Origin of the sequence: Copranaerobaculum intestinale (assembly GCF_009831105.1) — a bacterium.
Taxonomy (GTDB): Bacteria; Bacillota_I; Bacilli_A; order Erysipelotrichales; family Erysipelotrichaceae; genus Copranaerobaculum; species Copranaerobaculum intestinale.
The window spans coordinates 807402-922744 of the sequence record NZ_WUUQ01000001.1 but is presented as its reverse complement, the minus strand read 5'-3'; the positions used below and the strand labels follow the sequence as shown (position 1 = coordinate 922744).

Annotated in this window: 111 protein-coding genes, 3 tRNA genes and 1 riboswitch (2 of these 115 cut by a window edge); of the genes, 29 read left to right on the top strand and 85 right to left on the bottom strand. The window is 41.0% G+C overall.

Going from position 1 to position 115343, the window contains the following annotated elements:
• Together GSF08_RS04530 and GSF08_RS04525 are read left to right on the top strand one after the other, a co-directional pair.
• Positions 1–1074, top strand: the 3' portion of a protein-coding gene (locus GSF08_RS04530; RefSeq protein ID WP_160624619.1) for an FAD:protein FMN transferase. It extends 36 nt beyond the left edge of the window; the window shows 1074 of its 1110 coding nt (coding positions 37–1110); the start codon falls outside the window, past its left edge; it ends in the stop codon at positions 1072–1074.
• A gap of 162 nt (positions 1075–1236) precedes the next feature.
• Entirely contained in the window at positions 1237–3426 is a 2190-nt protein-coding gene (locus tag GSF08_RS04525) for a YhgE/Pip family protein (protein WP_160624618.1), read from the top strand.
• Between the two features lie 170 nt (positions 3427–3596).
• Here GSF08_RS04525 and GSF08_RS04520 read toward each other — a convergent pair whose 3' ends face one another.
• The 3 genes from GSF08_RS04520 to GSF08_RS04510 are packed head-to-tail and all read right to left on the bottom strand — an operon-like array spanning position 3597 to position 5490.
• Positions 3597–3854 carry a kinase to dihydroxyacetone kinase gene (locus GSF08_RS04520; protein ID WP_160624617.1) on the bottom strand — a complete coding sequence of 86 codons (258 nt, stop codon included), beginning with the start codon at positions 3852–3854 and terminating at the stop codon, positions 3597–3599.
• A 2-nt stretch (positions 3855–3856) separates the two neighbouring features.
• On the bottom strand, positions 3857–5131 hold the full coding sequence (locus tag GSF08_RS04515) for a glucose-6-phosphate isomerase (protein WP_160624616.1): 1275 nt from the start codon (positions 5129–5131) through the stop codon (positions 3857–3859).
• Positions 5128–5490, bottom strand: a complete 363-nt coding sequence (locus GSF08_RS04510; RefSeq protein ID WP_160624615.1) for a CvfD/Ygs/GSP13 family RNA-binding post-transcriptional regulator — start codon at positions 5488–5490, stop codon at positions 5128–5130. The genes GSF08_RS04515 and GSF08_RS04510 overlap by 4 nt, the downstream gene beginning before the upstream one ends.
• A gap of 124 nt (positions 5491–5614) precedes the next feature.
• On the opposite strand from GSF08_RS04510, the gene GSF08_RS04505 reads away from it, so the two are divergent.
• The 6 genes from GSF08_RS04505 to GSF08_RS04480 all read left to right on the top strand — a co-directional run bounded on the left by GSF08_RS04505 (position 5615) and on the right by GSF08_RS04480 (position 8965).
• The gene (locus GSF08_RS04505; RefSeq protein ID WP_249805874.1) at positions 5615–6070 is read left to right on the top strand and encodes a divergent PAP2 family protein; all 456 of its coding nucleotides are present in this window, start codon (positions 5615–5617) and stop codon (positions 6068–6070) included.
• Positions 6071–6085: 15 nt separating this feature from the next.
• A complete protein-coding gene (locus GSF08_RS04500; protein ID WP_160624614.1) occupies positions 6086–6322 on the top strand; it encodes a NifU family protein in 237 nt (78 codons plus the stop codon).
• 91 nt (positions 6323–6413) lie between these two features.
• Positions 6414–7220 carry a helix-turn-helix domain-containing protein gene (locus GSF08_RS04495; protein WP_160624613.1) on the top strand — a complete coding sequence of 269 codons (807 nt, stop codon included), beginning with the start codon at positions 6414–6416 and terminating at the stop codon, positions 7218–7220.
• 29 nt (positions 7221–7249) lie between these two features.
• Positions 7250–7678 (top strand): VOC family protein, encoded by a 429-nt coding sequence (locus tag GSF08_RS04490; RefSeq protein ID WP_160624612.1) that lies wholly within the window; start codon positions 7250–7252, stop codon positions 7676–7678.
• A gap of 12 nt (positions 7679–7690) precedes the next feature.
• Positions 7691–8152 carry a VOC family protein gene (locus GSF08_RS04485; protein ID WP_160624611.1) on the top strand — a complete coding sequence of 154 codons (462 nt, stop codon included), beginning with the start codon at positions 7691–7693 and terminating at the stop codon, positions 8150–8152.
• A 228-nt stretch (positions 8153–8380) separates the two neighbouring features.
• Positions 8381–8965, top strand: a complete 585-nt coding sequence (locus GSF08_RS04480) for a DJ-1/PfpI family protein (protein ID WP_160624610.1) — start codon at positions 8381–8383, stop codon at positions 8963–8965.
• 521 nt (positions 8966–9486) lie between these two features.
• Here GSF08_RS04480 and GSF08_RS04475 read toward each other — a convergent pair.
• The 19 genes from GSF08_RS04475 to GSF08_RS04385 all read right to left on the bottom strand — a co-directional run bounded on the left by GSF08_RS04475 (position 9487) and on the right by GSF08_RS04385 (position 28046).
• Positions 9487–12495, bottom strand: coding sequence for a hypothetical protein (locus GSF08_RS04475; RefSeq protein ID WP_160624609.1), 3009 nt, complete (start codon positions 12493–12495; stop codon positions 9487–9489).
• Between the two features lie 255 nt (positions 12496–12750).
• A complete protein-coding gene (locus GSF08_RS04470; RefSeq protein WP_160624608.1) occupies positions 12751–13665 on the bottom strand; it encodes an LPXTG cell wall anchor domain-containing protein in 915 nt (304 codons plus the stop codon).
• Between the two features lie 31 nt (positions 13666–13696).
• Positions 13697–14173, bottom strand: coding sequence for a hypothetical protein (locus GSF08_RS04465; RefSeq protein ID WP_160624607.1), 477 nt, complete (start codon positions 14171–14173; stop codon positions 13697–13699).
• Positions 14174–14183: 10 nt separating this feature from the next.
• A complete protein-coding gene (locus GSF08_RS04460; protein WP_160624606.1) occupies positions 14184–14666 on the bottom strand; it encodes a hypothetical protein in 483 nt (160 codons plus the stop codon).
• A 14-nt stretch (positions 14667–14680) separates the two neighbouring features.
• The gene (locus GSF08_RS04455; protein WP_160624605.1) at positions 14681–15142 is read right to left on the bottom strand and encodes a hypothetical protein; all 462 of its coding nucleotides are present in this window, start codon (positions 15140–15142) and stop codon (positions 14681–14683) included.
• An 18-nt stretch (positions 15143–15160) separates the two neighbouring features.
• Positions 15161–15661 (bottom strand): tRNA (uracil-5-)-methyltransferase, encoded by a 501-nt coding sequence (locus GSF08_RS04450; RefSeq protein WP_160624604.1) that lies wholly within the window; start codon positions 15659–15661, stop codon positions 15161–15163.
• Between the two features lie 15 nt (positions 15662–15676).
• Positions 15677–18823, bottom strand: coding sequence for a carbohydrate-binding domain-containing protein (locus GSF08_RS04445; RefSeq protein WP_249805911.1), 3147 nt, complete (start codon positions 18821–18823; stop codon positions 15677–15679).
• Positions 18824–18903: 80 nt separating this feature from the next.
• Positions 18904–19062, bottom strand: a complete 159-nt coding sequence (locus GSF08_RS04440; RefSeq protein WP_160624602.1) for a hypothetical protein — start codon at positions 19060–19062, stop codon at positions 18904–18906.
• Positions 19059–20738 (bottom strand): EAL domain-containing protein, encoded by a 1680-nt coding sequence (locus GSF08_RS04435; RefSeq protein WP_160624601.1) that lies wholly within the window; start codon positions 20736–20738, stop codon positions 19059–19061. Before GSF08_RS04435 ends, GSF08_RS04440 begins: the two co-directional genes overlap by 4 nt.
• Positions 20739–20756: 18 nt before the next feature.
• Positions 20757–20936: a hypothetical protein gene (locus GSF08_RS04430; protein WP_160624600.1), complete on the bottom strand. Its 180-nt coding sequence runs from the start codon at positions 20934–20936 to the stop codon at positions 20757–20759.
• A gap of 12 nt (positions 20937–20948) precedes the next feature.
• Positions 20949–21758 carry a LytTR family transcriptional regulator DNA-binding domain-containing protein gene (locus GSF08_RS04425; protein ID WP_160624599.1) on the bottom strand — a complete coding sequence of 270 codons (810 nt, stop codon included), beginning with the start codon at positions 21756–21758 and terminating at the stop codon, positions 20949–20951.
• A gap of 475 nt (positions 21759–22233) precedes the next feature.
• Entirely contained in the window at positions 22234–23124 is an 891-nt protein-coding gene (locus tag GSF08_RS04420; RefSeq protein WP_249805872.1) for a tyrosine-type recombinase/integrase, read from the bottom strand.
• 142 nt (positions 23125–23266) lie between these two features.
• Positions 23267–23752 (bottom strand): thioredoxin family protein, encoded by a 486-nt coding sequence (locus GSF08_RS04415; protein WP_160624598.1) that lies wholly within the window; start codon positions 23750–23752, stop codon positions 23267–23269.
• Between the two features lie 55 nt (positions 23753–23807).
• Positions 23808–24503, bottom strand: a complete 696-nt coding sequence (gene yunB, locus GSF08_RS04410; RefSeq protein WP_160624597.1) for a sporulation protein YunB — start codon at positions 24501–24503, stop codon at positions 23808–23810.
• Positions 24487–24795 carry a DUF1805 domain-containing protein gene (locus tag GSF08_RS04405; RefSeq protein ID WP_160624596.1) on the bottom strand — a complete coding sequence of 103 codons (309 nt, stop codon included), beginning with the start codon at positions 24793–24795 and terminating at the stop codon, positions 24487–24489. Before GSF08_RS04405 ends, yunB begins: the two co-directional genes overlap by 17 nt.
• Positions 24796–24878: 83 nt before the next feature.
• Positions 24879–25556, bottom strand: a complete 678-nt coding sequence (locus GSF08_RS04400; protein WP_160624595.1) for a potassium channel family protein — start codon at positions 25554–25556, stop codon at positions 24879–24881.
• An 11-nt stretch (positions 25557–25567) separates the two neighbouring features.
• Positions 25568–26965, bottom strand: a complete 1398-nt coding sequence (locus GSF08_RS04395; protein WP_160624594.1) for a TrkH family potassium uptake protein — start codon at positions 26963–26965, stop codon at positions 25568–25570.
• A 197-nt stretch (positions 26966–27162) separates the two neighbouring features.
• Positions 27163–27699, bottom strand: a complete 537-nt coding sequence (gene rbr / locus GSF08_RS04390) for a rubrerythrin (protein ID WP_160624593.1) — start codon at positions 27697–27699, stop codon at positions 27163–27165.
• A 14-nt stretch (positions 27700–27713) separates the two neighbouring features.
• Positions 27714–28046 (bottom strand): rubredoxin-like domain-containing protein, encoded by a 333-nt coding sequence (locus GSF08_RS04385; RefSeq protein ID WP_160624592.1) that lies wholly within the window; start codon positions 28044–28046, stop codon positions 27714–27716.
• A 267-nt stretch (positions 28047–28313) separates the two neighbouring features.
• Here GSF08_RS04385 and GSF08_RS04380 point away from each other — a divergent pair, with 267 nt between their 5' ends.
• The 4 genes from GSF08_RS04380 (at position 28314) to GSF08_RS04365 (ending at position 33468) form a co-directional block, all read left to right on the top strand.
• A complete protein-coding gene (locus GSF08_RS04380) occupies positions 28314–30407 on the top strand; it encodes a glutamine synthetase III family protein (RefSeq protein ID WP_160624591.1) in 2094 nt (697 codons plus the stop codon).
• Positions 30408–30578: 171 nt separating this feature from the next.
• Positions 30579–32207 (top strand): Na/Pi cotransporter family protein, encoded by a 1629-nt coding sequence (locus GSF08_RS04375; protein ID WP_160624590.1) that lies wholly within the window; start codon positions 30579–30581, stop codon positions 32205–32207.
• A gap of 78 nt (positions 32208–32285) precedes the next feature.
• Positions 32286–32576 carry a hypothetical protein gene (locus GSF08_RS04370; protein ID WP_160624589.1) on the top strand — a complete coding sequence of 97 codons (291 nt, stop codon included), beginning with the start codon at positions 32286–32288 and terminating at the stop codon, positions 32574–32576.
• A gap of 40 nt (positions 32577–32616) precedes the next feature.
• Positions 32617–33468 carry a GNAT family N-acetyltransferase gene (locus GSF08_RS04365; protein WP_160624588.1) on the top strand — a complete coding sequence of 284 codons (852 nt, stop codon included), beginning with the start codon at positions 32617–32619 and terminating at the stop codon, positions 33466–33468.
• A gap of 110 nt (positions 33469–33578) precedes the next feature.
• On the opposite strand, the gene GSF08_RS04360 is transcribed toward GSF08_RS04365, so the two are convergent.
• The 6 genes from GSF08_RS04360 to GSF08_RS04335 form a co-directional block, all read right to left on the bottom strand.
• Positions 33579–34754 carry an alanyl-tRNA editing protein gene (locus tag GSF08_RS04360; RefSeq protein ID WP_160624587.1) on the bottom strand — a complete coding sequence of 392 codons (1176 nt, stop codon included), beginning with the start codon at positions 34752–34754 and terminating at the stop codon, positions 33579–33581.
• Between the two features lie 102 nt (positions 34755–34856).
• Positions 34857–35555 (bottom strand): Bax inhibitor-1/YccA family protein, encoded by a 699-nt coding sequence (locus GSF08_RS04355; protein ID WP_160624586.1) that lies wholly within the window; start codon positions 35553–35555, stop codon positions 34857–34859.
• A gap of 77 nt (positions 35556–35632) precedes the next feature.
• Positions 35633–36427 (bottom strand): N-acetylmuramoyl-L-alanine amidase family protein, encoded by a 795-nt coding sequence (locus GSF08_RS04350; RefSeq protein ID WP_160624585.1) that lies wholly within the window; start codon positions 36425–36427, stop codon positions 35633–35635.
• A gap of 215 nt (positions 36428–36642) precedes the next feature.
• On the bottom strand, positions 36643–37836 hold the full coding sequence (locus GSF08_RS04345) for an ABC transporter permease subunit (protein ID WP_160624584.1): 1194 nt from the start codon (positions 37834–37836) through the stop codon (positions 36643–36645).
• Positions 37823–38737 carry an ABC transporter ATP-binding protein gene (locus GSF08_RS04340; RefSeq protein WP_160624583.1) on the bottom strand — a complete coding sequence of 305 codons (915 nt, stop codon included), beginning with the start codon at positions 38735–38737 and terminating at the stop codon, positions 37823–37825. The genes GSF08_RS04345 and GSF08_RS04340 overlap by 14 nt, the downstream gene beginning before the upstream one ends.
• Positions 38734–39648 (bottom strand): ABC transporter ATP-binding protein, encoded by a 915-nt coding sequence (locus GSF08_RS04335; RefSeq protein WP_160624582.1) that lies wholly within the window; start codon positions 39646–39648, stop codon positions 38734–38736. Before GSF08_RS04335 ends, GSF08_RS04340 begins: the two co-directional genes overlap by 4 nt.
• A gap of 236 nt (positions 39649–39884) precedes the next feature.
• Between GSF08_RS04335 and GSF08_RS04330 the strand changes: the two genes are divergently transcribed.
• Positions 39885–40472, top strand: coding sequence for a TetR/AcrR family transcriptional regulator (locus GSF08_RS04330; RefSeq protein WP_160624581.1), 588 nt, complete (start codon positions 39885–39887; stop codon positions 40470–40472).
• 373 nt (positions 40473–40845) lie between these two features.
• Here the strand turns inward: GSF08_RS04330 and ilvA are convergent, their stop codons facing one another.
• The 8 genes from ilvA to GSF08_RS04290 form a co-directional block, all read right to left on the bottom strand.
• Positions 40846–42072 (bottom strand): threonine ammonia-lyase, encoded by a 1227-nt coding sequence (ilvA, locus tag GSF08_RS04325; protein ID WP_160624580.1) that lies wholly within the window; start codon positions 42070–42072, stop codon positions 40846–40848.
• 166 nt (positions 42073–42238) lie between these two features.
• Positions 42239–43933, bottom strand: a complete 1695-nt coding sequence (locus GSF08_RS04320) for a phosphoenolpyruvate carboxykinase (ATP) (RefSeq protein ID WP_160624579.1) — start codon at positions 43931–43933, stop codon at positions 42239–42241.
• Between the two features lie 210 nt (positions 43934–44143).
• On the bottom strand, positions 44144–45256 hold the full coding sequence (locus tag GSF08_RS04315) for an acyltransferase (protein WP_160624578.1): 1113 nt from the start codon (positions 45254–45256) through the stop codon (positions 44144–44146).
• A gap of 263 nt (positions 45257–45519) precedes the next feature.
• Positions 45520–46314 (bottom strand): ABC transporter permease, encoded by a 795-nt coding sequence (locus GSF08_RS04310; RefSeq protein WP_160624577.1) that lies wholly within the window; start codon positions 46312–46314, stop codon positions 45520–45522.
• The gene (locus tag GSF08_RS04305; protein ID WP_249805870.1) at positions 46311–46940 is read right to left on the bottom strand and encodes an ABC transporter ATP-binding protein; all 630 of its coding nucleotides are present in this window, start codon (positions 46938–46940) and stop codon (positions 46311–46313) included. Before GSF08_RS04305 ends, GSF08_RS04310 begins: the two co-directional genes overlap by 4 nt.
• Positions 46941–47005: 65 nt before the next feature.
• Positions 47006–48691, bottom strand: coding sequence for a proline--tRNA ligase (locus tag GSF08_RS04300; protein ID WP_160624575.1), 1686 nt, complete (start codon positions 48689–48691; stop codon positions 47006–47008).
• Positions 48678–49898: a peptidase U32 family protein gene (locus GSF08_RS04295; protein WP_160624574.1), complete on the bottom strand. Its 1221-nt coding sequence runs from the start codon at positions 49896–49898 to the stop codon at positions 48678–48680. The genes GSF08_RS04300 and GSF08_RS04295 overlap by 14 nt, the downstream gene beginning before the upstream one ends.
• The gene (locus GSF08_RS04290) at positions 49895–50800 is read right to left on the bottom strand and encodes a peptidase U32 family protein (RefSeq protein WP_160624573.1); all 906 of its coding nucleotides are present in this window, start codon (positions 50798–50800) and stop codon (positions 49895–49897) included. The genes GSF08_RS04295 and GSF08_RS04290 overlap by 4 nt, the downstream gene beginning before the upstream one ends.
• A gap of 250 nt (positions 50801–51050) precedes the next feature.
• Between GSF08_RS04290 and GSF08_RS04285 the strand changes: the two genes are divergently transcribed.
• Positions 51051–52379 (top strand): replication-associated recombination protein A, encoded by a 1329-nt coding sequence (locus GSF08_RS04285; RefSeq protein WP_160624572.1) that lies wholly within the window; start codon positions 51051–51053, stop codon positions 52377–52379.
• A 307-nt stretch (positions 52380–52686) separates the two neighbouring features.
• Here the strand turns inward: GSF08_RS04285 and GSF08_RS04280 are convergent, their stop codons facing one another.
• The 19 genes from GSF08_RS04280 to GSF08_RS04190 form a co-directional block, all read right to left on the bottom strand.
• Complete coding sequence (locus GSF08_RS04280; RefSeq protein ID WP_160624571.1) at positions 52687–54000, bottom strand: NCS2 family permease; 1314 nt, start codon at positions 53998–54000, stop codon at positions 52687–52689.
• A gap of 66 nt (positions 54001–54066) precedes the next feature.
• Positions 54067–54165: riboswitch (purine riboswitch) on the bottom strand.
• 141 nt (positions 54166–54306) lie between these two features.
• Entirely contained in the window at positions 54307–54576 is a 270-nt protein-coding gene (locus GSF08_RS04275; RefSeq protein ID WP_160624570.1) for a TIGR04076 family protein, read from the bottom strand.
• Between the two features lie 189 nt (positions 54577–54765).
• Positions 54766–55830 carry a magnesium transporter gene (mgtE, locus tag GSF08_RS04270; RefSeq protein WP_347337982.1) on the bottom strand — a complete coding sequence of 355 codons (1065 nt, stop codon included), beginning with the start codon at positions 55828–55830 and terminating at the stop codon, positions 54766–54768.
• Positions 55831–56006: 176 nt separating this feature from the next.
• Positions 56007–57248, bottom strand: a complete 1242-nt coding sequence (locus GSF08_RS04265; RefSeq protein WP_160624569.1) for an ABC transporter permease — start codon at positions 57246–57248, stop codon at positions 56007–56009.
• The gene (locus GSF08_RS04260; protein ID WP_160624568.1) at positions 57245–58162 is read right to left on the bottom strand and encodes an ABC transporter ATP-binding protein; all 918 of its coding nucleotides are present in this window, start codon (positions 58160–58162) and stop codon (positions 57245–57247) included. Before GSF08_RS04260 ends, GSF08_RS04265 begins: the two co-directional genes overlap by 4 nt.
• A gap of 85 nt (positions 58163–58247) precedes the next feature.
• A complete protein-coding gene (locus GSF08_RS04255; RefSeq protein WP_160624567.1) occupies positions 58248–59381 on the bottom strand; it encodes an AAA family ATPase in 1134 nt (377 codons plus the stop codon).
• Positions 59382–59477: 96 nt separating this feature from the next.
• Positions 59478–60380, bottom strand: a complete 903-nt coding sequence (locus tag GSF08_RS04250) for a diacylglycerol/lipid kinase family protein (RefSeq protein ID WP_160624566.1) — start codon at positions 60378–60380, stop codon at positions 59478–59480.
• Positions 60381–60394: 14 nt separating this feature from the next.
• The gene (locus tag GSF08_RS04245) at positions 60395–61327 is read right to left on the bottom strand and encodes a 3'-5' exoribonuclease YhaM family protein (protein ID WP_160624565.1); all 933 of its coding nucleotides are present in this window, start codon (positions 61325–61327) and stop codon (positions 60395–60397) included.
• Entirely contained in the window at positions 61324–63309 is a 1986-nt protein-coding gene (locus tag GSF08_RS04240) for a glycosyltransferase (RefSeq protein ID WP_160624564.1), read from the bottom strand. Before GSF08_RS04240 ends, GSF08_RS04245 begins: the two co-directional genes overlap by 4 nt.
• Positions 63306–64361, bottom strand: coding sequence for a lysylphosphatidylglycerol synthase transmembrane domain-containing protein (locus GSF08_RS04235; protein WP_160624563.1), 1056 nt, complete (start codon positions 64359–64361; stop codon positions 63306–63308). Before GSF08_RS04235 ends, GSF08_RS04240 begins: the two co-directional genes overlap by 4 nt.
• 62 nt (positions 64362–64423) lie before the next feature.
• On the bottom strand, positions 64424–65545 hold the full coding sequence (locus tag GSF08_RS04230) for a glycosyltransferase family 4 protein (protein ID WP_160624562.1): 1122 nt from the start codon (positions 65543–65545) through the stop codon (positions 64424–64426).
• Between the two features lie 137 nt (positions 65546–65682).
• The gene (gene iadA, locus GSF08_RS04225) at positions 65683–66819 is read right to left on the bottom strand and encodes a beta-aspartyl-peptidase (RefSeq protein ID WP_160624561.1); all 1137 of its coding nucleotides are present in this window, start codon (positions 66817–66819) and stop codon (positions 65683–65685) included.
• A 387-nt stretch (positions 66820–67206) separates the two neighbouring features.
• Positions 67207–68478 carry a sensor histidine kinase gene (locus GSF08_RS04220; RefSeq protein ID WP_160624560.1) on the bottom strand — a complete coding sequence of 424 codons (1272 nt, stop codon included), beginning with the start codon at positions 68476–68478 and terminating at the stop codon, positions 67207–67209.
• Positions 68465–69142: a response regulator transcription factor gene (locus GSF08_RS04215; protein ID WP_160624559.1), complete on the bottom strand. Its 678-nt coding sequence runs from the start codon at positions 69140–69142 to the stop codon at positions 68465–68467. Before GSF08_RS04215 ends, GSF08_RS04220 begins: the two co-directional genes overlap by 14 nt.
• A gap of 4 nt (positions 69143–69146) precedes the next feature.
• Positions 69147–69920 (bottom strand): ABC transporter ATP-binding protein, encoded by a 774-nt coding sequence (locus GSF08_RS04210; RefSeq protein WP_249805862.1) that lies wholly within the window; start codon positions 69918–69920, stop codon positions 69147–69149.
• A gap of 8 nt (positions 69921–69928) precedes the next feature.
• Positions 69929–72283, bottom strand: coding sequence for an ABC transporter permease (locus GSF08_RS04205; RefSeq protein ID WP_249805860.1), 2355 nt, complete (start codon positions 72281–72283; stop codon positions 69929–69931).
• Between the two features lie 199 nt (positions 72284–72482).
• Complete coding sequence (locus GSF08_RS04200) at positions 72483–73118, bottom strand: VTT domain-containing protein (RefSeq protein WP_160624557.1); 636 nt, start codon at positions 73116–73118, stop codon at positions 72483–72485.
• Between the two features lie 84 nt (positions 73119–73202).
• The gene (gene msrA / locus GSF08_RS04195) at positions 73203–73685 is read right to left on the bottom strand and encodes a peptide-methionine (S)-S-oxide reductase MsrA (protein WP_160624556.1); all 483 of its coding nucleotides are present in this window, start codon (positions 73683–73685) and stop codon (positions 73203–73205) included.
• Positions 73686–73717: 32 nt separating this feature from the next.
• Complete coding sequence (locus GSF08_RS04190) at positions 73718–74311, bottom strand: hypothetical protein (protein ID WP_160624555.1); 594 nt, start codon at positions 74309–74311, stop codon at positions 73718–73720.
• A 341-nt stretch (positions 74312–74652) separates the two neighbouring features.
• Here GSF08_RS04190 and GSF08_RS11645 point away from each other — a divergent pair, with 341 nt between their 5' ends.
• Together GSF08_RS11645 and GSF08_RS04185 are read left to right on the top strand one after the other, a co-directional pair.
• On the top strand, positions 74653–74784 hold the full coding sequence (locus GSF08_RS11645; RefSeq protein ID WP_283809448.1) for a hypothetical protein: 132 nt from the start codon (positions 74653–74655) through the stop codon (positions 74782–74784).
• A 277-nt stretch (positions 74785–75061) separates the two neighbouring features.
• Positions 75062–75907, top strand: a complete 846-nt coding sequence (locus tag GSF08_RS04185; protein ID WP_160624554.1) for a hypothetical protein — start codon at positions 75062–75064, stop codon at positions 75905–75907.
• 94 nt (positions 75908–76001) lie between these two features.
• Here the strand turns inward: GSF08_RS04185 and GSF08_RS04180 are convergent, their stop codons facing one another.
• From GSF08_RS04180 to GSF08_RS04140, 10 genes are all read right to left on the bottom strand, one after another.
• Positions 76002–76916, bottom strand: coding sequence for a peptidoglycan recognition protein family protein (locus GSF08_RS04180; RefSeq protein WP_160624553.1), 915 nt, complete (start codon positions 76914–76916; stop codon positions 76002–76004).
• A gap of 13 nt (positions 76917–76929) precedes the next feature.
• Positions 76930–77157, bottom strand: a complete 228-nt coding sequence (locus GSF08_RS04175) for a hypothetical protein (RefSeq protein WP_160624552.1) — start codon at positions 77155–77157, stop codon at positions 76930–76932.
• Position 77158: 1 nt separating this feature from the next.
• Positions 77159–77335, bottom strand: coding sequence for a hypothetical protein (locus tag GSF08_RS11510; protein ID WP_249805858.1), 177 nt, complete (start codon positions 77333–77335; stop codon positions 77159–77161).
• 13 nt (positions 77336–77348) lie between these two features.
• Positions 77349–79583, bottom strand: a complete 2235-nt coding sequence (locus GSF08_RS04170) for a phage baseplate protein (protein WP_160624551.1) — start codon at positions 79581–79583, stop codon at positions 77349–77351.
• 11 nt (positions 79584–79594) lie between these two features.
• Positions 79595–81712 carry a phage tail protein gene (locus GSF08_RS04165; RefSeq protein ID WP_160624550.1) on the bottom strand — a complete coding sequence of 706 codons (2118 nt, stop codon included), beginning with the start codon at positions 81710–81712 and terminating at the stop codon, positions 79595–79597.
• Between the two features lie 12 nt (positions 81713–81724).
• Complete coding sequence (locus GSF08_RS04160; RefSeq protein WP_160624549.1) at positions 81725–82384, bottom strand: hypothetical protein; 660 nt, start codon at positions 82382–82384, stop codon at positions 81725–81727.
• The gene (locus GSF08_RS04155) at positions 82384–84612 is read right to left on the bottom strand and encodes a coiled-coil domain-containing protein (protein ID WP_160624548.1); all 2229 of its coding nucleotides are present in this window, start codon (positions 84610–84612) and stop codon (positions 82384–82386) included. The genes GSF08_RS04160 and GSF08_RS04155 overlap by 1 nt, the downstream gene beginning before the upstream one ends.
• Positions 84613–84779: 167 nt before the next feature.
• Entirely contained in the window at positions 84780–85037 is a 258-nt protein-coding gene (locus GSF08_RS04150; protein ID WP_160624547.1) for a hypothetical protein, read from the bottom strand.
• A 121-nt stretch (positions 85038–85158) separates the two neighbouring features.
• On the bottom strand, positions 85159–85752 hold the full coding sequence (locus tag GSF08_RS04145) for a bacteriophage Gp15 family protein (RefSeq protein WP_160624546.1): 594 nt from the start codon (positions 85750–85752) through the stop codon (positions 85159–85161).
• On the bottom strand, positions 85742–86143 hold the full coding sequence (locus tag GSF08_RS04140) for a DUF6673 family protein (protein ID WP_160624545.1): 402 nt from the start codon (positions 86141–86143) through the stop codon (positions 85742–85744). The genes GSF08_RS04145 and GSF08_RS04140 overlap by 11 nt, the downstream gene beginning before the upstream one ends.
• Positions 86144–86735: 592 nt before the next feature.
• Between GSF08_RS04140 and GSF08_RS04135 the strand changes: the two genes are divergently transcribed.
• Positions 86736–87128 carry a hypothetical protein gene (locus GSF08_RS04135; RefSeq protein WP_160624544.1) on the top strand — a complete coding sequence of 131 codons (393 nt, stop codon included), beginning with the start codon at positions 86736–86738 and terminating at the stop codon, positions 87126–87128.
• Between the two features lie 1350 nt (positions 87129–88478).
• Here GSF08_RS04135 and GSF08_RS04130 read toward each other — a convergent pair.
• The 7 genes from GSF08_RS04130 to GSF08_RS04100 all read right to left on the bottom strand — a co-directional run bounded on the left by GSF08_RS04130 (position 88479) and on the right by GSF08_RS04100 (position 91895).
• A complete protein-coding gene (locus GSF08_RS04130; RefSeq protein WP_160624543.1) occupies positions 88479–88727 on the bottom strand; it encodes a hypothetical protein in 249 nt (82 codons plus the stop codon).
• 193 nt (positions 88728–88920) lie between these two features.
• Positions 88921–89154 (bottom strand): hypothetical protein, encoded by a 234-nt coding sequence (locus GSF08_RS04125; RefSeq protein ID WP_160624542.1) that lies wholly within the window; start codon positions 89152–89154, stop codon positions 88921–88923.
• Positions 89155–89228: 74 nt separating this feature from the next.
• Positions 89229–89477 carry a hypothetical protein gene (locus GSF08_RS04120; RefSeq protein WP_160624541.1) on the bottom strand — a complete coding sequence of 83 codons (249 nt, stop codon included), beginning with the start codon at positions 89475–89477 and terminating at the stop codon, positions 89229–89231.
• 345 nt (positions 89478–89822) lie between these two features.
• Positions 89823–90326 carry a phage tail tube protein gene (locus GSF08_RS04115; RefSeq protein ID WP_160624540.1) on the bottom strand — a complete coding sequence of 168 codons (504 nt, stop codon included), beginning with the start codon at positions 90324–90326 and terminating at the stop codon, positions 89823–89825.
• Positions 90327–90344: 18 nt separating this feature from the next.
• Positions 90345–90800, bottom strand: coding sequence for a hypothetical protein (locus GSF08_RS04110; RefSeq protein WP_160624539.1), 456 nt, complete (start codon positions 90798–90800; stop codon positions 90345–90347).
• A 55-nt stretch (positions 90801–90855) separates the two neighbouring features.
• Positions 90856–91323, bottom strand: a complete 468-nt coding sequence (locus GSF08_RS04105) for a hypothetical protein (RefSeq protein WP_160624538.1) — start codon at positions 91321–91323, stop codon at positions 90856–90858.
• A 161-nt stretch (positions 91324–91484) separates the two neighbouring features.
• The gene (locus GSF08_RS04100; RefSeq protein ID WP_160624537.1) at positions 91485–91895 is read right to left on the bottom strand and encodes a hypothetical protein; all 411 of its coding nucleotides are present in this window, start codon (positions 91893–91895) and stop codon (positions 91485–91487) included.
• A 193-nt stretch (positions 91896–92088) separates the two neighbouring features.
• Here GSF08_RS04100 and GSF08_RS04095 point away from each other — a divergent pair, with 193 nt between their 5' ends.
• From GSF08_RS04095 to GSF08_RS04080, 4 genes are all read left to right on the top strand, one after another.
• Positions 92089–92571 carry a helix-turn-helix domain-containing protein gene (locus GSF08_RS04095; RefSeq protein ID WP_160624536.1) on the top strand — a complete coding sequence of 161 codons (483 nt, stop codon included), beginning with the start codon at positions 92089–92091 and terminating at the stop codon, positions 92569–92571.
• A gap of 11 nt (positions 92572–92582) precedes the next feature.
• The gene (locus GSF08_RS04090) at positions 92583–93026 is read left to right on the top strand and encodes an ImmA/IrrE family metallo-endopeptidase (RefSeq protein ID WP_160624535.1); all 444 of its coding nucleotides are present in this window, start codon (positions 92583–92585) and stop codon (positions 93024–93026) included.
• Positions 93027–93373: 347 nt separating this feature from the next.
• On the top strand, positions 93374–94132 hold the full coding sequence (locus tag GSF08_RS04085; RefSeq protein WP_160624534.1) for a hypothetical protein: 759 nt from the start codon (positions 93374–93376) through the stop codon (positions 94130–94132).
• A 360-nt stretch (positions 94133–94492) separates the two neighbouring features.
• Positions 94493–94927 carry a tyrosine-type recombinase/integrase gene (locus GSF08_RS04080; RefSeq protein WP_160624533.1) on the top strand — a complete coding sequence of 145 codons (435 nt, stop codon included), beginning with the start codon at positions 94493–94495 and terminating at the stop codon, positions 94925–94927.
• A 122-nt stretch (positions 94928–95049) separates the two neighbouring features.
• On the opposite strand, the gene GSF08_RS04075 is transcribed toward GSF08_RS04080, so the two are convergent.
• Positions 95050–95125, bottom strand: a tRNA-Lys gene (locus tag GSF08_RS04075).
• A gap of 97 nt (positions 95126–95222) precedes the next feature.
• On the opposite strand from GSF08_RS04075, the gene GSF08_RS04070 reads away from it, so the two are divergent.
• The 3 genes from GSF08_RS04070 to GSF08_RS04060 all read left to right on the top strand — a co-directional run bounded on the left by GSF08_RS04070 (position 95223) and on the right by GSF08_RS04060 (position 97591).
• A tRNA-Ser gene (locus GSF08_RS04070) sits at positions 95223–95310 on the top strand.
• 130 nt (positions 95311–95440) lie between these two features.
• Positions 95441–96523 carry a transglutaminase domain-containing protein gene (locus GSF08_RS04065; RefSeq protein WP_160624532.1) on the top strand — a complete coding sequence of 361 codons (1083 nt, stop codon included), beginning with the start codon at positions 95441–95443 and terminating at the stop codon, positions 96521–96523.
• Between the two features lie 78 nt (positions 96524–96601).
• Complete coding sequence (locus tag GSF08_RS04060) at positions 96602–97591, top strand: NAD(P)-dependent oxidoreductase (RefSeq protein WP_160624531.1); 990 nt, start codon at positions 96602–96604, stop codon at positions 97589–97591.
• 384 nt (positions 97592–97975) lie between these two features.
• Here GSF08_RS04060 and GSF08_RS04055 read toward each other — a convergent pair whose 3' ends face one another.
• Both GSF08_RS04055 and rimO read right to left on the bottom strand, forming a co-directional pair.
• The gene (locus tag GSF08_RS04055) at positions 97976–98455 is read right to left on the bottom strand and encodes a DNA-deoxyinosine glycosylase (protein ID WP_160624530.1); all 480 of its coding nucleotides are present in this window, start codon (positions 98453–98455) and stop codon (positions 97976–97978) included.
• Positions 98439–99755 carry a 30S ribosomal protein S12 methylthiotransferase RimO gene (rimO, locus tag GSF08_RS04050; RefSeq protein ID WP_160624529.1) on the bottom strand — a complete coding sequence of 439 codons (1317 nt, stop codon included), beginning with the start codon at positions 99753–99755 and terminating at the stop codon, positions 98439–98441. The genes GSF08_RS04055 and rimO overlap by 17 nt, the downstream gene beginning before the upstream one ends.
• A 182-nt stretch (positions 99756–99937) precedes the next feature.
• On the opposite strand from rimO, the gene GSF08_RS04045 reads away from it, so the two are divergent.
• Positions 99938–101317: an MATE family efflux transporter gene (locus tag GSF08_RS04045; protein ID WP_160624528.1), complete on the top strand. Its 1380-nt coding sequence runs from the start codon at positions 99938–99940 to the stop codon at positions 101315–101317.
• Between the two features lie 38 nt (positions 101318–101355).
• Here the strand turns inward: GSF08_RS04045 and GSF08_RS04040 are convergent, their stop codons facing one another.
• The 8 genes from GSF08_RS04040 to ald form a co-directional block, all read right to left on the bottom strand.
• The gene (locus GSF08_RS04040) at positions 101356–103950 is read right to left on the bottom strand and encodes a cation-translocating P-type ATPase (RefSeq protein WP_160624527.1); all 2595 of its coding nucleotides are present in this window, start codon (positions 103948–103950) and stop codon (positions 101356–101358) included.
• A gap of 223 nt (positions 103951–104173) precedes the next feature.
• On the bottom strand, positions 104174–105346 hold the full coding sequence (locus GSF08_RS04035) for a polysaccharide deacetylase family protein (protein WP_160624526.1): 1173 nt from the start codon (positions 105344–105346) through the stop codon (positions 104174–104176).
• Between the two features lie 408 nt (positions 105347–105754).
• Entirely contained in the window at positions 105755–106123 is a 369-nt protein-coding gene (locus tag GSF08_RS04030) for a VOC family protein (RefSeq protein ID WP_009243659.1), read from the bottom strand.
• A gap of 189 nt (positions 106124–106312) precedes the next feature.
• Positions 106313–106450 (bottom strand): helix-turn-helix transcriptional regulator, encoded by a 138-nt coding sequence (locus tag GSF08_RS04025; RefSeq protein ID WP_160624525.1) that lies wholly within the window; start codon positions 106448–106450, stop codon positions 106313–106315.
• 127 nt (positions 106451–106577) lie between these two features.
• The gene (locus GSF08_RS04020; RefSeq protein ID WP_160624524.1) at positions 106578–107246 is read right to left on the bottom strand and encodes a uracil-DNA glycosylase; all 669 of its coding nucleotides are present in this window, start codon (positions 107244–107246) and stop codon (positions 106578–106580) included.
• 2 nt (positions 107247–107248) lie between these two features.
• Entirely contained in the window at positions 107249–109036 is a 1788-nt protein-coding gene (locus GSF08_RS04015; protein WP_160624523.1) for an ABC-F family ATP-binding cassette domain-containing protein, read from the bottom strand.
• A 98-nt stretch (positions 109037–109134) separates the two neighbouring features.
• A complete protein-coding gene (locus GSF08_RS04010; protein WP_160624522.1) occupies positions 109135–109386 on the bottom strand; it encodes a TfoX/Sxy family protein in 252 nt (83 codons plus the stop codon).
• Positions 109386–110492, bottom strand: a complete 1107-nt coding sequence (gene ald, locus GSF08_RS04005; RefSeq protein ID WP_160624521.1) for an alanine dehydrogenase — start codon at positions 110490–110492, stop codon at positions 109386–109388. The genes GSF08_RS04010 and ald overlap by 1 nt, the downstream gene beginning before the upstream one ends.
• Positions 110493–110822: 330 nt before the next feature.
• On the opposite strand from ald, the gene GSF08_RS04000 reads away from it, so the two are divergent.
• Positions 110823–110898 (top strand) — tRNA-Ala (locus tag GSF08_RS04000).
• Positions 110899–111119: 221 nt separating this feature from the next.
• Positions 111120–112448, top strand: a complete 1329-nt coding sequence (locus GSF08_RS03995) for an MFS transporter (protein ID WP_160624520.1) — start codon at positions 111120–111122, stop codon at positions 112446–112448.
• Between the two features lie 200 nt (positions 112449–112648).
• On the opposite strand, the gene GSF08_RS03990 is transcribed toward GSF08_RS03995, so the two are convergent.
• Positions 112649–113671 carry an ABC transporter ATP-binding protein gene (locus tag GSF08_RS03990; RefSeq protein ID WP_160624519.1) on the bottom strand — a complete coding sequence of 341 codons (1023 nt, stop codon included), beginning with the start codon at positions 113669–113671 and terminating at the stop codon, positions 112649–112651.
• 110 nt (positions 113672–113781) lie between these two features.
• Here GSF08_RS03990 and GSF08_RS03985 point away from each other — a divergent pair, with 110 nt between their 5' ends.
• The gene (locus tag GSF08_RS03985; protein ID WP_160624518.1) at positions 113782–114300 is read left to right on the top strand and encodes a hypothetical protein; all 519 of its coding nucleotides are present in this window, start codon (positions 113782–113784) and stop codon (positions 114298–114300) included.
• A 23-nt stretch (positions 114301–114323) separates the two neighbouring features.
• Positions 114324–114824 carry a flavin reductase family protein gene (locus GSF08_RS03980; RefSeq protein WP_249805857.1) on the top strand — a complete coding sequence of 167 codons (501 nt, stop codon included), beginning with the start codon at positions 114324–114326 and terminating at the stop codon, positions 114822–114824.
• 21 nt (positions 114825–114845) lie between these two features.
• On the opposite strand, the gene GSF08_RS03975 is transcribed toward GSF08_RS03980, so the two are convergent.
• On the bottom strand, positions 114846–115343 hold the 3' portion of the coding sequence (locus GSF08_RS03975; protein WP_160624516.1) for a hypothetical protein. Its footprint extends 297 nt past the window's final position; 498 of the gene's 795 nt are visible here — the last part of the coding sequence; the start codon falls outside the window, past its right edge; the stop codon is at positions 114846–114848.

Genomic DNA, 115343 nt, shown 5'->3' with positions numbered 1-115343 from the left:
TTGATCAGCGGCTGTGCCGGCTCTCGTAATGAGCTGCATAAATATTCGTCCACAACTACCGAATCCGGTTTTGATACGCCGATCACCCTGATTGCGTATACGAAAGATGAAAAAACCTTTCAATCCTTCTTTCGGCAGATGAAGAAAGATTTTCTTCATTATCATCAGCTGTTTGACAAATATCATAACTACCCCGCTGTCAACAATATAAAGACCATTAACGATCAGGCCGGCATCGCTCCGGTTTTGGTAGATTCCTCAATCATCCAGATGCTGAAGCTGGCAAAGCAATACTATGAAGCAAGCGGGCATCATCTCGATATAACAATGGGCTCCGTCTTGGATATTTGGCATGATGCAAGAGACGCGGGAACGCTGCTGAATGAACAGGGTAAATCCGGAGTACTGCCTGACCTTCAAACCTTAAAGGACGCGAAAAACAATGCCGGTTTCGATTATTTAAAGATCGATGAGCAGGCACAGACAGTTTTTCTGACCAAATCAGAAGTGCAGCTGGATGTTGGGGCAATCGCGAAGGGGTTTGCTACTGAACAGGTTGCCAAGGCTTTGAAAAAGCAGGGTTTGAAACACGCAATCATCAATGCCGGAGGCAATGTTCGCCTGATCGGCAGTAAGCCAGAGGATAAAACATGGAGTATTGGTATTCAATCCCCTAACCCAAAGGACAGCGGCTCGCTTGCAAGCATCGAAGTACAGAAGGATTACAGCTTTGTCACCAGCGGTGACTATCAGCGCTACTATCTGGTTAACGGCAAAATGATTCATCACATCATCGATCCCGATACCCTCATGCCTGCCGATCATCAGCGGGCGGTCACGGTTCTTACAAAAGACAGCGGCATTGCGGATGCCTTGTCTACCACCTTATTCACCCTTTCCTATGAAGAAGGCTCTAAGCTGATAAATAAGCTGAAAAAGGATGGCATGGATATTCAGGCAATATGGGTATTTGATCAGCAAAAGCCCGCTCCAAAAGGCGTGAAAACCTATCCTGCGGGTAATTATGATCTAGTTATTACATCAGATTTAAAAAAACAGATTACATTTCATTAACATACAGCTCGCTGTATGTTTTTTTATGACACACCAAATGAACCTGTCTGCCTTTTATACAAAATTGCTATTTTGTTTATATACAAAACTTACAGCCGGAATATAATGTTCAACGATGAATGAGTGAAAACTCATTCGGATTTGAAAGGAAGAGTGTTGTAAATGAAAGAAGAATGGAAGCAGATATTCAAAAGTAATTGGCTTCGCATCGTAATGGCCGCCATTATGATCATCCCTTCGGTATATGCCGGGGTGTTTTTAGGATCCATGTGGGATCCTTACGGAAAAGCCGATCAGATTCCGGTGGCAGTCGTAAATGAGGATAGACCGGTTACATTCCAGTCAGCGAAAATGCACATTGGAAAAGATCTGGCAGATAATCTAAAAGATAATCAGTCGATGAAATTTGAATTCACCAGTGCTAAGAAAGCAAAAAAAGGATTGAAGAACGGAGATTATTATATGGTAATCACCATTCCCAAAAACTTTTCAAAAAATGCCACAACGCTGTTGAATGAAAATCCGAAAAAAATGGTTCTGAAATATGAAACCAATCCGGGAACCAATTATATCGCATCCAAGATGGATGAAACCGCCATCAACAAGATCAAGGCCAGTGTTTCCGCTACGGTAACTCACACCTATGCAGATACACTGTTTGATCAGGTGGGAACGCTGAGCAAAGGATTAAAGGATGCCAGCAATGGCTCCGTAAAGCTGAACACCGGCGTCGATCAATTGGTTATTGGCAATGCTGCTATTCATGACAATCTGAAGGTACTGTCTGCGAGTACCTTAACCTTCCGTGATGGTGCCCAGACCCTGGAAAACGGGTTAATGCTTTATACTGAAGGCGTTGATGAAGTGTACAGCGGTACCAAGCTGCTGAATGAAAAAAGCAGTGGTCTGAACGGCGGTATATCAAAGCTGGGAACTGGTATCACCAATGCTGAGAACGGCAGTCAGAATTTACTGAACGGGCTGCAATTAACATCTGGTAAATTAAAAGCACAGATGACGCCGGAGAAATTACAGGCTTTACAGACTCTGCAAAATCTAAATAACGAAACGGCTGCCAAGCTGAAAGCCGAATTGATTGATCCTCAGCTGATCGCCAATTCCAATGCAGCGAATGCCTTAACTGCAATGGATCAAAATAACTTGACCACCGACCAGAAAAAAGCGATACAAGCCGCTGCCGACACGCTGAGCGCTAACAATACTTCCCTCAGCACGCTGCTTGGAACTATGGACAATATGAATAAACAGAATTATGCTACTATCGGTGAATTTTCAGCCAACCTGCAGGCACTACAGAAGGTATTGGACGATCCTGATCCAACCCAGGGACTGATTGCCGGTGCAGAAAAGCTCAATACCGGACTGAGCAAAATGAATGCGTCAGTAAATGGGGATGAGGGACTGGCTGCCGGACTTGCCCAGTATACAGCTGGTGTCCGCAAGCTGAATCAGGGAGCAGCAGCCCTGACCAACACCAACAAAACGCTGCTGAATGGTATGGCGCAGCTGAACGGCGGTTCTTCCGCGATCAGCAGCGGCGCCTTCCAGCTTGCCTCGGGTTCCTCAACCATGGGAAGCGGGCTCACAACCTTAAAGAACGGCACTGATGAATTAAGTAAAAAACTAGGTGACGGTGCGGCCAAGAGCCAGATGAACATCAGTGATGAAACCATGAAAATGATGGCTGAACCGTTGACTACCAGGCATTCAGAAATGTATGAAGTAAAAAATAACGGACATGCGATGGCACCGTATATGATGTCGGTCGGCATGTATGTCGCATGCATGGCCTTCACGCTCATGTATCCTCTGATGAAAAACGGCAGTGAAAAGGAATCTGGATTCAAGCTCTGGCTAAATAAGGCAAGTGTCATGTTTACCGTTTCTACAATCCAAGCAGTCCTGATGATTGCGGCATTAATGGGCATCAATGGGATGCAGCCGGCAAATGTCGCCGCTACCTTCTTAATGGCGATTTTGATATCTGCGGCCTTTATGTCGATGATTGTCTTTTTCAACATCACCTGCGGCAAAATCGGAGCATTCCTAGTGCTGATTTTCATGGTCTTTCAGCTAGGCGGTGCCGCCGGTACCTATCCGATTGAAACATCCAATGCATTTTATCTTGCTATCCATCCGTTCATGCCGTTCACATACAGCGTTCATGCATTCCGTCAGACGCTGGCCATGAGCGGCAATGTCGGAAGTGATGCTCTGATTTTCGCTGCCATGATCATTGTCTTCTCCGCATTATCGATTCTATTCTACAAATGGAAGGTAACATTAAGCGATGAACAATTTGAGCAAACACGCCTTGCCCAATATCACTAAGCGAAATCATAAAAAAGAAGCTGCGGCTTCTTTTCTTTTAGCTGGTGATACGCAAGTAATATGTTGTAATCCCAAGAGCCTGTATCTCGCCGTTTCACATAATATGAAATAACCTTGTATAAAGGATATAGAAAAGAAGTCTGGCTGACATCGCCTGACTTCTTTATTTATTATCCCTGCAACCCGTTTGCCTGACGTACCATATTTTCTACAACAATGTCATGAATATCACCAAGGCTTGCGGCATATTCCAACAGCTTCCAAGGGGTATTGGTATGAAAATGAATCTTGATCAGTTCATCATCTCCGACCGCCAGCAGACAGTCGCCCTCTATATTCTTGATAATGTAATCATGAATTGCGTCCTCTGACAAATTTTTTCCCTCGATCAGCAGTTGGGTATCAAAACGATATTCAATTTCTTCCATCGCTAGTTCTTCCCCAGCAGCCGGAACATATTTTTCTTATAAACCTCAACACCCGGCTGATCAAACGGATTGCTGTCCTGTAAATAAACGCTCATCGCAACCGCACGGAAGAAGAAGTAACACACATAACCGAAGCTCTCAGCGTTCAGTTCTGGAATCGTAATCATCAGATTAGGCACTTTACCGGTGATTTCATGCGCTTCCAGCGTACCCTTGCAGGCCATTTTATTGACATAATCAAGGCTCTTGCCGGCTAGATAATTCATGCCGTCCGCATTGTCCTTATCTTCCGGGAAGATCATATCCTGCTGCGGCTTGTCAACCATCAGCAGCGTTTCAAACAGCATTTTATTGCCATCCTGAATAAATTGTCCAAGTGAATGCAGATCAGTAGAGAACACCGCGCTGCATGGCAAAATTCCACGGCCGTCCTTGCCCTCGCTCTCACCGAACAGCTGCTTCCACCATTCTGCAAAGGAGCTCATCTGAAATTCATAGCTGACAAGCATTTCGGCACATTTCCCCTGTTTCTCTAAGATCCGGCGGGCTACTGCATAGGCATAGGCCGGATTCTTTTCCAGATTTGGATCCGCAAGATCCTGATAAGCTTTACGGGTTCCTTCCATCAGTGCGTCAATATCAATACCGGCTACTGCGATCGGCAGCAAGCCTACCGCAGTAATTACAGAGAAGCGGCCTCCGATGTCATCAGGTATGGCAAAGGTTTCATAGCCCTCCTTATCGGCGATCGTTTTCAAGGTTCCTTTATTTTTATCCGTTGTCGCATAAATGCGTTTCGCAGCTTCAGCCTTTCCGTATTTTTTTTCCATAAACTGTTTCAGCAGTCTAAAAGCCAGCGCCGTTTCAGTAGTCGTACCTGATTTGGAAATTACATTTACGACAACCTCTTTATCCTTGATATAATTCAGAACCTGCATAATATAGGTTGATGAAAAAGTATTGCCGATAAAAATGACTTCCGGCTGCTTATCAGCATACAGACCGTTGATCGTTTCGATTGCGGCACGAGCTCCCAGATAAGAACCGCCGATGCCGCAGACTAGGAAAACGTCACACTGCTTCGCAATTACCGCCGCAGCCTTTTTGATTCGTGCAAATTCTTCCTTATCATAGGCATTGGGCCATTCCACCCAGCCTACATAGTCGCTGCCCTTTCCGGTTTTATTCATTAACTGTTCATGAAGGCGAGTAACTTCCTTTTGATATGACTTTACATCTTCACTCAGGTATGCATGTGCGGTTTCAAAAGTAATCATATTTCCTCCTTACGGCCGGCCTCTTTCAGCCAGTCATCCATTTTATCAGCGATGGAACGAAATCCGATTATCATGTCCGGAAGCCGCGGCGATGGATGCTTGCGGGCTTTTCTTACATTGCGCGCCTTCACCGCCTTCAGCGACAGCTTAAAATGATTCTGTTCTTCATCCATATCCAGTATTTTAACGCGAACCCGTTCATGTAGCTTCACAAACTTATTCACATCCTTCACATAACCGGAAGATATTTCGGATATGTGAATCAAGCCGGTATGATCGTTGTCCAGACTGACAAATGCACCATAGGGCTGAATTCCCGTGATGACCCCCTCCACGATATTACCTACCAAATAATGCATTCCGTTCACCTCTTTCGCGAATCAATTATATCATAAACAAGGGTGTTTTGTGTTATAATAATGGAGCTTATGATAAGAATCCAGCAGAAAGGAATAATGGAATTTATATCCATTACGATAGATGATGATTGAAACGATGTTCCCGATGTTTGCAGCGCTGCTTGCAAATGTTACAGCACAGCTGCTGAAGCCGCTGTTCCTGATGTCACGCACCAAACGCTTTGATATGCGGCAGACGATATCCTGCGGCGGCTTTCCAAGCTCTCATACCTCTACGGTAGTAGCGCTGTCAACCGCAGTCGCCTTAGTGGAAGGTCTTTCCTCGTCACTATTCGCGATAACCGCAATCTTTTCCTTTATCGTAATTTACGATGCGATCAACGTGCGGTATTATGCCGGCAAAAACATTCAGCTCACCAAACAGCTGATCAATGATTTATCCGCATCCGGAGAAGTTGAATTTTCCGATCCAATCTATTACGAAAAAATCAAGGAAGTACTGGGTCATCGGCTGATTGAGGTAATCGGAGGATTTATCCTCGGTCTGACAGAAACCCTGCTGTTTTATTTTCTGATCTAAAAAGGAGGAAATTTAATGGAAACCAAAGAAACAGAGATCAAAAAAGTATTGGATAAAATTCGTCCCTATATTCAGCATGACGGCGGCGATGTAGAATTTGTGAAATTCGAAGAAGGAATCGTCACGGTGAGAATGCTTGGTGCCTGTGCCGGCTGTCTGATGATCGATGATACTTTAAAAGATGGAGTTGAAGCAATCCTTCTGGAAGAAGTTCCGGGAGTGGTTGAAGTAAGACTTGCCGAAGATGCATAATGCATCTTCTTTTTTTCTGGAAATTACAGGATTACAAACGGATTGAAAATCTTCCATGTTATAATAAACATACACAAAAAAGGAAATTACTATGGAACTTAACTGGCTGCTTCATCAGGATGCGAACGCTTATCAGAAAAAACATCTTTATCTAAAACCGCATCCGCTCCTAGGTAAAACAATCGCACATTACACCTACATGCAGAATCAGCTCTTTGCGGATGAATCCACACTTACCCTTGTCCCTGATGCGTCCGGATGCATTGTGATTCAAGTAACCGATGCGGGTATTTCCTGTCGTTTTTGGGGCAGCACAAGCACCGTCATACAAGTAATGAGCGATGCGGCCCACACTTATTTTCATTTTTTTATTGAATTTCTGCCAGCTGGCGCATTCGCATTCCTTCATCACAGTCAAAGTGCATACCACAATCAGATCCTGTCACTGGATACGGTGTTTCCTTCCTTTAGTGATCATATATCCATGCTGTATGAAACCAGTGATACGCTCATACAATTTACCAAAGGCATCGATGCCTTATTTTTAAAGCGGTTGGAAATGCCTGACAGCAGTATATCTTTTATTCATCAGCAGCTTCATCAAGGAGCGTCCATCGCGTCGATCACTGCAAGGATCGGTTACAGCCAACGTCATCTGCAACGATTATTTCAGTCACAGACCGGCTGTTCAATGAAGCAATATCAGCGGATTGCGCGAATCAATCAAGCCGTTCACCTTTTACAGACAACCCCCTGTGCACTGACCGAAATAGCACAGCTTTGCGGGTATTATGATGAAGCGCATTTTCTGCATGACTTTCAAAAGGTGATGAAGCTAACTCCTCGCACCTACCAGAAGCAGATGTCCGTTTTTTACAATGAACTTTATAAGTTTTAACGTATCATAAATGGCAGGAGGTAAAGGATATGAATAAAATTACATGTGTCTGCTTAGGGGTAAAGGATATGGCAGCGTCCATTCACTTTTATCGGGATAAGCTCGGCTTTCATACGGATGAAACAGAGGATCAGCCCGCCGTTATCTTTTTTGATACGCCCGGCACCAAATTTGAGCTGTTTCCGCTGGAGCAGCTGATGCAGGATATCGGCGATCCCACCCTGTCGATTGCGAAAGGCTTCAACGGAATCACGCTTGCTTATAATGTACCCTGCCGTGAAGAGGTTGATGAAGTTATCGCTTTGGTGAAGCAAGCGGGAGGAATTGTCGTGAAAAAACCTCAGAACGCATTCTGGGGCGGCTATCACGCCTATTTCAAGGATTTAGATGATTATTACTGGGAAGTAGCCTGGGGACCGAATTTTCGCTACGATGAAAACGGTTTGCTGATATTTTAAGGAGGATACATTATGAAATTTTCAACCATGCTTATATCACGCGATTTGGAACAGACAAAAGCATTTTACGCAAAGCTGTTCAAAATGCGCGTGATCAGTGACTTTGTAGAGAACATCACCTTAACAGGAGGATTGTCCTTTCAGACGATAGACAGCTGGAGTACCTTCATCCATAAGGATGCTAAGGAAATCAAGCTCGGCGGCAATGACGTCGAAATTTACGCTGAAGTAGATGATCTCGATGCATTTGTGAAACTTGTTGAACAGGAACAGGTAAAGCTGGTACATCCGCTTCAGACGCATAGCTGGGGACAGCGCGGACTGCGTATCTATGATCCGGATATGCATATTATTGAAATTGCAGAACCCTTATCAATCGTTGTGAAACGATTTTTCAAGGAAGGACTCAGCGTTGAACAGATTTCTGAAAAAACGCTGCTGTCAGTAAAAATTGTGCAGCGAATGCTGAAATAATAAGATACTTAACTGAATATCAGGTCTGTGTTATACTGTATTTAGCGAGGTGATGAAGCGTGAGCAAATAATCTGTTGAATCCATATATGGGATTCCTTTCAATCCCTGTTATCAATAGATTATCCAATCCTTTTTATCATGCATATATTTATTACATCAAAAACTTTTGTGATGGTCTTTTGAATAACAGGCTGTTTTCACAAAAGTTTTTTATATGAGGAGGATTGATGATGAAAATAGCTGTTTTGATTTATGATAATTTCTGTAATTTTGAATTTTGTATCGCCTTAGAAATGTTTGCCATGGAAAACGTTCCGATCACCGTCTTCGGTGAACATAAACAGCTTTATCGAAGTGAAGAGGGATTGCTTTGTCAGGCAGAGCGCTCTTTAGAAGAACTCTGCGTCGATGAATATGATGCCCTGCTGCTCACGGGATTTCAAAATGAACACTTTCCGCTGGCCGACAACCCATTATTACAATCGATCATACGCCAGTTCGATGCAAAGAAAAAGGTATTGGCGGCCATATCTGCCGGACCGATCATGCTGATCAAAGCTGGCGTATTAAAAGACAGACATTTTATGTGCGCATGTCCGAAAGAAGGTTTGCTGGAAGAAGGCATCACCATGGATGAAATGGAATTGATGATGGATTGGAATGATTGTATAAAAGAGTATGATACTTTAAAATTCATCCGCAGTGATCATATCCTTACTTCCGTTGCCTATGGCTATCGCGAATGGGCAATGGAAATCGGTAACATGTTGCACCTAAAAACCTATCCCAAATCATTTGGATTAACGGAATAAATCACCTATTACCTGTTATGTAATAGTTTCTAATGCTTATAAATAATGTAATAAAAAAAGTGGTAACCCTTTGATCTGATCACACTGAAGTAGACAACGGTATAAAAGAAAACGTTGAATACAACAGAAGTGATCTTTCATTAGAACCACTTTTTATTTACAAAAAAGGTATGGTAAATGATAATATTTATCCATTGCCAATTACCATGTGTATCGTAAATACTAATATGTATGATAATTGCTTTTCTAACTAAATATCAAACATTCTATCACGATTACTGCGTTAACAGATTCATCCTCATAAAGCTTATGAAAGATTCTAATCAATTATTAAAAATCTTGTTTTTAGCAGACTATCCAAGATCGTTCAGTCAGAGAAATAAAGCATATAGCTTTCCTGTGAAATTCACTTTCACATAAATTACCGCTCTTAAAAAGTAAGTACTCCGCCAGTAAAATAACGGAGTACTTAAAGAATCTATCCTTCTCAATGCCTTTTTGTCTGATTTATTTTTCCTGTCTTAACCAAGCATATTCTTCGAATAACTCTTACACTTTTTCAGGATCAGCAAGATAATTGTGCCAAAGCTTGTAAGCAGAAACAAAAGCCAGAGATTTTTATTCGTTGAATCTGATGTTTCTGCCGAAGCATTGCTTTCTTTATCTGAATTATCCGTGTCTTTTTTCGGTGTATCCTCATCTTCTTTCGGTGTATCCTTATCATCTTCTTTTTCGCTGTCTGCTTCCTTGACTTCAATCTTAACTTCCTTCTGTACCGTCTCATCAGTCTTGATCCATTTATCCTGTGACAAATATTGTTCTTTTGCGAAGGCAACCTTTAGTGTATAAATACCCGGTTTTGTAAGTTGAAAGGATGCTGTGTATGGAGCGTTTTCCCATGTTCCGTTTGGATTTACACTCCAAGCCACAGGCTTATAGCGGATATCATTCAATCCAGGATTCGCTTCATCCATATTTACACCCACAGCTTTAAAAGTGATCATTTCATTTACTATGTACTGCTTATTAATATCTAAATCAACAATTTTATTGTCTTTATCATCAGCAACAGCACTCTTTTTTCGCAGCTCAACTCGAATCGAACGAGCCGGCTGTTTAAACTCGATCTTGCCGTCACTGCCGCCATTTACCAAGGTAACCGGGATTTCTAACGCTTCGTACGGGGCATCACGCTTATCCCAGTTACGGGCTGAGATAATTACAAGATCATCCTCTGTGATCGCCCGGGGAAAGGTAACCGTGACCGTATCGGTTCCATAAATCAACACGTTTCCTGATTCAGTTTTGTTTTCCATACTGAATTGACTATAAATATTATTTGCTTTTTTAATATCTGTAGTATCCGTAATATTGACGCCGTCACTGATTACTTCATCCGCATAGAGCGTATAACCACTGCCTGAATAAATAGAATCTTGCCATTGTACTTTTCGATCTTCTTTTCGATAAGACCAATGGGTAGTGCTTGATCCCCAAATAGCCAAATATTTTGTTGTTCCATAATTCATATAACCAATCTGACCGCCGCTGATCTGTACCGTTGGTGAATTATATAAATGAACAGCTGGCTTATTGGGATCATCTGTATGCGGTTCAATATGTCCGCCGCTGTTATAAATGGCTCCTCCACGCATATATAGATTGGTTATATAGCATGTAGCATATCCGCCTTCACCGGGACTGAGGATACCGTCATTTAAAACAAGCGTATTCACCCTATTTACCGCGGATCCGGCATGCTGCGTTTCATCCGCAAACGCCGGTGCTTTTCCTCCGGTGATCACCGCATTATCAACGGTAATCTTAGAAGCGTTATAAACAGCGTGGCCTCCGACTTTATATCCTTCACCGCCGATAATTTGACTATCACCGGCAAACGTTGAATCAGACCAGCACCGTGAAATAGCGTATCCGCCATAAGTACCCTTACCGCCTTGTACCAAAGCTCCATCCGTATTTACTTGTGCGCCGGTAATTCCATTTCCGCCATAGGTATCAGCAGATGTATCAGTAGTGCTGCCGCCGATCACCTTGGAACCCTTCTGCATATTAATAATCACCGGTACCTTATTGGACCAACAAATGATTGCTGATGAAGCATTTCCAACGGTTGTATTTCCGCCTTGAATCGTAACATCTGCACCGATGTTAATTGTCGGTGACACATTGTCATAAGCATCAATTTGATTCTGTGACATATCAAACTTAATTGCACTGGCAAATGTGTAGCTGCTTCCGTTGCCGTAATCCGAACTATCGGTATTCCCCGTCGACCGATTGCTGTCAGCCTGAATCAGATTGGTTCCTTTAATATCCAGCGATAGCGCACTGTCACGGGCATAGGTATGTCCCAGTGTATTATTAGATACACTCACTAATGTAAAGGGTAACTTGACATCTGCGGGCTGCAGATGACTATTTGTAATCGATACTTGATAAGCATAATCAATCAAACTTCCCCCAGATGAATTTTCATAACTATCCTTACAGCCAATGATGCTTGCATTTTTTAGCTCCAGATAGTTTATGGCAAAAAGTAAGGGATTGTTGGCTGCCCCGTGGTCATCTTTACCGGCTACCACGGTGGACCCTATGATCTTTCCGCCGTCTACAACAACTCTATAACAACCTTCAATCGCTCCTCTTTCTATTTTTTTACTGCCGTTTCCGCTCTGAACTGTTCCATAGATCGTTACATTTTTCAAGCCAGAAACCGCCAGACCTGACATGTAGCTCATTTTTCGATCTTCTGAGCTTCCAATCAAGGTTGCATCACCCTCTACAATTAAATTTGCATCCTGTCCGGCTACTGTCATTTTTTTTGAATCGCTCGCAATGTAGGAGCCTTTTATCACAATATTACGCAGTGTACAGGTCTGGTTAGGATCAATCTCAATATAGATTCCCTCAATAGTATTACCTGATCCGGCTAACACAAGATTCTTTGTGATATTCAATGTATGATTCTTCCCATCACTTGTTAAGCTTGACAAATCAATGATATCATTATCAGATGCATTTGTGATTGCCGCATTCAATTCATCAAAGGTGGTAGGCTGTAATGATGTACTTCTATTTGATGGTAACGTGTCAGATTTCGCAGCACTCCGGTGAATTTCTTTGTTATCACCATTGTTTTGCGATACATTTTCCGGCAGCTCGCTCACATGATCGACAACCGTCTTTGATAAATCCGATGCGTCTTTATCAGTAAGGGAATGATAATAAACAGTTATATCATAATCCCCGTTTTCACTTACGATAAATTCAGCTTTATCTGCATTAATCCGTGAATTACCCTCGAACGCTACCGCATCGATAATGAATCCTTCTGTGCTCGCTGTCTCTACCTTTATGTTTACCGTCCGCTTATCCTCGCTGATTTCATGATGAAAAGCAACGGAGATATCATCCATGTTATCATTACTTGCCTGAACAGAATGTATCATCCCAAAACACATTGCACATACAAATAACAAAATGCCTATTCTTCTTAGCTTTTTATTCATAGACAATTGTTCCTCCTTTTACAACATCAACTCATCCTCTTGCAAACATAATAATGCTGTCTTATGATGTTTAATTCTTTATTTCCGATTACTTTCTTTGTTTATCTTAGATAAAGATAAGCATTTTTTACAATGATTCGGTAAAAGGGAATGATCAGAAACAAAAGTGCGTAAATTAAATACTGTACATTTATCTAATTTACACACCTTCAACACTCTTGTTTTTAAGATAAAAGAGTTCAATATTTAATTTTTTTATTTTTTCTTAATAAAGAAATACACAGCACCGCCAAGCACTGTAACCCCTAAAATGATCAGGATGATCACTTCATGATTTCCGGTATCCTTTGCGGCATCCAGCTGTTTACGCAGCGCTGCCTGACGCTGCTTTAAAGCATTTCGCTGTTTCTTGCTCAGATCCTTTCGTGACAACAATTTCTCGATCTGTTTTAAGTCATCCTCGATTGCTTGCTTATCCTTTGGATTTCCTTTTATCAGCTGTTTGGTCAATTCTTCGATCAGCTGTGTCTGCTTTTCCTGCAGTTCTTCTCGCTCTGCCGGTGTAAGCTCCCCTTTTGTTAACAGATCGTCGATCTTATCCAATTCATCCAGAATATCTTCTTTTCCCGTTTCCGGCTTTGATTGATCCCCTTTGTTAATCGATCCTTCCTCCGCATTTTCATCAGAGTCTGCATCCTTCGCCGGTTCATTCGATCCGGATGATTCGTTTCCACCGCCCGGTTTCACTGGCTTCTCAGTTTCTCCGGGCTGGCTCTCCTCGGCACTGCTGCTTCCTTTTTGAAAGCTTATCTCCAACTGAATATCATCTTCATGGATAAGCGGTGCGGTATAAACATTACCCTTGATCTCATTTAATACATTCTTTCCTCCGAAGCTCACACGTTTGATCGTGTATCCTTTGTCCGCCTTAATCTCAAATTGCGGTCTTGTGAGTCGCTTTACCGTGATCTGCTGATCTCCTTGATAGCTCTTCCCTGCGACCTTCACCGACCCATGGGTTCCGATCTTCAGCCGCATTTTGTGCTGCTTTGGCACTTCGATATGGATTGTTGTTTCACCGCCGCCGACTTCCTCAGCCTGTACCGGTGTCATCTGCGACAACAGCAAGCCGATCACCGCCAGCCATACTATGCTTCTTCCTTTTCGCAATCCTCAGCACCTCCTTCCGCATTCATCTTCTTTAGTTCATAGCTGCTGAGAACACTACTGATCCGATATACTCTCCGCTGCTGGCCATCGACCATGCATCCGCTTCGAACTCGATCGACAGTGTGATCTCTTTTGGTACTGCGGCCTTGATCTCATCCGATGTCCATACCTCATTTGAGAATTCACTTCCTGCCTTTGTTACCTTGAAGGGGATTCCCGGTACTTCCTGCGGATTCGTTGACGCCTTAAAATCCTTTTTCTCTTTTACCGATACCGTAATTGTCTTTCCGGCTTCGATATTTCCCTGCACACTCAGCTTTCCGATCTGCTGTGTCTGCTGATCATAATCAATGTTTGTGCTCGTGATCGGAATCGACAGCTCATAGCTTGCCGGAACCGTTGCCTTTAGGGTGATCGTTCCTTCCTGATCATCCGCTGCCTGTACCCGCAGCGGCAGCCATCCAAGCATCATTGCCATTCCTGCCAACAGGAGCTTCTTATGCTTCATATATCTGCTCCTAATTGCGGGCTACTACAGATCCGACATACACAATCGTTCCTGTATAGCTTCCCGCGGCAGCATCTGCGGGGATTTTTGAATAATACAGCTTTCCGCCTTTGGTGGCTGTGGTTGATTGATCCTCAAATTCCGCGATTACTTCATTTGCACCAATGCCTGCTCCATTTTTATCCAGACTGGCTGTCACCTCAGTCGTCACTCCGCTTGCGTCATCACGGGTCAAGGTTACTTTTCCGTTGCTACCGACACCGCTCTTTATCGCAATCTGTACCTTTTCATTGCTTTTCGTATTGACGTTCGATACTTTGATTGCCTGCTCAGTCTCGGTGGTACTGCTTACCGTTACTGAGCTATCAATGCTCAGCGTATATTCTGATGTCTTACTGTATTGAATGCTTGTTGTTGCTTCCTCTGCATGTACCGGTGTCAGCATCGCTCCTGTCATCAATGCCCCAAGCATGCACTTTGTGATCTTTTTCATTTTTTTCTTCCTCCTTATCGATTCGCATAGGATCCCGTAAACGTGATCGTTCCGCTGTATGTTCCAGCTGGCACATCGCCTACTGCGGCAAACCAAATCGTACCTCCGCTTACTGCGGTCGTTGACTGATCCTGAAACTCTGCCAATACATCTGTGTCAGAAATTCCTGATCCACCATCGGTCTTGCTTACTGTAACCTGAATCGTATCTCCCTTGCTCGCTCTGGTCAGCGTCACCTTTCCATTCGTAAGCCCGCTTGCTTTCACCTGTACCTTCTGCTCCGGAGTCGTATTCACGTTCTGTACCCCGATCGCCAAGCTCTTGCTTGACGCGCTGTTCAATTCAATGGTATCCGGTATGCTCAGTACATACGATGATGACTGAGAATAGCTCACGGCTGTATCATTTGCCTGGATCGGCAAAATCATCATTGTCAGCAGTCCTGCACTTACGATACCTGTTGCTAATTTTTTCATGTTTTTTCCCTCTTTCTTTTACTTTCTAACATTCAGGTTCAGTTTAATCTCTGAGCCGTTCAGCGGCGTCCGCTCTTCATTCATTTTGAAACATTCATATTTTAAGGTCGCATCTTTATATTCACCCGCTTTTAATGCTTGATTCAGCGTGATCTTGTATACTGCTTTGCCCGGCGCGATCAGCTGTGATTCCCACAGCTTCGTTCCGTCCTCCAGCAGCAGCGACATTTTGAAATAACAATTATTCTGTTCCGGATTATAAAGATTCACTGCTTGCTTGACCGTATCCGCTTGCAGATCGATTGCTCCATATCCGGGAATATCAATCGTATCTGTATTCTTTTTACCTGTATAGGTTTCTTTATTACCGGTCCAATCCTCCGCCTGATCATCAACTGCTAAGCTATCTTTGGGATCGTCTTTACCAAACCAGCTATCCCAGTTCATTCCGATCGTGATGCCCCCTGCCAGCAGTACCGCCATCAACAGCACAATACTGATCGTTTTCTTATTCTTCATCGTTCTATTTGCTCCTTATTGGGTATAGCTGATCGTAAACACTGCCGTGCCGCGATACGATCCGGCCGGAATGTTTCCGGTTGGCTTTGCGAAAGAGATCGGTACAGCCGGATCATTCTTTGTTTGGAAGGTCGCTACATTCGCGCTCAAATTTTTGAACGGTGTATTTAATACGTTTAATTGAGATGTAATCGTAGGCTTTTCTGTACCGCTCGTTCTTGTGAGCGGCATTAAACCATCACTGTTGATTCCTCCGGTGACTTTTACATTCACCTTGCCTTGATATCCCAAAGCAAAATCCTCAGCCGTATCGACGGCAATATTCTGCGATGTGCCATCCGCCGTCATTTCCGTTGGGATCGAAATGGTATAGATGGCCGGCTTTGTTTCTGTGTTTAGAAAGACTTCTTCAGATGTACCATATTCATCATTGCCCGCATAGCGTACCATGATTGAATATTTTTCTCCCGCCTTAAGGTTTTCAAAAGTCGTATCCTTGGTAAACACCCAACCTGTTCCTGTCATACAATATTCCACATCCCCGTATTTAGGCTGCGGAGTAGCTGTAACACTGATCGACGAGGTCGTTGTTTCAACCACCTGAGCACTATCCACCTGTGGCGGTTTCAATTTGAAAATTCCATCATACCAAGCGATTTCAAAGCTATCCGTTCCGACGGTAATCGTGTGGGGTACAGTGGCTTCCATATATAAGTAGTAGCTGGTATCTCCGTTTGGATGATTGCCATCCATCGTATATTCTACATCATCTACTTTGATCGGGGCCGCACCATTATGGTTCTTGATTTCATACATAGCGCCGCTACGACCCTCAGTAGTAATTACTTGTTTCCCTGAAATTGGATTTACCCCCTTGGCCAGAACAGAAGCATAACCAATCTCAATGGTATTATTTAAAGGAGCTGGATCATTGGCTCCGGATCCGATGCCATCACCGGTTGAACTGATTGCGGTTACGGTTCCACCATTAACGACTACATTTTTTGCATATGTACCTTCGCCGGCACCAATTCCAGCACCAGAGGTACTTTCTGCGATGACATTGCCGCCATTGATCGTAATACCTCCGCCCATTTTACCGCTGGCTCCCCCGATTCCGGCACCGCTTTCACTGATTGCATGAACCGTTCCGCCATTGATGGTGATGCGTCCACTAGGGCCCCTGCTTCCGCCGATTCCGGCTCCTGTTACACCGCTTGCCGTGATTGTTCCGCTTTGGATCGTAATCTCTCCGTTCATATTTCCTTTCGCGCCGCCGATACCCGCTTCTCCAGCCGCTGAACAAGTAAGCGAACCATCACCCATAATTTCCAATTTTGCTTTTTCCTCGACCGTAAATGCCGCTGAGATTGTACCTTGGGCAATAATTGTATTTTCTCCTATCAGGGTTAATTTGGTTAATTTATTTCTTAACGTAATTCCCGATAGATAACCATTGATATTCAAATCAACAATGGTTAAATTCACGTCAGCAGCTAAATTTGAATTGGATATAAAGATAGCATCGCTTGTTTCATCAACAACACTATAAATTCGATAATCACCAGACGTTAAGATTTCAAGAAATCCTTGTGATTCGTCAAATTGATAATTTGTTCCTGATACACCGCCAACAACTACAAAATCACCTGCTTCCGCAGCAGCAGAAAAGGTAAATCGCTGTGTGTCGGGATTCCATATTGCACTATAAGGAGTATTCCGGTCACTGTTCGTATCTCTTGTCATGACCAGATGATCTTCTCCGGTCATAAAAAAGCTGTATCCGGTCGGATCCGTTATTTCCTCGATTTTGTAATCATGTCCATCTACTTTGAATTTTTTTGTCCCATTTGTACTAGGAAAAGCTGTCCCGTATACCGGAACCTTGTCAGTTGGATTATTATATACAGGAATTGTTAATTCTTTTAATAGGTGAAACAATCCGCCACTGATATACAGCCCTTTGATTGGTTCAACAGGATTTAATCCATCACCAATGTCAGCAATGTCATTGTCATTACGACTACTCGTTTTTATACTTCCACCGGTGATTTCAATATTCTCGACCAAAGCATTGCTTCCACCACCAATTATTGTCCCTGCCAAACCATCCGCAACAATATTTCCACCATTAATCGTAATATTTTTCACGTCTCCATAGTTACCCCCACCTATAGCAGCACTCTCATTGCCATAGGCACTTACATTACCACCGTTGATCGTAATATTTTCAACCATTGTTCTTGCGGATGCTATCCCCAAGCCACTTCCAATACCAGCGCCGGTATCTCCACTTGCCTCAATTGTTCCGCCATTAATGGTAATATTTTTTACGTTGCCGCCTGGACTACCGCCAATACCTGCTCCTCCTCGATTTGCCGAGGCATTTATATTACCGCCGTTGATCGTAATATTACCTCCATCAGTGCTTTGAGAACCACTACCGATTCCTGCGGCCCTCATACCAGTTGAGGTAATTGTTCCGCTATTGATTGTAATCGGGCCATTAGCTTCTCTTGTATTTCCGCCGATTCCTGTTCCTCCTGCCATTCCTTTTGCGCCAAGGGATCCCGTTCCATCTATCGTCAAGCTGGATTCTGATGAAACTCGTACACCTCCGTTCATTCCCCTAAAGAAATTATCATTCATCAAGGTCAAATTGACTGTACAGGCTGAGGATATATCCATTCCTTTATCACTTCCTGACAGCCAGACACCATCAATTGTGATATTGACCGTTCCAACGGCTGTGATCTTTATACTTCCATTTGTAAAATTACTCGAAGAACCCGTACCATCTCCGGTGATCTTGATCGTACCCGGCTGCGTGATCTCCAACACATCTGATCCGGCATCGACCCACATATCTGATGAAGATGCGTCAACCTGAAAGCTTCCAAATGTCCCGCTCACCATCGGTGTCACACCATTGAGCATGGTCTGTCCAAGCTCTCTTTTTAAAGGCCTTTGTAACGCGGTAGACTTATCTTCAGCAGCTTTTGTTTCAGCCTCCTCGTTTGTTTCTTGTGCTTCTGGTTGCTGTTCCTGTACGCTTGTTTCTTCGATTTCCTGTTCCTTCGCGTACACATATGGATTTCCCAGCGTGATTCCCGCGATCAAAAATCCGCTCAAAAGTATACCTGCTGTTCTTTTCTTTCTCATTGTTTTCAACACCATTCCTCCTTCTTTCTGCTTCTTTATCCGTTTCTCATCCGTCTTCATTCCATTCCAGCTTCTTCCCTTCAATTTTCGCTCTCATTCTCCTCACTTCTTTCTCGCTTCACCCGATCCATCAACATCATATCTCTCGGATATTTCCGTATATCTTTCTCCCCGCTTCTCACTTCAATATAGCGCTCATCTTTCTTTTGCTTTTTCTCTTTTCGCTTAAACAGCTTCATCCCTTTGCTTCCTCATTTCCTTCTATCCAACGCTTCTCGAATGCTTCAGCCGGAATTGGTCTTCCCATCAAATATCCCTGACCGATGTCGCACTTCAGCTCTTTCAGTTCCTTCAGCTGAGTTTCCTCCTCAATTCCTTCACAGATTACTGTCATTTCCATTTGATGTGCCAGCTCGATCACTTTCTCCAATACAGTTCTTCCCCGTTTCGTATGAATGCTGTCCAATAGGCTTTTATCTACCTTCAAGATATCCGCAGATACTACGCTCAGCAGATTCAAACTCGCAAAGCCTGTTCCGAAATCATCGATTGCTAATTGGAACCCTTGGCGATGCAGCTCTCCTGCCAAACGAATCATCTTCTCATACTGTTCCACGAACGCCGACTCCGTCAGTTCAAATGCTATATAGCTATGCGGTATCTCATAGTGATCTACCACCTTACAGAAGCGTTCAATATAGTCTTTCTTATCAATATGCAGCCGTGACTGATTGATCGAAATCGGGGTAATGATTCTTCCCCGCTCCATCCATGCCTTCATCTTTTCACACAGCTTCTTTAACATGTAGAAATCAAATGCGCAGATCAGTCCATATTCTTCAAATAACGGTATGAATTCATCCGGCGGGATGAATGTTCCGTCCCTGCTCTTCCAGCGGCACAGCGCTTCACCCGCTACAATTTTTCCACAACTAATCGAGAACTGCGGCTGTATATACAACAAGAATTCATCTTTTTTCATTGCGGTCGGTGCATATTGTATGAGCTGCTGATGCTGATACTGCTTCCGCATTACGCTTTCCTCGTAATATCGGTAGTGGCTTCCAATCTGCTGCCGGCTCACCTGCTGCTGCGCCATCAGCGCCTTATCCAGCATATCCTTCACATGCTCCTGCATTCCCTTCGGTATCGTGTATATTCCTGCGATGAAATCAATCTCGATCCCCAGCTCATACAACAGATGCTTATCCAACAGCTTGTGCCGCACTTCTTCCATCCGCCTTGCCATATCCTGTTTTCCGTGATATCGATACAGCATCGCAAAGATATCCTTTTCAATATGTCCGCATGTCTCATCTGCTTCACATGTTTTTTGCAGATTTTTTCCGATATTCTGTAAAACCGCTTCTCCCTTGGCATAGCCGTATCGCTGATTGATATAGCGGAAATCCTTGATTCCAAACTTGATCAGCGCATATCGCTTATCATGCGCTTTCATCAGCTCGCTCACCGCATCACAGAACCCTTGCTGGTTATGCAGCTTCGTCACCGTATCTGTCCTTGCCGCAATCTTCAATCGTTCATGCATCGTTTCTCCATATATATACAGCGAATCATGCAGATGTCTGATCTGCCATTTTGATCCTTCCTTCACCCAAAGGATCGTATACCGCATCGGCAGGCATTCGATGCTGACTAATCCATATCCGGCTTCTGCCAGGATCACCGTATAACTGCCGCGCTTTAGGGGCCGTTTTGTCTTTTCTTCTGCCATCGCTTCCAAATACGTAATGATTGCTTTTTTCCCGGTGAGTATTTCCTCCCTGCCCGCACTGATCCATGTACATGTCTCAGCCAGCTTTTCGATCAGTACCTTCGGTTCATGATCAATCATCCAGCCGTCAATCAACGCTTCGTTCAAATCGTCCAATTCGGTTTTTGGTGATTGTTCCACATTCCATCACCCCTCTCTTTATTTCAGCTTTTTCTGATAGCTCCTTACCAGCTCTTCCGCTGCTTCCTCACTAATCAATTTACCCTTATGATAATATTCACAGCGACCATTCCCCTGCTTTATGTGAGCCACACCCGCGTTTCGATATTCCTCATGTGAATAGCTTTGTCCTATTTCGTATCGACTTCCTTGCTTCAATATCATCCCCCCTTATTGATGGAGCCATTTTCTCACCTCGTTATAGCGTTTCTGAGATACCGGAATTTGTTCTTGATTGCTCATTGTTATCTCATAACGCTTTAAAGCTGCTGTATGATACTTATTAACTAAGTAACTCTTATGTACCCGCTTGAACATATCAGCATTCTTTTTTTGAATCTGTTTCTCCACCTCCAGCAGCGTGATCCTTCCGAATACATCATCATCGTTCTTCAGATGCAGGATACAATTCATATTGAATGCTTCAAAATACAAGATATCGCTGATTTGGATGATATGAAACCGATTCTGCTGATCCTTGACCGTGATCGTTCCGTTCTTTTCCACCTCTCGGCTCACCAGCATGTTCAGATATTCCTTTGCATACTTCCCCATTCGGTGGGGAAACACCTCTCCCTCTTTCAAATTGTTCATTGGATTTGATACATGAATATGCATGATCCGATATTCATCCTTTTCCTTTTTCCACACAAATGTGACTCGCTGCATGTCCCGATACAGCTCTCCGGAATCTAACCGTGTCCTTCCGACGTGTCTGCCCGTTACGGTACAGTCATGTACATCCTGCGATACACACATATATTCGAAGGCCGACAGCTCTACCTGCGGCAGATCGGCTGCTTCCTGGCGCAAGACCGCAGCGATGGTATCCTTCCCCTGATAGAATTCACTGGCACATGAACCGATCCAGATACAGTTTTTATGCATATGTGATACAGCAAACTCATTATCCCCATGAAAGTGCCGGATCATCACTTCCTTACTTAGCGCAAGACATTGTTCAATACTCTTTTTGTCCATGTCATTCCCTTTCCCTTTATTCTCTCTTACCACATAATGTGTATTATGTGGTAACGAGCATATTCCTGATCCTTTTGACATACAAAAAAACATCACCATCGGATGTCATTTCAGATATCTTGTTTTTTTACTTATATTGGCAGTATATTTCTGACAAATCGTCTGTTTGCGGCATGATCATGCCTTTTTTTCGTATACATAAGCGTGATGATCTGTGTGATTTTATGTGATTTATATGATTTCCCCAACATATTTCGTTATTTACCAATATTCGTTGTTGAAGAAAAAGTAACATGGTAAGATAAAACATGTAAAACGGTTACATTTCTCACATATATTAAATATTTACAAATAGTTGCGATAATCAGCCTCCGTTTATTGCGGTTTTTTAATAAGCTTACGGCGTTTGACCACATAATACACATTATGTGGTAACGCTGCTCATTTTCTCACCGTTTCCTTCAAATCGTTTTTTTTATGTTTTTATCAGATCGACCAAGCCCATCCTCATTAACGACCGCTGGCATTCCTTTCCGCTGCTCATCGTATAGATTCTTGTCGTCTCAATACTCGAATGGCCCAAGATGTCAGCCAGCCGCACTACATCCTTGTATAGTCCATAATAGGTATATGCAAAGAGGTGCCGCAGATTATGCGGAAAAACTTTCCTTCGTTCAACTCCCGCTTCCTCACAGAGCTGCTTCATCGCACTCCAGATGTTTGAGCGATCCATCGGTCTTCCGTTTTTCGTGATAAAGATCGATCCCCGTTCGATCTTCGCCTCCCGACAGTATTCCAATAGGAGTCTTCTCAGCTTCTTTTGGATAAAGATAATTCGACTCTTCCCCTTATTGCTTACCATTACCTGCCCCTCCTTCAAGCTCTCCACCGTGATAAAGCGATGCTCGGATACACGGATCCCGGTTCCGCAGATCGTCTGGATCAGCATATATAATCTTTTATTATCTTTTTTCAAAGCTGTCTCCAGCAGCCTTTTGTATTCTGCTTTCTTGAGCTCCCTGTCTTCCATATGAAATACCTTCTTCTGAACCTTCAGCAGCTTAAGCTTCAGATGTCCAACCCCCATATAGCTTAAGAGGCCGTTGAGCGCAACCAGCATGCTATTGATACTGCTTACTTTATAGATATCTGTTAAGCTTCGCTTATATGCGACTAGCAGTTCCTTCGTTACAACCTTCGCTGCCGGCAGATATTCATAAAAATGTTCGATATCTCTCATATATTTCTTTATGGTAGCTTCGCTTCGCTCTTCCCCATACAGATATTTCTGATACCGGTTCATAATATTCCTATCCAATACGTTCTTCTTCATCGTTTCCTGATTTCCTTTCCCTTTTTCTTTCATCTTAGCATTTCCATCCGTCATTTTTCATTGGGAATTATTGTATTGGGAAATCCTGTAAACAAATTGCTTCTCTGATCGAGCCAAATAAAAAAACCTCCCTTTTCAGTATCCGTTAGAATACTGTGTCAGAAGGTTTTCCTTTTTAATCCAAATATCCGCAGTCCTTAAAAAATTCATCCAGCCGGGATTTCATGATTCCGGTTTTTTTATCAGTAGTATCCGGCGTCCATTCCAGCTTGCTGACAGCCTTGCCATCAATATAGTAAACCAGTGTCGGCGAATATTCTACATCATACTTGGCTTTTATCCCTGCTCGTTCATCACGGTTTTCTAACGCATCGGGCAGCTCCTTATCCAAATTGACCACCTTGATCGCTTGGAAATCCTGATTACTGTTCAAATGCTTATTCAGATAATTTTTTTGAAAATTCTTGGAATCGGTGCAGTTTTCGATCCAACCGAAATAGACAACCATACTGCCTTTATTCGTCAATTCTTTATCTAGCTCTTCAAAAGTGATCTGCTGTAAGTCAAATACCGTTTTAGCTGGAGCGGCTTTATCCTCTTTAGAACATCCTCCGGCCAATGTCATCATGATAACAGCCCCAAGAATCAGCATTTTTTTCATCTTCTTCACCTCATACGGCCATTATAGCATGCTTCCTGTCAAACGTAAAAGTGGTTTATTTCATAGAGGATGCGGTGAACGGCGCAAAATTGGGTATATCGCCATTTACCAGCTGAATCACTAAGGGTATTTCTGATACAACGGATATATCATTGACATTAAGCACCGTGATCGCCTGCGCTTCGATCCGCACCTGCAGAACAATCTTCAGCAGGGTATTGTTCATTCCATAGGGTTCACTGATGGTTTTGATTTCTCCGTTCACATGATTTAGAATTTTCATCCGAATCGGCAAGGTCGGTCCGACATCGGACAGCATTGAAATATGAGTTAGATAACCAAGGGGGAGTTCATAGACAATCCCCTCATGAAAGAACACCCGATCCGTGATCGGATCTTTTTTCCCTTCCTGTGCCGCCTGTAAGGAATCATCAATTGTATCTAATGATGCATAAAGTATTTGATTCAGTTTCAGTGTATCGTATTCCACCTGACTGACATTACCGTCATGATCAGAGGTAATACGCACCAGATCATCCCGGTTATAATCAATATTGGCAAGCACCTTGGTCACTAGATTGTTGATTGCGATATTGACCTGCGTTTTCGCTTCCGCGCGAAGCCGCGGCTCCAGATAATGATTGATACGGCTTAATCCAAATCCCAATATCAGCATAACTGCGATTGCGATTATCATCAGCCGGTTGCGTTTAATCTTGCTTCTGCTGATGCGCTTACTGTTGATTCTCATTGAGAATCACGAGTGCTGCCTCGCCGCTCATGCCTTCCTGCACCCCCAGCGCTTTTGCCGCATCGGATATTTTCACCACTCGTGAAGTCAGCAAATCCTCAAAGTCATCGCAGTCCTCCACCAATACGATCCGGCTTTGCTTTTTGACCCGATTGAAGTAATTTATATCAAACTGTTCCCCAGCCAGAATACAGCGGGTGGAAGTAATCATATAAATCATATTTTTCGGCAGCTTCAACAAAATGCCGATGAAGCTGTTTCCTTGAATATGGATTGTTTTTATTTCGACCATGATGCGCCTCCCTGTAATTACAGTGTATTCTTTATTCACGAGAAACTTGCATGAATGTAAAATAAAAGATGGATTTCTCCATCCTAAACTTTATTTAAGAATTCACACTTCTCGAGTGTTTTCACATCAGCAATCACCATCATGTGATCCTCTGCCTCAATAACATAATCGGCATCCGGAGAAATACTCAGTCGCAGATCGGCATGCTTACGGATACCGATGACGTTCACCCCATAGCGATTGCGCACATCCAGTTCCTTTAAAGAACGTCCTACCCATTTCTGCGGAGCCTTTACCTCCAGAATACTGAATTCACTGTCAATATCGATCATATCGATGATATTTCGGCTCAGAATGCTTTTGGCAACCTGCTCACCCATTTCCTTTTCCGGGCGTACGACGCGATCCGCACCAACTCGGCTGAAAATCTGCATATAGCGTTTATTCTTAGCCTTAGCGATGATATAGGGAACACCCAGTTCCTTCAGGTTAATGATTGCCATGACGCTTTCTTCCAGATGAGAGCCGGTCGCAACAATCGCCACATCACAATCCTGTACTCCCGCTAAGCGCAGCTGCTCCTTATCGGTAATATCGCTTTGAATTGCCTGCGTGACATATTCCGCTACACGGTCTACACATTTCAGATCCTTATCGATTGCCAGAACCTCACAATTATATTCACTCAGAGTTTTCGCAACGGTTGATCCGAAGATGCCCAAACCTAAAACCGCAAACTGCTGCTGAGACAAACGTTTCATAATACTTTCTCCTATCCGACAATAATATGTCCGCTTGGGTAAACAATCGATTTACCTGCTTTATGACCGCCGTGCTTCGTGAAAGAAACAAGAAAGGTCGTGATGCCGATACGGCCGGTAAACATTAATAATATAATAATCAATTTAGCAGCGGTATTAAGCGACATGGTGATACCCAGCGTTAATCCTACCGTCGCCATTGCCGAAGCTGCTTCAAAAACCAAATCAATCAGATGAATATGAGGCATACATATCGTAAGCAAATAGATACCGGTGATCAAGGTGATGCCGTTGATGGTGATGATCGTCATCGCTCTCACAACGATATGGTGATCGATGCTTCGCTTCATAAGGGTCGTCGTGTCACGGCCCCGCAAATTTCGGAAAATAAAGATCAGAAAGATCGCAATCGTCGTGGTCTTGATACCGCCGGCAGTACCGCCGGGCGATCCGCCGATAAACATCCAAATGACCATCATAAACTTAGAGGAGAGATGGTAACCAGAAAGATCCATTGTCGCAAAGCCTGCGGTTCGAAGGGTAACCGACTGAAACAGCGATGCCCATACTTTATCTCCCAGACTCATATGAGCCATAGACTGAGGATTGTTATACTCGGTGATAAAAATCAGAAGGGTTCCGCCGAAGATCAAAATAGCGGTTACGATCAATACCAATTTAGTATGCAGACCCAATGAGCGCACCATCCGTTTAAAAGTAATTTTGCGTTTCAAAAAAGGGCGAATTTTATCTCGGATATCAAACCAGACAGCGAAACCAACGCCGCCGAGTATGATCAAGGACATTATCACGATATTTACAAGCGGATCGCCGATATAATTCCCCAAGGACACCCGCCCGATATTATCAAAGCCCGCATTACAGAATGCGCTGATTGACAGAAACATCGAATTGAACAGTCCCTGAGCGATTCCATATTCCGGTATCATGCGGAAAGCCAAAAACACCATTCCGATTCCTTCAAACAAAGCTGTATATTTTAGGATATCGTATAAAAAGGTACGCATATTGAATACACTATCTTGATTCAGCATTTCTTTCATCACGATTTTATCATGCATCGTGATACGATTTCTAACTTTACTGATTACAATTGCCATCAGCGTCATCAGTCCTAGACCGCCGATTTGAATCATTACAATGATGACAATCTGACCGAGTATATTAAATTGGTCCGCCGTATAAGCAGTCACCAAGCCCGTTACGCAGGTCGCGCTGGTCGCGGTAAACAAGGCATCGATAAATGGAAAAAATTTGCCGTCGCTGTTGCAGATCGGCAGCGTCAGCGAAACCGCACCGCATAAAATCACAAACAGGAAACTGCTCGCAATCTTCTGCGCCGGCGATAGTCTATTAAAAGATAACGCATGTAAAATACGCTTACCCATACATTTTACCCTCACTTAACGAATCCTTACGAATTCACGATGTTCACAATCCATTGTACTCGTTTCTATTATTTTTACAATGATATTTTATCAGAATTCCTGCGTTTTTATCCGGCCAATTTATGTAAGCGATTACAACCCATCAAAGAAAACAAAAGAGATGCAGCTTGCATCCCTTTGTCATCGTTTTGATTATCTTAGTAATTCTCTTCACGCACTTCGAAGTATGACTGCGGATGATTACATACCGGACAAATCTCCGGAGCATTCTTGCCAACGTGCAGATGACCGCAGTTCAGGCATTCCCAAACCGTCTCTTCATCCTTGCTGAATACCGCACCGTCTTCGATATTGTTTAATAATGCGACATAGCGCTGTTCATGTGTTTTTTCAATAGCGGCAACTCCGTCCATCGTCGCGGCGATATCATCGAAGCCTTCTTCTCTAGCTTCTTTAGCCATGTTGGCATACATGTCGGTCCATTCATAATTTTCACCGGCAGCGGCATCCTTCAGATTACACAATGTATCCGGCATACCGTCATGCAGCAGCTTGAACCACAGCTTAGCATGCTCCTTTTCATTTTTAGATGTCTGTTCGAAGATATTGGCAATTTGAACATAGCCGTCCTTCTTCGCTTTTGATGCATAATACTGATATTTTGTATGCGCCTGGCTCTCCCCGGCAAATGCCTGCATCAAATTCTGTTCTGTCTTTGTTCCTTTTAAGTTCATATGAAATCTCCCTCCTAGAATTTTCCTTTACCAACATGACCAGCGATTTCAGCTTTTGCCATCTGTTTTACTTCCCAGGCAGCTTTCTTCGCATACTCAAATACATGGACGCACATCGGATCCAGATTATCCTTGATACCGGCTTCTGCCACTGCATTCATTTCCATCGCCAGCGTAATCAGCTTCATCTGAAGATCATTCGTTTTGTCACTGCGGTAAATCTTCTCAGCGGCTGATTCATCCATCAGCACAAATTTGTCCTGCGGGGCATTGCACTTCGGACATACGGCCGGAGCGGTTTCACCTTCATGAACATAACCGCAGATACTGCATTTCCATAGCTTCATTGATAAGGTCCTCCTTTTGAACTTTGTTCGTGTTTATTGTACCCTTAATTTACCAAAATTGCACGTTATTTACAACAATTTATAACCGGATTTTCATCTTCATATGAAGTATATGATAAAAAATTAAGATTTAAGCCTATTTTCTTATTTTTAATGCAAAAAACAGTAATATTTTTTAAGTTTTAAATGTTAATTTGAAAATTTTACTATATAATATGGACTTTTTTTATGAAAAATGTACAATATTCCTATATTGGAGGAAATAATATGACAACTCATCACCCATTTGACGATTTCGGTAAGCATTTATTCAGTGAAAATGTTATGAAGGAAACCCTGCCTTATCCCATTTATAAAAAATGGAAAACGGCGACACGCAAGGATGACGCACTCGATTTGAATACTGCCGATGCCATTGCCCATGCGATGAAGGCTTGGGCAATGGAAAAGGGAGTTACCCATTTTACTCACTGGTTTCAGCCGATGACCGGTTCTACCGCAGAAAAACATGACAGTTTTGTGGAGCCGGGCGAATATGCACAAGCGATCTCTCGCTTCTCCGGAAAGAATCTGATCAAGGGTGAAGGAGATGCCTCTTCCTTTCCATCGGGAGGCCTGCGCGCTACCTTTGAAGCCCGCGGCTATACATACTGGGACTGCACATCTCCCGCATTCATCCGTGATAATGTACTCTGTATTCCGACAATCTTCGTTTCCTACAACGGCGATACGCTCGACAAAAAAGCGCCGCTGTTAAAATCGATCGATGCGATTTCCAAGCAGGCAACCCGCATTGTCAATTTGTTTAAGGATAAAGATATCCGTCAGGTTCATCCGATGGTGGGACTGGAACAGGAATATTTCCTAATCGATAAGAAGCTGTTTGAACAGCGTATGGATTTACAGCACTGCGGACGGACGCTGTTTGGCAGTATGCCGCCAAACGGGCAGGGTGTCGCGGATCATTACTTCGGTTCGATTCCCCGTCGAGTCGCCGCGTTCATGAAGGAAGTGGATGAGGAGCTGTGGAAGCTGGGCATTTATGCCAAGACTGAGCATAATGAAGCTGCCCCATGTCAGTTTGAAATCGCTCCGCTGTTCGCCCAGGCCAATATCGCTGTCGATCAGAATCAGATCATCATGGATATTTTGCGTACCACTGCCGATAAGCATGAAATGAGCTGTCTGCTTCATGAAAAACCGTTTCAGGGTGTGAACGGCTCGGGTAAACACAACAACTGGTCTTTGGTGACCGATGACGGTCAAAATCTGCTTGAGCCGGGTGAGCGGCCGCATGAAAATATTCGTTTTCTATTGTTTGTCTGTGCCGTTATCAAGGCGGTGGATACTTTTCCCGAACTGCTGCGCATGGCTGCCTCCTGCTACAACAACGATTATCGTTTAGGCGGTCATGAAGCTCCGCCGGCTGTCATCAGCATCTGCATGGGTTCCTATCTTGAGGATGTATTGATGCGCTTAGACAAACAGGAAAAGGGATCTCTGAAAGACAATGAAAGTACCGCGATATCACTCGTTTCACTGGCTGATGTGCCAAAGGATACAAGTGATCGCAATCGTACTTCACCGTTTGCTTTCACCGGCAATAAATTTGAATTTCGGATGGTTGGTAGCTCCCGTTCGGCAGCTACCACCAACACCGTACTGAATACGATCGTCGCAGACGCATTGGGTGAAATTGCCGATGAGCTGAAGGACTATAAATACATCGATGATATCCGCCGCCAGTCTTTACAGATCTGTCGCCGCATCATGAAACAGCATCACCGCATTTTATTCAGCGGTGACGGTTACTCCCAAGCTTGGATGATTGAAGCAAAAAAGCGAGGTCTGCCGAATATTTCCTGTTACATCGATACCATTCCTTCCTTAACCGCAGCCAAGGCCGTGGATGTCTTCCAAAACAACGGTGTCTATAAGCAACATGAGCTGGAAGCCCGTTCGGAAATTCTCTATGAGGAATTCATCAACAGTGTACGGGTAGAGGTAAAGACCCTGCTTGATGTATCTAAGAAGTGTCTGCTTCCCGGGCTCATCAAGGAAATCAAATTCTACAGCGATGCATTACAGTCACTGCCGAAGCCACATCTCTTTTATGAAAAGAAAATTAATAAGCTTCTGAAGCTGTTGGATAAATTCAACGATCAATACCATGTGCTGAAGCACAAAAATTTAGATGCCCGGCCATTAACTGCCAATCGTGAAATTGCTCGGCACATGAATGATGAAGTAGTTCCGGCACTGAAGTCGCTGCGGGATATCATTGATGAGATTGAAGAAAGCATTTCCTATGAGAATTATCCGGTGCCAAGTTATGAAGATCTGCTGACATCTGTCAATTAGCGTTACTGCCGCATGACCTGCGGCTTTTTCTTTGATTCATCAGCTGACATGCTTATATTAACGAAAAGATTTCTATTTTTTAACAAAATCTTAACAATTCTGGAATTGCGCTTCCTTTCTTTATTCTTTATACTTTCTATACAATGGATAGGATCACGGAGGAATGAAGGTATGAGTTTTCAAAATATTACCATGCTGATCGGCGGGTTGGCCCTGTTTTTATACGGCATGCACATGATGAGTGAGGGACTGGAAATCGCCGCCGGAAATCGTATGAAGCAGATTCTGGAGAAGCTCACCAGCAACCGTTTTATCGGCGTAGCAGTAGGCGCTTTGGTCACTGCGGCGATTCAAAGCTCATCGGCGATGACGGTCATGGTTGTCGGTTTTGTCAACAGCTCTTTGATGAGCTTGGAACAGGCAGTATGGCTGATTATGGGTGCCAATGTCGGTACTACGATAACCGGTCAGCTGATAGCCTTGGATGTCAGTAAAATCGCTTCTATTATTGCGATTGCCGGAGTATGTATGGTTACCTTTATGAAAAACAAAAAAATAAACTGCATCGGTGAGATTATCGGCGGACTCGGTATATTGTTCATCGGTATGGGCATGATGAGCGATGCGATGATTCCGCTGCGCGACAACGAAGCGTTTATTCATTTGATGACAACCTTTTCGAATCCGTTGATCGGCATCCTGGCCGGTGCGGGTTTTACTGCCCTGATTCAGAGCTCCTCTGCTTCAGTAGGTATTTTGCAGGCATTGGCAATGTCCGGAGTGATTCCCTTGGAAAGCGCGATCTTCGTATTATTCGGACAGAATATCGGTACGTGCATCACCGCCGTTTTGGCTTCTTTAAACGCGAACCGCAACGCAAAGCGTACCACGATCATACACCTATCCTTCAATATCATCGGTACCGTCATCTTTGTGACAGCTGCGATGATGGTGCCTTATGCGGATTTCATTCGTTCTATCTCGGGCAATGCAGCATCTCAGATTGCCAACGCACATACGATTTTCAATATTACGACTACCCTGCTTCTGCTCCCCTTCGGCGCAAAGCTGGCTGAATTATCCCGAAAAATCCTGCCGCTTCATGACAATGAAAAACCGATGGGCTATAAGCTTGCACTATTGAACGATATGACAATCGGTTCCTTAGCCGTTGCCATTTCCTCCTTGCGTAATGAGATCGCTGCTATGCTTCACTTCACTAAAACCAACCTGGATGATGCCTTTGAATCCATCCTGATAAAAGATAAAGATCATCTGGAAAGTATCAACGAAATGGAAGAAACGATCAATCATCTCAATTACGAGATTACCCATTTTGTAGAGAAAGCATCCAGTATGGGCATGAATCTGCGCGATTCCCAAATCTGCAACGCCCTCTTTAAAGTATCCTGTGATATTGAGCGAATCGGCGACCACGCGTTGAACATCGGTCAGTATGCCTCCAATTACGATTTGCATAAAGAGCTGAATGAAGCAGCCCTGGAAGAACTGCGCGAGCTTCACCAGCTGATAGATGACAGCTTGGAAAATCTGTTCAAGGCTGATTTTGTAAAAGATGAACAGGTGCTGGACACGATTCAGAAAGCCGAAGAAACCAGCGATGTATTGACTTATAAATATCGTCAGCGTCAAATCTCCCGATTGATGCATAAAGAGTGCTCCGCTGACAACTGTGTTATTTACAGTGAAATCATGACCGATATTGAACGTATTTTCGATCACATTTTAAACATCACTCAGGAATGTTACCACGCCCGGTATGCTTTAGAAGGAGAATAAAGGATTTGAGAAATCATATCCTTTTTTCATACAACTTCCTTTGAACATGCTATAATAAGAAAAAGGCGGTGTTACGATATGAGTAAATCTATTCCAAGCAGCGGCGCCAATGCCGTAAAACTGATTCTAAAAAACAAAGAAGCATGTAAGTGCTATTTAAAAAACCAAGAAACAACCGGTACTGTTACTACGTATTCATTGGATATGTTCTACGAAGATCATACCGGTACATTTACGATCCGTGTCGATGAAAACGGACTGAAAACAGCTTCCTTGAATATCACCGGATTGAAAAAGGTCATCACCCTGGAGAATGACGGCAATCTGCCGAAGCTCTGTAAATATGTTCTGGAAAATTTGAATCAGTAGGCACATCCTCACCGAGATGTGCTTTTTTTAAGGAGAAGGTATGAAAATAAGAAAACCGCAGCCGGCAGAGCTGACAACTGTAATACACTTCATTTATATCCATAGTCAGGATGCCAGCACTGCTTCACTGTACTGCTATCAAACATATTCAGATATTGAAAAAGAAATCACATGGCTGTATGACCAGGGACATCCCTTTCTTGGTGCGTTTGAAAACGATAAGCTGTTAGATATTGTATTTGGCTTTCAAGTGCCCAACCAAAACCGAATCGATGTATCAGGACCCTTTTTAACACGTTTTGGTATGCAAGCAAACGCTGATGTACTTTTGTCATGCTTCTTAAACGTTCTCCCTTTAAAAACGCTTTATTTCTATTTTGAAGGAGCAAATAAAGGCTTAGCAGAGCTATTGATGAAACACGGTGCAGTTGATCAGGGTGATGAATATAGAATGCAGATCAACCGTGATCAATGTAAGACTTGCCGTCTGTCATCGAGTATTCGATCCATTATCAATACAGAAAAGATGAGCTTTGTGAAAATGTTCAGGCATACCATGGGTACTCTTTATATCAGCGGGGAGGAAATTTTAAATGATAATAACCGTATCGTTCAGCTATATCATAAAGATTCTTCAATATGCGGTTTTATCGTTTTAAAGCATCCTTCTCATGAATCGGCAATTATTGAAATGATCGGCATAGACGAGCGTTTTCAAAATCAAGGGCTGGGTCATATTCTCTTAAGCCATGCGCTCTTTACGTTATGTAATACGTTCAATCCACAAGTGATTGAATTAATTGTTGATGCGGCAAATACACGTGCTCTCCATCTCTATGAATCATTTGGCTTTCAAATCATAAAAGAGCATAAAAGCTATATATTAATCTGATTAAAATGTGATTCCCTGTGTATTTCAAGCAATGTGTTGGATGTCTGATAAGCAGGCCAAGCTCTTAATCGTAATTGGATAGAAAAAACCAGCGGCATCCGCTGATTTTTCTACTGATTTTGTTCATCGCAAAGTGCCTTCAAGGCATTGACCAACGCTTCGCTGTATTCTCCGCCGCCCTGCGCCATGGATGGATTACCGCCGCCTCTTAAACCATGCTCAGCTGATAATTTCTTAAATAATTCATTACATGGATAGGTAAAGGACTTGCTGTGGGAGATCATCACATGACAGCGATCTTCAGCTTTACATAGAAAGAAGATGCCGTGCTCATAGGTTCTCACAAAGTAGGAACAGAAGCTTTGGAACGTTTTGATATCCATGTCATCAAATTCATGAAACAGGCAAGGCAGCGCAGCTTCTTCATGCATGATTTTTGCTTTCAGTTCAATCACCTGCTGTTTCCAATTATTCGCTTCGTTTTTAGATGCCTTTACTTCGCTGTGGAGCTTGTCAATACCCGCCTTTAAATTCAGCTGCGCTACTCCCAAGCTTTTCGCACTGTCACTTAACGCCTGATAATGCAGTCCGTACATCTGAAGCAGCTGCTCACCGCAGACATAACGCAGCTTATAGCCGCGGGTTGTTTTCTCAAATCCCAGAAACTTAATCGCTTGAATTTTCCCTAAGCTTGGGACATGAATACAGCCGCAGAAACTATAATCAATATCACCGATCAGCACTGCCCGCAGATGATCGCGGTCAATTTCCTCATCCTCATGAATGTGCCGAATTGCTTCCTCATGGCTGGGATAACGAATTTCAATCGGCAGATCATCCCGAATATAGCTGTTGCATACAGCCTCCAGCTCTTTTAAAATCGCATTATCGCAGGTAGTAAAGGTGAGTTCCTCAATACTTTCCTCATCGCTGTTTGAAAAGCTTGCGGTTACCACCTGATACAATTTACCGGCAACCGCGCTGATCAAATGACCAGCCGTATGTATCTGAACCTTACTGCGGCGCTGCCATTCATCAACTTCCATATGAACACTGCCTTCCAGTTTTTCATCCAATAAATGCCACACCTGCTCCTGATCATCAGTTTTCAAATCCCGAACGGTCAAATCGTTGATCGTTCCTGTATCGCTGACCATTCCGCCGCCTTCTGCAAAGAATACTGTATCACGAAATCGATGCCAATATTTCCCTTCTGATTCCGTAACCTCTAATACTTCACTATCGGCTGAAAGCTTCATCCAATCATCATAATTCAAATTGTACATCCCCATAACCTCCTGCATTTTCTTCTATTATAAACCGGACAATCGAAAAAAGCAGTAAGAATTAAAAAAGTTCTTCCGAAGAAGAACTCTGCTTGATAGAGATTAATCGCGATTGCCAAGCATCCGCAGAATGTAAATAAAGATGTTGATGAAATCCAAATACAGATCAAATGCGGAATAAATAGAAAGACGGCTCAGCATTTCTTCATCGCCTTGGTTTGCCATATACAGTGCTTTCATCTTCTGTGTGTCATAAACGGTAATACCGGTAAACAATAGAATTCCTGCTGAACAGATGATCCGTTCCATACCGCTGAAATCAAAGAAGATTCCCATAACATTTACAATGACCAGCATAATCAATCCAATAAATAAAACCGGTGCAAACTTTGACATATTCAGTTTTGTTGTAAAACCGATCACTGACAATGCGCCGAAGAATACAGCCGTAACACCAAATGCCAGGTAAATACTGCCGGCATCATAGATCAGACCTAACACCGAGAATGAAATACCAGTTAATATAGAATACGCTAAGAACATAACTCTTGCTGAAGTGATCGACATTGAATGAAGACGTCTTACGAGCGAAAACACAACACCCAGCTGAACCACTAATATCACCAATGAAAGCATGGTGTAAGAGCCGATGATGTAATACACCAGATTGGTCTGATAAAGCAAATACGAAGTTAAGAACGTAACCATCAGTCCGATAAACATAAGACCGAAGGTTTTATAAACGTGCTGTGACAGAGTTGTACCGCTGCTTTGCACATCAATATCCGGATTAGAATACATAGCTATACCTCCTCATGTATGATAATAGTATACAATAAATTGATAAAATTATATATCAATTTCATAAAAATGCAAGATTATTTTTTATTTTCTTGCAGCGTTTCGATAATTCCTTGAGACAATGCCTTGGCAATGGCAGTCTGCCCGCTTTTTGATGATAAATATGCACAATCCTCATTGTCACTGAGAAAACCCATCTCAACCAATACTGCCGGCAAATAATTTTTTTGCAACACAGCGAGCGGCCGTTCACTTTCATCCTTGACTCCCCGGTTCGTTGTATAATTCAAAGTTTCCAGCTGCTGTTCTAAATGATTAGCCAGCGATATATTCATATTATTGATCATCATCGTCCAAATCTCTGTGCCGCTGGAACCATCATTCATAACTTCACTGGAATTTGTATGCAGCGATACGAACAGATCGCCGCCGCTTTCATTGGCGATATTGGTACGGGCCGTCAAATCACTGATTTCGATACTGGGCCAGCTCACTTCATCACTGTCACGCGTCAGGATCACCGTGACATGCTGAGATTCCAGCTGTTGTTTCATCTTCAGTGCTATATTCAAGGTCACATCTTTTTCCAGGATTCCATTGACTCCTTCGGCGCCGCCATCATAACCACCGTGGCCAGGATCAAGCACAACGATACCGATGCTTTTCTTATCCCGCACCGATACATTCTGGGGCACCGGCTTCCCTGCTGTTTCCGCAGGGAAAATCATATGGTATACTTCATACACCAAATAACTGCTCAGTGACAGCAGCAGCACTGCTCCGGTACATAACAAAAAAATCCGAAACCGCCGCTGACGTCTTCGTTTCTTTAAGAGAGCTTTTCGTTTCGCAGTCATTTTTTTAGTAGCCATTTCATCACCGTTGTATCATTATCCTATAATTCATACCCGATTACCAGTAAATATGTGATTTCACAAAATTTCCCATGAACATATCAACCAAATAAATTTATTTTCTTTTCTGATACGCGAAAATATATTTTATAATGTTTCGCAAGCCGTATTTTAATCAATATAGTAAAAAGGACATTGCATGTATTCATGAATGTCCTGATCATTGATTAACTTTATAACGGTAAATCCTTTTTTGAAAATTTAATCACACCTACGGTATAGCAAGCAGCTGCGATTCCCACCAAAATAAGCAGCTTCCAAGCAAACGTAAAATCAATACTTCCGGTACCTATGGTAGACAATGAATTCACATCATACAAACCAACCAAAGTCAGTTTGTTAAATATACTCAGCTCTGAAACCCCCATGCCGGTATTTACCATGTTCTCTGAACCAAACAAACCGATCATGGATGCAAGGAAAAACCAAACTGTCAGTCCGCCTCCAAAAGCCATAGATTTTTTACTTTGTGAGAACAGACAGCTTCCCATGTAGCATAATCCGCACACCGCTTCGACCAGAATATACATACCTCCAAACAACGCCAGCATTCCAGCCACGTTGACTTTGTCATAAAACAAGAAAGATGTTCCGATTCGTGTTGCGCATACGACGGAAAGAATCAGAAACGGAACAACGATTATAAATACTAATTGCGTTATCGCAACCGCAGAACGCTTAGTTGGGGTAGATAAAACATATGCCATAGAACCACGATCTACCTGATCTGCGATCAGCGAGTTTGCCAAAATAACAATAAGGATGAATATCGGCAGCAAACCCATCGCGGTGTAATACATTTGATTCATCATAGAAGCCGGATCCATTTCACTCATTTTCTCAACCATCTCTGATGATACCCCCATCATATCTAAGGTGATCGTAAGCATTCCTGAGGGTGTTAATGCTTTTTTATCAAACACCCCTTCCGATTCCTTCAATGCGTATGCATATTCAAATTGTTTTACATACTTATCAATACGAATCCCAGACTGTGACAGTCCATCTATAGAATCCTGAAAGCCTTTAACACTTAACTTCATATTTGTTTTTGCATTCATCATGGCAAAAGCTGTTTCATACGCGGCATCATTTTTTCCTGTTGCGAAATCCTGATAGGACAATTCCTGTTTTGTCATTGTATCATAGGTCGCAAGGGAACCAAGATAAGTATAAAAACTTTCTTGATATTCTGTAACATCAACATCAGATCTTTCCGTAGCCATCATGCTCATGGCATAATTCATAACATTAGCGAGCAGTACCATAATCATCATAATTGCAACACACAATATCCAGTTGGATTTTATCGTCTGCCTCATCAAAGGTTTTGAGAAGAAACGAGCGGTTTTTTTATTTTTCTCCATATTCTGTAAGTCCCTCCTTATATGCCATCATAAACTGTTCCTGCAGAGATCGGCGAATTTCCTGAAAATTTACAATTTTATAATTTTTAAGGGTCCGAAACAAGGTATCCAGCTGTTCAATATTACACCGAACAGCACAACTATTTCTTTCATCCTTTTCAATGATAAATTCCGTGTTTCCCGCAAATTGCTGCTTATCAGCTGCACGATCAAATTCGATGATAAAATTCTTAACCGCCGGATGACGCAAATCATGAAGCGATAACGTATCAATAATATGACCGTCCTTGATCATAGCAACCCGGTCACACACCGCTTCAATTTCTTCAAATATATGACTGGACATAAACACGGTATGTCCCTTTTGCTTTTCCTCCCGAATTAAATCCAAAAACGCTTCTCGCATTAATGGATCAAGACCGGTCGTCGGCTCATCTAATACAAGAATTTCTTTTTCTCCCATCAGCGCCGCAACAATAGCCGTTTTTTGTTTCATGCCTTTCGACATCCGCTTTAAATTTGCAGTTGGATCAAGCTGTAATACTTCAATCACATGATTCATGTATCGATAATCAGTAACTCCGAGATATTGTGCTTGCGTTTTCAGAAATTCAGTTCCTGTTCTCAACGAAGGAAAGGCAATTTCTCCTGGAACATAGCTGACATTTCTCATAATATCGGCTGAGCAATTCCATGAATCTAAACGATCTATCACTGAGGTTCCGCTATCTGGCTTAATAAATCCCATCATATTTCGGATGGTTGTTGTTTTACCAGATCCGTTTGTTCCGATAAAACCGAAAACCTCGCCTTTATGGACTTCTATATCAATATTAAAAATTCCGCGGCCTTGTCCATAATCCTTAGTAAGACCTTCTGTTTTTATAATCCGGTCATTCATTGTTTTACCCCCTCAAATTTTCTATCCTCGTGATAAAACTGCATAAAGTAATCTTCTAATGAGAAGGGGAATTCTGTAAAATCCTTGATATGAAACTGTGAGATATCTGTAATAAATGATGTGATCTCACTATTTTTAAGCTGTATTCTTGCACGTAATTTAGGCTTGTTGATTGAAGTGAACGTATAGTTATGTGAAGTGAATGCTTTCCATTGATTTTCATCCTCAAAGGTAACTCGGTAAATTTTATCACTTTCCTTTTTCAGTACTTCAGGATCAAATTCAGAAACTATTTTACCGTCACGGATAATCGCTATCCGATCACATAAGGCATCAACTTCATGAAAGATATGTGAAGACAGAAATATCGTTTTTCCCCGTTTTTTTTCTTCAAGAATATAATCTATGAATATTTCCTGCATGATGGGATCAAGTCCTGAAGTCGGCTCATCTAATATAAGAATTTTCGGATCATGCATAAATGCAGTAACAACTGCTAATTTACGTTTGGTTCCCAAGCTCATCTGTTTCAGCCCGATATCAGGATCAAGTTCAAACCGCTTCAGCAAACGATCCAAATACGTGACATCTGAGATACCTCGCATTTTCTTTTGCATATCTAAAAACTGTGCGCCTGTCATTCCCGTGGGAAAAGCAATTTCTCCCGGAAGGTAGCCAACCTCTCGCTGAAGCTCAGCGGAATATGTCCAACAATCTTTTCCATCTATAAGTGTCCTTCCAATCTGCGGTTTTGAAAACCCCATCAGATGACGAATGGTCGTACTTTTTCCGGCACCGTTTGGGCCGAGAAATCCATAGCATTGTCCTTTTTCTACCTGTGCCGATACATGAAAGACCCCTCTGCCATGACCATAGTCCTTCGTCAAATCATGAATTTCAATAACGGACATCTGCATCACTCCTTTTCGTTATTTATACAAGAAGATACTGCATGAATTGATTATGAAGAAAATAGTTTTCCTCATCAAGCAACAATTTTATCAATATCGTTACTTGATTCATGCAACAACAAGTTGTATGATGCGATTATAAATAACTTTGTATATTTCATCAAGCAACAATCTTATCCCGGTTGTTGCCCGATGTCATAAGATTTCTTTGTGAAGATGAAAAAGGAGCTCAAAGCATGAATAAACAACCGGAAGTAACAGCAGCAACAAGAAAAAAATTTATGGACGCATTTTGGATCATCTATAAAGAAAAAACGATTGATAAGATAACAATCGCTGAAATTACCAGAATGACAAACAATAATAGAGGTACTTTTTATCATTATTTTAAGGATGTATATGCCGTCCTTGAACAAATTGAAAAGGATCTTATTGATGAAGTGCATTCTGAAATATCTGAGGTATTGTGCAGGCAGTCTATTAAAAATGATTCTATTGACATAAACTTTTTATATTCTATTAGTATGCCAATCTTTAAGAAGCATGAGGATAAAATATTTACATTGCTTGGAAAAAACGGAGATCCGAATTTTACAAATGAATTCAAAGAAAACTTTCGTTCAACCATTATCCAGTTTTGGAATCTGAGTGATGATATTGAGCATTTGGATTATTTAATGGAATTCAGTTACTCATCAATGTTTGCGCTGATGGCAAAATGGTATGAAAATGGAAATGATCTAACCGACAGTGATTTTTTCAAAATGGCTCAGGGTTTGGTTGCGAACGGTTTGATAGGATACCTCAAGAAACAGCAAGTGTAAACGCAAGGATGAAGAATAGCCACATCTGTTTTTATATCGCACCAGTTGCTGAATCTCCATCAGATAAACTTAATTAGAGTAACTTAATCATCTTTCGTACTGCTTTTCAAAAAACAAAATCTACTATTCATTCATTGATTTGTGAGCATTTAAAAAGCATGTGTAAGCAAATTAAGTTCTTGTATCCAGTGTTTTAGATTTTGATTGGAATTTTTGTTATGGAGTAAAAGTGTATTATTTACAACACTTAAAAATGTAAATCATGTTAAACGGATTGATTTAATTTTATTCTTAACCAAACACTCATAAAACAAGACCGTTTTATCTAATATTACTGCCATTCTTTCATTTCATATCAAAAAGCAGCAGAATATTATCCTGCTGCTTCACTCCAGAAATCCTCTGAGGTTTCAATAAAATGCGGTTCATACCCTTCGCTTATAAGCGTATCCAGCACTTCTTTGATATGTTTCTTGTGGAATGTTTCAATGACCAGACCGACCCGACATTTACTGTATAAGGTTTGCTGATAAATACGATTATGATTCACGCTGACAATGTTGGCTCCGGTCGAGCTCACAACATGAATTACTTTTTCCAGGTTGCCCGGCTTATCCATGACCTCCAGACTGATCACCGCTTTGCGGCCAGTTGTCATGAGACCCAGCTCGATGATTTTTGATAAGAAGCTGACGTCAATATTGCCGCCGGATAAAACAGCAACACATTTTTTGCCCTCATCCTCGACCTTATGAAACATGGCTGCCGCTACCGCTGCCGCTCCGGCTCCTTCTGCCACCATTTTCATCTTCTCGGTCAGCGCCAGGATCGCCGCGGCAATTTCTTCATCACTTACCGTTACGATACCATCCAGATATTCTTTACAAATCGCAAAGGTCTTCTCACCCGGAGCTTTTACCGCAATTCCATCGGCGATCGTTGATACACTGTTCAAGGCAACCGGATGGCCGGCTTCCAAAGAGGCTTTCATGCTGGCAGCGGACTGTGCCTCTACGCCGATCACTTGACACTGCGGCCGTATGGATTTTATGGCATAGGCGATTCCGCTGATCAATCCACCGCCGCCAATCGGTACTAATACCATATCCACATCTTCCAATTTACGCAGAATTTCCAGCCCGATCGTTCCTTGACCGGCAATAATATAATCATCATCAAACGGTTCGATGAAAACCGCACCGGTTATCGTCTGTAAATTTTTAGCATATTCATAAGCATCATTAAAGGTATCACCCTGCAGTTCAACCTTTACTCCATAGCTGCGGGTCGCTTCAATTTTTGATAAGGGAGCCGTCTTGGGCATAACAATAGTACCCTGAATTCCCATTTCCCGGCAGGAATAGGCAACCCCCTGTGCGTGATTGCCGGCGCTCGCCGCAATTACCCCACGTGCTTTTTCATCCTTGTTCAATTTACTGATCCGGTAATAGGCACCGCGCAATTTAAACGCCCCGGTACTTTGAAGATTTTCCGCTTTGATCCATAAATTTTCATGAATTTTATCCGCTTTTACCAGCGGTGTGCGGGAAATTACATCAGTTAATACCTCCTGTGCCTTTTGAATCATCCTGATATCCATACTGCAACCTCCTCTATATCTTTATTCTACTGCATATAGATATACAAAGAAAGAACAAATTACCTATTTTGTCTATATTTATAAACAATATAGGATACAAAAAGGATTGACTTCAACTCAGAAATCAATCCTCAAAGTTTATAAAAATAAGCTATCGCTTAACCCTTCAGTCCTTTTCAATGAAATCAAGCAGATCCTGGGCAGCGACATGCAGACCTTCACGGTCTTCTTTATTAAATCCCAAGTGGGTGAAAATTTCTCCAACCAGGACATTGTTTTGCTTGAGCTTCGCAAACACCTCGTCGATGATCTTACCGCACTCCTTTTGTTTCTGCATCGGACCGAACGGATTTGCAAAGTACGTAGTCGAAATACCGACTTCCTGTGTGGTTCCGAGCGCCATGCGTTTACCTTCAATATAAATTGCTTTTGCTTCTTCAATATCCTCAATTTCTCGGATTCCGAGTTTATCATCATAATTATTCGCATAACAGAATAAATCAATTTTATGATTGGTCGCAACTACATCATATGGCGCTGCCGGGGTAATGACGCGGGCATTGGAGGAATCCGGATTCATGAAGATCGAACGATCCATGTCACGATATGGAGTTCCCGGATCCAGATCATCCAGACGGATAAATGCTCCGATCTCTGTTCCCTGGCCATATGGTACACCATCTTCGAGATGGATAGTTCCCATATCATCGAAGACAACTTCCATTTTGCGGATTTTATCGTTACCGAGCGCCCGCAGTGCTTCAATGGATTCAGACTTTCCGGCTCCGGAATCACCCATCAGCATGATTCCCTTTTTACGGCCGTTCTTCAGTGTAATGTTGACAAACGCACCATGGATCGGCAGCCAGCCCTTTTCCATCATCGCAAGGTTATGCAGGGTCAGTGACATTTTTTTCATATAACCGAAATATTCAATCCGCTCGTGATAGGACACACAGCCCACCCAAATATTCTCTTCAAGATCATGATGAAACGTGCATTCATTGCGTCCATCCTCATTACCGAACAACAAAACCAAATCCGGCTTGCGGCTGCAGTCCTCAGCCGAAGCCAGCTCAAACAAATTAGCCAAGGAAATACCGCTTGATAAAAAGTCACGATGCAGATAAATAAACGCCAGCAGGGTTCCGATCTTAGCCGGATAACAAAACCATGTATCCTTATCCCCGGTAAAAGTATGGATCGGATTATCCTCGCGCTCGACAAAAGAGCCGGTTCGCTTATTAGACTTCGGGTGCAAAATCAACGGTGTTCTTAACATTACCGATTCAATAAACGGTATCTTACGCAATGCGTCATATTTTTCACTCAATTTCGGTGTACGAACAGTTAAAGCAATCGAGGAATTGGTTCCGGCCTGCAGCTGACGGTATACGCTGTTTCCCTTCCCCTGAATCTTTTCTTCCAATTTACGGTAGATACTGCGAATCATATTATTGAAGCCGCTGTCCGCTTCAATATACGAAGATTCTTGAAATGCATTGCCTTTTCCCAAATTCATAATCGAAAAGCGCTGGTGCTGCTTCCAGAAATTATATAATTCTTCAACAAAGGAATAGAGCTTCATTTTATCGTGCAGATAGACATTATCAATCTCATCCAGATTCAGAACCATCAGCTGACGAAGCGTTTTACATATTTCAAAATTCGCCTCTCGCGGCGTCTTTCCGTTTAAAGCAAATCGATAAAGGTCTTCATCAAATTCTTTCAGGTAATCGATATAGACACGGACAAAGTTATGGAACGTAGGAGAATTTAAAAATTCATCATACGTACGGGAATAAGCCCGTGAAAAATTAATAATAGCTAAATTTTTATTTAAGTACAGCGTTTCTTTCATATTATGCACCCTCTCTTCATCAGTATATGTGCACATCGAAGAATGGTCCTCCCAGTTTCGATAACATATCCGTTACTTATTATACCTTATTTTCACTAAAACAAGATATAGAAACTTAAAAATATGTTCTTGTTTATATAATTTAGACATCAAAAAAATTGCCTTCTATTATCCTAACAATTATCTTTTGTATAAGAAACATTTTGAATTTCATTTGATGAAAGAAGTTAGAAAGGCATCCGCTTTTTTTTCAAGAAAAAGGGATAATCGATCTAAAAATTCCATAGTGTTTATATAAGACAAAAATTTATTTACTAGCCCGCTTATAAAACTACAAACTACAAAAATAGCAAAAATTATAAAGAGCATCCTAATCAAAAATATCGGAGTTGATATTCCCAAATATGTATAAACTTTTAAATGTCCCCATAATAATGATCTGACAAATGGATTATCATGAATCAAATAGACGCCGAATGTCGTTGCTGAAAATATATCAATAATTTTATTGCAGAATTTAGATTTGATTTTTATATTCAAAAATAACAGAAAAGCAAATACAGAAGCAAAAAATACAAAAATGGAATTATAAGAGTACATGACTTGTACATGCTGCAACAAGAATTCTGAATTGAGTTTATTAGCTATAAAATCCAATCCAAAAAAACTAATAGGAACCATGACAGCACAAATTCCATATAACAATACAACTTTATGGACATTCTTTATCACCCGCTTATATTTTTTAATATATGCAGCTACAATGTATAATACGATGAACCAAACAACTCCATTTCCGCCACCAAAATTTAAGCCTGTCGAATAGAAAAACAGCGTTGGCAATATAGAAAAAAGCGTCACAGACACACATATTAATAAAAAATGCTGCTTCTGTGTGAGATTCTTCAATAAAGTATTTATAAATGGAGATAAAATATACATCCCAACGTACATCGTCACAAACCAATACACATTAGAATTTGTAGGAAATACAGCTTTCAGTAAAGTAACCTTTGAAAAGGGGGTTCCTGATAGAAGACTTGTTATTAGATACAAACTAATCGAAAAGAAAAATACTTGTCCTAATAAAATTAATAACTTCTTAATTTTAAATTTGGAATCAATTAAAAAGTAACCGCTAATTAAAACATAGCAGTTTACTGATATAAAACATAAACCTTCAAGAATCCAACATACATAATATTGGATAGAATATGGTGAAACATTGACTAAAACTCCGCCATGACCTAAAAAATGCAATGAAATTATCATTATCATTGCAAAAATTCTTAATAACTCAATATTTCTTTCTCTTACTTTCATATTTCTTCTCTCTTTTTTTATAATAGTTAGACGATAATAAACATTCTATTAATATCTTTATATGTTATATAAAAGACGTTGTTTTTTTTATTTTTTTCTGAATTTAAAATCGTTTTAATTTTATACTTATTATCCACTTTTATATATGCAATGTCAATTTAAGTTAAATTATATAGAATACACATAGTATTCGTATCAAAAATCTTTATCTGCTTAAATTAATATACGATTACGAAACAGTTTGTACGACTAAAATTGTTTTATCATTCTTGTGATTGTGATTTCAATTGCTTTGATTTCGTGAAGAAGGTTCGATAACCTAAGATTACAAAGATCACAACGGTTAAAGTCGTACTTCCTAAGATTGCCAACATGATCCCAATCTGGTAACGAATTGCCGTAAGCGGTACGGTACCCGATAGAATTTGTCCAGTCATCATGCCAGGCAATGATACGATACCCATCGTCAACATATTATTCATTGTTGGTAAGATTGCACTGTCAAACGCATCATTGACGATCTGATGCACTGCATCATGTGGTTCTGCCCCCAGCATAAGAGAATTTTCAATACGCTCCCGTTGGGTTTTCATCTCCCAACAAAGCTTGTTCGCCCCAAGTGATATTCCAGTCATCGCATTACCGATGATCATACCGCTGATAGGAATGAAATATTGTGGATCAAACCATGGCTTCACCTGTAAAATCAACAAAATAAATAAGACGGCAATAATCAAAGATCCAGCGATTAAAGCAATGGCCATGATTTGCTTCAATTCTCTACCTAATGGTTCTTTTACTCGTTTCCAGGAATTGAATACGGCAAAAGAAACCATGACTAGAATCATCAATGAGGTGAGCCACCAGCTGGGATTGTGGAATACATACATCAAGATATATCCCATAAAGGTTAACTGCACCGTCATGCGGGTCGCTGCGATCAAAATTTGTTTTTCTCGACGTATTCCGCGCTTACGAAATACAATCAGCAGCAATAACACGAAAATATAAGCAATCGCCAACTGTAAGATGCTAAGATCCATTACATGATCCTTCATACGATTACCTCGCTGTTTCCTTTAGCAATGCGTATCTTATGTGCATCTAACAAATCTACCGCATGCATGGAATGGGTCACCATGATCATGCTTTTATTACGTTTTAACACAAAATTACTCAAACATTGAATTAGGAAAGCTTCACTTTCCTGATCCAATGCACTGCTTGGTTCATCCAATAAATAAACTTCGCCATCCATTAACATAATGCGTGCCAAACATAACCGCTGTTTCTCCCCACCGGACAAACCAGCACAGGAAGCATTCATCGGCTTGTCCAATTGCACTTGCTTTAAGACCTTTTTTAATTCTTGTTGACTCGCATCTGTACGATGTGAAAAACGCAAACCCATCTGTAAATTATCCTCCACAGATCCTTCATAAATAATCGGATTTTGTCCCAGCATAATCACCTCGCGGCGATGTGTAACACTATCAATTGTTTCCATGTTTTTCCCCTGATAATAAATCTTACCGCTATCAGGACTATATAATTTATTCAACAATTTCAACAATGTGGTTTTTCCCGCTCCCGACGCACCGATCAGACAGGTTATCCCTTCATTGATCGTAAGCTTCGGTATATCTAAAATATGCTTGAACTTTACATTCTCCAGCTGAAACATACTACCCCTCATTTCTTGCTTGTATTATAGCACATATAAAAAGCAGGAATCGCTCCTGCTATATCTTATGCTTGCTTTAAATACGCATACAGTTCTTCAACCGACATTTCCTGATTTTCATCTGCAGTACGTTCACGCACCTCGATGATACCTTCACCAGAGCGTTTACCGACGGTAATCCGAATTGGCAGTCCAATCAGCTCCATATCCTTAAATTTTACTCCCGGGCGTTCCTTGCGGTCATCCAGCAGTACATCGTAGCCCTGCTGTTTCAACTGGTTATACAGCTTCTCCGCAAGCTTCACCTGGGTCTCATCCTTGATATTCGCAACCACAATTCCCAAATCAAATGGCGCTACCGATTTCGGCCAGATAATGCCATGCTCATCGTTGTGCTGCTCCACAATCGCCGCCATACAGCGCTCACAGCCGATGCCATAGGAGCCCATGACAACCGGCTGCAGCTTATTGTCCGCATCCAGATATTCCAATCCCAGACTCTTGGCATACTTGGTGCCTAGTTTAAAGGTATTACCAACCTCGATACCTTTGGTGAAAACTAACGGCTTCCCGCAGACCGGACAGATATCACCTTCCTTGACACTAGCAATATCTGCGGTTTTATATACTTCAAAATCCTTGATATTCACATTTTTCAGATGGTGATCACTCTGGTTTGCACCGGTGATAAAGTTACGCATATTGACAATCTCCTGATCCATGATCACTGGAATAGAAAGTCCGATCGGACCAGCAAAGCCAACCTTTGCCTTGGTAACTGTTTCGACATCCTCAAAGTTTGCCAGCTCTATTTCATTCGCCTTCAAAAGCTTGAGTGCCTTGGTTTCATTCAGTTCTCGATTTCCCTTCAATAAAAACGCATAAAGCTTTCCGTCTACTCGATAGATCAGTGTCTTTACAAACTGATCGGCCTGACATCCAAAGAAAGCGGCTACCTCTTCAATTGTTTTGGCATTCGGCGTTGCCACTAACTCGATATCTTGATAAGGCTCTGTACTAGGTACGCTTTGATCGATTACTTCGGTAATTTCCAGATTACTGGAGAAGTCACAGTGTTCACAATTCACCACCACATCTTCACCAATTTCGCACAGCGCCTGAAATTCTTCGGATAACAGGCCGCCCATCGCTCCGGTATCAGCTTTAACGATCTTATAATTCAGATCCATCCGATCAAAGATTTTTTTATAGGCATTGAACATTTTCATATAGGATACATGCAATCCATCCAGATCAGTATCAAAGGAATATGAATCCTTCATGATAAACTCACGCACGCGGATTAACCCAAAGCGAGGTCTGGTTTCATCGCGATATTTTGTCTGAATCTGATAAAGGGTATATGGGAAATCCTTATAGGAACGTCCTTTCATCATTGCGGCCATCGTAAACAATTCCTCGTGGGTCGGACCTAATACATAATTTTTCTGAAAGCGATCCTTCAGCGCAAACATGTTGGAACCAAACGCTTCACGGCGGCCGGAGTTCTCATAGACCTCTTCCAATATCAAAGAAGGCATCAGCAGTTCCTGGGCGCCGGTATTATCCATTTCCTCACGGATGATTGTTTCAATCTTATGCAGCACCTTCATACCTAACGGCATGATCATATATACACCGGCGCTGCTTTTTTTGATCATACCGGCTCTGGCCAGCAGATTACCGCTGGTGGAATCCTCATCCTTGACATTCTCCCGCAATGTATAAAAATAGCTGTTACTTAATTTCATGATCGTTTCTCCTCTTTCGTATCATATCATGGCGGCTGACCGCAAACGGCAGCTCCATGTATAGTATCTGGGTCGGCTTATTCGCAACCTCAACAAGATTGCCCTCCTCGTCGTACAAATTCGTAATTTCAGCCGGCTCATTGGTCAGGGATGGTCCAAAGACCTCAATATTTTCACCCCTGCGGAAATGATTGCGCACTTCTACTTTTGCCAGACCGCGCTTTGGATCGTAGTCCCAGACATAGCCGATAAATTCCTGACCGACAACCGCACGATTATGATCATACAGATGACCGCTCACCTTCGGCATGCCTTCATAGAAGCCGCAGCTGGTGGGTCGATTTTCCGCCTTGGCAAATTCACTTCGATACCAATTCATGCGTTCTGCGCTGATCGCACCCTTATCATAATACTCATCAATAAACATCCGATAGGTCTTAACTAGAGTTGCGATGTAGTAGACCGATTTCATCCGTCCCTCAATTTTCAGCGATGCAATTCCGGCATCGATTAAATCCGGTATATAAGGCGCCGCCATTAAATCCTTGCTGGACATCGAAAACAAGTCTGCCGGATCGTGAAGCGCTTTGCCGGCATCATACAGCTCATACTGCCAGCGGCAGCTCTGGGCACAGCCGCCCCGATTGGCATCACGATTCGTCATATTATTAGACAAGGTGCAGCGGCCCGAATAAGAAATGCACATGCCGCCATGAATAAACACCTCTAAGGGCAGACTTGATTTTGACGCAGTTTCCTGAATTTGTGCCAGCGTCAGCTCACGTGCCAGCACGACCCGATCCATTCCCTGTTTCTGCCAATAGGCAACTGCTTTAGAATTGGTGGACGAATGCTGCGTACTGACATGCACCTCCAGTTTGGGAGCCAAGCGCTTCGCACATTTCGCAATATACGGAGAAGCCGCAATAACAGCGGTAACACCGACTCGCTCCAAATCCTTCAAATAAGCCTCAAGCCCTTCCAGATCATCCTCGTGCGGAAGCATATTTACCGTCACATGAATATGTGCGCCGTATTGTTTCGCAAACTTTACGCCTTCTGCAATATCCTCAATGTCGAAATTGCTCGCCCGAGAACGCAGGGAAAATTTTTTCCCGCCGATATATACTGCATCGGCACCATAGCGTACCGCAATTTTCAGCCGCTCTAAATCACCGGCCGGACTTAATAATTCAATCTTTTTCATAAACGCTCCTTATGCAGACCGGTGCGCTGGTATAAAAATCCGGTCGTTACATGATCGTCTGCATAACGCTTTTTATAATCGGCAAACACCTCGGCACCGTCTGCCTGATTGCTCAGCACAGCTCGATAAAGACGCAAAGCCTCACATACATACGCAAGATCATGAAAGATTCCGTCAATTCGAAAATAGGCAATGCCGGCATCTGCCAGCGTCTTGATTTCCGCAAATGCCGCTAGGGTAAAGCCGGTGAATACATGCGTTCCCAGTTCATCCTCCAAGATAGGAAAATGATCATCACGGGTCTCCTCGCGTAAATACAGCGTACGCTTTCCAAATACCGTATCCGCAGCATGGATGTGCTCCATATAGCTGCTTAACAGCCGCCGCTTGGAATGCATCATATTTTCCCGACCGTGAATGATCACTTCGATACGCGAGCCATCGGCATGCTTAGCGATCGCACACATTTCCGCCAGCGTAATTTCCTTTGCCAACGTAACCATCTTCAACCCTTCATCGAGATAATACTTGACATCACAGGAATTTGTCAGCAGCGTGTCCGGCTGATAGATCAATCGATCAGCCATATGCAGCGATTCTGCAATCTGTAAAACACCCTCATCACAAAAATAAATACCGTCTACCTGCAGTTCCTTTAAGTACTTCAAATAGTCAGTCAGACGATCCAGTTCCTCCTCCGTAAACATGCGGTTCACCAACACAAACATTAACAAGTTTAATTGCTTCGTTTCCTTGCGTAAAAGCTTCAGCTCATCGAAGGAAAATATCGCAGCCGCGCGAGCGGAAAAAAAAGGGGTACCGATGACTACACCGTCGGCGCCGGCTTCTTTTAACGGCTTGAGATCCTTTATGATATAAGGCGTTGTAATCAAATAACTCATGTACTCACCTCTTACTGTCTTTTAGTCTTTTCCTATTATAGTATAAAATCGCTGCTTTTAACAGTAAAACCTTTTGAGCCTTTTCAGAAAAGCCAAGGGGATCCTCCTATAAAAACTTCAGTTTATTACCTATCTCTCTTTTTTTCTTTTTATATTTTATATAATAAATGAATTCCGTTAAAATTCAAGGATACCATCCGGCTATTTCTGCTCCCTGTGATATAATAGAAATCATAAAGCAGGTGAGATAATGGAACAGCATACATTGTTTGAACAAGAGGTGCAGGAGCCGCTCGCAAATCGCATACGGCCACGGCGGCTCAGTGAATTTTGCGGACAGAAGCACTTAATGAAAGAAGGAAAGGTTCTCTACAATCTGATTATGCACGATCAGATATCCTCGATGATTTTCTGGGGACCTCCGGGCGTTGGAAAAACTACCTTGGCGCAGATCATCGCCCGCAAGACCAAAGCGAATTTTATCAATTTCAGTGCGGTTACCAGTGGTATTAAAGAAATCAAAGAAGTGATGCAGCGAGCTGAGCAGACCCGGCTTCTCGGTGAAAAAACCATCTTGTTTGTCGATGAAATTCATCGTTTCAATAAGGCGCAGCAGGATGCCTTTCTGCCGTTTGTGGAAAAAGGCAGCATCATCCTGATTGGGGCAACCACCGAGAATCCATCCTTTGAAGTGAACTCGGCATTACTATCACGATGCAAAGTCTTTGTACTGCAGGCACTAGAAGAAAATGACCTTGTGGAATTACTGGAACAAGCGCTTCATCATCCCCGCGGCTTCGGCAGTCAAAACATCCATATCGAGCCGGGAATGCTTTCCATGATTGCCCGCTTTGCCAACGGAGATGCCCGAACCGCACTCAATACCTTGGAAATGGTCATTCTGAACGGTCAGGAAAAAGATGGTGTCACCTTTATCAATAAGGAGGTGCTGGAACAGTGCATCTCAAAAAAATCCCTTCTGTATGATAAGCAGGGAGAAGAACATTATAATTTAATCTCCGCTTTACATAAGTCTATGCGTAACAGCGATGTCGATGCGGCGATTTATTGGCTTGCCAGAATGCTGGAAGCAGGAGAGGATCCGCTGTATGTGGCTCGGCGGCTTGTTCGTTTTGCGAGTGAGGACGTCGGCATGGCAGACAGCCGGGCGCTGCAAATTTGTATTGCGGCTTACCAGGCCGCTCACTTTCTTGGTATGCCCGAATGCAACGTGCACTTAACGCATGCCGTTACCTATCTGTCATTGGCACCGAAATCAAATGCCTTGTATATGGCATATAATGCCGCGAAAGCCGATGCGCAGGAAATGCTCGCTGAACCGGTTCCGCTGCAAATACGAAACGCTCCGACATCCCTGATGAAGGAGCTTCATTACGGTGAAAATTATCAGTACGCGCATGATTATGAAGACAAAATTACCGATATGCAATGCATGCCTGATTCTTTGGTTAATCGTTCTTATTATCACCCGACAAATCAAGGCTCAGAGTCCCGCGTACAGGAACGGCTCAAACAGATCAAAGCATGGCGGGACGCTCATCAACCTAACAATAAATAGGCTTTTGCCTGTTTATTGTTAAACTGATTTGATTTCACAAAAGTACAGCCAGCCGGTACCAGCGCTGCCAGTTTATATGATTTTATTGAATTGAATAATCACAAGTCGCTCGATGACTTCCATTTTCATATGATCCAATATCATAATATTCAAAGCGGCTATTTCATGCAAGCCTGCCTTCATATCACGAATAGCCATCTATTAATTAAGAAAATCATAAAAATCAATCGTTTCTCAGCTTCGTAAACACGCGGTAAAGAATGTAATCACCTCAAAAAAAGGACGATAAATTCCGTCCAATTTTTTATTAAATAGTAAAATAAATTACGAAGATAACTAACAGAGCCCAGATGATTGGTTTGATTTCCTTTACTTTACCAGTCGCAAGCATGGTAATTGCATAGGTGATGAATCCCAGTGCGATACCGGTAGAAATAGAGTAAGTCAGAATCATCATGATGATCGTCACAAAGCCGGAAGCAGCGAAGACAAAATCTGTCCAGTCTATATGACCGAGCTGCTGTGCCATCAGAATACCGACGATAATCAGTGCCGGTGCGGTTACAGCATTTGTTACCGTTGCCAGCAACGGGAAGAATATAATAGATAAGAAGAACAGAATACCGGTTGTGCAGGCAGTCAGACCGGTACGTCCGCCAACCTCAACACCGGATGTAGATTCAACAAAGGATGTTACCGTAGAAGTGCCTAAGACCGCACCGGCAACTGTACCGACTGCGTCAGAAAGCATTGCTCTTTCTACATTTTCCAGCTCTCCGTCCTCTTTTACCAGATTAGCACGGTTCGCAACCGCAACCAACGTTCCGGCTGTATCAAAGAAATCTACGAATAGTAAAGAGAAAATCGCCACGATGCTTTGCGGATGCGTGAACAGTTCTTCAAAGCCGCTTGCAAACGCCCCAAAGGTCGGCATATCAAATTTAAATTGTACAACTGCTTTTGGCAGCTGAGGCATCCCCTCTACACCGCAAACACCAAGAATAACACCAACTACTGCGGTAATAACCAAGCCATAGAACACTGCTGCCGGGATTTTGCGTGCCAGCAGTGCCAGCGTTACCAAGATTCCAAAAATCGCAAGCAGCACCGCAGGATCGGATAGTTTCCCTAAAGCAACTAAGGTATCGGGATTTCCAACTACAATACCGGCATTTTTCAAGCCGATCAAGGCGATGAAGAATCCGATGCCGGCACCGATCGCCAATTTCAGCTGAGCCGGAATCGCATCAATAATCGCTTTACGAATACCTGTAACAGAAATAACCAAAAACAGAATACCGGAAACAAAGACACCGGCTAAAGCCGCTTGCCAGCTGAAGCCCATTGAGCCGCAGATCGTGAATGCAAATAACGCATTTACGCCCATGCCCGGAGCCAAAGCAACCGGATAGTTTGCCACCAATCCCATAACCAATGTCGCAATACCGGCAGAAATTGCCGTAGCCAGGAATACGGATTGATAATTCATCCCTGTAGCGGACAGCAAGTTTGGATTCACGGCAAGAATATACGCCATGGCAAGGAAAGTAGTAAGACCCGCCATAACTTCCGTTTTGACAGATGTCCCTTTTTCTTTCAGTTTAAAAAACTTTTCTAACATATGTACCCTCTTTCTATCTCCTAGTGACCGTCGTAAAAATAGAAAAAGCCCTGCAGGATGCAGAAGGCTTTGGTTTTGGTTCCTCGTAGTCCGATGGATAGGCCATCGGGTAGAAACGCTTTCACCTTCCAGAAAGCATATACGACAAATCAAAAAGACTTTATTATTATATAATAGGTGTTCCTTTTATGACAAGATAAGATTACCTGTTTTCGATAAAAATCTTACTTATATACTATAAATTCCCGTTTATTTTGAAAATTTTGGATTCGAAATTGTTTTATTTATACAAAATTGCTTTTCAATTCATAATTCATCCGGCATTTTTATTTCCTCGATCACCTCACCGTGAATCCGCACCCGGCCTTCGTCGGGACACACCGCATCAAACTGCCGTGAGCGCAAGGTTCCATAGTCAAGCTCCGCTCCATTTTGCAGCGCATAAATTGAAGGGTACATAATATTCCAAAATTCATGGCACAACGGCGGACATAAATCATCGACAATGTATACGTCTCCCTCGCGCAGATAGCCGCTTCGGCATCTGCTCTTCGTAACCGTCAATCGTACTTTCATACTGCTTCACTCCTTATCAAAACGTTCTGCCAACGAATAAAATCGACATTCATCCTAGTACCCACCTTTCAGCGCTGCATATATGAGAATCAAAAAAATAGTAACCGTAGTTAAGATTGAACGCATAAAATAATCCATAGCTATCTTTCACCAAAAAAGAAGCGGTTCTTATCATGCGGTAAGCGTCATTTATGCAATGTAGGGAAGCACCACGGTAGCCAAGCCCAGAAAGAAGAAAAAGCCCAACACATCAGTAACCGTCGTCACAAACACGGTAGATGCCAACGCAGGATCGATATGCAGCTTCTTCAAGATCACCGGAATGACAAAGCCGGCAGTATTCGCCATCAGCATATTCAAAAACATTGCAATCCCGGCAATCGCCGCAAATACAACATTTCCTTCAAAAACAAACGCAAGCAGTCCCATGATCATACCGACCACTATGCCGTCAACCATTCCAACACTTACTTCCTTGCGAAATACCGACCAAGCATTTTCGCCGGTCAGCTCTTCAAGTGAAATACCGCGAACTATCAAGGTCATCGATTGTGTACCGGCATTACCGCCCATGCCTGTGATGATCGGCATGATCGCCGCCAGGGTAACTACCTTGGAAATGGTAGATTCAAACTGCGAGACAACAAATGCCGCCAGGATAGCCGTGCCCAAATTCACAATCAGCCACGGTAAACGGCTATTCACCGATTCTTTAAAGGTACTATCTACGCGTTCTTCTTTATTCAGTCCTCCTAAATGATGAATATCTTCGGTATTCTCTTCCTGAATGATTTCCATGATATCATCAAAACTGATAACTCCGATCATCCGGTTTTCATCATCAACAACCGGCATCATGATAAAGCCATACTTTTCAAATTGATGGGCAACTGCCTCCTGATCATCGTCCTGATGAACTGTGATCACATCGGGATTGATAATATCCATGATCGGTGTATCAAATGTCGAACTTACAATATGGCGAAGTGAAATCACTCCCTTTAGGTATCCCTGCGGATCAGTCACATATAAATAGTAGTCTGTATCATCATCGGTATGGCTCTGAAGAAATTTCAGGGTATCCATAACCGTATTATGAGAATGAATGGCAATGAACTCTGTGGACATAATGCCCGCTGCGGTTTCCGGATCATATTCCATTAACCGGCGGACATTCTCCTGATCCTCTTTGTTCATCTTTCTCAGCACTTCAGCACTTTCTGCTTCATCCAGCTCGCCGATCAAATCGGTGATTTCATCATTATAATCATTTCCAAACAGAAGCTTCCTATTTGCTCAGCTTTCAATTGTTACTTCATTCAAAAAATAACGAAACTTCTTGCTCAGCCAAACACCTAATAAGTTTGTATGTTTCCTATTTGAATAAATCAAAAAAACAGATGCGGTTTGTTTCTCGCATCTGTTTTACATTAATCCTTATGCTTCAGAAATTTCAAAGCATTCTTGAACTTAATCGTATTGCCGTACATCAAAGTTCCCTTACGATAGATCTTCGCCGCACCAAATCCTACCAGGATTGTTGAAGCAAGCAGAATTATGAAGGAAACAAGAATCTCAATCAACGTTACCGTACCCATCGAAATCCGTACAAACATGGTCATGAATGAACTGAATGGAATGAAGGAAGCAATTTTCACCATGGATCCTCCCATATCATTCATGCCGATGAAGGTAACGAAGAATACGATTACAAAGACGATTGTGATCGGCGTTGCGGCAGAGCCAATATCTTCAGTACGGGACACAAGTGCACCCAGCGCGCCATAAATGAAGATATAGAAGAAGTATCCGACGATACCAAAGGCCGCGAAGCTCAGCAATACCTGCGGCGGAATATGAAACAGCATATCTAGGGCATTGCCCCAGGAAGCGGCTGTCATGGAATACGTAATGCCGCCGACCGCCAATAGGAAAGCAACCTGACAAATACCTGCCAGTGCGCCGGCAATTACCTTACCGAAAATCAACGCATTGCTGTCCACACTGGTAACCAAAATTTCAATTGAACGATTGCTTTTCTCGCTTGCGACATTCATGGAAATCTGCTGACCGTGCATAATGATCATCATATAGATAACCATGATCAGTACATAGGTATAGGCATAGTTTTTCACACCGTCCTTACCCAGTATTTTTTCCTCATGAGTAATCTGCGTCGATAAGATCTGATTGACTTTATTCCCGTCGATGTTCATTTCGCGAAACTGTGATAAACGATAATTCTGTGTCATGACCTGATCAAACAGCTGAGTATTAGAATCGTACATGGACGTATTTTTAACATAGTAGTCATAAGAAGTCAGGCTGGTAATTTCAAATCCCGCATCGGCCTTTTCATTTTCCACCAGTTTTTTCATATCAGAAGTATCTTTTGCCTGCAAAAGCTTCGTATTCGGAAAATACGCTTTCAGGTCTTTCGCATTCATAATGCCCTTTTCATCATAAACTGCATAGGTTGCTTTCTCATCTGAAAAAACATCTCCAATGCCGTCTTCCTGCTTGCTGTCATCGCCATTGAACGCATGTATGATATTGGGGACATTAAGTCCTATCACAATAATCAAAGAGATAATTACCGTTGATACCACATAGCTTTTTGCACGGATCATTGACAGCAGTTCAAAGCGCAGTACGGTAAAAAACTGCTTCATGCTTCATCACCTGCTTTCCATACAAAGATATCAGTCAGGCTCGGCTCATAATCCATGAACGCTTCCACATCCAGCTTAGCTTTAACGATTGCCGCCAATAGTTCTGTCTTGGTACGTCCTTCCTGCAGTTCCAGGATGACCCGATCCTTTTGTTTCTCATAGACACTGACATAACTCAGCAGCTCCTGCCGGCAAATATCCGCTGTCGCTTCCGGTGTTTTTCCAGCCAGCTGCAGAACCAGCCGATTTTGACCGTAGCTGCGTTTGATTTCCTTCAGCCCCCCGTTCAATACAATCGAGCCATGATTCATAATTGCAATATCCTCACAAAATTCCTCAACATAGCTCATCTGATGTGAGGAAAAGATCACCAGCTTATGATCCTGAATCAATTCCAGCACCACATCCTTCAGTATCTGAGAATTTACTGGATCTAAACCGCTGAAGGGCTCATCCAAAATTACGATATCCGGATCGGCTAACAAGGTCTGTGCCAGCTGCACCTTCTGCTGATTGCCCTTCGACAAAGTATCCAACCGCCGATTTTCATATTCCTCAATTCCCAGACGCTTCAGCCAGTGCTTCAGTGAGTCGCTTGCCTCTTTATAGCTCACACCGCGCAATTGCGCCAGATAAATCAACTGTTCTCTCACTTTTTTCTTCGGATACAGCCCTCGCTCCTCCGGGAGATAACCAATCTTATATTCTTTTGGGTGAAACGGTTTTCCATCCATTGTAATGCTTCCGCTGTTCGCTTTGAAAACATCCATCAGGATACGAATCGTCGTTGTTTTACCAGCACCGTTTCTTCCAAGCAGACCAAGAGCTTTTCCGCTTTCAACTGAAAAATGAACGCCGTGAAGCACTTCATTTCCGTCAAAGCTCTTATGAATGTCTTTTATTTCTAGCTTCATATTCTATCTCCTTTCTTTGAATATAAAAATATTCTACCATGTATTCAAAATCAAGAAAAGAAAAGGAGTATAAAAACTCCTTATTTCACAGTTTTTTAACATTTATGCGTGCTTTTGGAAGAAACTGTTCCAAATCAAGCTTGGGAATCACACCATATTCATAAGCTGTAAATTTCCGCAAATAATTATTCTCTCTGAGGGCATGCGTCAATAGTGATGAAATTTGAGTCTGATCCTGAGGCTTGGTGAAGAAGGTAACCTCATCACGACGGATATAATTCTTATTGAGAAACAGCGGATTCTGAGTTATGAACAGCAGTTGGGCGCCATACGGATTATAGGCACGGTTGTGAAACAGCGAGGTAAGCACCATGACCGGATTCGTCTGCAAGCCGCTGTCTAATTCATCAATGCATAATACGTATCCGTTCGCCAATGCGTCAAAGACCAAATCACAAAGAGCCAGAAAACGCCGGGAACCATGAGAAAGCTTATTCAAATCATCGAGCTCCAGCTCATAATGTATATGTTTTAGAAAATCGCGTATCTTTGCTTTCTGTTTCAGCTGGATCGGCAATTCCAATTGGAAAATAATATGCAGCTTCCCTTGTATAAAATTATGGAGCTGTGTTACGAGATCATGTCCCAATCCATATCGAAATCCCCCGGTCAGATACAGTTCATCGGAAGCATAGCCTTCACTCAGCCGCTCCTGCTGTTCCAGCATATTGCGGCAGTTTTCATTATAATACTGGGAAGCCTTTCCGGTTTTGGTGATCATAATACTCTGCCGATGCCGCTCAAACAGTGTAAAGCGATTAACATCCAGCTTTTCATAGGTTACCTCATAGTGATCATCTTCCCAGAGAAATGCAAATTCATAGTCATAAATTATTTGCTGTTCAATCACCATGAAGCCTAACAAAATCGGTTCTTCCTCATGTCCAAAAGAAGCGATATTTGCTTCGGGAGTAAGGGAATCAAGACTTCCGGCCAATAGAATTTGCTGCAGCATTTCCAGCGCTTCAAGCAGATTGGTTTTTCCACTGTTGTGATCTCCCAGAATAATATGAAGCGGAACTGTATTCACTTCATCGGTTTTATTACGCTTCCAGTAAATGATGGAATCCCGAAATTCACAGATACTTTCAGCCTGCAGCGAAAACTCTGTTTTTTCATAAAAAGAACGAATATTCTGTAAACGAATTGAAACTAGCATAGACGTCACCTCTATTAGTAAGATGCATGCAAGCTTTAAAAAGTTCAAAAAAAGTAAAAAAAAGGATAAAAAATATGTTTTCCAATTCTTTTACCCTTATTCGTTATGCTCTTTTGCGATGATGAAATCTATTGCGTGCGGACAATTTTTGATCGTGACAGCTTTCATGATCCCACCATTTTCACCATCCAGCGTCCATGCGATTTCCTCTTCACTCGTTATTTTAATCGATTCCGCAGTGAAAAAAATCATGAATTTATCATTGAGTTCCTGTTTCAAAAGCGCAGCCGCAATCGCTTGTAAATCCAGGGGATTTTGCGGCGGACGAATCAGCAGACATTCAAATCTTCCATCATCCAGCTGTGCGTGCTTCGTGCTGTAAAACGTATTCCCGCCAATGAAACGGCTGTTAGAAATCGCTCCGAAAATAAACTCATCTTCAATCAATTTTCCGTCATATTCTATTTTCACATGATAGGTTTTAATTTTAGGCAGATGCTTTAAGCCTTCCAGATAATATGCCACCCGCCCAAGCAGATTTTTGGAAGACTGTGAAGTGGTATAGGATACTTCAGTAAAAGCCCCGAAAGCCGCGACATAAGTGAAATATCGCTCGTTGAACGATCCGATATCACAGGGGAACAGAGTCCCGTCTACAATATCCTGAATTGCTTCTTCCCCGTTATGAGATAGATGGAGCGTCGATGCAAAATCATTCACGGTGCCGGTCGGTATATAGCCAAGCGGTGTCCGATCGTGCAGCGCCATCAAACCGCTTACCGATTCATTCAGCGTACCGTCACCGCCAATGCAGATCACAATATCAAAATCCGATGACCGCTCGATCATCAGATCCCGTGCATGATTGGCACGCTGCGTGATCATCACGACCGCATCATAGCCACCTCGGCACAAGCCATCCGCAACCGCAAACAGCGTATTTTTACCGGCGCCTTTTCCAGCCGTCGGATTCATAACAACCATTGCCTGTTTTTTCATATCCTACCCCTAGTTTATTTATGTTTGTAGAAAGCTCGATTTTCTAATGCAAAGATACGCGGTGTAAAATTGCCCGGTTCGATCGGCTCCAGCGCTTTCTTCAAAGTACTCATCCGTGCATCGATGTTATCAATCAAGTAAAGCATCTCCGCTTCCGGTATCATCGGCAGAACCGGTGAACCATATTCATATACACCATGATGTGACAGCACCATGTGCCGCAGCAGGGTTACATTTTCACCTTCCAGCCCCAGACGCTTTGCGGTATCGCTGATTTCCGCCTGCATCAAAGAAATATGCCCCAAAAGCTTTCCTTCCATCGTATATTCCGTGACGATCGCTCCGCTCAGCTCATCCAACTTGCCAAGATCGTGCAGAATGACGCCGCCAATCAGCAAATCTCGATTTAACAGCGGATAAGAAGCAGCTAAGGTATCAGCCAGCTTCAGCATTCCCAGCACATGCGTAGCAAGACCGCCGACAAAATCATGATGATTTTTCTGCGCCGCCGGATACACAAAGAATTTTTCTTCGCGCTGCTTCAGCATTTCCCGCACCAGCTTCGCTATCGTTGTATCCTGAATATCGGACACATATTTCATGATTTCAAATTTCAGCTGGTTTTCACTCAGTTCACTTGCTTTTACATAATCCCGAAGATCAATCCCTTCCTGAGAAATCTCTTTCATATTCTGAACGCGGAACTGTAACTGATGATTGTGACATAATACATCACCGTTCACTTCTACAAGCATGCCCGGTTTAAACGCATCCAGCGCTTCCTTACTGACATTCCAGTATTTTGCATCGATCGTACCGCTGCCATCCTGGAAAACGAAGGAAAGATACGGAGCACCCTTATTGGTAACTCCTTTGGTTACCGTATTCAGCAAAACCTTAACCGTCAGCTTATCGCCATCGGCATATGCTCGAATCTGTTTGCTCATTCATTTTCCCCCCACTCCATCTCATTCACTGCTGCCAATACATCACCGGAGGCAAATCCTTTATTGATACAATAGCGAATAACTTTATTTTTCAGCGGCGTTCCCTTATATTTCCGCTCATAGGTGCGGATTGCTTTCTGAATTGTTTTCAGCAGCGCTTCCTGCTCATTATCCATCTCATTATCAAAATTCAGCTTGCCCACGGCTTCATTCGCAATAGAAGATGAATAGCCACTGCTGATCAATTTAGATACGATCATCTGCTTTTTCATATTCAATGAACGATCCTTGATTGAATTTTGTAAACGTTTTGCCATGGATTCAGCATTTCCCTCTTCCAGCTCGTCACTGGATTCCAAAGCAGCCTCGATCATCTCACGGGGAATGCCTTTTTTCATCAATGTATAAATTATTTTAGAACGCCCCTGCAGCGAGGAACGCATCTTATCAATCTTTGCGGTCATATATAAGTAATCGTTGATATAACCCTTTACCTCCAAGGCGCCGATCACCTGATCGATATCTTCACTGTTCAGATTTTCCTGACTACGCAATATATCAGCCAATTCCTTCTTAGTTCGATCCTTGGAACGCAATTTGCGTATACACATCCGATAGGCATTGATGACCTGTTCCTTATGTTGAAAATCCTCCATTTGTGAACGATCAATCCGCGTACCGATCCGTATCTTAAACTCAAAATAATCTTCAATGCTGATCAATATCTTTGTCGGTTCATCCTCTTTTTCGTTTTCCGCATAAATACGTACGCAGTCATCCATCTGTTTGATTTTCGTAACGGTATAACAATCCTCATAATCATCAATCGCTTGATAATAAACACTCAAAACTTTATGATAGAAAATATCCGCATCATACATCAGCGCCTTTTCCCGGGCATGCTGTTTCATTTTCTGACGATGCAGCTCATCCAATTCATAGAAGGCTTCTACCTTCGCTGCAAACTCCTGCGGTTCTTGAAACAGATAACCGCTGACATTCTCAATAACCAGATCAGTGAGTACATCGTCCGGACGTGCAAATACCGGCAGCCCGCAGGCAAGGGCTTCAATGAAGGTCATCCCCTGGGTTTCAGTCAAGGATGCCGAAACAAATGCGTCAGCGCAGAAATAATACGTTGAAATATCCGCCCTTGGTATTTTATCGGTAAATTTGACTTTATCCAGCAGGTTATAGGAAGCCGCCAGTTCTTTTAGCTCCTTCAACTGGGGACCGCCGCCAACGATCAATAGCTTCAGGTTAGGATCTTTCACATAGCGAAATCCCTCAATGGCCAGATCAATGCTTTTTTCTTTCGCAATGCGTCCCACATAGGCAATGACCTTGTCTTCCGGCTGAATACCATACGCTAACCGCAGCTGCGCTGCTTTTTCATAATCGGCCCGCTGCGGATCAAACTCAGACAGATCAAGACCGGTAGGAATCACATAAATCGGCGTCTTCACCCCATATTTGATCAGAGTCTCCTTGGTCTTGTCACTGGGAGCGATAACGCCCTGACAGGTATCTGATATCGAGCGGCTGAACACCGATGTAATTTTCTTTGTTACCTTATCTATTTCATTGATATCAAATTTATTAACATAATGGGTATAGTCCTCATACATTGTATGATAGGTGGAAACAACTGGGATATCCAGTGATTTTGCGACCAAACGCGCAAAAATTCCTACCCCGAATTCGGTATGTACATGGATGACGTCCAGGTTCAGCTTCCGAATTTCCTCTTTCGCACTGAAATGATATGGGGTTGATAATTTATATCCGTACAGCCATTTCAGCTCCAGCCCCGGCAGACGCAGTACATTTCCTTCCCACTGGGTTGTAATCAGCGCTTTATGATTGGTGATTACGTACACTTCATGACCGTTTTTCTCAAGCTGGTGCTGAAGTGTTACAATACTGGATACCACGCCGTTGATATCCGGTGTATAGGTATCTGAAAACAATCCGATTCTCATATATGCTCCCCTTCCGTAACAAATTTTTGATGATCATACTTTCGCTTAGCGAAGAGAAAAACCGCTCCGCCGATCAGCAGAATCAAATGATAGGTTGAAAACCGCCAAAGGATCATGACACTGCTTGCCTGCATCGCACTCATCATGGTTGCTGAAAAAATCCAGGTAAATACCAATTCGGTTCCGCCGCTGGCTCCAGGCACCGGGATAAAAGCGTTGGCCATAGATACAAACGCCGACATTGCCACAACATCCAACAGCATCGACAAATGCATATCTACACCAATCGCTACCGCTACCGCATATGGCAAGGTAAACCATACGGTCAAGCGAAGCACATTCAGCAGCACCGCTTTAAAAATCAATTTCTTTTTATCTTTAAGCTGTTTGATCTCAGTGGTAAAAGCATTCAACTGGATCGACCAGCCTTCCAGGGTTCGCTGCTCATCCTTAATGATATGTATTTTATGAAGCAGCTTGACTGCCCATGTACTTAGCTTTATATAAACTTTGGGGAATTTTGCCATTGTCCAAAGCAGAACGATGATTGAACTGTTAAAGAAATAGCCAAACAGAATAAAGATAAAAAACTGTGAAACAGTTTGATAATAATAAGAAAAACGAAGCAGGAAAAGGATCGTAACATAAGCGATCATCGTCGTCTGATAAATAATAAAGTCCGCGTATAACAGCGAAGCTCCGTCGCTGACCTTGATTCCCTGTTTTTTAAAAATATAAGCCTGGGCAAATTGACCTCCGGTAGCACTGGGGGTGATGCCACTGAAAAAGGCACCGACAAAACCGTTCACCAGTCCCTCTTTAATGGTATAATTTTTTTTATATTCCCGTGCCAGCAGGGTCAATATCAGCCCGATAACAACGGTATAGAAAATTCCCCATGCGATGATAATGATAAACCAGTACCAGCGTACCTGTGCCAGTGAATTCATAACTTCCCGGTAATGATCCTTTAACGCAAACCATAATGCAAATAGCGTCAATCCGAAAATCAGCACAAAGTTAAGGAAATAGCTCTTGGAGATCTTTTTCATACTTTCACCTTGTTTTTTCATCGATTGAACATCTGTAAAGATGCATTCAATCTCACGCAGGCTTACAATTTTTCCTGCCGTTTTGCTTCTTTAAAAGCCCGTTTCGCCAGTTTTTGCTTCCGCTTCTGTGCCTTGGCATTCTGACTCAGCTGCTCTTCATAAACCCGCGTATAAAATTCCTTCCATATCTTTAACACATTCTCTTTTGAATAATACTCGCTGATAAAGCCGCTTTCCTGAGCACATGTCCGATAATAGTCAGGATCTTCATGAAGCTTTCGAATCAAGTTTGAAAACCCTTCATTATCATCTGCGTTCTGATACTTATGAAACAGAATATCCTCATACAATTCCAGATCACGCAGCACCAACGGCCGTTTTAAATTTACTGCTTCCAGAATAGCCATTGGAAATAATTCATTATAGGACGGCATAAACAGCACATCGGCCAGATTATAGAAATCATTCATCTCCTGACGCGGAATGATCCCCAGAAATTTCACATTTGCCGGCGGATTCTCCACGACTTCTTTCAGCTCCGCATAGCCATCGGTGATCGCCCCAAACGAAAAGCCTCCGCACCATACAAATTGAATATCCGGCAGCCGCTTTGCCACATCGACAAAATCAAGCACCCCTTTGCGTGTCTGAACCTGACCGACGCCGATCACCACAAAGGCATCCTCTGCAATTCCGTATTTCTGACGTATCAGATTTCGCTCATTCCGTGGTTTTTCATAAAAATCTTCTTTGGATACATAGTTTGGTATGTATACCATCTTCTCACGTGGAATCCCGTATTTTTCAAGCTCATCCATGAAGGTTGGATTTACGACGATCAGGTAATCCGCTGCTTTATAGAAACTGACCACATATTTTTTAAAAACGGCAAAAAGGGCTTTCGGAAGCTGGATACTGCCATTCAGCGTATCCGGAAGAAAATGCACATAGCATACATTCGCGCCGGCATTATTCATCTTCATCTTCACATAATTCTGCGGATCAACCGTATGGGCATGGTTAATATCAGCAGCCTTGATACTGTTGATACGGACATCAAACAGATCGGGCGCTCCTTCACTTACCAGCTTCACCTGTTCCAGATATGCACTTCCTACTCCCTGACCTTCTATTTTATCTGCACTTGAAAGCATATTAATGACGATACGATTATCCAAAATCATCCCTCCATAAACAGATTGTCTGTTTTCACTTATTAGTATGTTGAACCTTGCCTGTTCATTATACCATAATCCCCATTATCTTAAAACATACAGAAAAATTACAAGTTTGTAAGACAGGAAAAAGAGTGATCAGCCGATCACTCAAAGGTTCCTTTTATGAGGACTTCATGATTTTTCATCATTTGACGCCCTTTGGCAAACACGCTGTCCAGCTCCAGTTGTTCATCAAACAAGAGTGCGTCCGCGTCCCATCCCGCTTTCAGATAACCCTTCAGATTCTGAATCGCAAGAGCTTCCGCTACATTGGATGTCATATATGTCAAAGCCAGTTCCATCGGAAAGTGATATTGCCGTACCATGATTTGAAATTCCTCCAGCATGGCCGCGACACTGGCAACACCGATTTTTGTCAGATTGCCATCTTCATCATAGTCTGAATATGAGCCCTGACCATCCGAGCTGATCGTCATACGCCGCGTATCAATGCCGCGATCAAGCGCCTGTTTTACAAATTCCGCACAGGGATCATCTCCCGGTAAGGCACAGGTAAGATCAATATAACCGCCCATCTCCAGAAAGCCCAGCGATTCTTCATATAAATATGGATTGCGGTTAACATGAGTCGGACGGAAGCTGGTAATCGGTATGGTTGTCGTGTTAACACTTTCGCGCACCATACTTAGCGCTGCGTGATCATCTCCCATATGCAGGGTCACAAAGCCGGGCTTGCCGCTCAGCATGCCGGCAACGCGGGCATCTGATGCTATATGGTTCAATTCGGCAAGGGTGATCTGGGAAGATCGATGATCGGAAATTGCCAGTTTAACACCCAGCATTTCATCAATAAACATGATATCTTTTTTAATATCACCGCTCAGGGTTACACTTGGATAGGTATAAGAACCGGTCAGTGTATACGCACTGATTCCCTCTTCCTTCAGCGCTTTGGCTTTCGCAACCAAATTCTCCACATTCCGGGAAAACCCATCTGTACCAAGCAGGCCCAGTACGGTTGTAATACCGCCCTTTAACAGCTCGCTCAGCTTTACTTCCGGTGCTTTGGTATGGAAGCTTCCTTCACCGCCGCCACCGGTGATGTGCACATGCTGATCGATGAATCCGGGCGTTAATGATTTACCCCGTCCGTCGATAATTTCAGCTCCCGCAATTTCCATATGATCGGCAATTCGCTCGATTTTTGTTCCTGCCAGCAATACGTCTTTGATGCCTAAATCCTGTGGTGCATATACATGCACTTGTTGAATCAGAATCATATCAGTTTCGCTCCTTTATCTTTGCTTATTACAATTACTGATTTGATTGTATCATGCGCAGAATGGAAAAGCACGCATATATCATGCATTTGAGATGATTTATCGAAACCGCTTACAAATATCTATGATTTTCGCGGATCCGTGATAAACTCATTATTAATTCAATATGTTTGTAAACAGGCATTCAAATTATATTGTTGTCTTAACAATATAATTTGGGCTGCATCAATATAACCTTTTGATGAAGTACTTCAATAAGCTTCATTCACAAACATTGTAATCATATACGACATTATCTAGCATTAGGATTGACCGCTTAAACATGACAAGCAAAAAGCACATGCGCAATGGCAGCTTTATGTCATGCCGGCATATGCTCGGTTATCGTCAAAAACGAAAAACCATTGTGAATGCCATTCCATCCAGCCGTTTTTCCAGAAATATATCACCGTCCATTTTACGCATCAGTTGACGACAAATATATAAACCAAGTCCACTGCCCGCCTTGCCCTGTGCATTAGCACCGCGATAAAAGCTGTCAAAAAGGTGATTCAGCTCCTGATCCTCGACGACCGCTCCGGTGTTAAATACACAGATCAGCTGACAGTAATCCTCTTCGCGAAAAGACATGTGTATCTGGCGGCCGTCTCCATATTTCAAAGCATTCTCTAACAGATTCTCCAGCACCTCCTGCGCACGGTGAAGATCCCCTTTCAGCAGGCAGTTTTGATAAGGATCCATGATCCAAGTAAGATTTCGTTTTTGACATTGATCAAGGTATACAGAAAGGGTATTTTCTAATAGCTCCTTTAGGTAAAATTCACTGTTATCCACCGCGATATCCAGAATATCCTCACGAGAGGACTGCATTATCGCATCTACGTAACGCTCTATTTCATTACATTTTGTATTAATCTGAACCATTGCTTTGCGACTGGCAGCTTCATCGAATACCGCTTCCTCCACTCCCTTTGAATAGAGCTTAATCAGATTTAAAGGGGTTTTGATATCATGTGACAGCGACAGCAGCATTTGTTTTTTTTCCTTCATGAGTTCATATTGCCGTTTCCGCGATACCTCAAGTTCATCCTTCAGCTGTCCCATACCCCATAGATACTGTCGGAAATAGCGGCTTTTTTCCGTTTTGATTTCCCCCTTGTAATGTCCGTGCACCATTTGCTGAGGCAGATCACTGAGCTGCTGAAACGGCGTAAGAATATGTTTTTTCAAATACCACAAAAGCAAAAGCACCAAACCTTCAATCAATGCCAGCAAGCCTTCTGAAAGGATCAGAAAATTGGTCAGCGAAAAATGCTGCGGCCGATAGATGAATTTCAAATAGCCGCGCAGCTGATGATCCTGATACCAGGGCTGTATCACATAGCTATTTTGATTACCCTCCTGATAAAAAGATCTCAGCCGGGCAGGGTCGCGATCTTCGGCTTCCAGGAATGTTATCTGCTTGATCGTCTCATACTCCTGTAAATTCACATCCTCGACTGATTTTGATTCTATCAGCTGCCCCATAATGCGGTTAATATCTGTATGGTGAGCATTGCTGCGTTGTTCCCTGATCCCCTGCACGAACAGATAAACGGCAGTTGCCAGCACCGCATACAGTACGATCGTAAAGCCTATGATAAATTTAAACCTCTTCATAACGGTATCCGACTCCCCAAACCGTGCGGATACGCTGCGGCTGGCGAGGGTTTTCCTCGATTTTCGACCGCAGCATTTTGATGTGCACGGTCAAGGTCTGATTTTCACTGTCACTGTCTGCACCCCATATCTGATTAAACAGATATTCTTTATGCAGGGTCTTACCGGGATTTCGCACAAACAGAAGCAGCAGTTCAAATTCTTTGACATTCAGTTCCAGCGGCTGCTGATGAAAGGATACCTTATGTGCCGCAGAATCAATGCACAATGCCCCCGAATGAATCGGTTTGCCGGAATGCTTCGTATTGAAGCGAAACAGCAGCGCATTTATTTTCGCAGTTAATAAATCCGGATCGATCGGCTTCTCCATGTAATCATCTGCTCCCAGTTCATAGCCGAGCAGTTTATCACCTTTGTCACAGCGAGCTGATAGAATCATGATCGGTACATCCGATGTTGACCGCAGCGCTTTACAAAAACCGAAGCCATCCATATTCGGCAAGGTAATATCCAGCAGGATGATCTGCACATCATGATCCTTCAGCCAGTCCAAGGCTGATTCCGCATCTGCGGCATGCCAAAGCGAAAAGCCCTTCTTTTTCAGAAAGGCATCGATGAGATTCGCAAGTTCGACATGATCTTCAATCAGTAGGATATCAATCACAGTATCACCATCCAAGCTTAATCAGCCAGTCATTCAAATTACGCTCACGCACTCGCATATCCTGCGTGATGTCCCATTTGCCGAGCGCGAACTCATCACGAATGGTACCATCTTCAATATATAAAACACGTTCACAGCGTGAAGCTACCTTCATATCGTGGGTAACCAGCAGAATACTCATACCTTCATGATTAATACGGTTGAGTTCATCCATCACTTCTCCAGAGCTTTGTTTATTCAGGGCTCCGGTCGGCTCATCCGCAAATATGATTTTCGGCTGATTGATGAGACTGCGGCAGATACAGGCACGCTGGAGCTGACCGCCTGACACCTCGTTTACCGCATTCTCACTCACTTCGCTGATACCCAGTTTTTTCATCAGCATGACAGCCCGTTCACAAATATCCGCCCTGCCTGCTTTATGATGCCCTGCTTGGGCTTGATAGGCTGGTAAAACTATATTATCATATATTGACAGATTTTTAAGCATATACATCTGCTGAAAGACAAATCCCATCTCCCGCAGACGCAGATCACTCATTTCGTTTCCCTTCATATCGGTCAGCTCACGTCCGAAGAAATCCACACTTCCGGCAGTTGCCCGATCCATGCCGCTGATCGTATACAGCAGTGTCGTTTTGCCAGAACCGCTGGGCCCCATAACCGCGACCATTTCTCCCTGTTCAATTTTCAGATTTACATTACGCAGCACATTATTAGAACGTTTATTGACTACATAGGTTTTGCATAAATTGGTTATATTCAAAGCTTCCATCATATTTCCTCCTACTCCAAATTATTCATTTCGCGGATATCGACATATTTGATACTGCGGGTGGCAAGGATCGTTGCCAGGATAATGCCGATCAATAACCCTGCCGGATACAACAAGTATGCCTGAACTGCATCAACCTGAATCTGTACCTCAGCTCCCATAATCGCAAAAATCGGCTTTAACAGAAACTGATTGCTTAACAGTGACAGCGGGATGGAAATGAACATTGATGTCAGCACTACTAAACTCATGCGGATAATCTGCCAGCTTCGAATCGCTGAATAACGGAAGCCGATACTCTTCATCATCGCGATTTCTCCCTTTTCACGCGTGATAAACAGTTTTTCCATCAAAAGCGTTATCAGCATGATCACCAGACACAGCATCGCTGTCATCGGCAATAATAATTCATCTAAAATATCCTGAATACCCCCGATATTGGAATCAACTAGCTGCTGAGCACTCATCCATTCATAATCAGGAAACAGCTTTTGCATTTTCACCGCAGTTTCTTCCTGCGTCATATCCGTCTTCATATTCACCATGATCGTCCAGTAATCGAACATTATTTCCTGGCTTAAATCAATATTGGGATTCACTCTGGCGCTTTTTCCCAGCTGCATGTAATCACTGTATGTTCCGGTAATGATCATGGTACGTTCTTTTCCGTTGATCAGCACGGTTACATAATCTCCGATTTCCCATCCTTTATGCTTCATTATATATTCAGAGAATGCAATTTCATTTTCCAGCTTCGGGGCACTGCCGGAAGAATACTGCGCATAGGAAGCATTTTGATCCAAAATCTGCACACTCATCAAATTCATAGTTTGAGAAGCATCCAAGCCTTTAATCTGCAGGAAGAAAATTGCTTCTCCATGAAGTTTTGCATCATAGCCTTCCGCTTTCAATTCCTTTTGAAGCCGATCTATTCCCGCGTTCAAGGCATTCACATCCATATATTTTCCTTCGGATTCCAGTTCGATCTGACGAACATATACGGAGCTGTTGGGATCTAACAGGAATTTTTTCACCATTTCATCGCTGCGCATTGTGTTTAATGTATTCAGCGGAATGGTGATCAAAATGAAGCTGATACAAAATGTAATGATCAAAACTGTATATCGCTTTAAATGACTGAGAATGTCATTGCTTCCTAAATACAGGATGACTGGCATATACTTGCGTTTGTGCAGCAGCAAGCCATACCGTTTGTGATACCGCTCGCCGATATCACCGCCGCGGATCGCTGTAATCGCTGAAACCCGACTTAAACGGCGAGTACAGAAATAACAAAAAGCGAGCACCAGTACAACTACAAAGACTGCGCACAATATACTGACTCCAAGATGTGCCGAACTGTTTTCCATCACCATATTGCTGTTAATTCCGGCAATCATCATTGTACTGACCGGTACACTGATGCCGAGCCCCAGCACAGCACCAGCCATAACGATCGCAAAATATTTCACCAAGTATAATTTTCTGATGGCATTATCGCGTAAGCCGATTGCTTTTAAAATTCCGATTTCCTGATACTGCTCCTCAATAGTAAAGACAAGCGTAAAACGCAATACCAGTAAAGCAATCAAAATCAGGCATACCCCGATCAGGATCAAAAGACCCGCCATGATCATATCAAAGGAATATATCTTTCTATACATGTCCCTGGTCACCGTATTGGCAATGCTGGTAAATCCTTGGTTATCCAGCTTCTGAGTAAAAGCAAAGGCATCCTTGGATACTACATCATATAAACCGATGCCCAAGGTGTTCTTGGAAATATCACGGAAATCACGATCATTCACCAGAAACCGGCTCATCCCTGCCATTTCATTGCCGAATGCCGCATCTTTGGTTTTTACCGTGATCTGAAAAGTCTTAGTTTCATCTCCCAGCTTCAACAAAAAGGTATCGCCAAGCTTTAAATGATTTCTTTCCATCATCGATCCAGACATCGCTATTTCACCGGATTTTAAGGTGAATCGTTTGCCTGATTCATCAAATGCCTGATTGAATTCATCAGGTATCGTACCGACATAAAGTGAATCACCTTTGGTATCTAACTTTTTTTCTTTACCGTTTGCGGAAATCCTCACCGCTTTTTCAGAAAGTGTCCGCAAAGCCTGATAATGATAGCGCTCGATCGCTCCCTTTTGTATCTGCTGATCAAGCCAGGCATTGATTTTTTCGGTATCTGTTTCCGATTTCATAACAATATTGATATCCGGCACATTCGCATAATCAATAAAATATTCCACAGCTGAATTGACAACAAGAATGTTATTGACACTGCTTGCCAGAAAAACCGTAGCTAATGTTATAAATAGAAATAGGATCATATTGACGCCTTTTCTTTTCATCATATCTCTTTGTAATATTCGGAAATTCATAATTTGATTCCTTTCTTTCTCATAGGATAATACAAGTATAACTTGTCAATTATGAAAAAATCCTTAAATCACATATAGAAATATTTTCTTTTGAAGAAATTTAAAATAACTGAAAAAAAGAAGCATACACTGCTTCGATTATGCTTCTGTTTTCTAATGCTTACATTTTTACTTATGCCAAAGCTTTACGCTTTTTATATGCACGATATCCTTCCAGCAGCACTGGGATGAATGAAAACATGATAATACCGGCAACCACAAAAGTAAAATGACTTTTCATAAAGGGAAGATTGCCAAAACAGTATCCCAAGCTCAGAAACAAAGGCACCCAAATCACCGCACCCAAAATATTATATACAGCAAAATGACGATACGGCATCTTTCCAATTCCGGCCACAAAGGGAGCAAAGGTTCGCACGACTGGTATAAACCGTGACAGCAGGATTGCTTTTCCGCCATATAAGTCATAGAAGGACTGCGCTTTTTCAATGTAAGCCGGCTTTATCAATCGATGATTAGCTGTAAGCATATAACCTCCAATCCTTCTGCCGATCATATAATTGACGCCATCACCCAGTATTGCCGCCGCAAGGAAGAGTGCCAGCAGCGGAACTGCTTGAATATTTCCGTTGACAGACAGCGCTCCGCAGGCAAACAGAATGGAATCACCTGGAAGAAACGGGGTGATAACCAAACCGGTTTCACAAAACAGAATCAAAAATAATACCGCATAGATAAAAATCCCGAACTGATCCATCAGTGCGGGAATGTATTGATCAATATGTAAAATAAACGCTATCATATCCATATCCATACCTCACATCTTTTCCTATTATAGTATGAAATAGATTTTTTACGAGAAAAGCTGTCCTTTTTAACAAAATCTTAACATTCAATCAAATCGAATATGGCAATACCCATTCGGATTCTTTTTCAGATAATCCTGATGATATGTTTCCGCCAGCTGAAAGTTCATCAGCGGCATTACCTCAGTAACGATACGAGCTTGATAGCGACGCTGTTCCAGTGCAATGCGTGCCTGAATCTTCGTGAGGTCTTCATCATGCACATAATAGATCCCGGTACGGTACTGAACGCCCCGATCATTGCCCTGGCGATTGTGAAGCGTCGGATCGACCACGTTGAAATATGCGTCTAATACTTTCCGCAGAGATATGCTTTCATCATCAAATGTTACCTTTACGGCTTCACAGGCATTTGTCGTTCCTTGGCAAACAAGCTCATAGGTGAGCTCCCCTTTTTGATCGGCATTAGCGTAACCTACTTCCGTGTCCGTTACTCCGTGCAGTCTAGAAAAATATTCTTCCACACCCCAAAAACATCCTCCAGCCAAATAAATCACATGTTTCTGCATACAATCACTCCTTTTGCCTGTATGGCAATTGCTTAACCCAGCATCTGAGCCTGTTTCAGATAGCCTAGCAAATCCTTGATTTTCACTTTCTTCAGACGTTTTAAATTCAGTTTCAGTTTGATTTCATTTTTCAGGCGGGTGATACTTTTTCCATCCTTCGTAAATTCAATAATCATGGAAATCAGCTCCCGCAGATCCCGCTCATGAAGCAGTGAGGATTGAAGGTCAATTCGAAAGTGGTCATAGTAATTCACATGACCACGCTCATAATTAAACAGCAGCAGTTCAAAATCTTCATGATAGGTGAAATGACAGCGAGTATTGATATCCCTTTCCCCAGCCAGGAAGCGGTTTAAATCAAAATGGATATTTTCCGGATTGCCTTCCGCTAGTTCCAATTTTATCACGTAGTCACTTTTTTCAAATATTGATCCATAGCCGATCCAGAACATATCTAAATCACTGCCGCATTGCAGATGCCACGTATGATAGTACTGATCGACAATGCGTTTAACTCCGTGTTGATTATACGGAGCCAGTATCAGCGCAACCACATTTTTATCATGATCGCCGTGGCGATCATGCAGATCACGTTCAAAATCTTTTAGAGTCATCACCGGTCTCATAAGCTTCCCTCATACTTTCTGTATGTATTATACCAGTCCGGGTTATATGAAAAAAGACCTGATATTCACATGTTTAAAAATTAAGTTTTATATTCACATAAGCTGAAATCTTTTTTCAAATGGGAATAACTTCATATTTAATCAATATTTATACATACATGAAGTAAATTTTTCGATTTGCGGCCATTTGATACAGATTTCATTTCAATAAAAGTATGCTATAATGCAGAAAAGAGAGAAAATCCAAATTAAAAACTGATATAAAAGTTACCTCATCAGCTCAATTTTTAAATTTTCTTTCAAATCATCAAATTATGTAAAAATAGCATCGAGGTGAACACATGGAGAATCCTAACACGGAACCGACTTCCGCAATTTTGGAAGTAAAAGAAATCTTGAAAAAGCTAGGACTGACAGAAAAAGAAATATGTGAAGTCCTGGATAATTTAGAGTTGAAAGAAGATGAATTCTAAACTTCAAAGAAGCAAAAACACTAAAATTTTCTCTGTTACTGCGAACAAACTGCACTTTTCGATAAGGATGCTGCAGTTTTTTCTTTAATTGGTAAGTCCTCGCTACTCAATTTATGTTGTCGGAACCTTATAACCGTACTATAATAAAGATAGGATATTTCATTTATAAAAGGTTTAAGTAGTATAAATTAAGTTTCACTTGGATAGGATATTGCAACGGTGGTACTTATGTGCTAAATCACACATAGTATATAATTCAAAAGGAGGATATTGGGGTATGAAAAAAGTAGTAAGGCTTTTTCTAGTGTCTTTGTTGGTGTTGGGGCTGTCTGCCTGCGGCGAAAAAAAGGCAACCTTGGAAAGTGATTTTGAAGATCACAAGAGTGCTCGAACATTGATCGAAGACACGGTAAAAGAATTACAGAAGCAGGATGATGTCAAAGAGTTGGTGTATAAAAGCGGCGACGGGGATAAAGGAAAAGCATCATTCAATTCTGGAAAAAGCTTCATTGAGATTTATGTTAAGGATAATAAAGTAAGTAAAATTTCATTAACGGATAAAGGAAAATCAGACAGTAATTATTCAGATGATTATATTGCGGCGGTCAATGGTTCCTTGAAGCTGTCCTGTTTCAAATTAAGTACTTCCAATCATAACGCTATCATCAAATATTTCAATAATGGCGGTGGAGAAGAAGAAAATATCAACGGCTACATCGTGCTCTTAAAAGATGGCAAGCTGACGATAAATAATGTTACCGATGAAGCTTTGTCAAAAGCAATTCCAATCACGATCGATCAAATCGAGCTGGTAGATTTTAAATGTCTGCCGCCGAATTCCATCGGTACGGTTTATATGCAGACTCAATTCAAAAACAATTCAACTAAAACCATTACAAGTATTTCTTATAAATATCAATTTGAAAATGATACGCATTATTTGACTTGCTATGATACTCTGCTTCCTGGCGATGTCAGCGCAGTCGAAGATACCTTTGGTCCAAATTCCGGCAATATTGCGGATGCGCAATTGCTGAAGGTTTCGCTGTCCCTGCGCAATGAGGATGGATCAACTACCTACGTCGATTACGATAGCAAAACCAAAGAATATTCTTGGTGGTAGAATCAACAAACTCATTCATGAGACGTATAGATCACGATAGCTTCCATCAAACCTGCAAAAAAAGTCTACCCTCAATTAAGAAGGTAGACTTTTTCTAATCAAAATAGACAAAATATGCGGGGCCGGCATCCAGAATTACATCCTTCTGTCCGATATGAATCTTAATAGCCCCATTTGGCATATCAGCAGTTTCCCGGTATACATCCAGCACCTTAAAATCACCACGAATACGAAATCGTTCGCCCGGCACAAAGATCTGATCGCCGGATTTCACTCCATGAGCATTGACCTCATCACAGGGGCCCGCATCAATCCAATTTTGTTCAAAAACCGGTTTTCCATAACATAACTCGTACGATGCAATCGCTCCGTTTACAAACCCTTGCTGTCCGTTCGCTGTTACTTCATCAACACGATAGACGTTGGGGAATATTATAAGATCTCCAAGCTTGAATATATGGTTTTGATTGATTTTACGGATCTTACCAATCGGTGGAGGCTGAGGTATCCGTTTCAAATAACCATCGACTTTATCTTGGAAGGTTTTCCAATCATATGGTATGCCGGATCGAAGCTGTGCCGGACAATTTTTTCCTGACCAGTCATGATGCTGAAAAAGATGTTCTGTTCCAAGACCATATCGCTTCAGAATATCGGCAGCCAGTTCAGCCGCATTATCACAGGCTTTCCTCATATTTCCGTCGGAATTGATACAAATTTCAATGGCGATGGTTTTATAATTTCCATCCCCATAGCCATCTCCCGCATGCCAAGCAATTTCATTTTCTGGAATTGATTGCGTAATCACATGGTCATCAACGCAGTAGTGCCAGGAAGCTTGGATATTTTTACCGCTGTTTTGCAGATAAGCAGCATGATTGACTGCGCCTGCTCCTTTTGATGGATTTCCGGTCTGATGGATGGTCACTCCCCGCATGCCTAAACGTATTTGTCCGCTGCGAGCTCCATATGGAAGTATTGGAGCATACATTCTTTTTATTTCTGCCATTTTTATTCCTCCTTTAACGTTCACTTAATTCATCTATTCTTCGGTGTACAGCCTTGATACTGTTTTCCACAACAGCCATCCTTTCTACAACGTTATTATGTTTTTCTACTTGTTTTGTAAGATACTCAATCTTGTAATGCATCACCGCATTCGCCTTATTATTACTAATACATGTTGTGATAATCGTAGGGACAGCCACGCAAATTCCGCCGATCATTGCTACTAAAATATCCGTATTCATATTACTCCCCCTTTTTCATGCTTTGCGTACCAAAATAGAATGCGATGACTACTGTAAAAACGGTCATGAATTGATCGCTTTTGATTTTTTGAGTGAGTGATAAATAAGAAAAGACACCGGTGAGGATCAAGGTGACAATACTTTTTACACGAATCAGTTTTATTAAATTTTCTTTCATCATTTTCCCTCCGCTAAGCTGTTCGCAGCCAAAAATACGTCGTCATATAAGGCGGTAGATTTCCGCCATTACCAGAACCCGTATTCGCTGCAGTCGCGGTGTGAACATGTGCTCCGTTACTTGCAGCGGTACCAGATATCGAGTGAGTATGTGCACCGCCGGCATTTTGAGAAGGCGGCACCTGAGTAGGATCACTGGTTCGATAATGTGACATAAACGTATATTTTGAAGATGCCGGCAGCACAGAACCGTTTATCCAATACCAGCCATTGTAGCTGTGATTATGATTTCCTGCTGATGCGGCAGATCCAGAAACAGTATGTGTATGAGCACCGCTGTTTGCAATCGTAACCGCATGGGTATGCGACTGCAGCTCTTTATGACCGCCGGATATACCTGCTTTTTGAAAGCTGGAATCACCTTCATCTACCCCTATCAAGGTTTTTCCTTGCGCATAACGTTCCCACACACCTCCAAAATACTGCGCAGGATTGACATTTTGGATGCTGATATAAATACTGCCAACAGGATATATTTCCGGAGCATTCAACTTTATTCCGTTGACGCGGATATCACCTGCTATGTCCAACCCCTTATCCAGCTCGGGTATTTTATTGATGCCAATGGCATAATTGCCGCTGTTTTTCTTAATTGAGATCGACATAACTCCGGCATTTAAAATCGCTGAATAGGTATAGGTTCCTAATTTATCAGTCATCCTTATTTGAAAATGATATACGTGTTCAGAAGGAAAGTCCCCGATAATATTATTAAATGTAAAGGATCCGTCCTCACCTTTTACGACTGTGATGGATACTTCATTCCCATAAACCGTTTCTTTTTCTTCTTTATAACAATAGGTTACCGATAAAAGATCATTTTTTTGTTCCTGATCGATCATCATTGGATCATAGCTTCCTTTTAAAATAAGCGAGGTTGAATTTTCAATATCATTACGCCGATGTAAACGGATTTCTACCTTAGGTTCAGCATATGGTATGAACTTCAAAAATGCTTTTGTCAAAGATCCCTGGAGATTACGACTGTCGATTGCATACACCGTTATCCCGGTATCCGCAAAGGCTTGGGTTGTATGAATCGTTGTCGCGGTACTTTCAAAAGCGGAGCCGTCCACCATAACACGATATTTTTGAAGTGAAGCAGCGTGCTTTGCCGCTGCCGCGATATCACGTACTTCGATTTCAGAATGTCCTTGAATAATATATTGATTATTTCCGGTTAGACCGACTGTAACCGCATTTGTATCAAGATATGTAAAACTGTTTACATCTGGAGCGCATATGGATTGATCAATCTGAACACTGCCTGTCCCACTCGTATTACCGATGGATACACCATTCACAAAAGTTGTCAGTTGAATATTCATATCCTTTGTTACGGCCGTTGTTAACTGTGTGTAAATTTCATTATTTTCAGAATCCGTCGGCTGAATGGTAATCGTTCCCCGTTTTAGGTTTGTGCGTTGAAAGGAATAGCTGCCGATTGTGAATTGTGCTGTATGTGTAAATAAGTCGCTGTATCCGTTAATCAATAAGTCAAATGCAGTGCCAATCTTATAGGAAGGTTGGTTTCCAATGCCTGATTTTCCCAGCGTAGTGATTGATTTTGCTGCACTTTCACCCAAATAAGCACCATTTCGGCCATACACGCGTACTTTAAAAGTATATGTTTGGTTTGGATTTAAGCCGGTAATGGTCGTTGTCCCATTCCCATTATTTGTATTCAAATTCCAGTACGTACCGGTATTCGCATCATAGAGCTTTACATACCAATAGTTTCGGGTACTGTTCAAGGTATGAGAAACTACACAGGAATTTTCAGTAATCCCGCTGATTGATGATATCGTATAGTTCGTAGCCGCTTCAACCGCCGGGGAGCTCACAGTTCCACTCGCTGAAAAGTTGAATAACGGATACGTACTGACACTGCTTTTGACGCTGATTGAAACAGATCTTGAACTACCAAGACCTACTGAAAAGCTTTGTGAACCATAGCTTGGAGAGTTTGCTCCGTTCACACTGAAGCTGATATTGCCGGTCCACGTCTTACCATTAATTGTTACGGTTGAACCATTGTAATATACACTTCCCTCATAGGTACAATGCCATCGTACGGATGCACTATAATTTGCGACTATATTCGGGTATGAACCGGAGAGGGTCACGGCCGATACATCCAAATAACCGGTTACTCCACTACCACTGCAAGCGCCTGAAAAAGATGCCATATTCATTCCTCCTATTCATCCATCAAGAAAAAGTCCACACGAGATTTATCAGCAGATGCAATAATGCTGAGCTTACCCATTTGAACATTTCCTCGAATGTGAGCATTTTCCAGCTCGGTTGTATCACGATTTACACGAATCACCTTTTTGCCCTGATATTCTACTGCAAACTCGGTACTGTCAATTACGGTATCTGTATCGGTTTCGGATTGATGTACGCGTATCCCAGAGCGGTCAATTTTTACCCCAGTGGTGTAAATTTCGTCGTTATTGGGCGTCCATGTCTTTTTAACGGTTCCATCATTCAGCATAAAGTCTGAAACCAATAGCCATTCCGCGGATGAGGATACAGAAATTGTTACGATAGAGGCGGTACATATGAAGGTAAGGGAATACTCGTGCCAATCCTCATCGGTATACAAAGCATCGCTTTCAAAAAGAATTAACGCTTGATTATTTTGAATGATTTTAATAGAACTTGCAGTCATATATTTCCGTACCTTTACAGAACATGTATAGGTACTGCCCAAGGACAGTCGAACATCCTGCTTCAAGGATCCCTGCTTTAGTAAAAACGCATGTCCGGAAACGGTGTGATCATCTGTATCATTATTTCGAATACCAGTAACATCTGTATTTACAGGTAATTTATTTCCATGTTCATCTATTTCACGATACCAAAAATCGGTTCCGCTCCATCCGCAGGAGTTCGAAAGAAAATTAAAACCAGACATTTCGGTAAGAATTGTCGTAACATCCTTTTTGGTCTGCGTGATTGCAGATGATAACTCACTTTTTGTTGAATACAACTGATTTGTTTCATCTTTTTTGTAATATTCCGAAGAAACAATATTTTTAATATTATCCGGCTGAATCATAACTTCTGCATTTTCAATCCGTATATCTTGCGCTTTTTCGTTTTCCTCAATGATTTGAAGTGACCCTGAAATTTCATCAGCTGCCTGCTGAACCGCAGAAGTAATAACCGTATTTGTTTCTCCTTTTGTATAGGTATTTTTGATAAGCGCTGTATTTGACGCAACATCCCGAATGATTTCATTGGAAGTTTCTTGATTTTGTTTTGTCTTCACATCAAGCGCTGATATCGATGTCTTCATACTGTCGATGGTACCAGATATGTTTTTAAAGGAAGTACTCAAAGCAATTTCATTAAGACCTTCATTATCTGGATACCGTTTGTATTGTACGATCTGATGAGTAATATATAAATTACACCGATTATCAATTAAGGTAGGTTTATCATACATTTTAAAATCCAGCATGCGATATTTGGGATTTATTCTTGAAAGATCGATAAGTTTACAGCTATAAGAGCGATTGGGAATTGCAGCTATTTTTAATTTTTCGATTGCTTCATCCAAAAGCTCTTTTTCATCCGTGATTGCGTCATCATGCCAATAGGCAGAAACAATTTTTTCACTATATTCATGATTTTCAATATATTCTTTGCCCTTGTTGAGCACCGCAAAATTCACATAGGAAACCGCTGAAACATTGCCGTCCTCATCTTTTGTTTCCGTTTTTTTACCATATGCATACAATCTGGTTACGAATCCGCTGCTTGATCCTTTAAATTCCAAATTCTGCAAATTCAATTCATCACTCATATACAAACCCCGCGGCTGAATCAGATCCGGATGAATGATCTTGATCTGTTTTGAAGCGGTATGATACTCATAGACCACACCATATAACTGTTTACATGCCATTAGAATTTCGTAATCAGTGCATCCTTCCATGTCAATATCTGTGTGCCCTACAACTGTACCAGCACCTACGAGCGTCCATCCGGATGGAATAATGTACTCCAGCAATTCCGTAAACCCTATGTTTTTACGAATAAAACGAGGATATATCTGTTTTTTCCATTCATCCATGTCAATTTCAGCCGTGATAGTAGCTATTTCTTTTCGCTGGTTAATTGATTTAATCAGAAAATCATTATCTTCAAATCGAAGTGATGATTCTTCCTTCAAATATGTAAAGTTAGAATCTGATGGCTGAATATCAAAAGAGAGCGATTGCTCGCCCTCATATTCGGTAGTTATACTAAAATTGGTTCGGTTTTCCAACGGCAGATAGCCCTGCGCTGTTTTTATTAGTAACATAGTCCTGCCTCCTTACATAAAGGTTGGATAGTACTTCACGACTACCTGCACACTGGGATCGCTTTTAGTGATTTCATTAAGTCCAGCTTTTAACATCGGAAATCGTGAAATCATCACACTGTCGAAGGCTGAAACATCCGGATTGTCCTGATAATAAATGCGTTTATCGATACCGTCGATGATCAGCGTTTTATCTGTGGGCAGACTCATTACATGAATATCACCCACATAAAAATCATCAATCGCTTGTTTTGATGTGATTTCATAAATCATGTTTGTTTCAATATTTCCCTGATTCATGATTGAATCATTCAAATTTTCCGTAATCAACGGTTTCTGCTTTAACGTATAAAACGTATAAATACCGGTATAAGCTCCGTATGCTTCCTCGCTGATTTTGCCATAGGTAGTTGGATAGCAGTGATAGCGATATCCATCATCCAGATCAAGCACACATTCTTTTTGGGCTTCCGCAGAAAAATTACTGATATCTTCTTCACGGGTAAAGTCGATTACCAATTCACGCTGCTGCGGCTTTAATGACTTTTCGCCCATGATCGGATAGTAGCTGTTACCGCCAAATAAAATATCTTGCGTAAACTCCATGCTTACGGGGGAGAATCGCACAACACTTGCGCGAAATTCTGTAAAATTATGATCATTTATTTTCATTATAGACCTCCTTGAAACGCTATTTCTTCACTGATAAAAGGCGTTAATGCGACTGCCGTTTCACGCCCGTCAATGGAAATGTGATTCTCAAGATTACCCTTTAAAGTTGCTTTTAATTCAGGAACATCGACATGTAATTTTCCGGTAGTCATCAATTCATGTGAATAACTTGATTGTATCAAACCATTTATCTTAAAATTTTCTCGATGGAATGCATCTTGCATCTTATCAACCATTCGATTTACTTCTGATACATCCAGATTTAGGAAAGACTCTAAAACATCAGATGAAATAGCATCAGTCTGTTTTAACAATTCCGGAGTTCGATCATCCAATCCTATTTTGGCACCTTCCATTACATATTGGAAAATTTGACGCACTTTACGGGAAGGTGAATGTATGTCAAAGGATTTTTTCAATCGATCTAGGATTCCCCCAGCTATTCGATCCGCTTTTTTAAACAACGGTTCTTCTTTCTTCTGCATTTCATCTAGCATTGGTATCATTACATCGCCAAAGATTTTACGTGAGCTTTCAGGTAGGTCCTTAAAACTTCCTTCCACTTTATTTGCGACTTTTTTATAGCCTTTTTCAGCTTCCTTTGCTTGTCTGGCAGCTTCTTCGATCATATCATCGGTTATACCGGATTCTCCATTTTTCTTACGCTGTTTTAAATCTTCCAAAACATTTAATTTATCAATTGCATTCTGTCCTAATATTTCTAATGTGTTCGCCGCTTCACGTTCGGCTGCTGCTGCCGCATCCTTCTCCTCTTGAGTTGAATTTTCATTCAGCTTTGCCGTTTTTTCTTTTGCTTTTAAAATCTTTTTGTCAGCATAATCTGTATATAATTTCAAATTATCGGTTATCGATTTTTGTAAATCTGCTGCCTCTTGCTGTTGCTGCTCAGTCCATTGTGAACTCTCGGTTTGATTCATTTCTATAAGTTTCTCTTGTTTGCTATTAATAAATGTTTCCAACGCGCTCAATTCATCATTATTTTTAATTTTTCCTAGCTCTGCTATTTTCTCCCCTTGCTCTACAAATCCGTCAATTTCATTTTGATAGCCAGTGAGTTTCAACTCTTCAGCCTCAATTTGAGCTTGAATTTGACGTTGTTTTTCTTCATCCTTTTCTTTATTCTTTAATTCTTTCAAGTAATCAATATGATCTGTTTCCGCATCAATCTCTTTTTGCAAAGCTATTTTTTTCTCTTCAACAGATTGTGCTTTGGTTACAGCAGATTCCATTTGGACTTTTGCATAATTCTCAGCATTGCCACTGGCAATTAACGCAGCATTTGTTTCATAGAGCGAAATATCATCATAATATCCTTCAATAAGTTTATTCTGCTGATCATATTGCTCTTGCTTTGTATCAGTTTCTAATTCTAATTGTGATAATTCTGCTAAACGAAGATCTCCTTTTTCTAAAGCTTTTTGTCTCCAATTATCATGATATTCAGCTTCAAGCTCAGCTTCTTTGGCCTTCCTTTTTGTTTTTAATTCGGACATTTCACTTTCTAATTTATCCGCTTTAACCTGAGCCTCGGATAATTCTATCAATGCTTTTTTATAAATAGGCAATTCTGCTTCCAGTACAGCTTCAGCTCGTAATTTCGCAATTTTGTTATCAATGGCTCCTGATGCGTTATCGTAACCAGTTACCACGCCATTTTCTATTTTAATCTGTTCTCCTAAAGCACTATTTAATGTAGATATAATAAAAGCGGCTCTATCTTCATAGCCCGCTTTTACTTCACCATTCGCATTTACAAGTTTATTGAGCTCATTATTCAATCCCTGAATATTAACTGCTTCACTTAAATTGGCTGCTAATTGTTCCTCTTGTTTACTTTTTAAATCATTTCTTGCATCAATTTCTTTATTGATCGCATCCATGGCACGCTGATGCTCACTTATTTCGTTACCCATGAAGGATGATAATACTCCCAGAGCACTTACTACTCCAGCAATTGCTGTAGCGACGATAACATATGGACTTGCAAGCATTGCAAGATTAAAGTTTTCTGCACAGGTATTAGCAATATTTATCGTTGCGCTTAACATCCCCATAACCCCATTGAACAGTGTTATGCTTGTTATCGCCGTGGATTGTGCATCACTAACTGAAGCAGTACTACTTGCAAATGTGTCCATATATTGAATAGTTCTATCTAACGTAGAAGCCAAATCACTCATGGTTACAGAAATACTTTCACCCATCATTTGCATTGCCTTCTGTACGGAGATAGATAGCTGATCCATTTGGTTTAAAAATGTCTTTGAATCTATTTCATAATTCTCTATCATATAACCATTCCTTTCTTTTATTAATCAAGATAAAAAAAGAAATCATTTGATTTCTTTTCCCAAATTATTTGTGATTTTATTCTTTAAGTATTTTGTTGATGCCATACGGTTTTTTTCGTAATCTCTTCATAACTTTCTAAAAATGCATGAATTTCAGAATAATGATTATTATCCTCATACAACACTAAGAAAAATGCATAATGATTAGGATATGACTTTTGTATTTGTGTATTTAAAATTTCTCCCCCATTTTCTTGTATTCCCATTAATATTTCATTTAACATGTAATCTCGAATTTTGAATGGTTCAATCCCAAATATACTCAAAAAATTTCTTTTCATAATAATTCCTCTCTTCTTTCATGTTTTCAGCATATCATCTTCTATTTGCTTTTCCAATAGATTTAAACACTTTTTCATCATTAATCTGTTTTACAATATGATTTTTTTAAGTTGATATATTCTAGTATTCAAGTTCAGGGGCATTCATCATCCCAGAAGCAAGGATAGATGCAAAAGAATTAGCAATCTGTTTTTCCGAACGATCATCATTTAAACGATATATATTTTTCATATTTGCATAAAATTGTCTTTGATCCTCAGACATATTCGAAGTAATCGGTATGGATCGGTACATCATCACTTGTTTTATTTTTGATTCATCTGGCAATTCTTGAAAAAGCTCTTTAAATTTCCACCAATGCAAATATTCAATATCATTCAGATCAATTTGATAATACTGCAGGAAAGCTGAATAAATAAGATATTGATCTTGCTCATAGGAAAAAATCGGTTTATTTGTTAATTTCCCATTCACATTTTTTCTCTCTTTCAATTTCATTCCACAGTTATAAAACCATATAAGTTTTTCAACACATGCAGATATATCCTCCGGAACTTTTGGATAGTATATTAAAATAGCTTTTAACATCTTATCCATATAGGAAATTGATGAATCAGCCATCAGCATTTCAAACTGTATTCCCTGTCTGAAATCAGATCGAATATCAATTTCCTTCTGATTAATTTCAACCTTGTTCGGAAGCTTATCCAACAAGATGTTCATGATTCATTTCTTCCGCATGTACCGTCAGATTCTTATTTTTGGTAAATGATGCAATTTCTTGAAAAATAAAGGTTACTAATTCCTGATTTTCTTCAAAATCCATCGTTCTGCCTCCAAATATTTTTTCATACGCTCCATTACCTAGAATCAAATCAATGGTTTCTCTTACTAAATCACAGCATTTATAAACAATATCAGAGATTTCTTCCTGTTTTAAATTTTCTTTCTTTGACTGGCGCATAAGCACTTTTTGTCCCTTCAAAAATTTTTCTGAAGCTCTTTTCACCGATAATGACAATGGATTAAATGAATAGTTTCTTCCATTTATCTGAAGTTTCAAGAATTCTGGCTTTTCCTGATTCTTAAATTCAAATTTACTCATATTTATTTTCTCCCTTTAGTATCCTGTGTAAAAAAGAAGCACAGCCTTCATTGCTTTGTTTTTTTATGCCATTCAAACAAAAGGCAAAGGTTTTCTATCTATCAAACCACACTATCATCTTATCATGGATATCTAGGTACATTGTCGCAATATAGTTATTATTTTTGTCTTATTTTTCTATTTCCGCAGTTCTAGGAATATGTCTTTCCCTTTATAAATTTGATGATTCAGTTTTATAATCATTAACATTTAACTAGCACAAATACAGTATAAAGAATACCAATTTTTAACAATTAATATTTATTTCTGATTCGTGTATATATGAGAAATTAAATTTTATGTACCACACCATTCTATCTGACTATTTTCATCTTGATTTTGGAAAATTTTTATACAAAAATACTTATGTTAACTAGAATAAATTCAAGCAAATATCTGTTTTTAAACACATAATTTATTAATTCTTAAAATAGCTAAATTGAAACCTAATAAAGAAGCATCTGAATGTAATCTAAAAGTATTAGTATAGTAAATATATCTTTATTGGAAATCCTTATTTAATATGCTAATATTAAGATAAAGAGATGAATTTATGAGAAAAACAGCACTTATTTTATTTGCAGTCTTATTTTTATCTTGTATAGTCGGTTGTGGTGGGAAAGAAGAAAAAGACATTCGCTCTATTCTTCTGGATAATGGATTTGAAGAAGAATTTTATGATTTCAAAGATAAGAAAGGATATATTTTTACTAGAGATGATATAACTTTCACTTTTTTCCCAAAAGAAGATAATAGTGGTGCAAAATCATCAACATCATATAACCCAAGTTATTGTGTGTTAAGTAATACGGATCCAGATAAAAATAGTAATTGTGATAAAAAAGCAAAAAAGAAGATTGACAGTCTCTTAAAAGAATTAGATTTAACCTATGAAGATTTAGATATTACTGGAACTACTTTATATGAAAGAGACAACAATCATTAATCTTTTTTATCACTTATGAATATCAGTATTTATGTACTACACATCTTGGCATCCTATCTAAGTCTTAAAAAATAAATGTTAATAGATATGTAAATATAAAGGCTTTCCATTCAATGAAAGTAAAGAATGAATATAATAAACATTAAAATATTTCTAACATGTTCTTAAAATTGATAAGTGATATGACAGAAGATAGATTGGGTGAACTGAGTAATAAAGTGTGATATAGAATATATGTAATACAAACTGTGTAAGTTGAGCTATTTATTCTCAATTTACACGGTTTTTCTTTTTTTGCGATACAAGAAAGTAGAGGAAGAATATATGGCAAAAAAGTCTAAAAATGAACAAATAGATATAGTCAATAATATCACGTAAGGTAATATTGAAATCAATAATCATGGCGGATATTTTTAACATCAAAGAGATGTAAATAGTATTGAGAATAAGATATAAGCTGGTACGTCAGTGTATTAAAACACAATATTTCAAATTAGCGGAAAAAAATTAATAGCTTTTCGATATTACATAAAATAGTTTCAGACATAATCTTTCTCGTATTACCAGAATTAGAAGAAAATGTTATCAGCATTTGCATGCTACGCATTCTTAATTATATATACGTCAAAAGTAGATAAAAGGTGAAGAAATATGCTGTTTACATAATACAAGACGTTGATGTAAATGGGTACAATGATATCTTAGGATTGTGGCTCTGTGAAAGTAAAAGATAAATGATTTTTAAATACATTTAAATAATCAAAACCAAATTATGAAGAAGAACTGGCATATTGAAAAAGAATAGCTCTTAAATTCTATAATTATTATTGTAATTGTTAATAGTGAAGTCAGGATAAAAAATGACAAAGCATAACTTTTAGAAAAATTATACTTTGTCAATAAATTAAATCTTCTAAAAAATAATATTTTATTTCATAGACACAGTCAATATTGCATGATTCATAATTCGTAAGACTCTCAGAGATTTCTTGATACATATTATTATCTACGTATAAAACAAAAATAAAAGCACCATAAATCTGCTGGAAATGAAGCAGTAATAATTTCACCGTCTAATTTTTGTAAATGATTCATAATGTTATTCTATACATCATTCATCCAATTTTTTCACATTGCCAGAAAATTCATTTAACTTATACACACTCTTTTTATCTAACCTTAACCTAGCATATTCACATTGCTTTTCCCTCATTTTCAAGCAAATATTTCCCTCATTTCTTTCAAAAAACATAAATTAGTTGTTATGCCAATTCATATTTTTTTTAATCTTTTCATAGTCTTTTAAAAAAGCACTTATCTCAGAATAAAATCCATTATCTTCATACAATACTAAAAAAAAGTAATAGCTCCAGAATTAGGAGAATAAACTTGTGTACTTAACACTTCCCCTCCATTCTCTTGTATACCAACCAAAATCTCATTGAACATAAAAGTTTCAATTTTAAAATAAGATATTCCAAAAGTACTCAAAAAATTTCTTTTCATAATAATTCCTCTTTTCTTTCCTGTTTTCAGCATATCATCTTCTATTTGCTTTTCCAATAGCTTTAAACTTCTTTTGATATCAATATCATTCATTATAGTAATATACTCTATTGTGTTGGTTTACGATTCACCACGATTATTAATAGATAATTCAACATGTTATGGCATTTTCGACTATCAAATCCACATTAGATATATTCTTACTCAATTCAAGATTATCTTTTTATTCGTAACTCTCCCCTTTCTTTCATAAAAAAAACCACACTTACGTGTGGTCAAAAAATCACTATGATGTAAACGTATCTAAAAATTTCTCGATTTCATCATTATTATTGTTATCTTCATATACAACAATAAAAAGTTCGTTTTCATTACCATAAGTTGCATTGCTTAAATTTATTGAAAAGATTTCACCACCTCTCTCCTGTATTCCACAAATTATTTCATTATAATACTTATTAGTTTTTTTTCTTTTTAAAGTTTTGAAAATACTCAATTCACTTACAAATACTCTTTTCATCTTTTCCCTCCATATTAACTTTCATATTAGGATTATTTCATGTCAAATAAATGTCTTTTTTTCCTTAAATACTATTATTGATGCCATGTGGTTTTTTTTGTAATTTCTTTATAATTTTCTAATAAAGTATTTATTTCAGAAAATAAGTTATTATCCTCGTAAAGCACTAAGAAAAAAGTAGTTAAAGATTGACGAGTACTTACCATTTGAGTACTTAAAATTTCTCCTCCATTCTTTTGTATTCCCATTATAATTTCATTAAACATATGATCACGAATATCGCATGGATCCATTTTAAAACAACCTAAAAAATTTCTTTTCATAATAATTCCTCTCTTCTTTCATGTTTTCAGCATATCATCTTCTATTTGCTTTTCCAATAGCTTTAGACTTCTTTTGATATCTGTTTTTATTATATAATTTCTTTTAGACGACATATACTAACATTCTAGATTAGAAGTATTCAAATAGTACATAGTATCAGATTGTATATCAATTTCCTTTCGATTAATTTCAACCTCGTTTAAAAGCTAAACCAACGGGATATTCACGATTCATCGCTTCAGCAGTAATGAATCGAGATTTTTTTAATATGCTGAACACAGTCAATAAAAGATGGTAATTGCTATTCTTATTAAAAAAGCGGATAATGAATATCCGCTTTGATCTTATTTTGCTGTAAAAGTCTTTGTAGTTGGATTCCATTCCCCTTTTACTGCATCACCCTTGTATAACAGAGCGCCGGCAAGACCCATTGCTTCACCGCCGACACCGGAGCCACTATTATCCACTTTCACGGCTACATGCTGCTGATAAGCAACCACAGAGCCCTCAGTTGTACCCGGCAGCCAGGAATAAACATTCACAATATCGGTCTCACATTCCGCACCGATTTTACGCTCACGTCCAATATTGGCAATAAAGGATGCCACTGGATCCGCTTTATCAAGCTCTGCCACAAATGTAAAAGTAGGGGCATATCCAATCACGGAAGATGTTCCCGATTTCTGGTGAATATACTGACTATCCTTAGTCTTTGCATTTAAAGCTTCTGTCAATTCTGTAAAACCCTGTCCGATCAGGCTCCATACTGCCTGATCGCCAGATCCTGTATTCATATACGATAACATTTCATCGCGCGTAGCGATACCTGCTGCATTTACTGAAGTCATATTTGTTTTCTCCTTTTTTTATTGATGTTCAATTCTACACTCAAAAATAGCCATGCAATCCAACATATTGTCTATTTTTCGTTCTACCGTCGGAAGCTCAATCATTCCTATTTTCAAGTACTGCATATCATCGCCTAATACTGGCAATGCATTATTTTCGCAGGCAGAATCAAAAAATTCATTAATCTGATACATGACATTAGAACCATATAATTCTGTCGCTGCATCCGCTTCTTGGAATCGATACCAGATTGAGAAATACAGACTTCCTGTATATCCCCCGGTAATATCCTGTCTTTTCTGTACTTCACTTTTTAAAAACTGGACGCACATGGAAACACTTTGTTTATGTAAGACTCCAAATTTAATCGGTGAAGGCAGATCAGGAATGGTGTCCAAAAATGGCAGAAGACTATCAACAATACGTTTCTGATCATACATTGTCAAAGATTCTAACTGCTTGTTTTCCAACATGATGATCCTCCTGATGTAATAGAAAAGCTATACTAAAAGTTCAAAATGAAAGAACCTATGTATTCTTATACAGCAGTACGAAGGGATGTAATTCATCCGTTTTAGAATACGCTTTGGAATATTGGGGATGATCTTCCATAAACTTCTGAAGTTTGGATTGGAATATTTCAGTATCGCTTTCATCTTGAAGCTGATAGAGAATAAATTCAAAGAACATGGGATCAATATTTTGTTCATACAACATGAGCATTCGTCGGCATCGACTCAATTCCACATGAAGCTTCTGTTTTTCCTGCTTCCATGCTTCTTCACGAAGCAATAAATCCGCTTTCCCTTCATAGTGAAGCGAATCCTGTAGTGCTGCTTCATCTGTATAGCCAAGTTTTCGAATAAATTTTTCTATTGCTTTTCTTTTTGCTTTTGCAATTCGATCGTTTAATTCCTTATCACTGTACTTCTTTACCTCCGCGGTGGGATAATCCATACCATATCCGCTAAATTTCATTGACTGTAAAGTATTCATAAGCCCTCCCAATTTTGAACATCCTGTGAATTATTTCGGAAGCACAGCCTTCACACGCTTTGTTTTTTTATGCCGTTCAAACAAAAGGCAGAGGAAGAAAAGCTTGTTTTTCTTCCGCATATGTATCATATCATTTCTGCTTTGGTACATTGTCGCAACCTTCATAAAATTCGAAAAAGCATTTTGTCAATTTTTTTATACATATTTTGTCGGTTCATATGATGTTCATCTGCAACGTTTTCATGACGTTTATTTTTTACATAAAGATCGACGATCAAATCCCGCTCTTCATCTTCCAGTTTTGCCAATGTTTCATCCATCCGAGCAATCCGATCACAATAGTTCTTTCGCTCTTTGATACAGATTTCTTCCTCCATAAGCCAATAAACAAAATTGTTTTGCCGATGATGACTTGTCTTTCTTACAACATCGGTACGCGGCGAATTGACACCTTGAAGATGGATACTAATTTCTTCCAGCTTCAAATCATATTCCCGTACCATTCCTTCATAAAATTGTCTGGAACGCAGATCCCTTTTAAATTGTTCTGCCTTGTCTTTTTGTGTAATCATTTCATTTCTCCTCCCACCACCGTTTAATTGAACATTTATAAATTAAATTCAATTATATTGGATTTAATACCATAATATTCCTGCAAATTGCAAATGTCAATGGATATCAATATTTAAAAATCCAATTTAATTGAATTTTAAATATCATTAAATTTACAAATGTGCTATGATTGATGTAAGAAGAGGTGATAGTATGTTTGGTGAAAAGATGAAAGAGGCGCGACTATTAAAAGGATATCGTCAGAATGAATTAGCAAGTCAGATTTCTGTCAGCAATACAACGGTCAATAACTGGGAACGAAATATCAGTAAACCGGACTTAGAGACACTTACGCGTATATGCAAGGTTCTTGATGTATCACCCAATTACTTTTTTGACTTTAAAGATGAAACGTATACCTTGCATGAAAAGCAGCTGATCACACATTACCGCTCACTTGATGCATATGGAAAGAAAGCTGTAGAAACTACATTGAATTTAGAATATCAGCGAGTTCATGCTAGGGTTGAAAACCGTCATTTTCAAAGCTTTGATGATGCATATGCATTTATGATCAGCGGGCAGATGTATGCAATGGGTGGAATGAATATAGAATCCATGAATCAGGAAGAATTGATCGACTTGGCAAACGATATTTATGAAATGGAGCAAAAAGCCTCGAAGTACTTGAAATAGGAGGGCTAACAATGTTCAAGAAATATCAGGATTTATTGGCACAATTTCCTACCGTTGCGGTTGAGGATATGCTACAACAGCTGAGTATTCAAAAGGTCTATATGAACGAGAAGATGGGGCTTAACATGGATGCATTACTGCGAATTTATAATAGGAAGGCAATTATTTTTGTAAAACCGGATTTGGAGGAAAATTATCAGAAGTTTGTACTCTATCATGAAATCGGTCATTACCTGATCCATTACAATCCTGGAACAGAATATCATTTTCTTGCAGAGCGATATCGAAACCGTACAGAAGCTGAAGCAAACTATTTTGGTTGTTATTGTCTGTTGGCGGATGAAGATATCCATGATCTTTGCATACCATCATTGTTGATTAACAAAGGTGTACCAGAAAAAATCGCAAATGATTTTTGGGAATATGAATCGCAAAACCACATAAGCTTAAACTGATCAAATCATTTTTTATTAGCAATTTTCTAGCATAAATAACTGCTTTGGGAATGATACATATGCTGGTAATGTGAGTTGTTTTTTTAGGTGACAGTTATTATAATAATCGTAAGGTTCATTAAATAAGCAAATTAATTTATATACGTAATGCCTCATGCAAAAAATTCAATCAAGCATGAACAGATTTTTCCAAAACGGAATATGAAATAAAATATACCAGCATAGAGAAATCAGAAAAAAATCAATCGGGTATCAACATGGATGAGCATGTTATACATATAAATTATGGGAGGATAAAAAGTTGAAAAAGGTTTTTACAGCGCTTATATGCGCAATTGGTATTGGGGATGGCGGCTTGTAGCAATAAAGATGATAATACAAAATTATCAAATTCAGAGGTAGTTGAATTATTAGAGAAAAAGGGTTACAAATTTAATATTTCAGATGAAGAAGAAACGCATTATGTTTATTTTACAAACATAAATAAAGATGATGAATCTTATATTTGGGTTCAGAAGTATGATAACACATATGTAGGAACGAATTACACGTTTAGCAAAGAAGATGTTAACGAGAAGCATGCCAATATCATCGATAAGGAAGAAAATGATTCAAAAGATGAAAAATTACAATATGATGCTTATTTAGATTGGCTGAATGAAATGGGACTGAAAAAATCCCAAATAATTAATGTTCTGGACTATTATGACAAGAAGCACACCACGAGCAATACAAAAAGTGATGATAGTTCCGATGTGGAAAAACGTTTAATTAATTTGGGATATAAGCTTGAGTCAGATGATGAATCATACATTATAAAATCAATTGAAACTTTTGGTGATTATCAAAATGTTGGGGTATCTGTTTTTAATTTAGAAAATAATACATTTGCTACCACAATTGAAGGAAAGCTATATCTTATCAATTGGAAAGACAAAACTATTACATACAAAACCGGTGAAGCATATTATACGTATAATACTGATACACATTCATGGGTATCTGATGAAGATAATATTGATGCTGAGATAAAAGTTATAAATATATTTGCCAATTTCTTAAAATATTTAACAGCTAATAAAATTTATTTAAACAACTTTGTTTAAGAATAAAAAGACACCCGGTGTTTTAAGCACCGGGTGTCTTGTATAGAAAAAATGTCCTGACAGACTATCCTTTTCTTTACCTATTCTAACAAATTATACGAAGGTATGCAAATGGCAAATCGATACAAAAAAAGGCCGTAGATACGCAACAAACGTTACTGTAGGCAGAGGCTACAACACTGGAAATCCAATCGTAGTAAAGATATATGGCACAACGATTGAAGAGCTGGAAATAATAAGACTCTTATGAAATCTGACTATCTCAAACGAAATAATATATTAATTAATTATATTCCATGATTATGCAAAGCTTTGGCTTACTTCAAAAAGACTGTTGAATTTATCAATAATCAACCCTCTATGAAAGAAACCAAATCAGATTCGGGTGAAAGAGATATACCCCTTATAGACCAATGTTTCCCTTTTCTTTCATATTACTTAACTACATTAAAAAAACAATACCTATTCACATCAATAAAATCAGGTGAATGGATTACTCAGCAATCATTCAAAAAAATGTGGGAATCAATTATCAAGAAAATGAATAAAAAAGCCGTTGAACTAGAATACGATGAATTCATTGACTCCCTGACTCCCCATATCTTCCGGCATAATTATGCCACATTGCTCGACAAAGCTGGTGTCCCGTTAAAAGAGCGGCAATACCTAATGGGTCATGCAAGTGTTGTGATCACAATGGATACATATACTCACCCCGATACAGATAATATGAAAGCCCCTTTATTACTGGATAATTACATTAAAAACACCTCTAATTCTTTGACCCCAATTTGAACCCAAGAGCGTGGAAAAACGAGGGTAAATGTGGCGGATATAGGAAAATTTACATTATCATTTATGAATACATAAAAATAACGGAAACCCTATTAAACAAAGGATTTCCGTATCTTTTTACATGGTGACCCCTCAGGGAATCGAACCCTGGACCCACTGATTAAGAGTCAGTTGCTCTGCCAGCTGAGCTAAGGAGTCATCTATCGGCAAGTGATATATTAGCATAATTGAAAAAAGAATGCAATAAGTGTTTGACAAATTTCTAATTTTCGTTAAAATTATAGAGTACTGCTATGGAGAGTTGTCCGAGTGGTTTAAGGTGCAGTCTTGGAAAGGCTGTGTAGTGAAAGCTACCATGAGTTCGAATCTCATACTCTCCGCCATATAAAAATTGAGTCTTTCGTTTGAAGGACTTTTTTTATTATATAGCTGCATACATGAAAGATCACCACCAATAATAAACTAGTATAGATATTTCCAAATATCTGATAAAATATAGAAAAGGAGATCGATATGCGGAAACGATTATTGCTGATTGTAATGGCTAGTTCATTGCTGCTGAGCGGCTGCGGTCGCATTCTTCCTAATGCAAAGACTGCACCAATTGAACAGGATTCCCATTTCATGTATGCCCGTACCCATCTGGACAAAAAACAAAAAAAAGATTATGACCAGATATTTAATACCCTGATGGATCATAAAGAAAAAGCATCCATTCATGCTGCTTCGGAAGCTGAAATCATTAAGATCTTTGACAGTGTATTAGCCGATCACCCGGAAATTTTCTGGACTTCTGAATTCCGCTACCAGCGAGACAAAGAAAAGAAATCAAATATGATCTTCTATCCAGTTTATGCATTTGATCAGTCAGAAATCAAAGATTTTAACCGGCAGCTGAAATCTATTTCCAAACAAATCATTCAGGGAATAGATAAAAATGCCGATGACTATGAGAAAGTAAAATACATCTATGACTTCATCATCAATCAAACAGAATATGTGGATGATGCCCCAAATTCACAGAATATCATCAGCTCCCTGATTAATAAAACATCGGTTTGTGCCGGCTATGCCAAAGCGGTGCAGTATCTGCTGGCAATGCTGGATATCGATTGTGCATTCATAACCGGTAAAGCTACAGAAAATAATGTCAGCCATGCATGGAATATGGTGAAGATGGATGATGAATATTATTATTTAGATACCACATATGCCGACAGTGATAACGGTCAGAATGTATCTGACTATCGTTATATATACTTCGGTATGACCTCTAATGAGATTGCGAAGCTTTACAATGAGATGGCTCCTCATGAAATATCAAACGCTACTGCGGATACCTATTATATGAAAAACAACTGCTATTTTACTTCCTATGATGAGGAACAAGTAAAGCAGCTTGTGAAAGACAGTGTGCGAGCCGGCAATCGCAGTTTGCTCATGAAATTTGATACGGCAGAAACCATGCAGAGCGTGCATCAGCAGCTGACCGATCAGTATCGGCTCTTTTCTATTCTGGAAACTAACGGCATCGCTTTGAAAAATATAAATTTCTATATGATACCTGAATTACATGCAATTCTCTATTTCTATTAAATGTATACATTTTATGCACAAATGTATACATTTGTTTTTATTTTTGATACTATTATAATGTATTAGGAGGAATTTATTATGTTGAAAGTTTTAGCTTATAACGTACGTGAAGACGAAGTAGCCTTTTTCCACGAGTACGCTGACGTATATGATTTGGATGTACGATGCACGATCGATCCCTTCTCATCCGAAAGTGCATATTTAGCCAAAGGACATGATGCAGTCATCATTCAGGGTAACTGTATTGCTGATGAAAGAGCGCTGGAAATTATTCATGAACTTGGTATTAAAATTCTGACAACTCGTTGTGCCGGTTATGATAAAGTCGATTTGGATGCAGCTCAGCGATTAGGAATCAGGGCCTGCAATGTGCCTGCTTACTCACCTAACGCAGTGAGTGAATATGCGGTTACGCTGGCTCTGGCTTGTGTGCGCAACCTGCCGCTGACAATTCGCCGCATGCACAATTACAATTTTGCAATCAAAGGACTCATCGGACGTGAGGTAAAGGATATGACAATCGGTATCATCGGTACCGGACGCATTGGATATGAAACAATCCGCAATTTTCGCGGGTTTACAGACTCAATCCTCGCCTATGATCTGTATCCAAATGATAAGGTCAAGGAGATTGCAGACTATGTAGCTTTCGATGAGCTGCTGAAACGAAGCGACATTATATCCATTCACTGTCCGCTTACCAAAGATAATTATCATCTCATTGATAAAGAAGCAATATCAAAAATGAAAGATGGAGTCATCTTAATCAATACCTCACGCGGTGCTCTGATTGATGCCCAGGATGTACTGGATGCAGTAAAATCACATAAGATAGCCAAAGCCGCACTGGATGTTTACGAATATGAAAATGGTTTATATTTGAAAAACAATGCGGGTGATGATCTGGAAGACCAGCTGCTGAAAGAATTGATCAATCACAATAATATCATTGTTACACCGCATATCGCTTTCTATACGGATGAAGCAGTGAAGAACATGGTTCAGATTTCTTTATCCAATATTGCGGAAATTGAAAAAAGCGGCTCTTCTCAAAACGAATTAATTTAATGTAACTGCCTTTGTGCAGTTTTTTTGCTGTGCATGAAAGTATGTATAGCTTATCAGCTGTCTATATTCTTTGACTTTTTATAAGATGAGATTTTGTTGATTAAACTCTTTATCATATAAAATGTGGATTACCGAAACCGATAGTCCACATTTCCCATTCACTTACGATGACAGGAATTATGCGAATGATGATAGCGATACAGACATATTCCATATATTGATATACCAATCACAAGAATACATACAAACATAACAGCACCTCCTGTTCTACTGTATGGTGCATCAGAGTACTTGGTCTTTACCCTTGCCTGCAAAATATAAAAAAGCAGAATTCTGATTGAATTTCAAATTTCATGAAATTCTTCAAAAAACTGCTTATTCTCTTTAAAGGGGTAATTCTTGTTCCCATGCTTCAAACAGCATTTCTTCTTTAAGACTTCGATTGGCATTGCTGGTGGAGGGCAGATAAATTACTTCCAGCTGTTGTACTAGACTTGGAAAATGGCGCATCAGCAGATCATGACTTTTACGTCCATTACAGATAATTTTCTGTACAGTCGGATAGGTATATAATAAACCTTCAATATCATTGATTGATTCATTACGGATCGCACTGTCGAGCGAGCCCTCTCGTTCACATTCTCCGATCACATCCCACAAAATCATATGATGATCACAAATTAACTGTATTTTCTGATCATAACAGTCAAGCGTTGTTCCATAATGCTTCGCCATGATTTTCCAAAAGCGATTATGAGCAAAGCCATAGTACTCCTGTTTTTCAAGGGACGTAACGCTGGGCATCGAGCCAAGTATCAAAACGGTTGGCTGTAAACCGATAATCGGATCAAACCCTTTCAGCAACTTTCTCAACTCCCTGCAAATCATGCGGCAAAGCATTGGTTACCAAAACCTCAACAAAGGTACCAAAAGGTATTTCACGTTCACTGGTAAAGGTGATCATTCCGTCAACTCCATCCGGCGCACTGTTCGCTGCCCGTCCCCGATATCTTCCGGTAAGTCCTTCCTGTGATTCTACAAGCACCTCTAAAACCTGCCCTACCCAACGCTGGGACTGATCATAGGATATCCTCTCCTGAAGCTCCATGAGCTGCGCCAGCCGCTGCTCCTTTACTTCTTCCGGAATGGCACCCTCCATCGTATAAGCAGGAGTATCTTCCTCCGGTGAATAGGTAAAGGCGCCCATTCGATCCCAGCAAATTGCTTTGGTAAAATCAATCATATTTTCAAATGCATCTTCACTTTCCTGCGGAAAACCTACGATATATGTTGTTCTAAGCGTCGGAAAAGCAAACAGCTCACGGATTCTTTCAACCAAAGCCTTTACCTCAGCAACACTGCCGCGACGGTTCATCAGCCGCAGCATATGATCGTCCCCGTGCTGCATCGGAATATCAAAGTACGGAACTACCTTCGGCAGCTTTGTCATGCCCATCAGCAGCTCTTCATCAATTTCATCAGGATACATGTATAAAATGCGGATCCAATGAAAGCCCTCAATCTCATGCACAGCTTTTAATAGATCAATTAAGGAGCGCTTGCCATACCGATCAACCCCATATTTTGTCGTATCCTGGGCGATGAGAACCAATTCTTTTACACCTCGCGCAGCCAAACGCTTTGCCTCCTCAACCAATTGCTCCAAGGGCACCGACACATTATCACCGCGGATCAGCGGAATTGCGCAATATGTACAGTGATTAGAACATCCTTCGGCAATTTTCAGATAAGCTGTCCATGGCTTGGATGACAACAGCCGTTCACATTTTCCAAATACCTGAAGCTGATCATCTTCGATCATACTGCCGATAATTTCATGCAAGCGGGGATATTCAGCAATGCTGATAAACGCATCTACTTCCGGCATTTCCTTTTCCAGGTCTGCTTTGTAGCGCTGAGCCAGACATCCCGTGACAACTAATTTTTTACAGTTGCCCTCCTGCTTATAGCGAGCCATTTCCAATATGGTGGAAATGGCCTCTTCCTTTGCGGAATTGATAAAACCGCAGGTATTGATAATAATCATTTCAGCCGTTTTCGCATCATGAACGATTTCATGTCTGCCATTATTCAGCATACCCATCATTTTCTCACTGTCTACCAGGTTTTTACAACATCCCAGTGAAACAAAACCAATCTTCATAACATACCACCTCGAATGTCATTAATATATCATGAAAGTTCTGTGAATCAAAGAAAAACTAATTTTTTAAGCAGAAATCATTGACATCATCGATACAAATGAAATAGAATAATCTGGATTAAACAGTGAAGAAAACCACTTTGTAAAAAACTCAAAGTGGCTTTTTTATAAGGAGGTGTCTTATGTTTAAAGAACAATGCAAGAATTTATTCAAGGATCGCACGTTCTATAGGACGATGATCTTTCTGGCGATTCCGATCATGATTCAGAACCTGCTGGTATCTTCTTTGAATATGATCGATACCTTGATGATCGGCAGTATCGGTGAAAATGAAATAGCAGCCGTGGGCATTGCCAATCAAGTGTTCTTTCTCTACAATCTGCTGATCGGCGGAGTCGGCGCCGGATGCAGTATGTTCATCTCTCAGTATTGGGGTGCCAAAGATATCACGGATATTCACAAAACGCTGGGCGTCGGCCTTTTGAGCGGCTTTGTGATTTCGCTTCTGTTTACCGGTGTTGCTTTGCTCGCTCCAAAACCGATTCTGGCGCTTTTTACCAGTGATCCAATTGTGCTTCAGCTCAGTATTGATTATCTGCATATCGTTTGTCTCAGTTACCTTTTTACAGCAGTATCGGTAATCTTCGCCGCTTCCCAACGAAGCGTAGGCAATGCCAATCTGCCGATGATCATATCTTTTCTAGCCATTTTAACGAATGCATTCTTCAACTGGCTGTTGATTTTCGGAATCGGTCCGTTTCCTAAGCTGGGGGTTGAAGGAGCGGCGATCGCAACTCTGATTGCACGATTATTGGAATGTACATTATTACTTATATTTTCACTTAAGAAAAATTCAGTACTGGCCGGTGGCTATCACGATTATTTCCATTTCACCACAGCATTTTTTCGTAAAATACAGGCCAATTCGCTTCCCGTCATTCTTAATGAGGGCTGCTGGGGCATTGGGACGGTCTTCTATACAATCGCATATGGGCAAATTGGCACTAAGGCCATTGCTGCAACCCAGATCACCAACACCATACAAAATCTCTTCATGGTTCTTTGTTTCTCAATGTCCAGTGCGGCGCTAGTAATGATCGGCAATCAGATTGGTGCTAAAAACCGTGAAAATACCATAACCTATGCCTATAAATTTACGATCCTTGCCTTGCTTTTGGGAGTCATTCTCGGCATCGTCGTCATCTTTGCAGCACCGACAATTCTGACATTGTTCAATGTATCAGAGGATGTACGCATCAGTGCAATCGCCATTTTAAGAATCTTCTGCTTTATGGCTCCGGTACGGGTCACGACAGTGATTCTGATCGTCGGTGTGTTCCGCGGCGGCGGAGACGCCGGTTACGCACTGAAGCTGGAAGCTATGACGATGTGGCTGATCGGCGTACCCTTGGCTTTCATCGGTGCGGTCTACCTGCATTTGTCGGTAGAAATGGTTGCCCTAATCATATCCGCTGAGGAAATCACCAAGCTCGCTGTCGCTTTGCCACATCTTCATAAGCTTACTTGGATACATGATTTAACCGTATCTTCATCAACCTAAATAAAAAAAGTGGGATAATTACATACCCCACTTTTTTGTTATCCTTTTGGATCCTGAAGCATCTTCACAATCTGAATCAAAATAGTCGGCAGCAAAGCCAAGCCATAAATCATAAACAGCTGTTCCATAGAGATGGTTGTAACTGAGAACCAGCTGTGAAGAGATGGTACTAACAGGATGATGTTCAAGAATGCAAAACCTACCAAGAACGCCAAAATACTGTATGGATTAGAGAAAAAGCCAATACGTTTTAAGCTTTCGCGGCTGCGGCAGTTAAAGCCATGAAGCAGACGGGCCAGACACAGAGTCGCAAATGCCATTGTTGCGCCAGCCGGATACGAGGTTTTCAATCCGATGAAATAAGCTGTCATCGTAGCCGCCGCAATTACGATTCCTTCAAAACCGATCTGACGCATCATTGGGCCATTTAAAATTCCCTCTTTCATATCGCGCGGAGCATCGCTCAGAATATCGTGTTTTACTTTCTCCATACCGATTGCAATCGCCGGAAGCGAATCGGTAATCAGATTAATAAACAAAAGATGAACCGGGAAGAAGGGAACCTTCAGCATCAACAGAGAAGCTGCCAAGACACAGATAATACCGGATAAATTACCGCTCAGCAAATACAAAATCGCATTTCGGATATTGGTAAAAATCGTACGTCCAGTGGCAACCGCCTTGATAATAGTAGCAAAGTTGTCATCGGTCAGAATCATCTTCGCTGCGTCCTTGGAAACCTGGGTACCGGTAATTCCCATCGCAATGCCGATGTCGGCCTGCTTTAAGGCTGGGGCATCATTAACACCGTCACCAGTCATTGCTACGATATTGCCGCGGGACTGCCAGGCATCAACGATCCGGATTTTGTGCTCCGGCGCAACCCGTGCATACACGGATATTTGAGGAAGCTTTTCAGAAAGCTCTGCATCACTCATTTTGGTTATTTCCTCTCCGCTGAAGCATAGATCACCATCGTGATAGATACCGATCTGACGGGCGATGCTCACCGCGGTAATTTTGTGATCTCCGGTAATCATGATTGGTTTGATTCCGGCACGGAAACAATCTGCAACAGCCTGCGTACTTTCTTCACGCGGCGGATCCATCAGCGAAGCCAGTCCCAAAAACGTAAATTCCTGTTCATCCTTCAACTCCAAGTCATCCTTGTCAAATAAGCGGCAGGCAAACCCAAGCACCCGGAAACCAGCCTTTGCGAAAGCATGATTTTGATTCAATATACTTTCTTTATCCGCTTCGGTAATTGGATGAATCCCATCTTCGCGCTGAATGCTGGTGCAGCGCATAATCAATTCATCCGGTGCACCTTTGCATAAAATCATATTTTTCTCATCAATACGATGTAGGGTACTCATGAGCTTTCGTTCTGAGTCAAACGGGTTCTCCGCAATGCGCGGATACTTATCACGTGTTGACAGCTCCCCGATTTTATATTTTGCCAGTAAATCAAGAAAGGCAATTTCAGTAGGATCACCCAGCTTTTGACCGCCGCTGATCTGTGCATCATTACACAATACAAATCCTAACATGATCATACGATCCAGCGGACGATTTTCATCCAATTCCAGCGGCTCATGAAGCGATTCATCAAAATACACCTGCATAACTGTCATTTTGTTTTGGGTCAGAGTACCGGTTTTGTCTGAACAGATTACCGAAACACTGCCCAGTGATTCTACCGCTGAAATCTGTTTCATAATGGCATGTTCCTTTGCCATCCGCTGCGTACCGATTGCCAAAACGATGGTTACGATAGATGCCAGTGCTTCGGGAATCGCCGCAACTGCCAGCGCCACCGCAAACATCAAAGCATCCAGAAGCTGTGTTCCCTGCATAATACTTAAACCGAATACCGCAAGACAGATAACCAGAATCATAACTGACAGTTTCTTGGAAAAGTCATCCAGATTCCGCTGTAGCGGTGATTTCCGCTCTTTTGTTTCATCCAGCATCCGGGCAATTTTACCGATCTGTGTATTCATGCCGATTTCCGTTACCAAAATACTGCCGCGTCCATATGTTACCAAACCACTTGAAAACGCCATGTTTTTCTGATCACCTAAAGCGCATTCCTCATTGATAGAAGCACTCATTTTATCAACACTCAGCGCTTCGCCAGTCAAAGAGCTCTCATTAATTTGCAGTGAAAAGCTGTCTATGATCCGACCGTCAGCACCTACAACATCTCCCGCTTCCACCAGCAGTATATCACCGACTGTTATTCCCCGGCTGTCTATTTCTACTTTTTGATTGTCACGAAGAACTCTTGCCTTTGGTAACGATAGCTGTTTCAAAGAATCCAGCGATTTCTGGGCTTTGATTTCCTGAATCGTTCCCAAGACTGCATTCATAGTAATAACTGCCAGAATTACGATCGTACTCTCTTTTTCGCCGCTGATAAAAGATACAAATGCAGCCACAATCAGAATAATGACCAAAAGGTCTTTAAACTGTGACAAAAAAATCATCAGCGGACTTTTCACTTTCCCTTCTTTCAAGGTGTTTGAGCCATACTGTTCCTGCCGTATTTTTACTTCATGCTCATTTAAACCGCAGCGACTTGTTTTCAGTTCCTCAAGGATCTGCTCTTCATCCATCTGATACCAATTCATTCGTTTATCTACCTCATCTTTCTGTATGAGTTTCCACTTTTAGTCTGAACGTTTTTTCAATAAAAAAACAAGACTTATGAAAAGTAAAAAACTCTCATAAGTCTTGTCATAATAACCTTACCAGAACGATACCGTCCGTGATGTTGATAAGATTCCGTCTATAAACAAACGTCGACTACTCCCTTATTGCGCATATCATAACAAATTAAATAGCATTTGTAAATCATTTTTGTGAATTTGGCCGGTATTGAAGCAGATCGGATACACTTACAAACTGATAACCCTGTTCCGCAAGAACCGGCATCATCTGGGCCAACGCGTCTGCGCTTGTTCCATAGATACCGTGCATCAGAATAATCGAACCGTCTTTCACAAACGGTAAAACCTCCTTCTTAATTGCTTCAGCATTTCGTGATTTCCAGTCTAAGCTGTCTATCGTCCATAAAATATTTCTGCGGTTAAGGATTTGACTGATATGTTCATTAGATGCACCATAGGGCGGGCGAAACACCGTTGCTTCTTCACCGCTTGCCGCGTAAATCGCATCCTGTGTCACATAAAATTCATCCTTGATCTGACGATCTGTCAGTTTAAGCATATTTGCGTGGGTATTGGAATGATTTCCCAGTTCATGCCCTTCACTTACCATTCTGCGAATCAGATTGGGATTTTGGATGGCTCGTGATCCAAGCATAAAGAAAGTTCCGGTCGCATGATATTTCTTTAAGGTATCCAAAATCCGCGGGGTCGATAAAGGGTTGGGTCCATCATCAAAGGTCAAAGCAATCATCGGTTTATTTGGATCGATTTTTTTCTTTTCCGGCCGCTTTGGCAGATCGTTAGGTGCAAGTCCTTTCACATGCCCATTTTGAAGCTTCATAAATCGTTCATTTCCTGTATAGGGAAAGGTAAATAGTTCCTTCCCCTTACGATAAAAGGTAATGCCGGATTGCGTTAATTGAAAATCCTGCCAATCAATATCCGTTATTTTTTTCTGCTGCACAATGGCTGTGAGAGCGCTCATATAATCAGAGCGCAGAATATCCTCCAGCTTCACCAGCTGCTTGCTTTTTCGATCAAAGCAAAGTGATATCACCCTAGTTTCTAAGAGTTTCTTTTCCATACTGTAATGGTGTAAAGTAAACTGAACCTGATCATACTGATTCCATAACTCATTGCTTTTGTAATCTAAGGTATAGATTCCCTCATCCTTTGTCTCATTTTTGAACTGTTGAATTTGTTTTTCAAGAATTGTATTAAAATCTGTGCTATCAAACCGAGGATAATAAAACTGCTTAAATATCTTATTTTCATCGATTGAATAAGATTTCGGTTTACCGGCATATTTTTGCGCTGAATGATATTTTTTAAATTCTGCATACGGATCAGAATTCAATCTTTTCGTAATCCATAAACAAAGCACGATACATATTATTAATATGATGATCAATATTCCAATCATGATTAATAGATGATTCGAGTTTAAATGTCTTTGCCTCAGTCTTCTCGCCGTCATATTCCACCTCTAGGTAAAATATATCACAGAATGATGTATTTGTGATAAATCCAAATACGTATTAAGAAAAACTTTAATAATTTATTAGAAATTTTATATATAATTTTCGATTATCCGCATAAACACTATACTTTCAAGCAATTTGAAGTATAGAAAATTATTCAATTTACCACGAATTTACCACGATTGAATGAGCCTTGATATGACAATAAAATAACACTAAAAAGCAGTCAATCCTAAGACTAACTGCTTTGTGTGTATGGATATGAAATTGTCAAACTGGAATTGTCACTTCCGGCATAAACAAAACGGATGTCCTGCCGGATCAAACATGGTTACAAAATCATTTCCTCCAAATTGACTTTCCGCTTTCTTGGCTCCCAATGATTCCGCTTTCTTAACCATTTCTGCAACATTATCAACCTGAAAATCAAAATGCATCTGTTTTTGTTGTTTTCCTGTATCTTCTGGCCATACAGGAGGAACATAATCTTTTTCCTCAATAAACAAAAAAACAATCCCCGAAGAACTACTGACAGCCGGTCTTGCAAATAGTTCACACATTTCCCAACCTAATAATTCTCCATAGAATCTTTGCAATTTTCTTTCATCATCACAATCAACCATAACATTCCCTAATACCACTTCATCTACCATATTTTTAACATCCTTTCAAATTCCAATTTATCGTTCTCTATAATATAAATTATATCACGCTAGAAATGAACAGTCATTCTTTTTCAGTTATCTAATGAAAATTTATTAGATATAGAAAAAGACACTATATTTCAAGTGCCATTCTCTTATACACCAGTATTCTGCAAGCAGGTAAACACAGGTTATTCCTTAATATCCTTTTGTTTGGGAAACTCCGTTTTCCCATTTACTTACCGCTTGACGGGAAACATTCAATTTCTCAGCGAGTTCCTCCTGAGACAAACCATTCTGTTTTCTTAATTCTCTCAAGTTTTCTTCAAATTTCATATTGATCACCTCGCCTACATTGTATGGGATACAACAGCATTCACACTACCAACCAGCATTTGCATCGGTGTAAATAAGTGTCAACTTTGCGTTGCATACGCTGTAAAAAGCTTTTTTTATCTCAAATTCAGTAAATATTCCAATCAATCGGACGCTCTTTGTGTGCTTCTAAAAAAGCATTCGTCTTTGAAAAATGACGGCATCCGAAAAAGCCATAATCAGCGCTGTAGGGAGAGGGATGCGCACATGTCAGGATCAAATGATTAGGATTTGTAATAAGTGCAGCCTTCTCCCGGGCATTTTTACCCCAAAGCAAGAACACAATCGGCTTTTCCCGTTGATTCAACAAACGGATGACCTGATCGGTCAGTATCTCCCAGCCTTTTCCCCGATGTGAATTGGCGATCCCGCCGCGTACTGTCAGTACCGTGTTCAGCATCAGCACACCCTGTTTGGTCCATGCCGTCAGCTCTCCATGCGATGGTATCGGCATTCCGATATCATCATGCAGCTCCCTGTAAATATTTTGAAGACTCGGCGGCGGGGTAATTCCCTTTTTCACCGAAAAGCAAAGTCCGTGTGCCTGTCCTTTTCCATGATAAGGATCCTGTCCCAGCAATACTACCTTCACATCTGCATAGCTGGTATATTTCAAAGCATTGAAGATGTCATACATGCTGGGATAGACCGGCCCCCGATTATACTCATCCACTAAAAATTTACGCAGCTGCTGATAATAATCCTTTTGAAATTCATCCTTCAGCAGAACGTCCCAATCATTTCCGATATGTACCACAATTATCTCCCCTTTCGCGCCGCCTGAATCGCATCATATTTTTCCTGAAGCTCCATCCAGCGCTCTGTTTTCAGATCCAGATCTCTTGTCAGCTTTTCCCGTTGATCGGCAAGCACCGCAATTTCATCAAATTGATCCTGCCGTGATTCCATTTGATGGTCGATATCCGCGATCGCAGCCTCTAATCCGGCAATCACTTCGTCAATTGATTCAAATTCACGTCGTTCAGATGATGTAAAGGAGGGAATCGAAGATCGTTCCGCACGGCTTTTGCCACGACTTTTATTCACTGTCTGCAAATCTGGCTCAGCCGCTTGCCGCGCAATATAATCGCTGTATCCCCCGGCATATTCACGCAATGTACCATCTGCTTGAAATACAAAGAGTGAATCACAGATTCGATCCAAAAAATAACGGTCATGCGATACCGTAATAATAACCCCGGGGAATGTATCGAGATAATCTTCTAAAATCGTCAGGGTCTGGATATCCAAATCATTTGTCGGTTCATCCAAAAACAGCACGTTCGGTGAAGCAATCAGCACCTTTAGCAAGTACAGCCGCCGCCGTTCACCCCCAGACAACCTTTTGATCTGTGTGTATTGAAGCTGCTTGGGAAACAGAAATTGTTCAAGCAGCTGAGCCGCAGTACGCGATCCATCCGTTGTTTGAATCTGATCTCCCTGATTACGGATATAGTCAATGACCCGCATTGAGAGATCCATCTGATCATCTCCTTGATGAAAGAATCCCAGCTTAACAGTTTCACCGATAACAACTTCTCCGCTTAACGGTTCTAAATTATGAGAAAGAACATTCAGCAGGGTCGTTTTCCCACAGCCGTTTGGTCCGATGATACCGATGCGATCCCGTTTTTTTACCCGAATATTAACATCATGAAACAGAATCTTATTATCGTAGCCCATGCGTAAATCGGTGATCTCCATGATTTTGCGCCCCAGCCGTGAGGTGATGGAATTTATTGACTGCATGGTTTCATCCTGCTTAGCGCGGCATTGCGTACGAAGCTCATAAAAACGATCGATCCGGCTCTGACTTTTGGTACCTCTTGCCTGAACGCCGGCTCGCATCCACGCCAGTTCTTTTTTCAAAAGCTTTTGACGCTTCTTCAGCTGCACAGCTTCCATTTGACTGCGCTGTTCCTTCATCTCAAGGTATGTCTCGTAATTGCCGTCATACAGATACAGATTTCCCCGATCCAATTCCATGAGATGATCGGTAATACGCTCCAAGAAGTAGCGGTCATGCGTCACCATTAACAATGCTTTAGGATATTTCATCAAATAGTGCTCCAGCCATTCCACCATGTCATTATCCAGATGATTGGTCGGCTCATCCAATATGAGCAGATCACATTCGCTCACCAGTGCACAGGCCAACGCCACGCGCTTACGCTGTCCCCCGGACAGAACTTCAACGGTTTGTTCATAATCCCGCATGCCCAGCTTAGAAAGTATTGTCTGAATTTCAAAGGTACAGGCTTCCCGCTGTTTTTCATTTACTGCATCAAGAACGCACTGATAGATCGTTTTACCCTCCTGAAAACGAGGATTCTGGGGCAGGTAGTGAACCCGCAGCCCATTTTGCTGAATGATCCTTCCTGAATCCAAATGCTCTTCCCCCGCCAAAATTCTAAGCAGGGTGGTTTTTCCAACTCCGTTCACTCCGATCAGTCCCAGCTTCATTCGCTCTTCGATGGCAAAAGAAACATCCTCAAGGATGCATTTTTCATTTTGATATTTCGTAATATGTTCAGCTGAAAGTAACATAAAAACACTCCTTTAAAACACTATCATCATATCACAAAGAAGCCTGTTCTCCTATGAAAAAAGCAATGATTACCGGTTGGTCTCATTGCCTTGATTTCTTACAGAGATTTGAAAAACGCTTTTAAATCCGCTTTATCAGAAGCAGACAGCTGAGAATCCTTAATTCCCTGAAGTGCTCCTTCCAAAGCATAAAGCACACGGATACATACTGTATCATCCATCGTTCTAATTTTCAGAAAAGCTTCCTTCGATCCGAGTTCTCTTAACGTCTTTTCATCATAGATACCGGCCGCATACAATTTTTCTTCAATGTAGCTGCCGATATTCATTAAATTGTGAAGTTCGCTCATCAGATCAGCCGCAGCGGGTCCTTATATTCCCCGTTTAACGCATCCGCAACGGCTTTGCATGTATAAAAACCGCGATACGTATTCAATCCGGCCAAAAAGCCAGGATCCTGTTTTAAGGCCTCCAGTCCTTTATCAGCAAGCTTTTGAATATAAGGTAGCGTGGCATTGCTTAATGCGATCGTGCTGGTACGCGGAACCGCTCCCGGCATATTCGCTACTGAATAATGCAGCACTCCGTACCGTTCAAAGATCGGATCATCATGCGTGGTGACATGATCGCTGGTTTCAATACATCCGCCCTGATCGATCGCTACATCAACGATTGCACTTCCCGGCTTCATGGACTGCACCATGTCTTTGGTGACAATCTTCGGTGCTTTGCCGCCTGGAATCAATACCGCACCGATTACCAAATCAGCACTCTTCAAAGCCTGACGCAAATTATACTCATTATTGAAAATGGTATGAATGGTACCTTTGCTGATATCATCAATATACGCCATGCGCTGTGCATTGATATCAAAAACCTGTACGTTAGCGCCTAATCCGCTGGCAATCTTCGCGGCATTCAGCCCAACCATGCCGCCGCCGATTATCACAACATCCGCAGGCATTACACCGGGAACTCCGCCTAATAGAATACCTCCGCCGCCGTTGGCTTTCTGCAGCATCCAGGCCCCGATCTGCACTGCCATTCGTCCGGCTACTTCACTCATCGGCGTAAGCAGCGGCAATGTATTTTGCTGGGTGACTGTTTCATATGCTATTGCGGTTGTTTTCGATTGAATCAGCGCCTTGGCAAACGGCTCGTTATTCGCGATATGCAGATATGTGAAAACCATTTGATCTTCACGCAAATACACATATTCACGCTCTAAATACTCCTTTACTTTTACGATCAGCTGCGCTTTCGCAAAGACTTCCTTTCCGCTAGTGAGCGCCGCTCCTGCTTCCTGATACTCTTTATCCGAAAACCCGCTTCCAGCGCCCGCCATGGTTTCTACCAGCACCGTATGTCCGCTACGCGTCAGCGCCAGTGTACCGGCAGGTGTTAAAGCTACACGATTTTCATTATTTTTTATTTCCTTAGGAATCCCAATAATCATGTTATTCACTCCTTTTCTATTTATTATACGCTACCGGCGGACAGTTTACAACGCGCATATCTTTATCTGTTTTATCGGCAACGATGAGCCTTTTTTAATATCCTATGATCATCAAAAATGCAAGTAAGGATGTTCGTGCAGTATCCCGCAATCACGCAAGCTTAGTCAGCGTACATAAAAAAGTCCAAATCCCCCTAGATTATGAAATAATCTCTATGACTCCCCCCAAAGAAATCATAAGAAAGATTCACATATGGGGATTGACGAAAATCTTTATGAGTGGTATATTTAATAGGCATTCGATAGTTTCCTATCGAATTTCACATACATGGGGTTTTAGCTCAGTTGGGAGAGCGCCTGCTTTGCACGCAGGAGGTCATCGGTTCGATCCCGATAAGCTCCACCATTTATCTATCAGGAACTGCTCAGCAGTTCTTTTTTTATTGTCAGGTTTTGATTTCAATGTCATAATAAATATATTTGAGGAGGAATTCTTTATTATGTTATGCATTGCTTATACTCCATGCAAAGTCTAGATTTGGACGATCCATGCATGGAGAAATTCTTATTCGTCCGATAGACTTTGCGATTTCATTGTTTAAACAAACATTAAAGGAGTAAAGTCTTATGAAAAACTATAAAATAATGTATCACGATCTTCACGCCTTTCTGCTGTTGTGGAGTACTCAGTCATTATCTCAGCTCGGCAGTTCTATGACAAATTTTGCCCTGGTGATATGGCTGTATCAGAAAACCGGATCAGCGATGAGCACAGCACTTCTGACGGTTTGTTCCTATGCGCCATATGTCTTATGCAGTATTTTTGCCGGAGCGTTAAGTGACCGTTGGAATAAGCGCGTTACGATGCTGATCAGTGACAGTTTTGCGGCAGTATGTACCATTCTCATCTTTATCCTGCTGAAAAGCGGTCATTTAGAAATTTGGCATCTGTATATCCTAAATACCTGCAACGGACTTATGGATACCATACAAGGTCCGGCTTCAGATGTGGCAATCAGCATTCTCACACCGAAAGCATATTATCAGAAAGTCAGCGGTATGCGGTCTTTCTCCAACTCACTGATTACCGTGCTGACACCAATGCTTGCCACCGCTCTGTTCACACTGTTAGGCATGGACGCGGTAATTGCATTCGATCTGTTTACCTTCCTGCTCGCCTTTTTGACCCTTTATTACTTTATTATGATACCGGATGTATCAAAGGATCATCAGGAAACCGCAGAGGGAATTTTACAGGCGAGCAAAGCCGGACTGCAGTATTTAAAAAAGCATCGCGGCATCCTTGATTTAATGTTATTTCTGGCTTCGATCAATTTGATCGCATCCATTTATGATGCAGTGCTGCCCGCCATGGTGCTCTCGAAAATACATGGGAATGCGGCCGCATTAGGCATTATCAATATGTGTGCCGGTTTCGCTGCTTTAATCGGCAGTATTCTGATATCGCTGCTTCCGTCTCCCAAAAGCCGGGTACGCGTGATCTGCAATGCTCTGCTAGTATCCATGAGCACTGAAAATTTCTTTTTGGCATTTGGCAAAAGCGTACCGATATGGTGCGTGGGCGCGGTTTTAGGTTGGTTATTCGTACCGATCATGAACGCGAATATGGATGTGCTGTTTCGTACGAGAATCCCGATTACGATTCAAGGACGAGTTTACGCAATCCGCAATTCCCTGCAATTTTTCACCATACCGATCGGTTATCTGACCGGTGGATTCTTGGTCGATCATGTAGTCGAACCATTGATGAAATCTCTCCCTACTGATCATTTTCTGCACCAGCTGTTTGGCCTTGGCAAGGGCAGCGGCGCTGCCTTCTTATTCTTTATGATCGGAATCGGAGGTGTATGCGTTTGTTTGCTTTTCCGAAAAGATAAATATATTTGGCGATTAGAAAGCAATGATGAACACATTATTTCATCATCAAATCAGTAACATGAGCGCAGATATACCTCAATAAATATAGAAAAGCGGCGAGATAAACTATCGCCGTTTTTTGAATACTGACATATTTTCATTATGAATATAAGCAATTTCTATTACAAAAATACTGTTGATGATACAGACTAAGCTAATACATCCTTATCGTGATTCAAAAGCAGAAACATTGTTTATGAGGGAATGAAAAAGCCGTTTTATCGATAAAGCCGGTTCCCGTTCTGATCAAAACACATGATGTGACTTTGCTGAAAACCAAAGGTTATTTCTTCACCCCTTTGAAAACGTTCCGTTTCGCCATGAAGAACAATCGTACGTCCTTGCGATTCCACATGAAGCATTGCCCCGCTGCCCAGTTCTTCTACCAGCCGGATCGTCCCTTTCATAAAAATATCACATGCTTCAGACCCATGATTGACATGGATATGCTCACTGCGAACAGCTCCTAAGATTGGCCCATCACCCTCTAAAATAAAGCTTTTATCGATCATGCGTCCGCCGAATATATTCAGTCGGTACTTATCCATAAATGTCGCTGCAAATAAAGTTTCAGGATTCTTATACAACTCCTGCGGTGTTCCGGTCTGCACGATCCTTCCTTCCTTCATGAGTATCATTCTATCTCCAAGCGTCATCGCCTCTTTCTGATCGTGTGTCACATATAAAAAGGTCGCATCACTTTTTTGATAGAGATCAGCAAGCATTAATCGCAAATCGCTTTTCAGCTGTTCATCGAGTGACTGAAGCGGCTCATCCATCAAAAAAATACGCGGCTTGCGAATCAATGCCCGTGCGATTGATACCCGCTGCTTTTGTCCTCCCGACAATGCATAGGCACGCTTATCCAGTAATTTTTGAATATGCAGTTTCTCACTGATTACATGCAGTGCTTTTTGAAGCTCTTCACCATTTGGATCCAAACCGTATAATATGTTCTCACGTACTTTTAGATGATCAAACAGCGCCGCATCCTGGAATACCATCGCCACTCTGCGGCGATCAGCCGATACCTGTTTCATATTTCTGCCATCCATAAAGACCTCACCGCCGGTTGGTTCAAGCAGTCCGGCAATGATCTGGAGCAGCGTACTCTTTCCACACCCACTAGGTCCTGCGATCACTAAAAATTCACGATGATCACTTTGCATCTGGATATCGTGCAGTACTCCTTTGAAACCGGGATACTGCATTTCAATATGTCTTAATTCCAATCTGCTCATAATCTACCTCATTTAGAAATATTATAATATGGATTCATAAAAACGCAAAGTAGTTCACTCTGTTTCCGCACATCTATGTTATACTTTTCTTAACAAAAAAAGGAGATTTTATGGAAATGGAAGTTTGTTTTGAGAACACTTGGAGTGAGGAAGATAAACAGTATTTCATCAAGCACTACCTGCCGAAGAATCGCTGGATCGACTGGATCCTGTTAATCATCGCTATTCTGTTTTTCATCACCATACTGTTTGACATAACTAAAATGCACAAGAAATTCACTGATTTCATGATTACCTGGATCGTAGTAGTTCTGCTGATCGCAAATTTCCTTTTATCGAAAACAATCACCAAGCGCCTTTTAGAAATGAAAATTCGCAAGCACGCTTCCGTCATTCTCAAAGCTGAAGGACTATTTGTTGATGGGAACTGTTATCCTGTTGATCAGGCGGTTATCAGTAATCAATTCCTGTTTTTTCGCATCAGGCGGAAAGTGCTGATGCTGCATATCAGTGAGGCAGAAATCGCTGATGTTCTCAAAATGGTAAAAGAAGTCCATTCATTTTCGATCATCCAGACATCAAAAACCTTCACAATTACGAAATTTGCCCTGCGAAAAGGCGTATACTGAAAGAAGAAAGGAAGATGAACAACATGTTTGAAGAATTAAAAATCGAAGATTTTCAAGAAAATATCTTTACCCTGCTGAATAACGACTGGACCTTGATCACGGCTGGAGATGATAAACAGGCAAATACCATGACTGCCAGTTGGGGAGGTATGGGTATTCTTTGGAATAAGGCCGTCGCAACAATCTACGTAAGACCACAACGCTACACCTATCAATTTCTGGAGAAACAGGATACTTTTTCACTTACCTTTTTCACTCCTGACAAGCATGAGATACTTGCCTATTGCGGTTCTCACAGCGGAAAGGATGAGGATAAGATCGCAAAATGCGGTCTGACGCTTCAATATGATGAGAACACCCCTTATTTTAACCAAGCTAGACTGGTGCTGATTTGTAAAAAGCTCTATTGGCAGGATATGGATCCAAATCACTTTCTGAGCGATGATATTTTAAAAAATTATCCAAAGCACGATTATCACCGCATGTATATCGGTGAAATCACAAAGGTTCTCGTAAAAAAATAGCACACTCGCATGAGTGTGTTTTTATATGGACTTCACAAAGCCGGAAAAATCTTTCCAGCCGCGCAGTGCTTTCCCGTAGATTGCCAGAAAATGAGCAGCTAAAGAAGAATCATAATCATTGGTATACGGCAGCGGTTCTTTGCATAACAGCTGATAAATGCTTCCGTCAACCTCTCTGGCTGCTTTCAGCCAGTGCCTTGCCTCCTCGAACTCCATATCCTTATAGGCATACAGAACTTTGGTATAGCAGGTAAAGGCATCGTGCTCATCCAGCTCCTGAAGCAAGCGGTATCCGCTTTCCTTATCTTCCAGAACCAAATAAATGCTCAGCAAATAATGACTCACTTTAAAAATATCACCGGGATTCAGCCGTTTGATTGTTTCCAGATGCGGCCGCGCCTTTCTCATGAATCCGGCATCAAATAAAGCAACCGCATAAGCCGTTTTACTGCGAAAGAATAGGTGTGTTTCTTTATTCAAATAGTAGTCCTGCATATCCTTGGTGAAATAATCCTGTCC

Excerpts from the sequence above, each read along its gene's own strand:
- GSF08_RS04100 (WP_160624537.1), bottom strand. The coding sequence starts at position 91,895 with ATGATTACACAAAAAGACAAGGCAGAACAATTTAAAAGGGATCTGCGT.
- GSF08_RS04525 (WP_160624618.1), top strand. The coding sequence starts at position 1,237 with ATGAAAGAAGAATGGAAGCAGATATTCAAAAGTAATTGGCTTCGCATC.
- GSF08_RS04185 (WP_160624554.1), top strand. The coding sequence starts at position 75,062 with ATGAAAAAAGTAGTAAGGCTTTTTCTAGTGTCTTTGTTGGTGTTGGGG.
- GSF08_RS04355 (WP_160624586.1), bottom strand. The coding sequence starts at position 35,555 with ATGTATTCTAATCCGGATATTGATGTGCAAAGCAGCGGTACAACTCTG.
- GSF08_RS04150 (WP_160624547.1), bottom strand. The coding sequence starts at position 85,037 with ATGAAAAGAAATTTTTTGAGTATATTTGGGATTGAACCATTCAAAATT.
- GSF08_RS03980 (WP_249805857.1), top strand. The coding sequence starts at position 114,324 with ATGTTTGAAGAATTAAAAATCGAAGATTTTCAAGAAAATATCTTTACC.
- GSF08_RS04380 (WP_160624591.1), top strand. The coding sequence starts at position 28,314 with ATGACAACTCATCACCCATTTGACGATTTCGGTAAGCATTTATTCAGT.
- GSF08_RS04030 (WP_009243659.1), bottom strand. The coding sequence starts at position 106,123 with ATGGTAGATGAAGTGGTATTAGGGAATGTTATGGTTGATTGTGATGAT.
- GSF08_RS04235 (WP_160624563.1), bottom strand. The coding sequence starts at position 64,361 with ATGAAAAAGATCTCCAAGAGCTATTTCCTTAACTTTGTGCTGATTTTC.
- GSF08_RS04190 (WP_160624555.1), bottom strand. The coding sequence starts at position 74,311 with ATGAGACCGGTGATGACTCTAAAAGATTTTGAACGTGATCTGCATGAT.
- GSF08_RS04155 (WP_160624548.1), bottom strand. The coding sequence starts at position 84,612 with ATGATGGGTGAAAGTATTTCTGTAACCATGAGTGATTTGGCTTCTACG.
- GSF08_RS04045 (WP_160624528.1), top strand. The coding sequence starts at position 99,938 with ATGTTTAAAGAACAATGCAAGAATTTATTCAAGGATCGCACGTTCTAT.
- GSF08_RS04175 (WP_160624552.1), bottom strand. The coding sequence starts at position 77,157 with ATGAATACGGATATTTTAGTAGCAATGATCGGCGGAATTTGCGTGGCT.
- GSF08_RS04085 (WP_160624534.1), top strand. The coding sequence starts at position 93,374 with ATGGCGGCTTGTAGCAATAAAGATGATAATACAAAATTATCAAATTCA.
- GSF08_RS04165 (WP_160624550.1), bottom strand. The coding sequence starts at position 81,712 with ATGTTACTAATAAAAACAGCGCAGGGCTATCTGCCGTTGGAAAACCGA.
- GSF08_RS04420 (WP_249805872.1), bottom strand. The coding sequence starts at position 23,124 with ATGAAAGAAAAAGGGAAAGGAAATCAGGAAACGATGAAGAAGAACGTA.
- GSF08_RS04250 (WP_160624566.1), bottom strand. The coding sequence starts at position 60,380 with ATGAAAAAACAGGCAATGGTTGTTATGAATCCGACGGCTGGAAAAGGC.
- GSF08_RS11645 (WP_283809448.1), top strand. The coding sequence starts at position 74,653 with ATGGAGAATCCTAACACGGAACCGACTTCCGCAATTTTGGAAGTAAAA.
- GSF08_RS04455 (WP_160624605.1), bottom strand. The coding sequence starts at position 15,142 with ATGAAAAAATTAGCAACAGGTATCGTAAGTGCAGGACTGCTGACAATG.
- GSF08_RS04400 (WP_160624595.1), bottom strand. The coding sequence starts at position 25,556 with ATGAAACGTTTGTCTCAGCAGCAGTTTGCGGTTTTAGGTTTGGGCATC.
- GSF08_RS04135 (WP_160624544.1), top strand. The coding sequence starts at position 86,736 with ATGAGAAAAACAGCACTTATTTTATTTGCAGTCTTATTTTTATCTTGT.
- GSF08_RS04460 (WP_160624606.1), bottom strand. The coding sequence starts at position 14,666 with ATGAAAAAGATCACAAAGTGCATGCTTGGGGCATTGATGACAGGAGCG.
- GSF08_RS04130 (WP_160624543.1), bottom strand. The coding sequence starts at position 88,727 with ATGAATGATATTGATATCAAAAGAAGTTTAAAGCTATTGGAAAAGCAA.
- GSF08_RS04160 (WP_160624549.1), bottom strand. The coding sequence starts at position 82,384 with ATGAAAATAAATGATCATAATTTTACAGAATTTCGCGCAAGTGTTGTG.
- GSF08_RS04300 (WP_160624575.1), bottom strand. The coding sequence starts at position 48,691 with ATGAAATTAAGTAACAGCTATTTTTATACATTGCGGGAGAATGTCAAG.
- GSF08_RS04335 (WP_160624582.1), bottom strand. The coding sequence starts at position 39,648 with ATGTCCGTTATTGAAATTCATGATTTGACGAAGGACTATGGTCATGGC.
- GSF08_RS04505 (WP_249805874.1), top strand. The coding sequence starts at position 5,615 with ATGATTGAAACGATGTTCCCGATGTTTGCAGCGCTGCTTGCAAATGTT.
- GSF08_RS04060 (WP_160624531.1), top strand. The coding sequence starts at position 96,602 with ATGTTGAAAGTTTTAGCTTATAACGTACGTGAAGACGAAGTAGCCTTT.
- GSF08_RS04520 (WP_160624617.1), bottom strand. The coding sequence starts at position 3,854 with ATGGAAGAAATTGAATATCGTTTTGATACCCAACTGCTGATCGAGGGA.
- GSF08_RS04415 (WP_160624598.1), bottom strand. The coding sequence starts at position 23,752 with ATGAAAAAAATGCTGATTCTTGGGGCTGTTATCATGATGACATTGGCC.
- GSF08_RS04385 (WP_160624592.1), bottom strand. The coding sequence starts at position 28,046 with ATGAAGCTATGGAAATGCAGTATCTGCGGTTATGTTCATGAAGGTGAA.
- GSF08_RS04275 (WP_160624570.1), bottom strand. The coding sequence starts at position 54,576 with ATGAAAGTACGATTGACGGTTACGAAGAGCAGATGCCGAAGCGGCTAT.
- GSF08_RS04265 (WP_160624569.1), bottom strand. The coding sequence starts at position 57,248 with ATGAAGCAGTTTTTTACCGTACTGCGCTTTGAACTGCTGTCAATGATC.
- GSF08_RS04425 (WP_160624599.1), bottom strand. The coding sequence starts at position 21,758 with ATGGACAAAAAGAGTATTGAACAATGTCTTGCGCTAAGTAAGGAAGTG.
- yunB (WP_160624597.1), bottom strand. The coding sequence starts at position 24,503 with ATGAGAATCAACAGTAAGCGCATCAGCAGAAGCAAGATTAAACGCAAC.
- GSF08_RS04340 (WP_160624583.1), bottom strand. The coding sequence starts at position 38,737 with ATGAATGACCGGATTATAAAAACAGAAGGTCTTACTAAGGATTATGGA.
- GSF08_RS04220 (WP_160624560.1), bottom strand. The coding sequence starts at position 68,478 with ATGAAGAGGTTTAAATTTATCATAGGCTTTACGATCGTACTGTATGCG.
- GSF08_RS04205 (WP_249805860.1), bottom strand. The coding sequence starts at position 72,283 with ATGATGAAAAGAAAAGGCGTCAATATGATCCTATTTCTATTTATAACA.
- GSF08_RS04140 (WP_160624545.1), bottom strand. The coding sequence starts at position 86,143 with ATGAGTAAATTTGAATTTAAGAATCAGGAAAAGCCAGAATTCTTGAAA.
- GSF08_RS04515 (WP_160624616.1), bottom strand. The coding sequence starts at position 5,131 with ATGATTACTTTTGAAACCGCACATGCATACCTGAGTGAAGATGTAAAG.
- GSF08_RS04310 (WP_160624577.1), bottom strand. The coding sequence starts at position 46,314 with ATGAAGGATCATGTAATGGATCTTAGCATCTTACAGTTGGCGATTGCT.
- GSF08_RS04480 (WP_160624610.1), top strand. The coding sequence starts at position 8,381 with ATGATGAAAATAGCTGTTTTGATTTATGATAATTTCTGTAATTTTGAA.
- GSF08_RS04290 (WP_160624573.1), bottom strand. The coding sequence starts at position 50,800 with ATGAGTTATTTGATTACAACGCCTTATATCATAAAGGATCTCAAGCCG.
- GSF08_RS04485 (WP_160624611.1), top strand. The coding sequence starts at position 7,691 with ATGAAATTTTCAACCATGCTTATATCACGCGATTTGGAACAGACAAAA.
- GSF08_RS04405 (WP_160624596.1), bottom strand. The coding sequence starts at position 24,795 with ATGGTCGAAATAAAAACAATCCATATTCAAGGAAACAGCTTCATCGGC.
- GSF08_RS04440 (WP_160624602.1), bottom strand. The coding sequence starts at position 19,062 with ATGAAGCTGTTTAAGCGAAAAGAGAAAAAGCAAAAGAAAGATGAGCGC.
- GSF08_RS04245 (WP_160624565.1), bottom strand. The coding sequence starts at position 61,327 with ATGAGCAAACAGATTCGAGCATATGCCGATGGCGATAAGCTGACGGTT.
- GSF08_RS03985 (WP_160624518.1), top strand. The coding sequence starts at position 113,782 with ATGGAAATGGAAGTTTGTTTTGAGAACACTTGGAGTGAGGAAGATAAA.
- GSF08_RS04360 (WP_160624587.1), bottom strand. The coding sequence starts at position 34,754 with ATGTACAATTTGAATTATGATGATTGGATGAAGCTTTCAGCCGATAGT.
- GSF08_RS04305 (WP_249805870.1), bottom strand. The coding sequence starts at position 46,940 with ATGTTTCAGCTGGAGAATGTAAAGTTCAAGCATATTTTAGATATACCG.
- iadA (WP_160624561.1), bottom strand. The coding sequence starts at position 66,819 with ATGATTCTGATTCAACAAGTGCATGTATATGCACCACAGGATTTAGGC.
- ald (WP_160624521.1), bottom strand. The coding sequence starts at position 110,492 with ATGATTATTGGGATTCCTAAGGAAATAAAAAATAATGAAAATCGTGTA.
- GSF08_RS04115 (WP_160624540.1), bottom strand. The coding sequence starts at position 90,326 with ATGACTTCAGTAAATGCAGCAGGTATCGCTACGCGCGATGAAATGTTA.
- GSF08_RS04285 (WP_160624572.1), top strand. The coding sequence starts at position 51,051 with ATGGAACAGCATACATTGTTTGAACAAGAGGTGCAGGAGCCGCTCGCA.
- GSF08_RS04230 (WP_160624562.1), bottom strand. The coding sequence starts at position 65,545 with ATGATTTTGGATAATCGTATCGTCATTAATATGCTTTCAAGTGCAGAT.
- GSF08_RS04200 (WP_160624557.1), bottom strand. The coding sequence starts at position 73,118 with ATGGATATGATAGCGTTTATTTTACATATTGATCAATACATTCCCGCA.
- GSF08_RS04450 (WP_160624604.1), bottom strand. The coding sequence starts at position 15,661 with ATGAAGAATAAGAAAACGATCAGTATTGTGCTGTTGATGGCGGTACTG.
- GSF08_RS04170 (WP_160624551.1), bottom strand. The coding sequence starts at position 79,583 with ATGGCATCTTTTTCAGGCGCTTGCAGTGGTAGTGGAGTAACCGGTTAT.
- GSF08_RS04345 (WP_160624584.1), bottom strand. The coding sequence starts at position 37,836 with ATGGAGAAAAATAAAAAAACCGCTCGTTTCTTCTCAAAACCTTTGATG.
- GSF08_RS04095 (WP_160624536.1), top strand. The coding sequence starts at position 92,089 with ATGTTTGGTGAAAAGATGAAAGAGGCGCGACTATTAAAAGGATATCGT.
- GSF08_RS04490 (WP_160624612.1), top strand. The coding sequence starts at position 7,250 with ATGAATAAAATTACATGTGTCTGCTTAGGGGTAAAGGATATGGCAGCG.
- rbr (WP_160624593.1), bottom strand. The coding sequence starts at position 27,699 with ATGAACTTAAAAGGAACAAAGACAGAACAGAATTTGATGCAGGCATTT.
- GSF08_RS04255 (WP_160624567.1), bottom strand. The coding sequence starts at position 59,381 with ATGCTAGTTTCAATTCGTTTACAGAATATTCGTTCTTTTTATGAAAAA.
- GSF08_RS04295 (WP_160624574.1), bottom strand. The coding sequence starts at position 49,898 with ATGAAAAAGATTGAATTATTAAGTCCGGCCGGTGATTTAGAGCGGCTG.
- GSF08_RS04210 (WP_249805862.1), bottom strand. The coding sequence starts at position 69,920 with ATGATGGAAGCTTTGAATATAACCAATTTATGCAAAACCTATGTAGTC.
- GSF08_RS04350 (WP_160624585.1), bottom strand. The coding sequence starts at position 36,427 with ATGGCTACTAAAAAAATGACTGCGAAACGAAAAGCTCTCTTAAAGAAA.
- GSF08_RS04365 (WP_160624588.1), top strand. The coding sequence starts at position 32,617 with ATGAAAATAAGAAAACCGCAGCCGGCAGAGCTGACAACTGTAATACAC.
- GSF08_RS04065 (WP_160624532.1), top strand. The coding sequence starts at position 95,441 with ATGCGGAAACGATTATTGCTGATTGTAATGGCTAGTTCATTGCTGCTG.
- GSF08_RS04120 (WP_160624541.1), bottom strand. The coding sequence starts at position 89,477 with ATGAAAAGAAATTTTTTAGGTTGTTTTAAAATGGATCCATGCGATATT.
- GSF08_RS04495 (WP_160624613.1), top strand. The coding sequence starts at position 6,414 with ATGGAACTTAACTGGCTGCTTCATCAGGATGCGAACGCTTATCAGAAA.
- GSF08_RS04475 (WP_160624609.1), bottom strand. The coding sequence starts at position 12,495 with ATGAATAAAAAGCTAAGAAGAATAGGCATTTTGTTATTTGTATGTGCA.
- GSF08_RS04010 (WP_160624522.1), bottom strand. The coding sequence starts at position 109,386 with ATGAGCGAACTTCACAATTTAATGAATATCGGCAGCTACATTGAAGAA.
- GSF08_RS04280 (WP_160624571.1), bottom strand. The coding sequence starts at position 54,000 with ATGTTAGAAAAGTTTTTTAAACTGAAAGAAAAAGGGACATCTGTCAAA.
- GSF08_RS04090 (WP_160624535.1), top strand. The coding sequence starts at position 92,583 with ATGTTCAAGAAATATCAGGATTTATTGGCACAATTTCCTACCGTTGCG.
- GSF08_RS04080 (WP_160624533.1), top strand. The coding sequence starts at position 94,493 with ATGAAAGAAACCAAATCAGATTCGGGTGAAAGAGATATACCCCTTATA.
- GSF08_RS04330 (WP_160624581.1), top strand. The coding sequence starts at position 39,885 with ATGAATAAACAACCGGAAGTAACAGCAGCAACAAGAAAAAAATTTATG.
- GSF08_RS04015 (WP_160624523.1), bottom strand. The coding sequence starts at position 109,036 with ATGTTACTTTCAGCTGAACATATTACGAAATATCAAAATGAAAAATGC.
- ilvA (WP_160624580.1), bottom strand. The coding sequence starts at position 42,072 with ATGGATATCAGGATGATTCAAAAGGCACAGGAGGTATTAACTGATGTA.
- GSF08_RS04500 (WP_160624614.1), top strand. The coding sequence starts at position 6,086 with ATGGAAACCAAAGAAACAGAGATCAAAAAAGTATTGGATAAAATTCGT.
- GSF08_RS04040 (WP_160624527.1), bottom strand. The coding sequence starts at position 103,950 with ATGAATTGGTATCAGATGGATGAAGAGCAGATCCTTGAGGAACTGAAA.
- GSF08_RS03995 (WP_160624520.1), top strand. The coding sequence starts at position 111,120 with ATGAAAAACTATAAAATAATGTATCACGATCTTCACGCCTTTCTGCTG.
- GSF08_RS04320 (WP_160624579.1), bottom strand. The coding sequence starts at position 43,933 with ATGAAAGAAACGCTGTACTTAAATAAAAATTTAGCTATTATTAATTTT.
- msrA (WP_160624556.1), bottom strand. The coding sequence starts at position 73,685 with ATGCAGAAACATGTGATTTATTTGGCTGGAGGATGTTTTTGGGGTGTG.
- GSF08_RS04125 (WP_160624542.1), bottom strand. The coding sequence starts at position 89,154 with ATGAAAAGAGTATTTGTAAGTGAATTGAGTATTTTCAAAACTTTAAAA.
- GSF08_RS04110 (WP_160624539.1), bottom strand. The coding sequence starts at position 90,800 with ATGTTGGAAAACAAGCAGTTAGAATCTTTGACAATGTATGATCAGAAA.
- GSF08_RS11510 (WP_249805858.1), bottom strand. The coding sequence starts at position 77,335 with ATGAAAGAAAATTTAATAAAACTGATTCGTGTAAAAAGTATTGTCACC.
- GSF08_RS04180 (WP_160624553.1), bottom strand. The coding sequence starts at position 76,916 with ATGGCAGAAATAAAAAGAATGTATGCTCCAATACTTCCATATGGAGCT.
- GSF08_RS04395 (WP_160624594.1), bottom strand. The coding sequence starts at position 26,965 with ATGGGTAAGCGTATTTTACATGCGTTATCTTTTAATAGACTATCGCCG.
- GSF08_RS04315 (WP_160624578.1), bottom strand. The coding sequence starts at position 45,256 with ATGAAAGTAAGAGAAAGAAATATTGAGTTATTAAGAATTTTTGCAATG.
- GSF08_RS04260 (WP_160624568.1), bottom strand. The coding sequence starts at position 58,162 with ATGAAGCTAGAAATAAAAGACATTCATAAGAGCTTTGACGGAAATGAA.
- GSF08_RS04370 (WP_160624589.1), top strand. The coding sequence starts at position 32,286 with ATGAGTAAATCTATTCCAAGCAGCGGCGCCAATGCCGTAAAACTGATT.
- GSF08_RS04465 (WP_160624607.1), bottom strand. The coding sequence starts at position 14,173 with ATGAAGCATAAGAAGCTCCTGTTGGCAGGAATGGCAATGATGCTTGGA.
- GSF08_RS04510 (WP_160624615.1), bottom strand. The coding sequence starts at position 5,490 with ATGCATTATTTGGTAGGTAATATCGTGGAGGGGGTCATCACGGGAATT.
- GSF08_RS04375 (WP_160624590.1), top strand. The coding sequence starts at position 30,579 with ATGAGTTTTCAAAATATTACCATGCTGATCGGCGGGTTGGCCCTGTTT.
- GSF08_RS04240 (WP_160624564.1), bottom strand. The coding sequence starts at position 63,309 with ATGAGAATCGGATTGTTTTCAGATACCTATACACCGGATATCAACGGC.
- GSF08_RS04025 (WP_160624525.1), bottom strand. The coding sequence starts at position 106,450 with ATGAAATTTGAAGAAAACTTGAGAGAATTAAGAAAACAGAATGGTTTG.
- rimO (WP_160624529.1), bottom strand. The coding sequence starts at position 99,755 with ATGAAGATTGGTTTTGTTTCACTGGGATGTTGTAAAAACCTGGTAGAC.
- GSF08_RS04105 (WP_160624538.1), bottom strand. The coding sequence starts at position 91,323 with ATGAATACTTTACAGTCAATGAAATTTAGCGGATATGGTATGGATTAT.
- GSF08_RS03990 (WP_160624519.1), bottom strand. The coding sequence starts at position 113,671 with ATGAGCAGATTGGAATTAAGACATATTGAAATGCAGTATCCCGGTTTC.
- GSF08_RS04445 (WP_249805911.1), bottom strand. The coding sequence starts at position 18,823 with ATGAGAAAGAAAAGAACAGCAGGTATACTTTTGAGCGGATTTTTGATC.